The sequence below is a fragment of the Pseudomonas sp. P4_B3 genome (genome assembly GCF_056402295.1).
Genome location: NZ_JBFUHR010000015.1, coordinates 56,098 through 146,070, shown reverse-complemented (window position 1 = coordinate 146,070; position 89,973 = coordinate 56,098). Strand labels below are relative to the sequence as shown.

Annotated in this window: 80 protein-coding genes, 1 tRNA gene and 5 pseudogenes (1 of these 86 only partly in view); 41 read left to right on the top strand and 45 right to left on the bottom strand. The window is 55.5% G+C overall.

Going from position 1 to position 89,973, the window contains the following annotated elements:
* The 11 genes from AC1DWG_RS18975 to AC1DWG_RS18925 all read left to right on the top strand — a co-directional run.
* Nucleotides 1-1,171: DUF2345 domain-containing protein (locus AC1DWG_RS18975; protein ID WP_477788193.1), on the top strand; the 1,171-nt coding region annotated here is incomplete at its 5' end.
* A 32-nt stretch (nt 1,172-1,203) separates the two neighbouring features.
* A complete protein-coding gene (locus tag AC1DWG_RS18970) occupies nt 1,204-3,867 on the top strand; it encodes a hypothetical protein (RefSeq protein ID WP_477765005.1) in 2,664 nt (887 codons plus the stop codon).
* Nucleotides 3,849-4,421 (top strand): lysozyme inhibitor LprI family protein, encoded by a 573-nt coding sequence (locus AC1DWG_RS18965; protein ID WP_477765006.1) that lies wholly within the window; start codon nt 3,849-3,851, stop codon nt 4,419-4,421. Before AC1DWG_RS18970 ends, AC1DWG_RS18965 begins: the two co-directional genes overlap by 19 nt.
* Before the next feature lie 428 nt (nt 4,422-4,849).
* Nucleotides 4,850-5,956, top strand: coding sequence for a hypothetical protein (locus AC1DWG_RS18960; protein ID WP_477765007.1), 1,107 nt, complete (start codon nt 4,850-4,852; stop codon nt 5,954-5,956).
* A gap of 9 nt (nt 5,957-5,965) precedes the next feature.
* A complete protein-coding gene (locus AC1DWG_RS18955) occupies nt 5,966-9,346 on the top strand; it encodes an ImcF-related family protein (RefSeq protein ID WP_477765008.1) in 3,381 nt (1,126 codons plus the stop codon).
* Nucleotides 9,343-10,929 (top strand): type VI secretion system protein TssA, encoded by a 1,587-nt coding sequence (tssA, locus tag AC1DWG_RS18950; RefSeq protein ID WP_477765009.1) that lies wholly within the window; start codon nt 9,343-9,345, stop codon nt 10,927-10,929. The genes AC1DWG_RS18955 and tssA overlap by 4 nt, the downstream gene beginning before the upstream one ends.
* Nucleotides 10,930-10,952: 23 nt before the next feature.
* Nucleotides 10,953-12,722, top strand: coding sequence for a type VI secretion system baseplate subunit TssF (tssF, locus tag AC1DWG_RS18945; protein ID WP_477788192.1), 1,770 nt, complete (start codon nt 10,953-10,955; stop codon nt 12,720-12,722).
* Complete coding sequence (tssG, locus tag AC1DWG_RS18940; RefSeq protein ID WP_477788191.1) at nt 12,686-13,783, top strand: type VI secretion system baseplate subunit TssG; 1,098 nt, start codon at nt 12,686-12,688, stop codon at nt 13,781-13,783. The genes tssF and tssG overlap by 37 nt, the downstream gene beginning before the upstream one ends.
* Entirely contained in the window at nt 13,764-14,300 is a 537-nt protein-coding gene (gene tssJ / locus AC1DWG_RS18935; RefSeq protein WP_477765012.1) for a type VI secretion system lipoprotein TssJ, read from the top strand. The genes tssG and tssJ overlap by 20 nt, the downstream gene beginning before the upstream one ends.
* Before the next feature lie 3 nt (nt 14,301-14,303).
* Entirely contained in the window at nt 14,304-14,744 is a 441-nt protein-coding gene (gene tssE / locus AC1DWG_RS18930) for a type VI secretion system baseplate subunit TssE (protein WP_477754939.1), read from the top strand.
* A gap of 29 nt (nt 14,745-14,773) precedes the next feature.
* A complete protein-coding gene (locus tag AC1DWG_RS18925) occupies nt 14,774-15,934 on the top strand; it encodes an OmpA family protein (RefSeq protein ID WP_477788190.1) in 1,161 nt (386 codons plus the stop codon).
* Between the two features lie 307 nt (nt 15,935-16,241).
* On the opposite strand, the gene AC1DWG_RS18920 is transcribed toward AC1DWG_RS18925, so the two are convergent.
* The 5 genes from AC1DWG_RS18920 to AC1DWG_RS18900 all read right to left on the bottom strand — a co-directional run bounded on the left by AC1DWG_RS18920 (nt 16,242) and on the right by AC1DWG_RS18900 (nt 20,783).
* Nucleotides 16,242-17,309 carry an alpha/beta fold hydrolase gene (locus tag AC1DWG_RS18920; RefSeq protein ID WP_477765014.1) on the bottom strand — a complete coding sequence of 356 codons (1,068 nt, stop codon included), beginning with the start codon at nt 17,307-17,309 and terminating at the stop codon, nt 16,242-16,244.
* Nucleotides 17,310-17,473: 164 nt separating this feature from the next.
* Nucleotides 17,474-18,832 carry an ATP-binding protein gene (locus AC1DWG_RS18915; protein WP_477788189.1) on the bottom strand — a complete coding sequence of 453 codons (1,359 nt, stop codon included), beginning with the start codon at nt 18,830-18,832 and terminating at the stop codon, nt 17,474-17,476.
* The gene (locus tag AC1DWG_RS18910) at nt 18,808-19,473 is read right to left on the bottom strand and encodes a response regulator (protein ID WP_477754943.1); all 666 of its coding nucleotides are present in this window, start codon (nt 19,471-19,473) and stop codon (nt 18,808-18,810) included. Before AC1DWG_RS18910 ends, AC1DWG_RS18915 begins: the two co-directional genes overlap by 25 nt.
* Before the next feature lie 83 nt (nt 19,474-19,556).
* The gene (locus tag AC1DWG_RS18905) at nt 19,557-19,991 is read right to left on the bottom strand and encodes a hypothetical protein (RefSeq protein WP_477765016.1); all 435 of its coding nucleotides are present in this window, start codon (nt 19,989-19,991) and stop codon (nt 19,557-19,559) included.
* A gap of 27 nt (nt 19,992-20,018) precedes the next feature.
* Nucleotides 20,019-20,783: a COG4705 family protein gene (locus AC1DWG_RS18900; RefSeq protein ID WP_477765017.1), complete on the bottom strand. Its 765-nt coding sequence runs from the start codon at nt 20,781-20,783 to the stop codon at nt 20,019-20,021.
* Between the two features lie 217 nt (nt 20,784-21,000).
* Here AC1DWG_RS18900 and AC1DWG_RS18895 point away from each other — a divergent pair, with 217 nt between their 5' ends.
* Nucleotides 21,001-21,510 carry a cupin domain-containing protein gene (locus AC1DWG_RS18895; protein ID WP_477788188.1) on the top strand — a complete coding sequence of 170 codons (510 nt, stop codon included), beginning with the start codon at nt 21,001-21,003 and terminating at the stop codon, nt 21,508-21,510.
* Nucleotides 21,511-21,719: 209 nt separating this feature from the next.
* Here the strand turns inward: AC1DWG_RS18895 and AC1DWG_RS18890 are convergent.
* Nucleotides 21,720-22,786 (bottom strand): IS3 family transposase gene (locus tag AC1DWG_RS18890; RefSeq protein WP_477788187.1). Its coding sequence is split into 2 segments (ribosomal slippage): nt 21,720-22,549 and nt 22,549-22,786, totalling 1,068 coding nucleotides; the frame shifts between segments, so codons are not numbered across the junction.
* 545 nt (nt 22,787-23,331) lie between these two features.
* Here AC1DWG_RS18890 and AC1DWG_RS18885 point away from each other — a divergent pair.
* Nucleotides 23,332-23,407, top strand: a tRNA-Phe gene (locus tag AC1DWG_RS18885).
* Between the two features lie 496 nt (nt 23,408-23,903).
* Entirely contained in the window at nt 23,904-24,230 is a 327-nt protein-coding gene (locus AC1DWG_RS18880; RefSeq protein WP_477765019.1) for a hypothetical protein, read from the top strand.
* On the opposite strand, the gene AC1DWG_RS18875 is transcribed toward AC1DWG_RS18880, so the two are convergent.
* The 3 genes from AC1DWG_RS18875 to AC1DWG_RS18865 all read right to left on the bottom strand — a co-directional run bounded on the left by AC1DWG_RS18875 (nt 24,133) and on the right by AC1DWG_RS18865 (nt 26,026).
* On the bottom strand, nt 24,133-24,483 hold the full coding sequence (locus AC1DWG_RS18875) for a MerR family transcriptional regulator (RefSeq protein ID WP_477765020.1): 351 nt from the start codon (nt 24,481-24,483) through the stop codon (nt 24,133-24,135). The two genes, AC1DWG_RS18880 and AC1DWG_RS18875, sit on opposite strands and share 98 nt — an antisense overlap.
* A 266-nt stretch (nt 24,484-24,749) precedes the next feature.
* On the bottom strand, nt 24,750-25,256 hold the full coding sequence (msrA, locus tag AC1DWG_RS18870; protein WP_477765021.1) for a peptide-methionine (S)-S-oxide reductase MsrA: 507 nt from the start codon (nt 25,254-25,256) through the stop codon (nt 24,750-24,752).
* A 173-nt stretch (nt 25,257-25,429) separates the two neighbouring features.
* Nucleotides 25,430-26,026: a DJ-1/PfpI family protein gene (locus AC1DWG_RS18865; RefSeq protein WP_477765022.1), complete on the bottom strand. Its 597-nt coding sequence runs from the start codon at nt 26,024-26,026 to the stop codon at nt 25,430-25,432.
* Nucleotides 26,027-26,191: 165 nt separating this feature from the next.
* Here AC1DWG_RS18865 and AC1DWG_RS18860 point away from each other — a divergent pair, with 165 nt between their 5' ends.
* Nucleotides 26,192-26,848, top strand: coding sequence for a CHAD domain-containing protein (locus AC1DWG_RS18860; protein ID WP_477765023.1), 657 nt, complete (start codon nt 26,192-26,194; stop codon nt 26,846-26,848).
* Between the two features lie 134 nt (nt 26,849-26,982).
* Here AC1DWG_RS18860 and AC1DWG_RS18855 read toward each other — a convergent pair whose 3' ends face one another.
* On the bottom strand, nt 26,983-27,756 hold the full coding sequence (locus AC1DWG_RS18855) for a ParA family protein (protein ID WP_477765069.1): 774 nt from the start codon (nt 27,754-27,756) through the stop codon (nt 26,983-26,985).
* A gap of 178 nt (nt 27,757-27,934) precedes the next feature.
* Here AC1DWG_RS18855 and AC1DWG_RS18850 point away from each other — a divergent pair, with 178 nt between their 5' ends.
* Nucleotides 27,935-28,222 (top strand): hypothetical protein, encoded by a 288-nt coding sequence (locus AC1DWG_RS18850; protein ID WP_477765024.1) that lies wholly within the window; start codon nt 27,935-27,937, stop codon nt 28,220-28,222.
* A 114-nt stretch (nt 28,223-28,336) separates the two neighbouring features.
* Entirely contained in the window at nt 28,337-28,516 is a 180-nt protein-coding gene (locus AC1DWG_RS18845; RefSeq protein ID WP_477765025.1) for a hypothetical protein, read from the top strand.
* A gap of 21 nt (nt 28,517-28,537) precedes the next feature.
* On the opposite strand, the gene AC1DWG_RS18840 is transcribed toward AC1DWG_RS18845, so the two are convergent.
* From AC1DWG_RS18840 to AC1DWG_RS18830, 3 genes are all read right to left on the bottom strand, one after another.
* Nucleotides 28,538-28,741 carry a hypothetical protein gene (locus AC1DWG_RS18840; RefSeq protein ID WP_477765026.1) on the bottom strand — a complete coding sequence of 68 codons (204 nt, stop codon included), beginning with the start codon at nt 28,739-28,741 and terminating at the stop codon, nt 28,538-28,540.
* 41 nt (nt 28,742-28,782) lie between these two features.
* Nucleotides 28,783-29,214 (bottom strand): NUDIX hydrolase, encoded by a 432-nt coding sequence (locus AC1DWG_RS18835; RefSeq protein WP_477788186.1) that lies wholly within the window; start codon nt 29,212-29,214, stop codon nt 28,783-28,785.
* Between the two features lie 296 nt (nt 29,215-29,510).
* Nucleotides 29,511-29,726 (bottom strand): hypothetical protein, encoded by a 216-nt coding sequence (locus tag AC1DWG_RS18830; protein ID WP_477765028.1) that lies wholly within the window; start codon nt 29,724-29,726, stop codon nt 29,511-29,513.
* A 411-nt stretch (nt 29,727-30,137) separates the two neighbouring features.
* Here AC1DWG_RS18830 and AC1DWG_RS18825 point away from each other — a divergent pair, with 411 nt between their 5' ends.
* Complete coding sequence (locus AC1DWG_RS18825; protein ID WP_477765029.1) at nt 30,138-31,004, top strand: patatin-like phospholipase family protein; 867 nt, start codon at nt 30,138-30,140, stop codon at nt 31,002-31,004.
* A gap of 365 nt (nt 31,005-31,369) precedes the next feature.
* Here the strand turns inward: AC1DWG_RS18825 and AC1DWG_RS18820 are convergent, their stop codons facing one another.
* On the bottom strand, nt 31,370-33,265 hold the full coding sequence (locus AC1DWG_RS18820; protein WP_477788185.1) for a sigma-54-dependent Fis family transcriptional regulator: 1,896 nt from the start codon (nt 33,263-33,265) through the stop codon (nt 31,370-31,372).
* 245 nt (nt 33,266-33,510) lie between these two features.
* Between AC1DWG_RS18820 and AC1DWG_RS18815 the strand changes: the two genes are divergently transcribed.
* A complete protein-coding gene (locus AC1DWG_RS18815) occupies nt 33,511-35,334 on the top strand; it encodes an NAD(P)-binding domain-containing protein (protein WP_477765031.1) in 1,824 nt (607 codons plus the stop codon).
* A 96-nt stretch (nt 35,335-35,430) separates the two neighbouring features.
* On the opposite strand, the pseudogene AC1DWG_RS18810 reads toward AC1DWG_RS18815, so the two are convergent.
* Nucleotides 35,431-35,624 (bottom strand): annotated as a pseudogene (locus tag AC1DWG_RS18810) (hypothetical protein).
* Nucleotides 35,625-35,734: 110 nt separating this feature from the next.
* Here AC1DWG_RS18810 and AC1DWG_RS18805 point away from each other — a divergent pair.
* On the top strand, nt 35,735-36,529 hold the full coding sequence (locus tag AC1DWG_RS18805; RefSeq protein ID WP_477788184.1) for an NYN domain-containing protein: 795 nt from the start codon (nt 35,735-35,737) through the stop codon (nt 36,527-36,529).
* A 426-nt stretch (nt 36,530-36,955) separates the two neighbouring features.
* Here AC1DWG_RS18805 and AC1DWG_RS18800 read toward each other — a convergent pair.
* The 10 genes and pseudogenes from AC1DWG_RS18800 to AC1DWG_RS18755 form a co-directional block, all read right to left on the bottom strand.
* Nucleotides 36,956-37,291, bottom strand: a pseudogene (locus tag AC1DWG_RS18800) (transposase); the annotation flags it as partial.
* Nucleotides 37,292-37,433: 142 nt separating this feature from the next.
* Nucleotides 37,434-38,663, bottom strand: coding sequence for a carbohydrate porin (locus AC1DWG_RS18795; protein ID WP_477788183.1), 1,230 nt, complete (start codon nt 38,661-38,663; stop codon nt 37,434-37,436).
* A gap of 218 nt (nt 38,664-38,881) precedes the next feature.
* Nucleotides 38,882-39,883: an ABC transporter permease gene (locus AC1DWG_RS18790; RefSeq protein WP_477788182.1), complete on the bottom strand. Its 1,002-nt coding sequence runs from the start codon at nt 39,881-39,883 to the stop codon at nt 38,882-38,884.
* A gap of 38 nt (nt 39,884-39,921) precedes the next feature.
* A complete protein-coding gene (locus tag AC1DWG_RS18785; RefSeq protein ID WP_477788181.1) occupies nt 39,922-41,484 on the bottom strand; it encodes a sugar ABC transporter ATP-binding protein in 1,563 nt (520 codons plus the stop codon).
* A gap of 83 nt (nt 41,485-41,567) precedes the next feature.
* Nucleotides 41,568-42,521 (bottom strand): substrate-binding domain-containing protein, encoded by a 954-nt coding sequence (locus AC1DWG_RS18780; RefSeq protein WP_477788180.1) that lies wholly within the window; start codon nt 42,519-42,521, stop codon nt 41,568-41,570.
* A gap of 65 nt (nt 42,522-42,586) precedes the next feature.
* Entirely contained in the window at nt 42,587-43,540 is a 954-nt protein-coding gene (locus AC1DWG_RS18775) for a substrate-binding domain-containing protein (protein ID WP_477788179.1), read from the bottom strand.
* 81 nt (nt 43,541-43,621) lie between these two features.
* Nucleotides 43,622-44,347: an SDR family NAD(P)-dependent oxidoreductase gene (locus tag AC1DWG_RS18770; protein WP_477788178.1), complete on the bottom strand. Its 726-nt coding sequence runs from the start codon at nt 44,345-44,347 to the stop codon at nt 43,622-43,624.
* Nucleotides 44,348-44,468: 121 nt separating this feature from the next.
* Nucleotides 44,469-45,731, bottom strand: coding sequence for an L-fucose:H+ symporter permease (gene fucP / locus AC1DWG_RS18765; protein ID WP_477788177.1), 1,263 nt, complete (start codon nt 45,729-45,731; stop codon nt 44,469-44,471).
* Nucleotides 45,732-45,923: 192 nt separating this feature from the next.
* Nucleotides 45,924-46,925 (bottom strand): inositol 2-dehydrogenase, encoded by a 1,002-nt coding sequence (gene iolG / locus AC1DWG_RS18760; protein ID WP_477788176.1) that lies wholly within the window; start codon nt 46,923-46,925, stop codon nt 45,924-45,926.
* 96 nt (nt 46,926-47,021) lie between these two features.
* A complete protein-coding gene (locus AC1DWG_RS18755) occupies nt 47,022-47,876 on the bottom strand; it encodes a sugar phosphate isomerase/epimerase family protein (RefSeq protein ID WP_218432266.1) in 855 nt (284 codons plus the stop codon).
* 776 nt (nt 47,877-48,652) lie between these two features.
* Between AC1DWG_RS18755 and AC1DWG_RS18750 the strand changes: the two genes are divergently transcribed.
* Both AC1DWG_RS18750 and AC1DWG_RS18745 read left to right on the top strand, forming a co-directional pair.
* The gene (locus AC1DWG_RS18750; RefSeq protein ID WP_218432265.1) at nt 48,653-49,036 is read left to right on the top strand and encodes a nuclear transport factor 2 family protein; all 384 of its coding nucleotides are present in this window, start codon (nt 48,653-48,655) and stop codon (nt 49,034-49,036) included.
* 92 nt (nt 49,037-49,128) lie between these two features.
* Nucleotides 49,129-50,193, top strand: a complete 1,065-nt coding sequence (locus AC1DWG_RS18745; protein WP_477788175.1) for a maleylacetate reductase — start codon at nt 49,129-49,131, stop codon at nt 50,191-50,193.
* Nucleotides 50,194-50,242: 49 nt separating this feature from the next.
* Here the strand turns inward: AC1DWG_RS18745 and AC1DWG_RS18740 are convergent, their stop codons facing one another.
* Nucleotides 50,243-51,157 carry a LysR family transcriptional regulator gene (locus AC1DWG_RS18740; protein WP_477788174.1) on the bottom strand — a complete coding sequence of 305 codons (915 nt, stop codon included), beginning with the start codon at nt 51,155-51,157 and terminating at the stop codon, nt 50,243-50,245.
* A gap of 207 nt (nt 51,158-51,364) precedes the next feature.
* On the opposite strand from AC1DWG_RS18740, the gene AC1DWG_RS18735 reads away from it, so the two are divergent.
* The 5 genes from AC1DWG_RS18735 to AC1DWG_RS18715 all read left to right on the top strand — a co-directional run bounded on the left by AC1DWG_RS18735 (nt 51,365) and on the right by AC1DWG_RS18715 (nt 56,180).
* On the top strand, nt 51,365-52,225 hold the full coding sequence (locus AC1DWG_RS18735) for an intradiol ring-cleavage dioxygenase (protein WP_477788173.1): 861 nt from the start codon (nt 51,365-51,367) through the stop codon (nt 52,223-52,225).
* An 89-nt stretch (nt 52,226-52,314) separates the two neighbouring features.
* Nucleotides 52,315-52,620: a Dabb family protein gene (locus AC1DWG_RS18730; RefSeq protein ID WP_347912548.1), complete on the top strand. Its 306-nt coding sequence runs from the start codon at nt 52,315-52,317 to the stop codon at nt 52,618-52,620.
* A 351-nt stretch (nt 52,621-52,971) separates the two neighbouring features.
* Complete coding sequence (locus AC1DWG_RS18725) at nt 52,972-53,775, top strand: SDR family NAD(P)-dependent oxidoreductase (protein ID WP_347912547.1); 804 nt, start codon at nt 52,972-52,974, stop codon at nt 53,773-53,775.
* 88 nt (nt 53,776-53,863) lie between these two features.
* The gene (locus AC1DWG_RS18720) at nt 53,864-54,952 is read left to right on the top strand and encodes a Gfo/Idh/MocA family protein (RefSeq protein ID WP_477788172.1); all 1,089 of its coding nucleotides are present in this window, start codon (nt 53,864-53,866) and stop codon (nt 54,950-54,952) included.
* A gap of 196 nt (nt 54,953-55,148) precedes the next feature.
* Nucleotides 55,149-56,180: a zinc-dependent alcohol dehydrogenase gene (locus AC1DWG_RS18715; RefSeq protein WP_477788171.1), complete on the top strand. Its 1,032-nt coding sequence runs from the start codon at nt 55,149-55,151 to the stop codon at nt 56,178-56,180.
* A gap of 156 nt (nt 56,181-56,336) precedes the next feature.
* Here the strand turns inward: AC1DWG_RS18715 and AC1DWG_RS18710 are convergent, their stop codons facing one another.
* Complete coding sequence (locus AC1DWG_RS18710) at nt 56,337-57,251, bottom strand: LysR family transcriptional regulator (protein ID WP_477788170.1); 915 nt, start codon at nt 57,249-57,251, stop codon at nt 56,337-56,339.
* Between the two features lie 108 nt (nt 57,252-57,359).
* Here AC1DWG_RS18710 and AC1DWG_RS18705 point away from each other — a divergent pair, with 108 nt between their 5' ends.
* The 4 genes from AC1DWG_RS18705 to AC1DWG_RS18690 all read left to right on the top strand — a co-directional run bounded on the left by AC1DWG_RS18705 (nt 57,360) and on the right by AC1DWG_RS18690 (nt 60,568).
* Entirely contained in the window at nt 57,360-58,217 is an 858-nt protein-coding gene (locus AC1DWG_RS18705; protein WP_477788169.1) for a sugar phosphate isomerase/epimerase family protein, read from the top strand.
* Between the two features lie 78 nt (nt 58,218-58,295).
* Nucleotides 58,296-58,700, top strand: coding sequence for a nuclear transport factor 2 family protein (locus AC1DWG_RS18700; RefSeq protein ID WP_477788168.1), 405 nt, complete (start codon nt 58,296-58,298; stop codon nt 58,698-58,700).
* A gap of 214 nt (nt 58,701-58,914) precedes the next feature.
* On the top strand, nt 58,915-59,475 hold the full coding sequence (locus AC1DWG_RS18695; protein WP_218432231.1) for an NADPH-dependent FMN reductase: 561 nt from the start codon (nt 58,915-58,917) through the stop codon (nt 59,473-59,475).
* Between the two features lie 100 nt (nt 59,476-59,575).
* Nucleotides 59,576-60,568 carry an LLM class flavin-dependent oxidoreductase gene (locus AC1DWG_RS18690; RefSeq protein WP_218432229.1) on the top strand — a complete coding sequence of 331 codons (993 nt, stop codon included), beginning with the start codon at nt 59,576-59,578 and terminating at the stop codon, nt 60,566-60,568.
* 171 nt (nt 60,569-60,739) lie between these two features.
* On the opposite strand, the pseudogene AC1DWG_RS18685 reads toward AC1DWG_RS18690, so the two are convergent.
* Nucleotides 60,740-60,850, bottom strand: a pseudogene (locus AC1DWG_RS18685) (transcriptional regulator); the annotation flags it as partial.
* A 195-nt stretch (nt 60,851-61,045) separates the two neighbouring features.
* Between AC1DWG_RS18685 and AC1DWG_RS18680 the strand changes: the two are divergent.
* On the top strand, nt 61,046-61,255 hold the full coding sequence (locus tag AC1DWG_RS18680) for a hypothetical protein (protein ID WP_477788167.1): 210 nt from the start codon (nt 61,046-61,048) through the stop codon (nt 61,253-61,255).
* A gap of 178 nt (nt 61,256-61,433) precedes the next feature.
* Here AC1DWG_RS18680 and AC1DWG_RS18675 read toward each other — a convergent pair whose 3' ends face one another.
* The 7 genes from AC1DWG_RS18675 to AC1DWG_RS18645 form a co-directional block, all read right to left on the bottom strand.
* The gene (locus tag AC1DWG_RS18675; RefSeq protein ID WP_477788166.1) at nt 61,434-63,005 is read right to left on the bottom strand and encodes a rhodanese-like domain-containing protein; all 1,572 of its coding nucleotides are present in this window, start codon (nt 63,003-63,005) and stop codon (nt 61,434-61,436) included.
* Nucleotides 63,006-63,018: 13 nt separating this feature from the next.
* Nucleotides 63,019-63,612 (bottom strand): cysteine dioxygenase family protein, encoded by a 594-nt coding sequence (locus AC1DWG_RS18670; RefSeq protein WP_477788165.1) that lies wholly within the window; start codon nt 63,610-63,612, stop codon nt 63,019-63,021.
* A gap of 32 nt (nt 63,613-63,644) precedes the next feature.
* Nucleotides 63,645-64,406, bottom strand: coding sequence for an amino acid ABC transporter ATP-binding protein (locus AC1DWG_RS18665; protein ID WP_477788164.1), 762 nt, complete (start codon nt 64,404-64,406; stop codon nt 63,645-63,647).
* The gene (locus AC1DWG_RS18660) at nt 64,407-65,021 is read right to left on the bottom strand and encodes an amino acid ABC transporter permease (protein ID WP_477788163.1); all 615 of its coding nucleotides are present in this window, start codon (nt 65,019-65,021) and stop codon (nt 64,407-64,409) included.
* 80 nt (nt 65,022-65,101) lie between these two features.
* Nucleotides 65,102-65,797: an amino acid ABC transporter permease gene (locus AC1DWG_RS18655; RefSeq protein ID WP_477788162.1), complete on the bottom strand. Its 696-nt coding sequence runs from the start codon at nt 65,795-65,797 to the stop codon at nt 65,102-65,104.
* 105 nt (nt 65,798-65,902) lie between these two features.
* Nucleotides 65,903-66,736 (bottom strand): transporter substrate-binding domain-containing protein, encoded by an 834-nt coding sequence (locus AC1DWG_RS18650; RefSeq protein ID WP_477788161.1) that lies wholly within the window; start codon nt 66,734-66,736, stop codon nt 65,903-65,905.
* 92 nt (nt 66,737-66,828) lie between these two features.
* On the bottom strand, nt 66,829-68,010 hold the full coding sequence (locus AC1DWG_RS18645) for a MalY/PatB family protein (RefSeq protein WP_477788160.1): 1,182 nt from the start codon (nt 68,008-68,010) through the stop codon (nt 66,829-66,831).
* A gap of 367 nt (nt 68,011-68,377) precedes the next feature.
* Here AC1DWG_RS18645 and pdxR point away from each other — a divergent pair, with 367 nt between their 5' ends.
* Nucleotides 68,378-69,856: a MocR-like pyridoxine biosynthesis transcription factor PdxR gene (pdxR, locus tag AC1DWG_RS18640; RefSeq protein ID WP_477788159.1), complete on the top strand. Its 1,479-nt coding sequence runs from the start codon at nt 68,378-68,380 to the stop codon at nt 69,854-69,856.
* A 100-nt stretch (nt 69,857-69,956) separates the two neighbouring features.
* Here pdxR and AC1DWG_RS18635 read toward each other — a convergent pair whose 3' ends face one another.
* Nucleotides 69,957-70,982 (bottom strand): YeiH family protein, encoded by a 1,026-nt coding sequence (locus tag AC1DWG_RS18635; RefSeq protein ID WP_477788158.1) that lies wholly within the window; start codon nt 70,980-70,982, stop codon nt 69,957-69,959.
* Between the two features lie 92 nt (nt 70,983-71,074).
* Between AC1DWG_RS18635 and AC1DWG_RS18630 the strand changes: the two genes are divergently transcribed.
* Nucleotides 71,075-71,953 (top strand): LysR family transcriptional regulator, encoded by an 879-nt coding sequence (locus tag AC1DWG_RS18630; RefSeq protein WP_477788157.1) that lies wholly within the window; start codon nt 71,075-71,077, stop codon nt 71,951-71,953.
* 298 nt (nt 71,954-72,251) lie between these two features.
* On the opposite strand, the gene AC1DWG_RS18625 is transcribed toward AC1DWG_RS18630, so the two are convergent.
* The 3 genes from AC1DWG_RS18625 to AC1DWG_RS18615 all read right to left on the bottom strand — a co-directional run bounded on the left by AC1DWG_RS18625 (nt 72,252) and on the right by AC1DWG_RS18615 (nt 80,564).
* Nucleotides 72,252-72,617 carry a histone-like nucleoid-structuring protein, MvaT/MvaU family gene (locus AC1DWG_RS18625; RefSeq protein WP_477788156.1) on the bottom strand — a complete coding sequence of 122 codons (366 nt, stop codon included), beginning with the start codon at nt 72,615-72,617 and terminating at the stop codon, nt 72,252-72,254.
* Nucleotides 72,618-72,756: 139 nt separating this feature from the next.
* On the bottom strand, nt 72,757-79,392 hold the full coding sequence (locus AC1DWG_RS18620) for a DUF3320 domain-containing protein (protein WP_477788155.1): 6,636 nt from the start codon (nt 79,390-79,392) through the stop codon (nt 72,757-72,759).
* A gap of 167 nt (nt 79,393-79,559) precedes the next feature.
* Nucleotides 79,560-80,564, bottom strand: a complete 1,005-nt coding sequence (locus AC1DWG_RS18615) for a hypothetical protein (RefSeq protein ID WP_477788154.1) — start codon at nt 80,562-80,564, stop codon at nt 79,560-79,562.
* 330 nt (nt 80,565-80,894) lie between these two features.
* On the opposite strand from AC1DWG_RS18615, the gene AC1DWG_RS18610 reads away from it, so the two are divergent.
* Nucleotides 80,895-81,542 carry a hypothetical protein gene (locus tag AC1DWG_RS18610; protein WP_477788153.1) on the top strand — a complete coding sequence of 216 codons (648 nt, stop codon included), beginning with the start codon at nt 80,895-80,897 and terminating at the stop codon, nt 81,540-81,542.
* A 102-nt stretch (nt 81,543-81,644) separates the two neighbouring features.
* Here AC1DWG_RS18610 and AC1DWG_RS18605 read toward each other — a convergent pair.
* A pseudogene (locus AC1DWG_RS18605) lies at nt 81,645-81,956 on the bottom strand (DUF4113 domain-containing protein); the annotation flags it as partial.
* A gap of 95 nt (nt 81,957-82,051) precedes the next feature.
* On the opposite strand from AC1DWG_RS18605, the gene tnpA reads away from it, so the two are divergent.
* From tnpA to AC1DWG_RS18580, 5 genes and pseudogenes are all read left to right on the top strand, one after another.
* Nucleotides 82,052-82,369, top strand: coding sequence for an IS66-like element accessory protein TnpA (gene tnpA, locus AC1DWG_RS18600; protein ID WP_477788152.1), 318 nt, complete (start codon nt 82,052-82,054; stop codon nt 82,367-82,369).
* Nucleotides 82,366-82,629 (top strand): IS66 family insertion sequence element accessory protein TnpB, encoded by a 264-nt coding sequence (gene tnpB / locus AC1DWG_RS18595; RefSeq protein WP_477788151.1) that lies wholly within the window; start codon nt 82,366-82,368, stop codon nt 82,627-82,629. The genes tnpA and tnpB overlap by 4 nt, the downstream gene beginning before the upstream one ends.
* A pseudogene (locus tag AC1DWG_RS18590) lies at nt 82,529-82,882 on the top strand (IS66 family transposase); the annotation flags it as partial. The gene tnpB and the pseudogene AC1DWG_RS18590, both read left to right, overlap by 101 nt.
* A 115-nt stretch (nt 82,883-82,997) precedes the next feature.
* On the top strand, nt 82,998-83,378 hold the full coding sequence (locus tag AC1DWG_RS18585) for a hypothetical protein (RefSeq protein WP_477788150.1): 381 nt from the start codon (nt 82,998-83,000) through the stop codon (nt 83,376-83,378).
* Between the two features lie 607 nt (nt 83,379-83,985).
* Entirely contained in the window at nt 83,986-85,335 is a 1,350-nt protein-coding gene (locus AC1DWG_RS18580) for a hypothetical protein (protein ID WP_477788149.1), read from the top strand.
* Between the two features lie 403 nt (nt 85,336-85,738).
* Here AC1DWG_RS18580 and AC1DWG_RS18575 read toward each other — a convergent pair whose 3' ends face one another.
* Genes AC1DWG_RS18575 through AC1DWG_RS18565 form a run of 3 tightly spaced genes read right to left on the bottom strand, consistent with a single transcriptional unit; the run spans nt 85,739 to nt 86,981 of the window.
* Complete coding sequence (locus AC1DWG_RS18575) at nt 85,739-85,921, bottom strand: hypothetical protein (RefSeq protein WP_477788148.1); 183 nt, start codon at nt 85,919-85,921, stop codon at nt 85,739-85,741.
* 26 nt (nt 85,922-85,947) lie between these two features.
* Entirely contained in the window at nt 85,948-86,577 is a 630-nt protein-coding gene (locus AC1DWG_RS18570; protein ID WP_477788147.1) for a LysE family translocator, read from the bottom strand.
* On the bottom strand, nt 86,571-86,981 hold the full coding sequence (locus tag AC1DWG_RS18565) for a VOC family protein (RefSeq protein ID WP_150658083.1): 411 nt from the start codon (nt 86,979-86,981) through the stop codon (nt 86,571-86,573). Before AC1DWG_RS18565 ends, AC1DWG_RS18570 begins: the two co-directional genes overlap by 7 nt.
* Before the next feature lie 128 nt (nt 86,982-87,109).
* Between AC1DWG_RS18565 and AC1DWG_RS18560 the strand changes: the two genes are divergently transcribed.
* Nucleotides 87,110-88,432: an aminotransferase-like domain-containing protein gene (locus AC1DWG_RS18560; RefSeq protein ID WP_477788146.1), complete on the top strand. Its 1,323-nt coding sequence runs from the start codon at nt 87,110-87,112 to the stop codon at nt 88,430-88,432.
* Between the two features lie 514 nt (nt 88,433-88,946).
* Here the strand turns inward: AC1DWG_RS18560 and AC1DWG_RS18555 are convergent.
* On the bottom strand, nt 88,947-89,618 hold the full coding sequence (locus AC1DWG_RS18555) for a methionine ABC transporter permease (RefSeq protein ID WP_477788145.1): 672 nt from the start codon (nt 89,616-89,618) through the stop codon (nt 88,947-88,949).
* Nucleotides 89,615-89,973: the end of a methionine ABC transporter ATP-binding protein gene (locus AC1DWG_RS18550; RefSeq protein ID WP_477788144.1), read on the bottom strand. It continues 622 nt past the right edge of the window; 359 of the gene's 981 nt are visible here — the last part of the coding sequence; the start codon falls outside the window, past its right edge — the gene reads right to left on this strand; the stop codon is at nt 89,615-89,617. Before AC1DWG_RS18550 ends, AC1DWG_RS18555 begins: the two co-directional genes overlap by 4 nt.

Below are 89,973 nucleotides of genomic sequence, written 5' to 3'. Positions count from 1 at the left end.
GGCCCACAACCCCTACGCCGATACCGACGCCGAGGGCCGCTACCGAGTGCAGTTCCTGTTCGACCGCGACACCTGGGACGCCGGTCGCGAAAGCACCTGGCTGCGCCTGGCCCGGGTGTACGCCGGCGACACCCACGGCCTGCACCTGCCGCTGATCGCCGGCACCGAAGTGGCGGTGGCCTTCGAACAGGGCGACCCCGACCGGCCCTACATCGCCCACGCCCTGCACGACAGCCAGCACCCCGACCCCGTCACGATGTACAACGAAAAGCGCAACGTGCTGCGCACCCCGGCCAATAACAAGCTGCGGCTGGACGATACCCGTGGGCAGGAGCACATCAAGCTCAGCACCGAGTACGGCGGCAAGAGCCAGCTCAACCTCGGGCATGTGGTGGATGCGAAGAAGGCCAATCGTGGGGAAGGCTTTGAGTTGCGCACCGATGCCTGGGGCGCGATTCGCGGGGGCAAGGGGCTGTTGATCAGTGCCGATGAACAGAGCAAAGCCCAGGGCCAGGTGCTGGACATGGCCGCCGCCGTCGGCCGCCTGCAACAGGCCGGCGAACAACTGCAACAGCTGTCCACGGACGCCCAAACCGCCCACGCCGACCCCGCGGATGTGCCCGCGCAACTGGCGCTGATGCGCCAACAACTCGACGAACTGAAAGCCGCAGTGCTGCTGCTCAGCGCGCCCCAGGGCATCGCCCTGACCAGCGGCCAGCACCTGCAACTGGCCGCACACGACAACCTGATGCTCAACGCCGGCGGCCAAGCCGACCTCAGTGTGGTCAAGCGCCTGTTCATCGGCGTGGGCCAGGGCCTGAGCCTGTTCGTGCGCAAGCTCGGCTTCAAGCTGATCGCCAACCAGGGCCCGGTCAGCGTGCAGGCGCAAAACGACCGCCTGGAACTGATCGCCCGGCATGGGCTGGACATCACCAGCACCGAAGATGAAATCCACATCACCGCGAAAAAGAAAATCGTCCTCAACGGCGGCGGCAGCTACCTGCGCCTGGAGACGTGTGGCATCGAGTCGGGGACCGCCGGCGATCACAAGGTCAAGGCGGCGCACTTCGAGTACAGCGGAGCGGCCAGTCAAACACTGGAAATGCCGGTGCAATCTCGATTGACCGAGCACCCAACCACGTCCTCGGACCTTTCGGATTTTTCTGCCTGATCCCTTTTGCATAACAAGGAGCGACATACAACATGGCCAGCTTGCTTGCCCGACTGTTCGGCCTGCACAGGTATTCGCAGCCTACGCTGCCTGCGGTACCCCGCGCACCCATTCTGCCGACGCCCGATACCCGGTTCGTTGCAACGCCCGCGAGCCCGGTGCCGCTGAAAAACTGGTGCCATCCGTTCAAGGACAAGCAGCGGTCCAAGGACACCCGTAACCCACTGGAGCAGCTGACTCACCTGGCCAAGGCCGCCGGCGGTTACTACCCGGTCGGCCGCAGCGGCCTGTTCCACGGCGGCATCCATTTCGACGGGGGCACCGCCGGCACCCTGGATCAGTCCAGCGTGCGGTGCCTGGCCGACGGTGAAGTGGTGGCGTACCGCATCGACACGCACGCGCCGACTACGCGTTATTACGTTGGTCAAATGACCGTCGACAAACCCTTCTCGCGCAATTTCGTCCTGGTGCGCCATCGCCTGCAGCCACCCAGGATTGAAGGCAGCGCGGACATACCGCCCAGCCTGACTTTCTACAGCCTGTACATGCACCTGCAGGATTGGGCGAAATACGAGAAAGATGACGCCCTCGAGCGCCCGGCGTACTGGCCCGCGAGTCCGATCCTGCGGGTCCCGCAGACCGCCAAAGACATTCGCCCCGGCACGCTGGAATACGGCTTGAACGTGCGTCACCAACCTTCACAAGGCAAGGTCATTGACTTCCTGCCGCGCGGTGCAGAAGTGTCCGTCAGCGGCACGGGGGCTTACCGCCGCCTGGAAAACCGCCAGGGTCCCGCCAAGTTGATCACTGCCGAGGGCTCACTGGCGGGTTACCTCGCCGCCAGCCTGCTGCAACCCGTCGGCGGCAGCGAGTACCGCGTCACCTCGTCGCAACCGTCGGTGAATGTTCGCGCGCAGCCAAGCCTAACCAGTGAGGTCCTTTTACAGCTGCCGACCGGCTCGGTCGTCACGGTCAGCGGCGAAGGGGATTTCCGCAAGCTGGAGCGCGTCAACCAATACGTGCATTTCGCCTCCCTGGAAAGCGAGCTCGCTCCGCAGGCCACGGACCGCATCGTGGTGCTCGACCAGCCGGTGCCGATCCAGGCCGGCGCCTTGATCGGGCACCTCGGCGAGTATCAGGACATGCGCGCGGAGCGACCCGAGGAAAAACTGCACCTGGAAGTGTTCACCGGCGATGACGTCGATCTGTTCCTCGACGCCAGTCGGGCCTGGGCCGAGCGCCTGCCGGCGAAAGAGCGCACCTGGCTGAAGCTGGTCGAGGGCACGCCGGTGGTGCCGCATGAAGAGCCGGCCACGGCCGCCCGCCTGCAGGCATCGAGTGACGCCAGCCCACGCAGCGCCGCCGACCTGCTAGTCCCCAAGAGCGTGCTCGACAGCCTGCCGTCCGAGGGCAAAATCCACGTGCCGGCGACCGGGTACCGTAAGGCCCGCAACTGGTATCGCCTGAACCGGCTGCTGCACGATGCGGACCATAACCTGCTCGACGGCTGGGTGTGCGAAGAAGTTGGCGTCACCCCGTGGCTCAGCCCGTGGTCGTGGGAAGGTTATGGCGTGATTTTCGACTACAGCACGCCGCGCCACGAAATGGCCTCGTTTTTCAGTGCCGTCGGCCGCTTCAACGACGCACAACGCGAGCGCTTTCGGCCCCTGGCCGAGAAAAACAACCAAGGGCCGATGAAAAGCCGTCTGTACGCCATCATCGACCGCAACCGCGACGGCAAGATCACCGCCGAAGAACTGCAGGCAGCCCTGCGCCTCCCGGCGCTGGCCCAAGCCATCTCGCAGATGATCCTGCGCAAGGAAAGCGAGTGGTTTCACCAGACGCCGAAATGGGACGCACTGGATGAACTGCTCGGCCACAGCGGCTCGACGCCGCACTGGAACTGGGAGGCGGAGAAGCAGCGGATCGAGCAGATCAGTTGGTGGGGTGAGGTGGCGCAGACCGTGGGGTTGCCGGCGTGGGGGAGGCCGTATCACTTTCATCCGGTTGGGTTGGCAGTTAGGTTTAAAGGTGAATGTCCTAAAGAATGTACTGTTGAAACCTACAAGCTGGAGAGCGCGGATGGTTTACTTGTAGTCTCTAAAGAGTCATTTGAGTTGATTTTGGAACAGGAGGGATATAGTGAATATCCCTATGTGCCAGCAGGTGCAAGTGGAGTTACTGTTGGCTATGGATATGACTTGGGGCAGCAAACGATAGCGCAAGTTCGTCATGATCTTGCTGACGTCTATAGTCAGTTGGATATTGAGGCTTTGATAGCTGTTGTCGGAAAGCAAGGTGAGCAAGCTAGGAGCGCGTTGGGCTTTGTTGGTCATATATCAATAAGTAAAGAAAATGCCCTTGTTCTTGCAGTAAGAATGAAAAGGCGTTATGCGCAGTTGGTGATAAGTGTTTACCCCGGCGTATTGGCCTTGCATCCGCATTGTCAAGGCGTACTTCTATCTATTGTGGTTAATAGGGGGAATTCTTTCACTCAGCCAAATGCCGATTCCCGTTTGGAGATGAAACAGATAAGTGATGACTTATTGGGCCTTGTTCCAGAGAAAATTCCATTTAGGATTCGTTCCATGAAAAGACTATGGGAAGGAAAGGTGGGGCTGAGAGGTTTGATAGTTCGTAGAGAAGAAGAAGCTAAACTTTTTGAGAGGGGCTTGAAATGCGACTGCTGGGATTGATGGTGTGTTGTGCTGCTATGTATTGGGCTTCGCTGGCTAATGCTGATAGCGACTGCAATCCAAATAGTTCACTAACCAGAGAGATTTTGAAGTGCGCAACTGCCTCATATAAGCGAATTGATGAGAAGCTTAATGAGCAATACAGGATTTTGGTGTCGAGTCCTCAGTTTGTAAATAAAAAATTGCTTTTGGAAGGGGAGCGAGCGTGGATTAAATATAGAGACTTCAATTGCAGTAGCGCTTATGGCTCTTTCTCTCTGGGTGAAGAGTCTGAAATTGAGAAAGTAGGGTGTCTTGTTTCCTTGACGTCATCAAGGTTGGTGGAGCTGATTTACTTGGAGATAGGTACGGTAGGTGATGGTTTCTATAGTTCGCTCTCTATAATTGGCGGGATTTCCTCAAGGACGAGGGAGGAGGTTTTGTCATATATTGAAGCTTATGATTGTTCTCCTGAAGAGGTCGGATATTATGAAAAGAACTGTGAATTGACGGAGGTTGTTTATGCGGAAGAAAAAAGGAGCTGCTTGGCTCGTATGAAGTTTCAAGCAATGTAAAAAATAAAGTTGGTTGATTAAGTGGGCGGGGTGTTGTGAGGGGTGTTGTTTGTTTTGAGGTCGGTGTGAGTGGGTCGCTGATAGGGGGTTCGCTAAGTGTTTGGATTTTAAGTGTGTGGTTGTGTGGTTAAGCACAGTGTTGAGTTTTTTTGAAAGGAGTAATGTATGAAAGGAAAATCTGCATTGGTGACAATCATCACCAAGGGTCACGCCGTGTCTAAAGACAACTCTTCGACTATGTGTGATGGTCATTCTTGCTCCAGTTGCTCTGCATTAATGTCCTTGCTACCTGACGCAGGGGTAAGTTAATCATGTCCGTCAGACTGGATAATCTACCGCCTCCCGCGCTACGCCCTGCACGACCTCGCCTCTGGCTTTGGCTCGGTTTGCTTTTACTGTGTCTTTTGCTCGGAGTGGGAGGGAGCTTGTTGTTCGGCGACGAACCATGGCGTCAGCGGCCTTATGATTTCTGGAGCCAGGCCTTAGGCCTGTCGTTCCTGGGCTGGAGTGTACTGGGCTTCGGGCGAGTGCTATTACATATCGGCGAACAGGCTGCTGCCGATGGTTGGGATGACGCCCGCGAAAAAGACCTGAGCCGCAGGCTTCGTAAAGGTCGACGCTCGCAGCAGGTTTTAGGGGTGAGCTATTACACCGCACTGCGGGATCCAGCGGCCGAGCCCGCGTCGCAACTCGACGCATTGCGGAGCGGGACAGAGGCGCTGAAAGCGCAACCGTTCAGGATGGGCGGTGCACCGTTGAGGCACAGCCGTTTGCTTGAAGACCCGGATGAAGACCTCGAAGCGGTGTTCTTGAGTGTATTGACCCAGGCGCTCGCTGACTTGGCACAAATCCTTTCACAAGCGCCTGACGATAAGCCTCTGGCCCTGTTATTGGAGGTCGACTGCAGATTGCCCGAGGACCAATGGCGTCCAGCATGGCAAAAGGCATGGCGAGAGTCCGGCATCCGTCAATCGACGGTCCCCGTCGAGGGCAGTGGATTGGCCGCGGTGGATCGCTGGCTGGATCAGCGCATTGACGATCAGGCGTTGCTGATGGTGTTGGCAGTGCAGCTCGCACCGGACCAGCCCGAAGGCACGGCAGAAGTGGCCGTTGGGCTGTTGTTCGGCAACCGGCTTACGCAGTCGGTCTTACCGCCTGTTGCCTATCTCCACCGCCCTGAACAGCAGCGCGAGCCCACCGATGCCGGTTTGCTTGGTTCCGCGCGTCAGGCCCTCGACTGGGTGCCGCTGCAAGCACACTCGATCGAACAGGCCTGGCGGGCTGGGGTAGGCGCGCCACGCCATGTCGAGAGCGTGATGCTTGACGTCCCCATGCCGGTCAAGCCGCCGCAGAATTTTTGCAACCTCGACACGTTGCTTGGACAAGCGGGGAAAGCATCACCTTGGCTGGCTGTTGCCGCCGCGGCGCAGACCATTGAGCGCGGCGCCGGACCGCAGTTCATTTTCAGTGGCGGTGCTGCCGCCGATGGCCTTTGGAGCACGGTGTTGATGCCCGTGTCACCCCTTTTGAAATAGGAATATCGAATGCAGTTTCGACGCTCTGTAGGGTTGGGTGTGCTGGTGAGTGTGTTGTTGCTCGCTGGAGTGGTCTTGAGTGTGCTGCTCTGGCGTCACCCCGAGTCGTTGGGCATGGCATCGGGTAGTACCCGGCAAACACTTTGGCTTTCGGTAAGCTCGGCGACCACCCTTGTCGTGATGGTGTTCCAGGGTGGGTATCATTTGTTTGGCCAGTGGATAGGGAGTGCTTCTTATCAACCGTTTGAGTCGGATGATGTGCCCCAGCCTGGGCAAATGCCTTCTGCAAATTCGACTGGCGCTCAGGACAAACAATGGTCTGCCAGGATTAGAGCCTCGCTGCGGGCGCGCCACGGCCGCTTCTGGCGCCAAAAAATCCGCCTCCTGCTGATCGTCGGCGAACCCGAGCAGATCGACGCCATCGCCCCCGGCTTGACCCGCGACCATTGGCTGGTTGACCAGAACACCGTGCTGCTCTGGGGCGGGAGTGTGCAAAATAAACTGGACGATGCGGTGCTTGAGCGCTGTCGCGTCTTGACCCGCTGGCGTGCTCTCGACGGCGTGATCTGGGCGCTCAACACCGCGCAGAGCGCCGACGACGGGTCGATGCGTCGCGGCGTGAATCACCTGCAGGGCCTGGCGCGCACCCTGGGCTGGTCGTTGCCGCTGCACCTGTGGCAGGTCTGCGCCAGTGGGTGGAAGCAGGACCAGCGCCCGAGCCAGGCGGTCGGCTGCGCGCTGCCGTCACGCCTGAGCGCGCAGGCCCTGGAAACGTCGCTGCACAGTCTGCTTGCGCCGCTGCGCAGCGAAGGCTGGGCGCAGATGAACACGCGACCCGATCATGATTTCCTGCTGCGCTTGGCGCGAGACCTGCAGGTCGAAGGCGTGGCCCGTTGGCGCCAGGCACTGGCGCCATGGTTCGGCAGCTTCCGGCAGGATGTGGCGTTGCGTGGGCTGTGGTTCAGTCTGCCGTTGCCCGGTAAAACCCAGGGCACGGAAGAGCACTTCTGGCCCATGGACCCGGCCTGGCACGGCGTGCTCGGCGAGCAAAAACTGCCGAGCCGTCGTCTGGGCTGGAGCACGCCGCGCGTGGCTTATGGATTGGCACTGGCCGTGGCCCTGGTCTGGGGTGCCGGCCTGTTGTTGTCGTTCATCGGCAACCGCCTGCACATTGCCCAGGTGCAGACCGCGTTGGTCTCTCTCGAACAGTCGCAGAGCCCCGACGAACAACTGCTGGCGTTCAACGAGTTAACCCGTGAACTGGGGCGCCTGGACTACCGCGCCGCGCACGGCGCGCCCTGGTATCAGCGCTTTGGCTTGAATCAAAACGATGTGCTGCTGGCCGTGCTGTGGCCGCGCTACGTCGAGGCCAACCAGCGGCTGCTGCGCGACCCGGCCGTGACCAAGCTGCAGCAGCAACTCAAGGCTCTGATCCAGCTGCCACCCGCCAGCCCCGAACGCGCCAAGCGTGCCCCGGCCGCCTACGCGCAGCTCAAGGCCTACTTGATGCTGGCGCGCCCGGAGAAAGCCGACGCGGCTTTCCTCGCCAAGGTGCTGGTCGAGACTCAGGCGCAGCGCGCCGACATGACGCCGGGGCTCTGGCAGGGCCTGTCACCCGGCCTCTGGCAGTTTTATGCCGAGCACCTGGCGGCCCATCCGGCCTGGCGCATCGAGGCCGACCCGACACTGGTGGCCCAGGCCCGCCAGGTACTGCTCGGCCAGTTGGGCCAGCGCAATGGCGAAGCCAGCCTGTACCGCCGGGTGCTCGATGCGGCGGCCAATCACTACCCGGCCCTGGGCTTGCAGCAGATGGTCGGCGACTCCGACGCCCGCGCTCTGTTCGCCACCACGGCCAGCGTGCCCGGGGTGTTCACCCGCCAAGCCTGGGAGGGCCAGGTCCGCCAAGCCATCGACGAGGTCGCTGAGGCTCGCCGCGAGGAGATTGACTGGGTGCTCAGCGACAATCCCGCCAGCCTCGCCGCCGACTTGAGCCCGGAGCAACTCAAGGAACGCCTGACCGAGCGCTACTTTCAGGACTACGCCAGCGCCTGGCTGGACTTGCTCAATCGCCTGAACTGGCAACCGACAGGCAGCCTGGATCAGGTGATCGACCAGTTGACCCTGATGAGCGACGTGCGCCAGTCGCCGCTGATCGCGCTGATGAACACCTTGGCGTACCAGGGCCAGGCCGGCACTCGCGGCCCGGCCCTGGGCGCGTCGTTGATCCACTCCGCGCAGAAACTGATAGCCCAGGACAAGGTGCCGCTGATCGACCAACAGGCCCCCGGTGCGAGCGGCCCGCTGGACGCCACCTTCGGTCCGCTGCTGGCCCTGTTGGGCAAGGAGGCCGAAGGCAAGAACGACAACGACCGGCTGAGCCTGCAGGCCTTCCTCACCCGCGTCACCCGGGTACGCCTGAAACTGCAGCAGGTGAGCAACGCCGCCGACCCGCAGGAAATGACCCAGGCCCTGGCACAAACCGTGTTCCAGGGCAAAAGCGTCGACCTCACCGACACCCGCGCCTACGGCAGCCTGATCGCCGCCAGCCTGGGGGCGGAGTGGGGCGGGGTCGGCCAGACCCTGTTCGTGCAGCCGTTGGAACAGGCCTGGCAACGGGTGTTGCAACCGTCGGCGGCGAGCCTCAACCGCCAGTGGCAACGGGCGATCGTCAGCGACTGGCACGGCGCGTTTGCCGGGCGTTATCCGTTCGTGGCGACCACCAGCGATGCGTCATTGCCGATGCTGGGGCAAATGATCCGTGCCGACTCCGGACGCATCGAGCAGTTCCTGCAACAGCAACTGGGCGGTGTGTTGCGCAAGGAAGGCCAGCGCTGGGTGGCCGATTCGCGGCACAGCCAGGGCCTGCGCATCAACCCGCAGTTTCTCGCGGCGCTCAACCAACTCAGCCACCTGGCCGATGTGCTGTTCACCGACGGCGGCCTCGGCCTGGGGTTCGAACTGCGGGCCAAGCCGGTGCGCGACGTGGTGCAGACCACCTTCATCCTCAACGGCGAAAAACACCACTACTTCAACCAGAAGGAAAGCTGGCAGCGCTTCAGCTGGCCAGGCTACAGCGACCGTCCGGGGGTGAGCCTGACCTGGACCAGCGTGCAGGCCGGCGAGCGTCTGTTCGGTGACTATCAGGGCACCTGGGGCTTGATCCGCCTGCTGGAACAGGCTCGGGTTACCACGCTGGACGACGGCGACAGCCACTACCGCATGGTGCTCAAGGCCCCGGACGGCCTGGGCCTGACCTGGCACCTGCGCACCGAACTGGGCGCGGGACCGCTGGCGCTGCTCAAGTTGCGTGGCTTCAAGCTGCCGACGCAGATTTTTCTCGGCGAGGGCAACAACGCCGAGCCTTATGCACAGAACGGGGAGGTGCCATGAGTTTGCAAGGATTGATCAGCAGTTGCCTGGGCGAGCGCGATGCCCTGGCACTGGCCCGGGAAACTTCAGGGCGCTGGCAAGCCTGGTTGCAACCCATCAGCGCAGATGCCCCTGTGGGTGAAGATCCCGGTTACGACGATGATTTCCAGCGCATGCGCGAAGAGGTCAACAAGTTGTCCGGCGCGGACGCCGAGCGGGTGGCGCAACTGGCTGAAAAACTTCTGCGGCAAAGCTGCAAGGACCTGCGCGTCGCCACTTACTACCTGTGGGCCCGCTTGCACAAAGACGGCGAGGCCGGACTCGCCGATGGCCTTGGCCTGCTGGCCGCGCTGGTCGGGCATTACCCGCAGCAGGTGCTGCCTGTGCGGGCCAACAGCCGCAAGATGGCCCTGGAGTGGCTGGCCGGCAGCAAGGTGCTGGACAGCCTGTCGCTGTATCCGGAGGTTGTGCGCAGTGAAGCTGAGCGCACGGTCGCGGCGCTGGCCTGGCTGGAGCAGGGGCTTGACGCTTGGCCGCAGGATCAGCGCCCGGCCTTGGGCGCGCTGTATGCCGCGTTGTCTGCACGGTTGGCGCAGTCCGGCGGGGTGGATGCTCTGGTGCCGCAGAACAGTGCCAGTCATGAAGCAAACACCCCATCGGATGTGCCGGGTGTCACGTCCATCAAGTCCGGGCGCGATCTGTTGGACAGTGGCCGGGCCCTGGCGGGCTATCTGCGTGAACAACCCCAGGGCTGGCTGGCGGCCCATCGGCTGATGAAAAGCCTGCGCTGGGACACGCTGCATCAGCCGCCGCCTCAGGACATCAACGGCAATACCCGTCTGGCCCCCCCACGTGGTGACTACAAGGCACAGCTCAAGCGACTGCACCTGCAGCAGAACTGGCAGGAACTGCTGGATCAGGTCGAAGGGATGTTCGCCGAGGGCGTGAATCATTTCTGGCTGGATCTGCAGTGGTATGTGTACCAGGCGTTGAGAAAGCAATCCGCGCCGCTGGACAGCTGGGCCGATGTGGCCAAGCGCGACCTGGGGATGTTCCTTGAGCGGCTCCCGGGCCTGGAAGCCCTGTGCTGGAGCGACGGCACACCGTTCGCCGACGAGACCACTCGCGAGTGGATCGCTCAGCATGTCAGCGGTAATCAGACCCAACAGTGGTTGCCTGCTCCGGCGACGACAGCCATCGAGGCAGATACCGGGATCCTGTCCCTGGAAGCCCAGGCTCTGGCGCACGCCGACAGCGATGGGGTGGAGGCGGCGCTGGCCTGGCTGGCCGCACGGCCCGACGTGCACACAGGCCGTCAGCGCTGGCTGCTGCGCCTGTTGATGGCGCGGGTGGCCGAGCAGTACGGCAAGAGCGACCTGGCCATTCACCTGCTGGGTGAACTGGATGCCATCGCCCAGCGCCAGGCTCTGGCGGAGTGGGAGCCGGACCTGAACTTTGAGGTCAAGGCCCGTCTGCTCAAATTGCTGCGCCTCAAAGCGCAACGCAATGACGCGGATAAACCCGCGCTGGCCCGGCGCATGGACGCGTTGCTGGCGGCGCTGGTAGCCATCGATCCGGTACGCGCCGCAGTGCTCTGCGGCTGAACCTCATTTATCAGGATTTATTTGTGAACACGGAAAATCTGACGCTGCGTTATTTCGACGCGGAGATGCGTTACCTGCGCGAGGCCGGCAAGGAGTTCGCAGAGGCGTTCCCCGACCGGGCCGCGCAACTGAACCTGGATAAACCAGGGGCGCAAGACCCTTATGTGGAGCGTCTGTTCGAAGGCTTTGCCTTCCTCATGGGACGGCTGCGTGAAAAACTCGACGATGACTTGCCGGAGTTGACCGAAGGGCTGGTCAGCCTGCTGTGGCCCCATTACCTGCGCACCATCGCTTCGTTGTCGATCGTCGAACTGGCGCCGGAGTTCGCACAGATGAAGCTCAGCGAACGAATCGGCAAGGGCTTTGAAGTGCTGTCGCAGCCCATCGGACCGCAACGCACCCGATGCAGTTACACCACCACCCAGGACCTGACATTGCACCCGCTGGCCATGGCGTCTGTACGACATGCCCAGGAGCCGGACGGGCGCTCGGTGCTGCGCCTGCGCTTTGCCTGCGGAACAATGACCGACTGGAGCCAGGTCGACCTGAGCTGCCTGCCGCTGTATCTCAATGCCGATGCGGCGTTGGCCAGCGCGTTGCATCAAGCGCTGACCCTCAAGGCTCAGGCGCTGTACGTGCGATGCGCGGGTGATTCGGATCGCCAGGCGCTGGAGGGCCATTTTGCGCCCAAGGGATTTGCCGACGAAGATCGACTGTGGCCCAAGGGCGACAGCGCGTTCAGCGGCTATCAGTTGTTGCTGGAGTACTTCACGTTCCGCGAAAAATTCATGTTCGTGACCCTTTGCGGACTGCAGCACCTGAACCTCAAGCCAGGTACACCCTGGTTCGAGTTGGACGTGGTCCTCGGCGAGGCATGGCCGCATGGCTTCGATCTGAGTGTCGAGCACATTCGCCTGCATGCCGTACCGGTGATCAATCTGTTTGCGCTGGAAGCCGATCCACTGGAACTCGCCCCCTTGCAAACGGACTACCTGCTGCGCCCCATGCGTCTGCAGGACGGTCACACCGAGATCTATTCGGTGGATCAGGTCACGTCTTCGAAGAACGCCGAGCGGCATGACTATGTGCCATTCAGCAGTTTTCGCCACAAGGGCGGCATGCTGCGTGACGAGGCGCCAGAGCGTTATTTCCATACGCGTTTGCGCCAGGGCGCCAATGGTTTGCATGACACCTGGCTGATTCTGGGCGGCGAAGGCTTCGATCAGGACCGGCTGTTTCAGCGTGAAGGCCTGTCGTTGCGACTGACGGGTACCAACGGGCAACTGCCGCGCAAGGCCCTGCAAAGCACGCTGCTCGATACCGTCGCGCAGTCCGCTCAGTCCCGCTTGCGGGTACGCAACCTGTGTGCACCCACCTTGCCGTGCTATCCGCCGAACCGTGACCGTTTCCATTGGCGGGTGCTCAGTCACCTGGGTTCGAACTTCCTGCCGATGCTCGACAGTGCCGAGGTGTTGCGAGGCACTCTGGCGCTGTATGACTGGACGGGCAGTGAACTGAACCGGCGGCGCCTGGAAGCGATCGTCGAGGTCAGGCATCACCTGATCCAGCGTTTCGAGAAGGGTTTTCTGCTGCGTGGGGTGGATATCGAAGTGACCCTCGACGCCAACGGCTTCTGTGGCGAAGGCGATATCAGCCTGTTCGGCGAAATGCTCAATCGCTTCTTCGGCCTGTATGCCGACATTCACCTGTTCAACCAGCTCACGCTGATCCTTCAACCGACCGGGAAGTGCTTGCGATGGAACGAGAACCACAGTCAGCGTATTCCCGGTTGAAAGCCGGCGGTTTGCTGCAAACGCTGCAGGGGCGGGTGGCCGAGGCCAGTCTGTATCGTTTCTGTCAGTTGCTGGAACAGTCATTGCCCGGGCATCCGCCTTTGGGGAGTACCGCGCGTGTGGCGGATGATCCGGTGCGGTTTCGACCGGATCCCGGCATGGGGTTTCCGGCCGGCGAATTGAAGTCCATCGAGGTCGATGAGGAACATCCGCAACGCCCGGCCACGGTGCGTACCCGCTTGCTGGGTTTGTACGGTGTCGATTCACCGATGCCCACGGCGTTCGTCGACGACATTGCCCAACGCCGGGAAGGGCACGAGGCACTGGAAGCGTTCCTCGACATTTTCAACCACCGGATCTTCACCCAGTTCTACCGGATCTGGCGCAAGTACTCGTACCCGGCCACATTCGAATCCGGCGCGACCGACAAGACCTCGCAGTGTTTGCTCGGCCTGATCGGCCTCGGCATACCCGGCACCGCCGGGCGGATCGCCACGCCGATTTCGCGTTTTCTCGCGTTGCTCAGTGTCATGCGTCTGCCAACCCGAAACGCCGAAGGCATCAGCGCATTGGTCAGGCTGCTGGCACCGAACACTCAAGCGCGGGTGACTCCACACTGGCCTCGCAAAGTCCCTTTGCTGCAACCGGCCGGTCTGTCCGCAAGCCACCCCGTCAGCCTGTCCCAAGGCATGCCACTGGGCCATACCGGACACGACGCCAACAGCCAGTTGCTCCTTGGACTTTTCACCGAGGACACCCGCGAGGCCAACGGCTGGTTGCCGGGGGGACAGTTGCACAGTGACCTGCTGGTGTTGCTGCGCGTGTACCTGGGCTGGCGCTGCACTGCGCAACTGCAGTTGCAGCTACCGATGCGCAGCCTGCCAGCGCCGGTATTGGGCCATGCGCAGGTATTGCTTGGCATGACCGGCGTATTGGCGCAGGGCAGTGACGCCTGTCAAACCGCGCAGCACGACACCATCACCATCAACCTTGGTCGCTACCAGGGCCTTTCGCAGAATCCACGGAACAGGGAGGTACAGCATGTTGCGTACGCTGGGTAATTCATTGGCATGGGTGACGCTGGGCACCTTGCTCGGCGGTTGCGGGTTGACCCAGACCGTCTCGGACAGCACCGCCTCGGCGGCACGGGCCGTGTTCTACAAGCAGGTCACGACGCTGCACCTGGACTTTTCCGGTCGAGCGGCGAACAACACCGATGAAACGGACATGAGTGCATTGTCAGTTCCGACCCTGGTGCGGGTGTACCAATTGCGTGACCGCAAAGCCGTGGAGCAGGCCAGCTATGACAGCCTGCTCAGCCATGGCGACAGCAAACTCAGTGCCGATCTGCTGGACGCGCATGCCGTGGTGATCAAACCCGGCGAGGGTGCGTTACTGAGCGTGCCCATGAACAGGGACGCAAAATTCGTCACGGTGGTCGGTCTGTTCCGTCAACCGGACACCCGAATGAACACCTGGCGCCTGACCCTGGCCCGCAATGACCTTGAACCGGACCAGCCTCGGGTGATCGAGCTGGGAGACAACCGATTGACATTGCGGCCATTGGCGAAGGAGTAGGCAATGACCGATCTCAACCCTTCGCTGTATGAAATGCTCCTGCAGAACTTCGATGGCGAACTGGAACTGTATCGAGTCGGCGAAGAAGACCAGCAAATCCTGTCGGTGCTGGACAATCTGCAACGCATCCTCAATAGCCGCGCCGGCACGCTCAGCCACCTGCCGGACTACGGCTTGCCGGACATGGGCGTGATCCTGCAGGGATTGCCCGCCACGGCCCATGACCTGATGAAGACGATGAGCAAGACCCTGCTCAAGTACGAACCGCGTTTGGCCGCAGTCAGCATCGATTTGTTGGCACAGGTGCTGCCGGGCCATCTGGAGTATGCCCTCGACATGCAACTCAAAGGCGGCAAACGGGTGACCTTCGGCACCACTCTGGCGCCTGAAGGCAAGGTACTCATGCGTCACCTCAAACGGCAGAGCTACCTGTCGACGCCGTGACATCGGACAGGCAAAAGGAAGGAAAGGAAATGACCGGGTTGTTTGCGATTCATGTGCGGGCAGGTGGTGATCCACGGGACTTTGACGAGTTTGTCGCACTTCGCGATGAACTGGCCCATCTGAGCCATCCGGCGTGTCCGGACTTGGATTGGGGCCGGATAGAGCAGTTGTGCCTGGCGTTGTTCCAGAAAAATGGCGCGGATCTGCAAAGCGCTGCGGCTTTCGCGTTGGCAAACGGTCAACGCTATGGCCTGGATGGCATGGTGCAAGGGGTGTCACTGATCGAGACATTGCTCGGCGATTGGGCGGGTGTGTGGCCACCTCTGGAGTCTGCGCGCCTGGACATTCTGGCCTGGCTATTCGGTCAACTGCAGGCTTTGCTGCGGGGTGTGGCCATCAGTTCGCGGCACTTGCCGACGCTTGTCCAGTTGGGCACCGAGCTTGAGCGATTGAACGCGCGCCTGGAATGCAGGGGGCTGATTGCTCCGCAAACGCTGCTGGCATTGGCTCAACAAGTCGGCAATTTCCTGCAGCGGACGCAGGCAAGGCGCTTGTCGAACGCACCGGGGCTGCCTTCGATCAGGGAGTACGTGCCGGAATATCTCATGCCGGTGATAATCATTCCCAGCCCACCGCTGCCCGATTTATCGGGTTCAAAACAGCGAAAAAAAACGCGGCGTATCCGTCTGTGGGTGTCTGCTGTGGCCACCACCTTGATTCTGGTTTGTGGATTGTGGTGGCAGGGCTGGGTGACAATTTCGGTTACTGAGGGCGGGCCCCGCCATCTGGCCTTTTTCCAGCACAAGCAGGACATCGGCGAACCCGTGCATCTGCGCAGTCTGTCACTGTTCGAGGCAGGCAGTGCCACGCTCAAGCCCGGCTCGACCAAGGTACTGATCAATGCCTTGGTCGACATCAAGGCTCAGCCAGACCTGTTGATTGTCATCACCGGGCACAGTGATGCCACGGGCAATCCTGAAGAGAACATCAGACTGTCCCAGGCCCGCGCCGCCAGCGTGCACGACTGGATGCAACGCATGGGTGACATCCCGGCCAGTTGCTTTGCCGTTCGGGGGGCGGCCGCCAGTCAACCGATAGCCAGCAATGACACCGAGGCGGGGCGGGAAGCCAATCGTCGTGTCGATATTCGTCTGGTACCGGAAAAGGGCGCCTGTCAGTCGTCGACCTGAGGTTTGCTTCGGAAGCGGATGCCGGGGGGAGCCGATGTCCGGTTTACAGTATCAAGAGAACCTTCTTTTATTGTGGCGCTGGGCTGGACCTACCCGAACAAGGCTGAAAGGGGCATTGAACGCTGGATGACTGATCAGGTGCATACCCTGTAGGAACCGGCTTGCCGGCGATGGACTCAAGTGCACCGCGTTTATCCAGTTCACACGCGTTATCGTTTACGACCATCGCCAGCAAGCTGGCTCCTACAAGGGACCGTGCCCACGAAGGTGGTTATTCGGCAACAGCAGGCGAATGCCGGATCGGCCCTCAAAGATGATCCGCATCGATCACCGCCTTGGCGAACGCCTGCGGATCTTCCTGCGGCAGGTTGTGGCCGATGCCGCCGCTGATCAGCCGGAATTGGTACTTGCCGGTGAAACGCTTGGCGTAATCCTCGGGGGCAGGGTGGGGCGCGCCGTTGGCATCGCCTTCCAGGGTAATGGTCGGCACGCTGATGGACGGCGCCGTGGCCAGTTTCTGCTCCAGCGCTTCGTATCGGCTTTCGCCCTGGACCAGGCCCAGGCGCCAGCGGTAGTTGAACACGGTGATGTCGACATGGTCCGGGTTGTCCAGTGCCCTGGCGCTGCGGTCGAAGGTGGCGTCATCGAACGCCCATTTCGGCGAAGCCAGTTGCCAGATCAGCTTGGCGAAGTCGTGGGTATTTCTCTCGTAACCGGCGCGTCCGCGGTCAGTGGCGAAGTAGAACTGATACCACCACTGCAATTCCGCCTTGGGTGGCAGCGGGTTCTTGCCGGCTGCCTGGTTGCCGATCAGATAACCGCTGACCGAGACCAGTGCCTTGACCCGCTCCGGCCACAGCGCCGAGACAATATCGGCCGAACGCGCACCCCAGTCATAGCCACCGAGCACTGCTTGTTTGATCTTCAGGGCATCCATGAAGTCGATGACATCACTGGCCAGCGCAGCCGGCTGGCCGTTGCGCTCGGTTTCTACGGACAGGAAACGCGTATCGCCATAGCCGCGTGCATAGGGCATCAGCACCCGATAGCCCTTGGCGGCCAACAACGGTGCGACCTCGTCATAGCTGTGAATGTCGTACGGCCAGCCGTGCAGCAGGATCACCACCGGCCCGTTGGCCGGGCCGGTTTCGGCGTACGCCACGTTCAGCAGTCCGGCGTTGACATGCTTGAGCGGGCCGAAGGGCAGGGGCGCCGCCTGCGTGGTAGCGGCAGGGGTCGCCGCTGGCTGCGTGGTGGCGGCCGTTTGCGCGTGGGCCGCGCCGAGCACGCCGAACAGCGTAAGCGCGAGGATCGAAGGGCCGACCAGGTGGCGGCGAGTGTTGCGGGGGTTGCTGTTGCGCAGTGCCATCTTCATGGGATGTCTCCATTACCAGCCATGGGTCAGGGGTCCGGTCCGAGCCCCTTCAAACCTGGCTTGCATTGAAACGCGGCAATGTATCCGGCCTGTGTCGAATCGCAGGCCCGGATGAAAGTCAGTGTATCGAGAAGTCGCACTGACACACTGTAATACATAGACATTTAGCCTGAGTCTCCTTTCAACTCGATCGAGACACATAACCCGCGCTTGTTCGTCTCGTCCGAGAAACTCAGGCGCACGCGAGCGTCGGTGCGCTCGGCGATGGCCCTGACGATGGACAAGCCCAGCCCGGAGCCTGCCTCTTCGGTGCCCACACTGCGATAGAAGGGGTCGAACACGCGCAGTTGCTCATCGGCGGTGATGCCAGGGCCGGAATCCTTGACCTGAAGGATCACGGTTTCCTGTGCGAGCTCCACCGACAGGTCGACGCGTCCGCTGCAAGGGGTGTAGCGGATTGCGTTGTCTGCCAGGTTCTTGACCAGGATCAGCAGGTCCATTTCGTTGATGACGACCTGCACGTCTTCGCTACTATCAACACCGATGTCGATGTTCTTGCGTTCCGCCAGTGGTAACAGGTCCTCCAGCACCCGTCGATAGACCTCATGCACCGACACCCTGGTCTGCGGCCGCTCGGCGTTCGATTGTGCGGCGGCCAGGGCCAGCAATTGATCGATCAGCTTTCTGCTGCGCTCTATGCCGCGAGACAGCGGCAGCAGGCGCTCGACGGCTTGCGTCGGCATGGGTGTGGCTTTCAGTCGCTCGGCTTGCAGGGACAGGGCTGTCATGGGCGAGCGCAGTTCGTGGGCGGCGTCGGCGATGAAGCGGCGCTGGGTTTCCATGGACTGTGCAACCCGTGCCAGCAGGCGATTGATGGCCACGACGAAAGGGCGGATCTCGCTTGGCAGATGGTTCTCGTCGATAGGGTGCAGGGGGTGTTTGTCGCGTCGGTCTATGTCATCGGAGAGGGTGGCAATGGGGCGAAAAAGCTTGTGCACCAGATCGCTCACCACCAGCAACAGCACCGGAAACAGAATGAGAAACGGCAGCAGGCTGCGCCAGGCGCTCTCGCGTGCCTCTTTGTCGCGGACATCGGCTTCCTGGGCGACGACGATGCGCTCGCCCCGGGCGGTGGTCCTGACCAGAATACGAAAGTCTTCGCCGACGATATTCAAGGTCGACAGACCATCGGCCAGCGTCGTAGGGAAGGGCAGCGGTATGACGCTGTCGTCAGTGTGGCCGGCGGCTTTGCTGCTGTCGGCCAGGTATTGCACGATGACCCTGGATTCTTCGTCGTCGCCGGCGATTTTTTCGGCAGCGAGGTAGTGCAGGGTCATCTGCTGCCGATCGAACAGCACGGCCACGTGACGCAAGGTTTCATCCTGCATTTCATGGGCTTCGTCGAGGGCCGAGACGAATGCAAACACCCCGGCCAGCACCGCCACGATCAGGATGGCCAGCGACAGCGCGACCGACAGCCGTACCTGCACCGAGTCGATCAAGCGCTTTTTGAAACCATCCATCCCATACCCCTGACGTTCTTGATGACCTGGTTGCCCAGCTTGCGCCGCAGCGAATGAATCAGAAACTCCACGGCGTTGCTTTCCACTTCGTTGCCCCAGCCGTAGAGGCGGTCTTCGAGTTCGCTGCGCGAGAGGATCGCGCCCGGGCGGATCAACAGGGCCTGTAACAGGGCGAACTCGCGGCTGGACAGTTGCACGTCGGGGTTTTCGGCAGTGCTCGCCTGTTTCGACACCAGGTCCAGCGCCACCACGCCGTTGTCCAGCAATGACTGGGCGCTCCCGCCGTTACGGCGCAGCACGGCGCGCATGCGGGCCAGCAACTCGGCCAAGTCGAAGGGCTTGAGCAGGTAGTCGTCGGCGCCACCGTCGAGGCCGCGCAGGCGATCGTCGAGGCTGTCCCGTGCAGTGATAATCAGCAGAGGCACCGGGTTGTTGCGGGCGCGAATGCTGTCGAGGACATCGAGCCCGTCCTTGCCGGGCAACCCGAGGTCCAGCAGCACCAGGTCGTAGGGCTGGGTCTCCAGCGCCGAGAGTGCGGTAAGGCCGTTTTTCACCCAATCGGTCGCGTAGCTCGCATCACTCAGTGCGCCCTGGATGGCGTCCCCGATCATCGGGTCATCTTCGACCAGCAATATGCGCATGTCCCGCTCCGAAAAAAGGCGCGGCGGTGATGACCGTCGCGCCTGTATTGAAGCACCTGTACCGGCGTTTGTCCGCTCGGTTATTACGCGCTTTTCATCGAATCGAAGGCCTTCATCAGCTCGTCCATGCGGGCCTTGCAGTCGCTCTGTTGCGGGCTGCCGGCGCGCAAGGCGTCGAGCGCGCGGTCAATGGCCTTGTCCACGACATGCCAGTCGCTGGCGGCACGAGGCTTGATCCCGGCTTCGGCCGAGTCCCAGGCGCTCTCGAGGTCCTTGATGCGGGCTTTCGCGCCCGGCAGGTCGTTTTTATCAACGATCGTGGCAACGTCGGCGGCGATGTTGCGAAACTCGGACAGGTCACCCAGTTTTGAACCGGATTGGGTTTGTGCACTCATCGCACCGGATTGGGCGCCCGCAGTGGGCTTGTCGGCGGGCTTCGAGCAGCCGGTGGCGATGCCAAGCAGAAAAATCGACGAGACAATGGCGACGTGGCGAATGATGTGTTGAAAAGGGCGCATGACGATTCCTTGATGGACTAATAAGCGTTACTGAGTGACGGGTTTGCGGTTGCCGACGCTGATCTGCGCGACCGCCACCAGCAGGACGATGACGCACAGGAAGATCGCGCTGGTCCAGGTGGCGCCCATGCCGAGGCCACCGTAGGTCTTGGATTGGGTCAGCAAGTCGCCAAGAGAAGCACCGAACGGACGGGTCAGGATGTAGGCGATCCAGAAGGCCAGTACCACATTGGCGCCCAGGCGCCAGGCCACCAGGGTTGCAGCGAGCAGCGCGGCGAAAATCACGGCGCCGAGGGTGAAGCCCAGGCCCAGTGCTTCGGTGGCCAGGTCACCAGCCGCCGTACCGAGGGCAAAGGTGCAGAGCACGGTCGTCCAGTAAAACCATTCCCGTCGAGGAGTGACGATCTCGCGGATCGACAGGTTGTGTTCCACCCGGTACCAGACCAGAAAATTGACTGCCAGCAGGACAGAAAACACCGCCGTGCTGGTGTACAGGCTGACGTCGAGAACGTCGGTCAGGATGTCGGTAAGCTGCGTTCCGACGATACTCACCAGCACCACGGTCAGCCAGTAGATCCAGGGCGAACAGGCGGTTTTGCGCATCTGTATGAACAGGGCGATGGCCAGCAATGTCGCCATGCCGAGGCTGGTCCAGCCCAGGCCGAGGCCAGCATCGACAGCGAGAAAGTCCGCGCCGGTTTCACCCACCGTCGTGGACAGGATCTTGATCACCCAGAATGACAGCGTCACCTCGGGTACTTTGTTGAGCCATCCGGCTGTATGGGGTTTCATGGGCGGGTTGCCTCTCCTGTGCAGCGCCGAACTTGCGCAAGGGAGACGATACGCAGCGAAACTTAGCTGAGACTGAGGGGCGGGGAAGTCGAGCGGTTTTCTGGTACGGCTTCGAGCCAGAGTAAAAGCCAACTCGACTAAAGCACTATTTAGTCGAGTTATGTTTATAAATGCTGCGAATGTGTCACTAAAATCACCAATGAGAGGCGCGCGGCAAATGAATCAAAGCACCCTGCAAATTGGAGAAATGATCAAGACCCTGGGTCTTGAGCCCCATATCGAAGGTGGATTCTTTCGCAGAACCTACCAATCGGACGACCAGAACATGGTTGTAACTGCGGGTGGCCAACGGCATTGCATGACATCGATTTTTTATCTGTTGACCGAGGATTCTCCGATAGGTCATTTCCATCTCAACCAGTCAGACATCGTTCATTACTATCATCTGGGCGATCCGATTCAGTACACGCTGATTTTTCCGGACGGCACGTTGAAAACCATCGTGATGGGTCACGACGTTCTCGCCGGACAATACTTGCAGCTGCACGTGCCCGGTGGAATCTGGAAAGCTTCGCAGGTGATGCAAGGCGCTGCAGGATTCGGCTTGATCAGTGAAGCGGTTTCGCCAGGATTTGATTTCGCGGATATGGAAATGGGCGACCGGCAAGAGCTCGGTCAGCAATTTCCCGAGCATTGGACGCTGATCGAAAAGCTGACGCTTGGATGAGGTGGTTGCGTGCTTCAAGATCTGTGTGTCAGGGTCAATTCGGCAATATGGCATTACGTGTAATGTATATTATGTTAAATTATATGTCTGGGTGGAACTTCTACCAAAGGTTCTTTCAAGCTACCAATCTGTCAGTGTTGAAAATTAAATGGACAGCCTTCCGATGAACTCAACCCCTCTAGCCTGCCTTTTCCATTTGCTCCGCAGATCTATCGCAATCGATTTCGAAATTTAAACACATCACTACGAGCATCTTCCCGCGTCGTATAGATTTTCCGCTTGATTCGCTCCCGCTTTAGAAGCTGGAAAAAGCTCTCGGCTACGGCGTTGTCATGACAGTTGCCTCGGCGACTCATGCTGGCCACCAAATTGTTCGCCTTCAAAAAACTGCGCCAATCGGAGCTGCTGTACTGGCTGCCTTGGTCGGAGTGAACCATCACCTCCTGCTTCGGCTTTCGCCTCCAAACCGCCATCAATAACGCATCAATGGCCAAATCACTGGTCATCTGCGACTTCATTGACCAGCCAACGACCTGACGAGAAAACAGATCCAGCACCACAGCCAAATACAACCAGCCTTCATACGTACGAATGTAGGTGATGTCGGTGACCCAAACCTTGTTGGGTTCCACGACATCGAACTGGCGTTTCAGCAAATTGGGTGAGGCGACCGCTGGCTTACCGCCGTACTTTCCAGGGCGGCGTCGATACCCTGTCTGAGAGCGCAGACCTTCAAGACGCATCAGCCTCGCCACACGATGCCGACCACAATCTTCACCGACCTCGCGCAGATCGTCATGGATTTTGCGATAGCCATAAACGCCGCCGCTCTCCAGCCATGAATGCTTGATCAAACCCAACAGTCGCTGGTCGTCTTTGGTGCGCGCAGATTGTGGCTCAGACAACCAGGCGTAATAACCACTGGGATGGACTTTCAGCGTCAGGCAAAGCCGTCGAATCGTATAGTCGCCCGCGCGCTGCTTGATAAAGGCGTACTTCAGCCGCACTCCTTGGCAAAGTACGCGGCGGCCTTTTTTAATATGTCTCGCTCTTCTGTGACGCGCTTGAGTTCAGCTCGCAGGCGTCGCAGTTCAGCATGCTGATCATCCTCCTGCTGCCGCTCCTCTTGAGGTTTTCTGTAGCGCTTTATCCAGGCATAGAGGCTATGTGTCGACACACCAAGACGTGCCGCTACCTCAGCGACAGGCAGCTTCTTTTCGGTCACTTGATTGACCGCTTGGATTTTGAATTCTTCGGGGTAACGCGGGTTGCTCATGGCACCTCCTAATTGGCCTCAGTTTAAGGCAAAGAGGTGTCTATGAAACCCGGGGCGATTCAGAGCGATAAAACGATCAGCGTCTCTTTTGAATGAAGCGAATGACGAAACTCAAATGACGACTCCTCTCTCCAGTTGACCGATAAAGTCGAAGACAGCATTCGTTTCCGACCTCGGCTTTCCAGCTTGATGATGCGTTACGTCGAGCCGGGCCTCTTCGGCCCGAAGGTGCGATAGTAACAATCAGCCTCAGCTTCCAAGTGCAGCGCGATGGAGCTCAAACACCTCCCCCTCTCTAGTCGACCGATCAGATAGAGGACTGCTTCTGTCTCTACTCTCGTGCCCAGCATTTCCAAGGGACACCTCGAACCCAGTCCTTGCACGGGTGACTTCATACTCGCTCATGACCTGAGCCAGATAACCACCTCCAACTCACGGTTTTTGAGTTTTCCACATTACGGGAAATCGTAAGCATAGGTATTCATTGGTTTTTTTTGATTTCGTGCTTGACGCCTCAGCCGTAAAAAACGTTTAATTCCGCCGCGGCCCAGATAGCTCAGTCGGTAGAGCAGGGGATTGAAAATCCCCGTGTCGGCGGTTCGATTCCGTCTCTGGGCACCATTACTTCTAAACCCCCTGATTCCTTATGGCTTCAGGGGTTTTCTATTTGTGGGCACCGCAAACGACGATTCGAACACAACATTACTCGAACACCACCTCTCCTCTCTTCGCCCCGCAAGCGCCACCAGGTAATGGGAGGCGGGACGCTCGGCATCCGCGAAGTCTATGGTGCCTGCAGTCAGTCATGGAGCGAGAGCTGACTCGATCAAGCGCGCGTTAGGTATGGCTCGACGTACGTTTTCTATAGCAATCTCAATTGCGTCATGTGCAAAGGTTGCTTCTCGGACAAACTCCAACGCCAGGCGGCCTGCCTGTCCAACTCCGACCAACGCATCATCACAGCCCTCTTCCGCCATGCTAAGCAAATGAAGGAGAGAAACACCTTTTCGAGCCGCCTGACTTTCAGGGAAAGGTCACTCATTGAGTCCTTTTGCTGCTTTCTCCCTAAAGACGGTGCAAAGTACCTCCCATTTTTTCCTTTCCAAAGGAGCCCGCTATGCCCTTGGGTAAACGTGAACTTGCGCGGATCGAGCGCCGTTTAGTTACAACGCTTACCGATGCCTGCGAAACCGCAAAAGGTGAAATCAAAGGCTTTACCTGGCTCACCCACACAACTGACTTGAACGCCCTTGCTCAAACGCTGAAGGTGACTTGGGTGTTCGAAACGGTGACCGACAAAAAGCTCGCCCAAGCTAGCGCGAAAGCGCGGATTTTCGAGCTGACGGCTATCGCGCTGTTCGAGGCAAACGTTGTTGCAACAGCGTTAGTTGCTGCTCCCGATTCTGCAACGCCAAGATCTGCGCTTGCAGCTCTAAGCGCTTGACCTCGATGCCCTGATTGGCCAGCGCCAGAGGAAACGGTGCCTGATGTTGCTTGGCTGCCAGCAGCTCGCTCATCTCCCCCAGTTTGAACCCGACCACCTGGGCGGTGCGAATCATTTGCACCAGCGTCAAGTGATGGGCCGAGTACAGCCGATAACTGCCAAGGCGTTGTGGGGTCAGCAGGCCCAACTGCTCATACAAACGAATGGCTTTGGGAGTACACCCCGATAACTTGGCAAGCTCACCTATGTACATACAACACCCTCCCCCTCACCCAGCTCCAGCCCGCAGTTTAGTGGCTGTGGCTGGATGTTGTCTTGGTACAGCCGGCGTTCGTACAGATTCTGTCAGTGACACCGTCTTGTTAATTGAGAGGGAAGATTTGTTTTCCATCCATGGTTCGACCACTCTTGGCCGATATCTGCAGATCTTTATCGGCAATTTTTGGTCGTTTTCCGGCCCATCGCAACTGGCGTCTAACGGCAAGAAGCGGTCATCTCTGCGCCTAACAAGCGCGACTCTCAGGCGCGCTTGGGGAGCTTCCAGTTCGGGCGGATGAAGTGGCATGTGTAGCCATTCGGTATACGTTCGAGGTAATCCTGGTGCTCCGGTTCCGCTTCCCAAAAGGGCCCTGCCGGTTCGATTTCGGTGACTACTCGGCCTGGCCACAGGTGTGAAGCATCGACATCGGCTGTGGTGTCCTCGGCGATGTCACGTTGCTGTTCGCTGAGATAGTAGATCGCCGAGCGATAGCTAGGGCCTAGGTCATTACCCTGACGATTTGGCGTGCTGGGGTCGTGTATCTGGAAGAAGAACTCAAGGATCTGCCGGTAGCTAATCACGGCAGGGTCGAAGACGATCTCGATGGCTTCGGCGTGATTGCCATGGTTGCGGTAGGTGGCATTCGGCACATCGCCGCCGGTGTAACCGACCCGAGTGCGCAGCACACCGGGATAGCGCCGCAGCAGATCCTGCATGCCCCAGAAGCAGCCGCCGGCGAGAATGGCAGTTTCGGTTTGTCTGGTCATGGTCTGTCCTTCCTCTCGGGGACGTTGGGTATAGCCATTGTTATGAGGGCGTGTCGGCCAATTCCAAGGTTTCGCGCAAACAGAGCTGGAATGACCGCATTTGGCCGTCAGCTCGGGTCGGTTTCCGCCGGTCGCTTCAGGTAGAAAACGGCCAGAAGCGGTCACTGCTCGCATTAAAGAAACCGCGAAATATTCTCCATCGCACGCGTTATGTAAATATCCTTCTCACCTACCGGGGCAACGTAATGAAGCGCACTGCGTGCGGCCTCCACACCTGCAAGACGTGAAATGAACCAAGCGGACAGATACTGCGACGACAAGCACCCGCCAGCGGTTGCGACATTGCCCTTGGCCACGAACGGTTGATTGAGTACCGCCACACCGGCCTCTTCAACCCATGGCCTGGTGATCAGATCCGTGCAGGCCGGAACCTCGTCCAGCAGGCCCAGCTTTGCAAGTATGAGCGTGCCCGAGCACTGGGCGCCCAGGAGTTGGCGCGCAGGATCAAGTTTCAGGCGAGACATTAGCGCGGCATTCGCGACGACGTCCCGGGTCATTCTCCCACTACCCACCAGCACAGCGTCCGCGACGCATGCGTCCTCCAACGACATCTGCGCCTCGATCATCAGGCCGTTCATCGACAGCACCTTGTCCGTGGGGCTGGCGATAGACACTCGCCAACCTGGCTGTTGAACCCGGTTGAGGATGCCGAACGAGATGAGCGAATCAAGTTCGTTGAAACCTTCAAAGGTAAGGATGGCGATGTGCATTGTGAGCCTCGTACCAGAGAAATCTTGTGGCCCATCGTAAAACTCAACAACCAATGCACTCAAAAAATTGTAATGGATACACTCTGACTCACTACGGCAATATGGCAGTAACAATCTGCATCACCGACTCCCAGTAAAGATCTACGCTCTGTACTGATTACGAACGTGGGCACAGGCGAATCTGATGGCATTCATCGACAGGGTCGGCTGACAACACCGACGCGGGATCTGGAAGTAATGGCCAGCGAACTTGAGCTTCGGGGCATGCCTGAAGCGGCGGCCACCAGGCGTTCTCGCTTAAAAACAGATTATCGAAAAATACTCAATGATCCCGCGTTGGATGGATTGTTCGCAACCTTGGATCAATGGCCTTTTGCATTCAGGGCATCAGCGCCAGGCAATGATTCAAGGGTAATGAAACAGGTCATCGTCAAGGCGCTGACCAAGCAAATCGATAAGCTCCATCGCGCTTTGGACGATGAGCAGTTTGACCGGCACGAATTAAGAATTTTGGTAAAGCGCACTCGCTACCTTACCGAAGCATTCCCAGAATTGTCCCCGCTGTCGACGACGGCGGCGAAATCCTTGAAGGCGGTGCAATCAGCACTGGGATCCTGGCATGACCATTTCCAGTGGTGCCTCAAGGTAAAACTTGAGCCTGACCTTAAGTCGCTGGAGCACCTGTGGGCGGAGGCTTCCGTCGGAGAACTTCAACAAGCTGAAAATGAAATGCAGAAGCTGAAAATGCTGCATCCAAAAATCTCTGGCAAAAAAATGGCCGTCCCAAAGGCGGCCAAGAAAACAGGAGTTGATTCGAAGTAAGAGCTAGCGATTGCGCGCGAGCTATCGTACTGGCATTTCGATTTCAATTTTATGTTCAGCGCACGGAATCAGATGGGGAACCAAGGCGCGCTATCCCCTCGTCAGACGCTGAACTTTCAACCTTGCTGTTGCGATCAACCGGCTCGTTCCAAAGCGGAAAACAGGCTGACGAATTCCAATGACAGCTTATGGCGTGGCGCCAGATGGATCATGGGCACCGACGTTTCATGGGACTCACGCATTTTGACCGTGCTGCTCAAGTAATCCGGTAACACGGGCAAGCCTTCGGCCACCAACTCGTCGATCAGCATCTGGTGCAAGCTGGCACGTGCCACAAATTGGTTGACCACCACGCCTTCCACGATCAACGACTCATTATGGTCGGCTCGCAACTCGGCCACTTGTGCGATGACACTGTAGAGCGCCTGTCGAGAGAAGCTGTCGCAATCAAACGGAATCAACACGCGGTCGGCGGCGATCAATGCGCTGAACGTATAGAAACTCAGGGAAGGCGGCGTATCGATATAAATACGTTCGTAATCTTCGGAAAGCTCTACCAGCAAACGACGCAGCTTGTTGAACTTGAATTTGGACTCAAGCTTTGACTGCAGGTCAGCAAGCTCGCGACTGGCCGTGACCAGGTGCAGATTGGCATAGCGGGTAGCAGTGATGGCCACGCGACTCCTCTTGCTGGCCGGGCCGCTGGACAGGGTTTGCTTGAAGAAATCAGCGATCCCCATGGGGATGTCGTCACCTGTCAGCCCCGTCAGGTAGTGGGTCGAGTTAGCCTGGGGATCGAGATCCACCAGCAACGTCCTGTAGCCTTCAGCAGCGCTGACAGCCGCGAGATTGCAGGCGATGCTGGATTTGCCAACGCCCCCTTTTTGATTGAACACAGCTCGACGCATGAGGGAGGTAACCTGAAAAAGATCCCCCTCGATCATAGGATTGAAACATTTCAGTAATATTTCTACGCGACAATTTTGTTTCATTTTTAAGACAGCGGCTGCCATGCCCTGACTGCGTCACCCGACTGCAGTTAACGAGAGGCGTGTCTGTACTTACGGCAATACAAGGAAGTCGACGATGCAATGCTCGCCGGCTGAAATACGGCACCAGATCCTGGACGCCGAACTCGTGTTGAAACGACTCGATATCGAGATGGAAGGGATTCAGTTTGATCCGCTGGTGCCTTCAAGCGTCACTGCTGCCTACGCCAAGGTAGATCGGGTGATTGAGCATCTGTTGGCCCGGTTCAAAGCCAACCCCATCCTGGGGCCGTTAACAAAAGAGCTGAAATCCCAGTACCTTGACGGTATCCAAGCGAAGGTAGCGAACGCCAGAAGGTGCAATGATGTCTTGTTGGATGCCTAAACCAACATAAAACTGAAAACAACTGAAAGCATTGATCTAGAGCCTCTGTTTCATTTTGATACGTCTTCAAAATGCATTACTCTCTGCCGCACTAAACGCAAAGGGACTCTGCCAATGAATGTCAAAATCGAAGTGAATGAGCAAGGAAGCGGATGCAAGGTCTGGCTCGACGACAAAGCTGTGTCATTTCAGAACCTGGAAGAAGCGCAGGCCTATGTTGCTCAGCTGCAAGGGCGTATTGAGGCAGCATCCAGTTCGTTCGCTTTGAGGGATAAGGGCTCTGAAAACGCCTAAGTGCCGTACAGATGCAGCGCATCAGCGCAGGTGCTGGTTGTCGAAGCAGTACCTGCTCCATGCCGCGCTCGCTACGGTTACTGCATTGCGGTAGCGATCATGTTCAGCCCAATCATCCTCGTTAGAGGGGTACGGCGTGGATTCGATGTGCTTGCGAAACGCGGCGTAGGCATCTGCAAAGTCCTGTTCAAGTCGCTGAGATTCAATCCGATAGTCGCTGCCCATTGGTAGACACTCCCAGGTTCGATACTCGTTCAACGTGGACGCTAACCAGCGGCGTGAGTTGCCAAGTTATGGCCCGAGTCAGACGCGAAGTGTTTGAGCAACGACCTGATTGCCCCCTGAACAGAACGCTTGTCCAAATCCTTTGCGCTGAACCAGCGGCAATCATCAATCTCGTTGCAGGCACGAGGCTTCTGATTGAACGTCCGCCGGGCCTCGAACAAAAAATGAATGACCTTGTCGTCCTCGTACTCACAGACATAAGAGATTTGATCGATAGCCAATCCTGTCTCCTCTGCCATCTCCCGTAAGGCCGCTTGCAAAGGCGTCTCGCCCTGTTCGACTCGTCCACCCGGTAGATTCCACTTGGCGTTGCGTTTGCGCACAAAAAGGATTTGCTCATCCTGGCGTAGGATGACTGTCGCCCGTCGTTTAAGGTCTTTGAAATTCGCGTCAGTGGAGTGCTGGCTGCCCATGAGTGATGCCTTCAATCTGTCCCTTGGCGAGGTAAGTCAAATCACGCACGGATCAATGACTCTAAAACCATCCTCCCTCATGTAGGTGTCAATATCATGACCGACACCACACTCTAACGGGCAACTGCCATTCCAAGCGGAAGGCGCGCTCGCGAATATGTACCTACAAAACACTGCAGACTTTCTCGATGCCATCTATTGGAGATAATGAGTCAGAAACGTCCACCGATGTTTCGGTAACGTGACCCTGGTTTGACGTGAGCGCGTATCTACTTCTTCGCCCGCCGGTGAAGACGTCACGCAAACTTGATGGATCCGCCTTGGATATCGTCCCGCGCCATTCGCAATTCATTGGCGTCTTGGTTGAGCCGATGAATCAGGTTGAGTAACCGCTGGCGAAGCACTTCGTCTTGCAGTTGCTCGGCCGCACGCATCACATCCAGCGCCGCGCTCTCATTGTTGGTGGCGACAGCATCGAGCAGTTTGCGCATGCTTCTTGATGGCCGATTCATCTCCAACCCTCCTAGGTTTCGGTGGTGCGAATCATATGGCCGGAATGTTTCGTCAATGTTTCAGCTGCACGAACTGGTTTTGAATCACCGGCTCCGGCTGGTTTCCCGTTCCAAAAGTACGTTTTGAAGGCGCTCCAGGTTAAGTCGCTGACTCTCAACCTCGGCTTCCTCTTGAGCCTGATAGGTGTTCTTGAGACGTAGTTTCTCTTCGTTGTCATAGACGTTCATTCCTATGGACGGAGTCTCGCAGTAGAACCGCGCTCCGTTGCGCATTGATCCCGTTTCCATTGGGATTCAGTATCGTCCGGAACTCCAAGCTTGCGACGTCTCGATCATTTGGCGAGCACCCGGAAGTAACGCCGACCCGCCAGCTACACTGATTCGATACATTTCTGCACAGAGACTTCGACCATGGCGACCAAAACCGCAATCGTATTCGCTGGCGGCGGCAGCTTGGGTGCTGTCCAAGTGGGTATGTTGCGGGCCTTGGTCGAGGCCAACATTCGATTCGACATGGTGGTGGGCGCTTCGGTGGGTGCCATCAACGGTGCCTATTTTGCCGCAAGACCCGATTCCGAAGGCGTCGAGGCGCTCGCAAATTTTTGGCGGGGCCTACGTAAAACAGACATCTTTCCCCTGTCCTGGCTCGATACCTGTAGAGGACTGATCAAACGGCGTAGCTTTCTGTTGCAGCCGGCGGCTTTGAACCAACTGTTGGATCAGGCACTGCCTATACACCGCATTGAGGATGCGGCGTTGCCCCTGCACATTGTCACCACTAACCTGCTGAGCGGTGCCGAGACCGTTCTGTCCAGTGGCGAACTCCGACAGGCATTACTGGCCAGCGCTGCCATCCCGCTGGTATTCCCCTGCGTAAAGATTGCCGATCAATTCCTGATTGACGGTGGCGTGGCAAGCAATACACCTATTTCAACTGCCGTAGCCCTGGGCGCCACCAACGTAGTGGTGGTTCCTACAGGAATGAGTTGCGCCCTACCACAACCGCCCCGAGGCTTGATCGCCTTAGCCCTACATACCGTCAACCTGATGAGCATGCGCCAGTTGGTGAGTGACATCGAACACTTCCGCACTCTCACCAGCCTACACATCGTCCCGCCCTTGTGCCCTGTGGATGTCTCGGTGTTCAACTTTGACCAGACCGAGTCTTTGCTGCAGCGCGCCTATGAGCAGACCCTCCGGTGGCTGGAGCGTGGGGGGCTCGAACGCACCAAGGTACCTGGTGCCCTGACCATCCATTCACATGCCCATGAGCATTGAGTGATGGCTCAATGCGTGCTGCGCTTAATCGCCAGGGGCATTTCGGATGGGCAGGCCGTACTACTTATGACCGTCCAGAAGGACGCCATCTGTACCTCCATCAGGAACACCAAAAGCTTAGCCGGGCCCAGTTGGCCCGAAGTAGCGACTTTAGGAAACTGGCGTGGGCGCTTTATCAGCTACCAGCGAGGCAAGAATACCTTGGCTAAATCCCATATGAAGGCCACATATGTGTCATACGGAGCTGGCATCGTGTCGTGCACGAACACATGGTTGCTTCTAGCATTAGCGCCCTCTCCTGCTCGACCTCTATCGCCTCAGTCCAAGTCCACAGAGGCAGGAAACGCGACGATGTCATTCTGCATTCAACCGGGTCGTGAAATACCGTGATGGCGCAGTTTGCGATAGAGCGTATTGCGGCTGATCCCTAGGCGGGCGGCAACATGGGCGATATGCCAGTGTTCCGCCTCAATCAACGTTAGCAGCGTCTGCCGCTCGGATACTCCAAGCGGATTTTCGGCCAGCGCGGCTGTCGCTGGCGCTGCCGGCAGCAACTCCGCCAAATCGTCCAGGATGACACGCCCCTCCAAAGCCAACGCTACCAGTGTGCGCAGACACGTACGTAGCTGCCGAACATTGCCTGGCCAAGGCTGCGCCAGCAAGCGCTCTCTGACACCCGCTTCCAGCCGAACTCTTGCCCCTGCTGTCTCCTCGCGCAGCAATAGGTCGAGCAAACTGCCCTTGTCTGATCGTTCGCGCAGCGGCGGGAGCTGCACGGCGAACCCTGCAACTCGATAGAAAAGATCTTCGCGAAAACGCCCTTCGGCCACACAGGCGTGCAGATCCTGGTGGCTGGCACTGATAAGGCGTACGTCGAGCGGACGTGCCGTCGCGCCGCCTAGCGGCACCACCTGACGCTCCTCCAGCACACGCAGCAGGCGAGTCTGTAACGCCAGTGGCATATCGGCGATCTCATCGAGAAATAGAATGCCGCCATGGGCCTGCTCCAGCTTACCGATCATCCCGTCCTTGCGTGCGCCGGTGAAGCTGCCGCCGCGATAGCCGAACAGCTCGCTCTCGATCAGCGTTTCTGGAATGGCCGCGCAATTGATCGCCACAAACGGCTGGTTCGCTCTGGAGCTGGCACGATGCAGCGCCGCAGCAAAAGCTTCTTTGCCGGTACCGGTTTCGCCCTGTAAAAACACCGGAACGTCACGCTCCAAAACACGCAATGCGCGAGCAAAGCCGCGTTGCAGGCGCGGGTCTTCCAGACACACGTGCACGTCGTTAATTTTGGGGATTGCAGGAGTAACTAAAGGCACCTGGCGTAAGGGTTCTCGCAACTGTCCGTAGAGCAGGCGTCCGTCCACCAGCCGCATTGGCCAACAGACACTCGGCTGAGAGCTGGCCTGACTCATCACCTGATCGATAGGTGTTTCCAGCAGCATCGTCAGAGATTGCCCAACCACCTGGTCACGACTGAGGCCCAGCAGATCCAGCGCAGCATCATTAACTGAACAGATACGGGCACTCTCGTCGAAACTGAGCAGACCTTCACCCAGCAGCCCAACGAAGCCTGCCTCAGGGTGGAAGCGCAGCAAGTATCGCTGCGGATCATGCCCTAAGAAAAAACAGCTCTCGATCAACTTGGCTGACAGGTTGGTCAACGCCATGGCCTTGAAGCGTTGCTGAAGACTGTGTTCCTCCCGCACAGAGGAGAGGTTGAGCACGGCAAGCAACTCTCCGTTCGCATCAAATATCGGGCTAGCCGAACACGTTAAGCCGACGTGCTTACCACGGAAATGTTCATCACGACGGATGGTTACGTGCTGTCGCTCGACCAAGCAGGTGCCGACACCGTTGGTACCCTCGCAATCCTCGCTCCATACCGAACCGAGCCACAGTCCGGAACGCTGGAACTCGGCTCGTTCGGTTTCGTTGAACACACTGTCAATCGCCACACCGCGGGCATCGGTGAGTAGCACCACGTGGCCGTCACGCCCGAGTTGTTGGTGCAAACTGCTCATCTGCCAGTGCGCCACGGAGATGATGTGTTCCAGTGGCGCGCGGTGATCCTGTAAGCGTGGGTGCTCAACTACATTAGGCGCGCGGCGGCTGGCGGGATCGAGCTGATGCTGATCCAGGCACCGGCGCCAAGATCGTGTGATGGCCAGGTCAGCAGTATGGCCGTGGCTGGCGGGAGTGCCCTGCACGGCTTGTAGCACTTGTTGTGCATGGGCGTTGATCAAGGCCGGCTTCATTGTTCTTGTTCTCCGCTACGGTTAGGACACGGGGCTATTCGCAGCTTATATGAAAAGACTGCAACGAGCGCTCTTTGCGCCGCGTGACACTCTGTCATCCGCCGTTCCCAAAATCGTGACATAGATCCGAGTCAAAGCCTGAATACTACTGTGGCAGCCGCTCTGCAACGGGGCTTTCATGAAGATGGCCCGGGCCTTGCTCTAGGGCAAGTTGTTACAAAAACAACAAGATCGGGAGAGGCTCCATGAACATCGCTATCGAAACACCTCTGCAAACGCCAACTGCTCAACTCGCGGCCTGGGTCGAAAACCTCGGCGAGCGTCTCGCCCAACGTGATTTGGACGGTGCGCTGGAATTATTTGCCGAAGAGTGTCACTGGCGTGACCTGCTACTTTTCAGCTGGAACTTAGTGACCTTGGAAGGCAAGCCTGCCATCCGAGACATGCTCGAAACACGCCTCGACCGGACTCGTCCTGAGCGATGGAAACTGGAAGGTGAGGCGACGCTGAATAACGGTGTGCTCGAAGGTTGGATCAGCCTGGAAACCAATGCGGCGCGAGGTAAAGGCTACGTGCGTCTAAAGGAGGGCCTGTGCTGGACGCTGCTGACGACCATGCGCGAGCTCAAAGGCTTTGAAGAACCCAGCGGCCGCCGTCGTCCAATGGGTGCCAATCATGGTCACGCCCATGCCGACAAACGCAACTGGCTAGAGCGCCGTCGTGATGAAGAAGCTTCGCTAGGCATCAACACCCAACCTTACTGCCTGATTGTGGGCGGCGGCCAGGGTGGGCTGGGGCTCGCTGCGCGGCTCAAGCGAATGGGCGTGCCAACTCTGATCGTCGACAAAGCCGAGCGTCCTGGCGATCAGTGGCGCGGTCGCTACAAGTCGCTGTGCCTACACGACCCTGTCTGGTACGACCATATGCCTTACCTGCCCTTCCCCGATCACTGGCCAGTCTTCACCCCAAAAGACCAGATTGGCGACTGGCTGGAAATGTACACCAAAGTCATGGAGCTCAATTATTGGCCGCGTACAGAATGCGTGAGCGCCAGCTTTGACGAGCAAAGTGCCACCTGGAAGGTTGAAGTGCAGCGCGATGGCGAGCGTGTGACTCTACAGCCTACCCAGTTGATCCTCGCTACCGGCATGTCAGGCGTACCCAATGTTCCTAGTTATCCGGGTGCCGAGGTTTTCCATGGCCAGCAGCATCATTCCAGTCGCCATCCCGGCGGAGACGCCTGGAGCGGCAAGCGCGCGGTGGTCATCGGTGCGAACAATTCGGCTCACGATATCTGCGCCGACCTAGTGGAGAACGGTGCCGAGGTGACCATGGTGCAACGCTCGAGCACCCACATCGTGCGTTCCGACAGTTTAATGGATTTCGTCTTCGGCGGGCTCTACTCGGAAGACGCCCTGGAGACGGGTTTGACCACGGACAAGGCCGACATGCTGTTCGCCTCTATCCCCTACAAAGTCATGCCAAGCTTTCATCAACCCATCTTTGACGCGATCAAGGAGCGTGACAAGGACTTCTACGAGCGCTTGGCCAAGGCCGGCTTCATGCTCGATTTCGGTGACGACGAGTCTGGCCTGTTTATGAAGTACGTACGCCGTGGTTCTGGTTACTACATCGACGTCGGCGCATCCGAACTGATCGCTAATGGCACGATCAAGCTCAAGAGCGCGCCTGGCCTGGGTGTCGAACGCATCGAAGCAGATGCCGTCGTACTCAACGATGGCAGCCGACTCCCGGCAGATCTGATCGTCTACGCCACGGGCTATGGCTCAATGAATGGTTGGGCGGCGAAGCTGATTTCCCAGGAAGTAGCTAACAAGGTCGGCCGCTGCTGGGGCTTGGGTTCTGGAACCACGAATGATCCTGGCCCGTACGAGGGCGAACTGCGGAACATGTGGAAGCCAACACAACAGGAAAACCTCTGGTTCCACGGTGGCAACCTGCATCAGTCACGGCATTATTCGCTGTATCTGGCGCTGCAGTTAAAAGCGCGCTTCGAAGGTATCGACACATCCGTCTATGGCCTTGCCGAGAGTCACCACATTGGCTGAGTCAAATGGCGCCCAGCCGTAGTTGGGCGCCGTTCCACAATGCCCCGGACGCAGCTTATGGATACCTGCCAAAAGAGGGGGTCACTGTGTCCAGTTTCAGCGTACAAAAGCCTGATGGCCGGCGTAAGCAGCTGCTTGCCCCAGAGATTTCCCAATCCGTAAAAGTTGATTGTACTTTTCCAGACGCTCCCCTGATAGGGAGCACCTGGTTTGAGGTGCCCGGTTCCGAGCGCGACTGTCAGATCAGCAATAGAGTTGTCCGTGGTTTCTCCACTACGGTGAGAAACCATCGCCCCAGCCTGCTTTATAGGCCAGATCGACTGCTGGGAATACGAGTGACCGAAACCAAGATTAGTCTCTCGTTTGCAGGTATGGTGACGCTTTGACTCAAGGATGAACCATGGCCACGCATACCTCAAATAGTGCTCAGACGCGCCTCGCTGTGCTGATCGACGCCGACAATGCCCCAGCAGCAATCGTCGAAGGCCTGTTTGAAGAAATTGCTAAGTACGGCGTCGCCAGCGTCAAGCGCATCTACGGCGACTGGACTGGCCCCCATCTCGGCGGTTGGAAGAAAGTCCTGCTCGATCACTCGATTCAGCCCATCCAGCAATTCGCCTATACCAAAGGCAAAAATGCCACTGACAGCTCGCTTATCATCGATGCCATGGACTTGCTATACACCCGCCGCTTCGACGGATTTTGCCTAGTATCGAGCGACAGCGATTTCACTCGATTGGCTTCTCGATTACGTGAAGAGGGTTTGACCGTTTACGGGTTCGGCGAAGAGAAAACACCCAAGCCGTTCGTAGCCGCATGCGACAAATTCATTTACATCGAATTACTCCGTGAGGATGCCGTTGCGCCCACCAATGGTGAGCCTAGTACCGCTTCCACTGCGACCCCTGATGTGGCCAAACCAGCAGTTGCTGAGCCTTCCAAAAAGCCTAAAGCTCCGGTGGGCTTCATCGCCAAGATCATGGACGACATTGCTGACGAGGATGGCTGGGCACATTTAGGCGCGCTGGGCGCGAACATTACGAAACTACGTCCGGAGTTTGACCCACGCACTCATGGCTACAAAAAACTGAGCGATCTCATCAAAGGCTACCCGCAGGCGTTTGAGCTGCAGGCCAGAGGCACATCAGGGGGCACGGCAGTGATGTACGCTCGTCACAAGCAGCCAATCAAATGACAGCTTCGGCATGTGAAGCCATGGATGGGATAGACGTGCGCTGACTTAAGAATTGTTGGATAGACGTTAGCGGTCGGGGAAAAGTTAGGAAAGACGTGCTGTCATAAATTGTCGCAGCTCAGTCCTGCGTAATTGTTGAAATCATGGGGCCATAACGGTACTTCTGAAGCACCATTTTTTAGCAGGGAACGCACCATGCATCCAAGATTCAGGGTTATAGAAACCACCGGACTGGAAGATGGTAGTAAGCGATACAGGGTCGTTGATCTCGTAGAAGGAGGCTCAGCTAGCAAGCATGGTGTGTTCAAGGTCAGGGCGGAGGCAGACGCTGTTTGCTCGATATTGAATGCTGAACATCCGAGGCAGTTGGCAGTGCGTGATGTTGCACCGCATTGCACCTACTGAGTAGGTGCAACTGATATTGCTATAGGCGGTGATGCCGGCATCATGACAAGCCAGGATTTGTTCGCTTTTGAAGTAGCCTCGGTCAGCCACTACCGATAACGTTTCTGACGCTATCGCCTCGCGGGCCTGCTTGGCCATCGAGCTGAGTTGATCGCGGTCGGAACCGACGTTTGTAACCTCATTGGCAACGATCAAATGGTGCTGGGTATCGACTGCTGTCTGCACGTTGTAACCGACGACTCCCGTGCCGCGCGTCATCATGGAACGGGCGTCCGGATCGGTCAGTGAGACCTGTTTATCCGGCGATTCATTGAGCTGGATTTCGATCGCCTGAAGCTCCTTCATTTGAGTTTTGAGCTTCCGACCTAGCTCGCTTGCTAGCGTGACGTCATTTCGGTTTTCGGAAGTCGCTCCATCGAGTGGAAGGAGAAGTCCCACCGAGGTATCGACCTAGTGGGACTTCTTCCAGGTCAGCTACGCAACGCTGGCGAACGACACATCATTTCCACCAGTACTCAAGCTGGAGGCCAACGTTCGAACCATGAAGGGCGTTACCGAAGGAGCCACTATCCGAGAGCGCTGAGCCTGCAGCCATTTCGCTCGCGGCACGTTGGGCAGCCTTGTTCCAAGAGGCATAGGTGTAATACAGGCGAAGTTCCGGACGAGACCAGAAGCCTGGGCCGGCCGGCGACCAGGTTGGAGCAATGGTGAACTTCGTCAATTTGCGCGTCCCCCCGGGCGCATCCACTTGATCTCGACCAACCTCGGTGCTCAGCTTGAATTGCTCAGTGAACGCATAGACAGGACGGACGCCGATCGACAACCAATTCTGGTCATCGTCCTCATTAGGATGGGCATCCTTTTGGTAAACGATTTGGAATTGCCCACTAAATCGCTGAGTCATTTGCCAGTCAAAGTACTCCACGAAACGCCAACTATGGTTGCTGCTGTCTAGTGTTGGGTCGCCGGTGTAGCTCAATGCAGTTCCCGGGCCTTGTCCGTACTGCACTGCAAAGGTATTCAACCCTCCCAGGAACCCTTTCTGCTTGTGTTGTGCGATAGCCGACCAGCCAGTGTGAGAGTCGTCCCTGCTGTTTGGCTTGTCGAGAAAGCTCACGCCCAGCTCCACACCACCCCCTGGGTTTGTTTCGAAGCCACCGACTGTGAAGTCGTGGCGGTTGGTGAAGTCCTTTTGGAACAGGTTGTCTTTGCGCGAGAAAACGTAGCTGTACTTGAGATCGCCGATGCCTACCTGGTCGAACCCGAAGCCATTCGCGCTCTGGTTCCAGTAGAAGAAGTCACTCATTTCGATGCTGTTTCGATTGTAGTAACGGCGGCCCGCCCAAAAGGATCCTCCGTTCAGAGCGGGCATTTTGCTCCACTCGGCATACATCTGGTTCATTCGCGCAAAGCCATAGTCCCCCGTAAATTTCGGTGTATGGTCATACTCGTTGTACAACTGAGCCATACCTTCGACGCTAATAGCGGAACCGTCGTCGAGCTTGAGTAGGTCTTGCCGCAGATCGAATTCAAAGTATTGCTCGCATTCATTACCCAACCGGTACTTGGATTGCGCCCCTGGAAGCTGAAAGCAAGACTGATTGCCTCCCTCTAATGAGTTCCCGACACCGGTGCGAAAATAACCACTGAAATCCAGCGCATGTGCAGACAGTGGCAATACCGCTACGGCGAGTACCGGCCAGAAAACTCGTTTGTTGTTGAACGACATGCCGTTTTCTCCATTTATTATTTTTGTGTTGTTTTTTTGGGGACAGCCGAGCCCAGTCCGGAAGATTTCTCTTCCGGGGAAATGAGCTTTTTTTGAATTGGTTTATGCGTTGAGAGCCTGGATCTGACGCAGGCTGCGCAATACCGAACAGCTAATGAGGCTCGCTAACAGCTCCAGTAAGAGCGTTAAAAAATGGCGGCCTCAGCGAACTGCTCCACTCATGACTTGCCTCTTGATTTGGCGTACGTATCGAAGCCAACCGCCAACACGATGATGATTCCAATAACCACCTGCTGGTAGTAAGCGGACACGTTCATGATCACGAGTCCGTTGATGAGCACGCCGATCAGCAGCGCTCCGATAATCGTGCCACCGACACCACCCAGGCCACCGAACAGGCTGGTACCCCCGATCACCACCGAAGCAATGATGCGAAGTTCGTAGCCCGAGCCAGCGACCGCCTCGGCCGACCCAAGTCGGGCAGAAAGAAGGAACCCTGCAAGACCTGCGAGGAAGCCCGTGATGACGTAAACACTCAACACAACCGCCTGCACGCTCAAACCTGAAAGCCGAGCTGCCTCAGGGTTACCCCCAACGGCATAAACCTGGCGGCCATAGCGTGTGTATCGCAGTGCGATGTATCCCACCAAAGCGACGATCATGAAGACCAGGACGGGAACAGGTACGCCCAACACGTCCCCTCTCCCCCACCAACGGAAGGCTTCATTGAAACCGCTAACCGGCGCACCATCATTCACAATGAGCGTCGCACCGCGCCATACGGTGAGGCCCCCCAGTGTCACGATGAATGCAGGAACGCCAAATCGAGTCACGACCTTACCGTGGAGGTAGCCTGCCATCGTACCGACAGCACACGCTGCCAGCATCGCAACAAGCCATCCCATGAAGAAGTCGCCGCCCAATGCCTGCATCAGAAATGCACCGCTAATAGCGGCAAATGCAAGCAGCGATCCCACTGCCAGATCGATACCACCCGTGAGAATCACGTAGGTCATTCCGACACCGATAATCCCGTAGATCGAGACCTCGGTGAGAATATTCTTGATGTTGCGCGCCGACAGGAACATTGGGTTGTAGAGGGTAAAGATGGCGATCAGTGCGATGAGGAACAACAGCACGCCGTACTTCTCGAAAAATCCGACCATCTCGAATTTTTTCCGGCGCTTCAAAGTTGATTCACTAGATACTGGTTTGATCATTTTCTGATTACTCGATAGATAATGCCGGTTCGACCCGTTCAGGCCACGCCTTGGTTCGAAAACGATGAACTCACTCCCTGAGCCATTCGCTGCATGAGTAGTTCTTCAGTTGCCTCATCAGCCGAGACAACTCCGGTGATTGCTCCTTCTCGGAACGTGACAATCTTGTCGCTGACGGCCATGACTTCGGGCAGCTCGGAGGAGATGACGATCACGGCGATGCCGGCGCGAGCCATGTCAAAAAGAACCTGGTGAACTTCAGCCTTGGCTCCAACATCAATCCCCCGCGTTGGCTCGTCGACAATGAGAACCTTCGGCTTGAGTGCCATGCATCGGGCCAGGATGACTTTCTGCTGATTTCCACCAGACAACGTCCCAATGGCCACGCCGTCGTTAGCCATCTTGATCCGCAATCGTTTCTGGTATTCCTGAATGAGTTGGGTTTCCGCCCGATCATCAATGAACATGCCCCAGCGCTGTAGACTGCCCAAGCTAGGCAGACTCATGTTCCAACGAATGGAGTGCCTCAAGAAGCAGGCCTGCTGCTTCCTGTCCTCAGGTACAAGCGCGACTCCGGCAGCGATGCCTTCACGAGGCGATCGAAACGGAGAAACCTGGCGACCGTTGACGTAGATGATCCCTTCATCGCATCCATCGGCGCCGAAGATCACACGAGCCAGTTCTGTACGGCCTGCTCCTACCAGCCCAGCGAAACCAACAATTTCCCCTGCCCGCACATCGATGGACATATCGCGTAGTGGCGTTGCATGAAGACTTTGGCCGCCGCCACCAGATATTCTGGAAACACTCTGCACTTTCAGCATCACTTCGCCTGGCGAGCCAGTGAGCGGTTTGCGCACAAACTCGACGTCCCGGCCAACCATCAGACGAACGATGTCATCGACGCTGACGTCTGCGACGTCCCCAGAGGTGATGTAGGCGCCATCACGAAAGATGGTGTAACGATCACAGCAAGCCTTCACTTCATTGAGCTTATGCGACACGTAGATGATGCTGATGCCTTTGGCCTTCAGACCCGCGACAATTCCGTGCAACTTGTCTACTTCGCGGCCACTGAGCGCAGCGGTAGGTTCATCCATGATGATGAGCTTCGCATTCATGGTGAGCGCCTTGGCAATCTCTACCATCTGCTGTTCAGCCACACTGAGCTTGCGAACCATCGTCCTTGGTGTAATGGTCAAACCGAGGTCGTCCAGGACATGCTGGGCATCACTGAACATCAGCTTCCAGTCAACAAACCCATGTCGTAACGGCTCACGTCCGAGGTACATGTTCTCAGCGACAGACATGTCGGCGATGAGATTGAACTCCTGGTAGATCGTAATGATGCCGAGCTCTTGGCGGCGCATGGGAGTGTCGTGCTCCTGCAGCGCATGGCCATTGAATTCGAGAGAACCTTGACCTGTATCCGCAGGCTGGGCACCGGCCAGTATCTTCAGGATGGTCGACTTGCCCGCCCCGTTTTCACCGAGCAAAGCATGTACTTCACCTTTGCCGACTTCGAGCTTTACGCCATTTAGCGCAACAACCCCTGGAAAGGTCTTCTTGATATTGCGAACTTGTAGCAGCGTATCGTTCATTCCGATGCCTTCCAGTCCTAGATCCGCTAAACCGGGAGAAAGCGCTGCTCCCTCCCGCATCAATTACAAAGATGGGTAGTCAATTACTTGATGGCGCTGAACTGCTCCGCTTGATCCAGGTTTTGCTGGGTGACCATGAACGGCTGAACGGTCACTGATTCGATCTTGGTGCCGTTGCGAATATTGTCCACAGCCAGGCGCAAGGCAGTTCGGATCTGCTTGCTAGGGCTCTGCTCAACGATGCCGGTGATCTCACCGGCCTTGATGCTTTTCAGCACTTCAGGGTAAGCGTCATAGCCAATGATTTTGATCTTGTTGCTAAGCCCCATACCTCGCACGGCTTCGACTGCTCCAAGCGTCATATCGCCGGTGGAGCAGATGATCACATCAGGTGGAGTGCCCGCCGAAGCAGTCAGAATGTTCTCGACCACCGACATTGCCTTGGCACGATCAGCCTCACCGGATTGCTCGGCTACGAGCTTGAAGTTGCTACCGGCGGCAGTCAGTGCTTGATGCACCCCTTTTGCTCGATCCATTGCGGTGGTGGAGCCGATCTGACCGGTGATCAGTACCACATTGGCACCCTTGGGCATGTTCTTCACAACCCACTCACCCATGATTCGACCACCCGCCACGTTGTCTGCTGTTACGAATGGCACAGTTGAGGAAGTGCCCTCCACACGGCGGTCAACTGCGATAACTGGCACCTTCTCATCCAGCACATCATTGATAGCCGGTGCGAGCGCGGAGACATCGTTCGGAGTCAATACAACAGCCTTAACACCTTGAGTGAGCGAGTTCTCGATATCGGAACTTTGCTTGGAAGATGAAGCCTGGGCATCTTGGACAAGGAGGTTGATATCCAATGCTTTAGCTTCCTGCACTGCCTGCTCATGCATGAAGATGAAGAAGGGAATTGATAGGGTTTGGAAGCTCACCGCAATCTTCTCGCCAGCGGCGAAAACGGGTGCGTTCGACATCAAAATAGCTGTGGCCAATGCAGCAGTCAGCACTCGACGTTTATTGTTCGTTTTCATTCTCGATTTCCTTAAATTGCATAGGTACATCAAACAGTCGGATTTACCGGAGGAAGAACCGCCAGTTATTGAATGGCGCTGTATTGTTCTGCCTGACTCAGGTTTTCCTGGGTGACCATGAATGGCTGAACGATGACCGTTTCGAGCTCTGCTTCGCCGCGTACTTTCTTCACCGCCATGCGAAGGGCCGTCCTGATTTGTTTGCTCGGGCTTTGCTCCACGATGCCGGCGATATCTCCATCTCGGATGGCACGCAGCACTTCTGGGTATGCGTCAAACCCGATGACTTTGACCTTGCCTTTCAACCCCATGGCCCGCACGGCTTCCGCAGCGCCGAGTGCCATGTCGCCGCTCGCACAGATGATTGCATCTGGAGGGTTTGCACTCAGCGACGTCAGGATGTTTTCAGCCACCGACATGGCCTTGGCACGCTCCCACTCCCCTGACTGCTCAGCCACGAGTTGAAATTTTTTCCCGCCAGCTTTGAGTCCTTCATGGACGCCCTTAGCGCGATCAATGGCTGTCGATGAGCCAGCGGTACCGCCGATGAACGCCACACGAGCGCCGTCTTTCATGTTGGAGGTGACCAACTCGGCCATGAGACGACCACCTGCGACACTGTCCGCAGTGACGTAGGGCACTGGCGCATCAGTTCCTTCGACACGGCGGTCGACTGTCACGAGGGGTACTTTTTCAGACAGTACTTCGTTCAAGGCAGGTGCCAAGGCGGTCACATCATTGGGTGCGACGACCATTGCATCGACGCCTTGAGTCAGGGCGTTTTCGACATCGGAGGACTGCTTGGTGGAGGAGGACTGAGCATCCTGCACAAGCAGCTCTACATTGAGAGCCTTGGCTTCCTGAGAGGCTTGCTCATGCATGTAGATAAAGTAGGGAATGGATAACGTTTGGAAGTTAACGACGATCTTCTCCCCAGCCGCCATTGCAGGCGAAAGCTGTAACATCAAACCTACTGCCAAAACAGCGCTGCACAACAAACCACCTTTCTGCGTTTTCATTATTTTTGTTCTCCTCAGATGGGTATCAAAGTTGCGGCACGGAGTTGCCCGTGTCGCAGTACGCGCACGTCAATAGAACGCTCAGGGCGTTGTGTATCCTCCATCAACCACGAGCTCTGCCCCCGTGATGAAGCTCGCTTCATCACTGGCGAGGAACAAAGCCGCGTAAGCAATTTCTTTGGGATCCGCCGCACGCCCCATCGGCGTCGCTGCGACGACGGCTGCGGTGGTATCAGCCGCTTGGCGAGCAATCATCGGTGTTTCGACCAACCCCGGATGCAGCGAGTTGACGCGGATACCATTGGCCACGTAAGACAGAGCTGCGTTCTTGCTCATCATGCGCACTGCAGCTTTGCTAGCCTGGTACGCCGACACACCACTGGCGCCGACGATGCCCCAGATTGAAGACACGTTAACGATGGAGCCTGCGTGCTGACGCTTCATGACTGGGATGACGGTTCTCATCCCATAGAACACACCGTTTTGATTGATATCGATGACCCGATTCCAGTCATCGAGGGTGATCTCATCGATGGGAAGGTAGGATCCTACCAAGCCCGCGTTGTTCACGAGCACATCAACCTTACCGTGCTCACGAACTACCTCTTCGACGAGACGTTCCCAGTCCTCCAGCTTTGACACATCCAAGTGCTTGGCAACGACGCTTGCATTTTTGTATGGCTCAGGTTGGTGCACATCGCCAACGATAACGGTGGCTCCTTCATCGGCGAAAAGCTCGGCGATCGCACGTCCGATACCCATTCCACCGCCAGTCACCAACGCAACTTTGCTGTGTAGTCGTTTCATGTTGATTTTCCTAATCTGAAACTTGCCAATCACCAGCTTGCAAGAATTTCGGGCAAGCCGAATCCGTTGCAGCAGGCCTCGCAATGCAGGGCCTACTACACGTCGTTGCTGGGAATATGAGTTAGTGAGCTTTGTCGGTCGCCGTTACGGGTGGCTGGCTCTGCCCATACCACGCGATGACAGCGAAACATGCCAGCGGTACATAGAACGCCGTAGCAATCCCGAAGTGATCAGCAAGCGCCCCCATCAGCAGTGGAACGAAAGCACCACCCACAAGTGTCATCACCAGGCACGAACCGGCTTTCTTGGTTTGTGTACCGAGTCCCCGAATGCCCATCGCGAAGATCGTTGGATACATCACCGACATGAAGAGATAGATGGCGGTGACCGCGAAGATCGAGATCCGCTCAAGTCCGGCGATGGCAACGATGCACAGGATCATGCTCACCAAGCTGTTGAGGATCAGTATTGAACGTGCAGGGACATAACGCATTACCCATGTCCCGGCGAATCGGCCGATCATGTAGGCGAGCATCCCGAGCGAAAGCAGGAAGGATGCTTTCTGAACGGAGATTCCGTGCCAGTGATCAATCGCGTAGTTGATGAAGAACGCACCAATTCCGACGTAAGCACCGACGTTGCAGAACTGGGCGACCAGTGCACCAGTAAAGTTGCTCTTCTTCCAGAGGCTTACTTCACCCCCAGTTGGGATCAGTACATCAGAGGTTTTTTCGCTGCGAATTTCCGGAAGTTTAATTCGAGCAAAGGCGACGAACATCAACATCACGATGATCGCCAACACCGCATACGTCACCGAAACCAGATCAACGCGGCTGCCGTTGAATTCAACGGGTGGGGCGAAGAAGACCGCGCCACCAATGACCGGCCCGATGAACGCCCCCAGACCGTTAAAGGACTGAGAGAATGTCAGACGTTGTTCTGATTTTGCAGGATCGCCAAGTGCGGCGGCATATAGGTTTGCGGCAGTCTCCAGGCAGCCTAAACCGCAGGCCAGCACAAACAGCGCAACCAGAAATGGCGTAAATGTTCCGGCCATCGAAGCCGGAATGAACAGCAGTGCTCCGAAGGCAAATAATGCAAGCCCTGCCAGAATCCCTGCCTTGTAGCCAAAACGCTCCATGAACAGGCCGACCGGCAGGGCAATGATGAAGTACGCCCCGAAGTAGGCTGTTTGAACCAATCCTGACTGCGCACGAGAAATATGGAGGGTGTCTTGGAAGTGCTTGTTCAGCACGTCGAGAAGCCCATGTGAGAGGCCCCACATGAAAAATAAACTTGTCACGAAAATAAACGCTAGTCTGGTCGAGGAAAGCTTTTCGTGGTTATGGGCCAGCCCAGTTAGGGCTTTAGTATCTGTGTTCATGACCGGTACCTTTGTATGTTTTGTTAACCGTCATCAGTGCACGCCAGGCGATGTTGAAATCCTGGTCTAGGGCCAAATGCCACAGCCCTTGCAACTACGTTTTGCTACGTCAACTTCAAGCATCCTTTTGTGTTCCTGGTGCACCGTAAGGCGGAGCCCCGTACAGGGTTTGGGGCTCACGCCTTGGAACGATTAGTGGTTCCCTACCCGCACAACCTTGCCCGTCTCAGCCGACTCAGTGGCGCAGTTCGCCAAGCGAAGCGCCAAGAGACCATCGCGTGGTGTTGCTGGCATCGGACTGTTGCTTTCGAGCGCGTCCAGGAAGCTGTTGAGCTCGATCTTGTAAGAGTCGGCGTGACGCTCCAGGAAGAAATTGAGGAGAGGATCAGCCACGTCAGTGGCCTCGGCGCCGAAACGGCGGACGCTGTTCGAACGATGGTTCTCGTTCAGCAGCATGCCCTTGGAACCAGAAACTTCCAGGCGCTGATCAAAGCCATACACGGCCTCACGGCAACAGTTGATGTGGCATTGGCGACCAGAAGCGGTACGCATCAGCACCATCACACTGTCATAGTCCGGAATAGATTCGAGCGACGGATCGACCAGTCGGCTTCCGACCGCAAAAACCTCAACTGGCTCCTCGCCAAGCAGGCTCCGAGCCATGTCGAAGTCGTGAATGGTCATGTCACGGAATATTCCTCCGGACGATTCCAGGTATGCCCTCGCAGCCAGCGCCGGGTCACGACTGGTGATGATGACTTGTCGAACCACCCCGATTTCACCATCGTCGATTGCACGACGAAGACGCAGGTAGTCGGGGTCGAATCGACGATTGAACGCCAGCATCACACGACCATTGAGGCGTTCGAGCTCTTCGACAGCAGCCTTCGCGCGTTCGTAATCCATGTCGATCGGCTTTTCGCAGATCACTGGCTTGCCGAGCTTTACAGCGCGGAGCATCAACTCGATATGAAATTCTGTAGGCGTGCCGATAAACACTGCATCGACGTCTTCACGATCAACAGCCGAGGCATAGTCGTAGGCTGCTTCGCAACCCAGTTGCTTAGCCAGCGCGTCGACACCTTCTTTCCACGGGTCAGCTACCACAACAAGTTTGGTGCGAGGATTGGTAGCGACGTTGGCGGCGTGGATTTTTCCGATACGTCCAGCACCCAAAACAGCAATACGTAACATGATGGTTCTTCCCTCGACAGCCTGGCTGCCTGTTATTTTTAGGTAGGGACGCGGGAGACATTTTCCCCCGCGCAGCAACACGCAGATCTGCTCGCGTTACTTGAACTGAGAAATGGTGGTTTCGTAGGTACGCTGAGCCATTTCTTGGAGAGGCAACTTGCGCACCACTTCGGAAAGCACTTCCACACCCCACGGGCCGGTGTAACCAGTGGCCTGGACTGCCTTAATGAAACCAGGAATGTCCAACACACCTTCGCCTGGCAGGCGGCGGCGATGGATGGTGTCTTGCCACAGAGGCTCTACGGCATATTTATCGGCGTCGTCCAGCTCGATAGAGCCGATGAACTTGCCGGGGATACGGGCGATGTCGGCAAAGTCAACGCCGCCGCGAGCGAGGTGCCAGATGTCCAGCAGCAGTTTGCCGTTGTCGTGGTTAGCGCCTTGCACCAATGCCAGTGCGGTGTCGATGGTGCGCACGTTACTGAATGGCATGATTTCCAAAACGATGTTAGTGCCATAGGACTTCGCTTCTTCACTGAGCTGAGCGAAGTGTTCGACCATCAGAGGAATATCGGCATGCTCTTCATTCAGGCCAGGCGCGGTTTTAACAGCGCGTGCACCCAACTCCTGAGCGGCATTGAATAGCTCAGCACGCATTTTGTTGGAAGCACGACGCAGCTCGCCATCCTTGTACCAGTCGGTGAGGAATTCGAATTCAACATGCTTGATGCCGTTAGCTTCGAGGATATGACGCATTTCCCGGAAGCCAATCCGATCGACGGTGGACATCAAATCGACATGGATGAGGCCTACACCTTTGTAACCAGCCTCAGCAGCGGCCTCTACACGGTCGCGGAATGCAAACGGGCTGATCTCAGTAGGGCCAAATGGGTACACGTCACCCGAGAGCGTGAAGTACGCCGCCAGCAGTTCTACATTTTGATTGCTCATTTAAATCTCCTGATACGCAGTTACTGTGTTTTAGGTAGTTGCACTACCAAAGGGCGGATTCAGTACCGGCAGAGTGCTTGGCAGCTGCCAAACTCCAGGTCGGCAAAACTCCAGAGGAAAAACCGCAACCGAAGCGCGGTGACATAGCGATCGCTAGCCGCCAGCGCTGCGATTGCGAAAGAAATGAAGGGACTATTGGAGAGGAGCTACGATCAGGCGCTGGCAAGCGGGAACAATCGCCCTCTGTCGAGCAACACTCGGTCAACACGATTGACATGCTTTTGATTGCAAACGGAATCTGCTGATCTCGGTACGAACGGCTCAGGGAGAGCCAAGCAGCAGCGAGACAGTGCGTAAATAGGGCAAGGAGAAAGTGCATAGCTAAGTCTCCGTTCTTGTTCTGTGCAGCCTAGGTGGCTGTCATTTTGGAACGATCTTAGACATGCGTTTTCAGGTATAAAAGACCAGAAAGAGAAATCTCTTTTCCACCTAGTGGAAGAATCTGCTTGGTGAATCTTGCTTGGCAGCTTACCTATCCTTCCACAATCACCTCTGACATAGGCGGTAAGACGGATATAGAGAACACACTGCTTTATTGAACAAGCATTATTTCACCCATGAAATAAAGAATTCCATTCAAGAGGTTTTATATCCAAGATTGTAAATATAGGCTTGATTGTGAGCGTCGACCGGAGGACAACGGTTATCCGACGGCAACGCAACGCGGGGCATTCCAAGTACTCGCTCAATGCCCCGCCATACAAAAGAGGCCGAGCATGAAGAACCATAATGAAGTTGAAAATCTGATTCGTGCACTCGAAGACAAACGCTATGACGCCATCCTGGCTGGTGATTTCGAGGCATTCCGTGCGTTCGCACATCCTGACCTGAGCTATGCCCATTCCAACGGCGTCGTCGATACGCTTGAGAGCTACCTCAACAAGTGCCTGAACGGATTCTACGTCTACCACCGCATCGAACACCCAATTCAAAGCATCAAGGTGGTCGGGGACATCGCACTCGTATTCGGTGAAATGAATGGCGAGATCACATCGGGCGGCATCGCAAAAACCCTACGTAACAAGGCTCTCGCCGTCTGGGAGCAGCGTAAAGGTGAGTGGAAGCTGATTGCCTATCAGCCAACCCCTATCCCGAGCTGAAGCCAGCCCCATCGGCGAAAACAAAGCGATAGGTGCCACGCACACCACCTGCTTCTGCCCCCCCTTCCATCGATAGGAACCCATTCACCATCATGAAGAATTTCACCTATACCGGTTTGCCCGCCCGAGTCATTTTTGGCAAAGGATCCTTACAGCAACTTGAGGCCGAAATCGATCGCTTGGGCTCTCGTCGTGCACTCGTACTCTCCACGCCAGAACAGCGTGATCAGGCTGAACGCATTGCGAAAATCCTCGGCGAACGTGCCGCAGGCATTTTCGATAAAGCAGTCATGCACGTGCCGATCGAGACTGCACGCGAAGCCAGAGAGATTGCCAGGGAGCTGGGAGCCGATTGCGCAGTTGCAATCGGTGGCGGATCGACCACAGGTCTGGGCAAAGCCATTGCGCTTGAGTCTGGGTTACCCATTCTGGCGATTCCAACAACTTACGCTGGATCAGAAATGACACCCGTTTATGGGCTCACTGAAAACGGTATCAAGAAAACCGGCAAGGATCCCCGCGTCCTTCCAAGGACAGTGATTTACGACCCTGAACTGTCCGCAACGTTACCTGTTGGCCTGTCGGTAATGAGCGGCATGAACGCGATTGCCCACGCAGCTGAAGGCCTTTATGCACAGGATGGCAATCCAGTCATGTCACTCATCGCCGAGGAAGGTATTCGGGCGATGGCTGAAGGTTTGGAGCAAGTGACCAAAGCACCAGATGATCTGGATGCCCGCAGCGACTGTCTCTACGGCGCCTGGTTGTGTAGCACCGTGTTGGGGAACGTGGGAATGGCACTGCACCATAAGTTGTGTCACACACTGGGCGGCAGCTTCAACTTGCCTCATGCCCAAACACACACCGTCGTGTTGCCTCATGCGATTTCGTACAACGCCAGCGCAGCACCGGATGCGGCCGCACGTATCGTTCGAGCACTGCGAGTCAAGCACAACTCTGCGGGGGGAGCGCTGTACGACCTGGCTGAGAAGCTCGGCGCCCCAATGACTCTTCGTGAACTGGGGCTGACAGAAGAAGACCTTGACCGGGCAACTGAAATTGCCCTGTCCAATCCTTACTGGAACCCTCGCCCTATCGAGCGTGAGGGTATCCGTCAGTTGCTTCAGAACGCTTACGAGGGCAAACGCCCCGAATAAAAGTTGACCTTAACCTCGGCTCGGTCGCTGGGTGCGAGCCGAGGTTTTTTCAACTAGTCCAGTAACGCTCATAATCATTTTGCTTGAAATTATCCAATAGAAAATCGATGAAGAGCCTCGTCTTGGCCGGCATGTAACGTCGATCCTGAAATGCCAGGTTGATGGTAAGCCGGGGGAGATCCCAATCATCCAGGACAGACACCAGCCTGCCCGCCACCAAGTCGTCATAAACGATGTATTTGGGCTGCACGAGAATCCCGGCTCCCGCCAGGGCCGCCGCACGCACAATCTGCCCATCGTTTGTTTCCAGCGCAGGTTGCACCTTGATGGTCTCTCGCTCAGTCCCCTTGCTGAACTCCATCGTGTTCGGATGGTTAGCAAGGCTGTAGATCAGCACATCATGGTTTGCGAGGTCTTGCACTGAGGTAGGCACGCCCTTGCGCTTGAGGTATTTGGGTGACGCCGCCAGTACCCTTCTTGTATCTGCCAATTTGCGGATGGTGATGCTGGAGTCAGCCTCGAATTCCCGTGCACGAATCGCCAGGTCGATTTCACTGTCGATAATGTCGTAGTAACGGTTGGCCCCGACGATCTTGACCTTTATTCCCGGGTACAGGCGCTGGAATTCGGGAACCAAAGGTGCGAGGTGCAACATGGAAAAGGAAATGGTCGCGGTTATAGTCAGTGTGCCCGTGGGTTCAACCAGTGCCGCACTCACCGTGGCCTCAGCCTCGCCAAGTTCAGCGAGCAGGTTTTTGCACCGCGCATAGAAATCATGACCGGCATTCGTAAGCGATAAGCGCCGTGTGTTTCGCTCGACCAAACGAACCTTCAGCCTGTTTTCCAAGGCCGCCAGATGCCGACTTGCAGCGGCATTTGAAATATCAAGCTTCTCAGCCGCCTTGCTCAGCGTACCCAGTTCCGCAGTGTGGACAAACAGCTCTAGCTCTGTGAATCGATCCATCAGCACATATCCCGAAAGGTGGCTGGGTTTTTCATAGGTGAAATAAAGATTTTCATTTTGAGTATTTTATTCCACCTTTCAGCACTTTAGCGTAGTCCAATGAATTCGGGAACAAGCTTCTGCCCATAGCACGTGGCTGTCTCCCAAAGGCGAAGGCTGGCAGCACCTCCTTCTCCCACCACAAATAAAAATACAGGGAGCACTCCCATGCGAAACCTAGATGAGCAGACAATCACCCGAGCCGTTCTGGAGCGAAACTGCGGCACAGAAGACCGTCGACTTCACGAAATCATGACGTCTCTCGTACAGCACCTTCACGCGTTCGCCCGCGAGACCAAGCTGACAGAGGAAGAGTGGGAAAAGGGTATCGAGTTCCTGACAGCAGTCGGTCAAATATGCACCCCAACTCGCCAGGAATTCATTTTGCTCTCGGACACCTTGGGGTTGTCCACGCTTGTCACCGCACAGAACCACAAGAAGCCTGCTGGGTGTACCGAAGCGACCGTGTTCGGCCCCTTTCACGTGGCCGATGCCCCTCACTACGATTTGGGGGAGGACATCAGTGGTGGCCTGCCTGGTACACCCTGGTTCGTCAAAGGCAAAGTACGAACCACCGATGGCACCCCGATTCCCAACGCCACGATTGAAGTCTGGCAAGCAGACGAAGCTGGTTTCTATGACGTCCAAAAGCCTGATTTGGATAACTACCAAGGCCGAGCAATAATCCAGGCGGACGCACAGGGTCTCTACCACTTCAAGTCGATCGTGCCCGAGTGTTATCCAATTCCCCACGACGGCCCTGTCGGCAAGATGCTGGAGGCGTTGAACCGTCATCCATGGCGTCCAGCCCACCTGCATTTCATGATCACCGCTCCGGGATTCCAGCGCCTGGTCACGCACGTATTCCGTGAAGGCGGCGACTACCTCGACTCGGATGCTGTTTTTGGCGTGCGCTCGTCACTCATTGCCGACTGGGTTCGCCATGAAAGCGGCATCGACCCTTATGGCAAGGAAATCGACTCTCTGTATTACACCCTGGATTTCGATTTCATCCTGCACCACGCATAGCCACGCTAAACGACTTCAAACCGACACAGGCCTGCACGGCTTTGCAGGCCGCCCTTGCTCTAAGTATCTAATTGACCTCGGAGAGGACTATGCAACGGATCAAACACATCGTCATGTGGAATCTGCGTGGCGAAAATGAGCAGGAGCGCTCCACCAATATCGAGAAACTGAAGTCTGCGTTTGAAAGCATCCGGACGGAAATCCCCGGTTTGAGAACCTTAGAAATCGGAGTTGATATCAGCAAGATCGACTATGCGTGCGATGTGGTTCTTTACTCCGAGTTTGACTCGGCGGAAGCACTGGAGGGATACGCAAGTCATCCGGCTCACCTTCGAGTTCGTGAGGAACTCGGAAATTTGCGCATTACAAGGCATCAAGTGGATTACTACATCTAGGCGCTCACGCTGCCTTGTGCAGCTGCAACGCCTTTCCACTCAGTTTCTCCATCAAATAAAAAGAATCTGGAACAGTCGCGTGAACACACCGCTCCCCCTACGAGCACCTCCCTCTGCCCGATTCTTTAGTGCCGCGCTGTGCACTTGGTGGAGCGATGCCCCACCAGCGCCGCAGTCAAGTTGCAGCATGAAGGGTGTCGACAACCAGAGGTAGTACAGCGCTGCCTTTCTCGGCTTCCGAATACACGCTCTGGATTTCTGTCTTAGAGCTACCGGAGCCTGACTTACGCTTGCACTCTTATCTGGTAAAGACGTTGCACTCAATTTCCCGGCTTAAAAAGGTATCCAATTATGAAAACAAACCTTGCTGGCAAAGTCGTTCTGATTACCGGTGCGGCAAAAGGAATCGGCCGCTCAACCGCGCTCGCATTCGCCGCAGAAGGCAGCCATCTGGCCCTGCTGGATTGGGACGCTGACGCTCTCGCAGAGCTGAAAGCGGACACTGAAGCGCTGGGTGTTACGGTATCGGTTGCGAAAGCCGATCTCAGCACCCTGACTGGCGTGAACGAGGGCATCGATCATGTGCTCGCTACCTATGGCGGAAAAGTCGACGTCCTGGTGAACAACGTCGGATCGGGCGCGGTGCGAATGTTCGATGACCTCACCGATGAAGATTGGGAAGCAACCATGCAACTCAACTTCATGAGCTACGTCCGTGCTTGCCGCAAAGTCCTACCAATCATGCGAGCCCAAAAAAGTGGCGTGATCATCAATAACGCATCCGACCTCGCCAGACAGCCAGAGCCCTGCCCACTGGACTATGCCGCCTCTAAAGCAGCTGTCTTGGCGGTCACAAAGGGGCTGGCTCGCAGTGAAGGCCCACACATCCGTGTAAACGCGGTAGCTCCAGGCCCAATCTGGACACCGTTCTGGACAAAGTCAGGCGGCTTTGCCGAAACCATGGGCAAAGTTCATGGCATGGAACCCCAACTGGCCGTCGAGCACGAACTCTCCCTTCGCCAACTCCCGCTCGACCGTCTCGGTACGCCTGAAGAAGTTGCAAACGTCATTGTCTTCATGGCATCCGACCTCGCCTCTTTCGTGACTTCGAGCGTCTGGGGCGTGGATGGCGGCAGCATCCGCTCGGTGATTTGAGATTTGACCTCACCCTCCAAGCTCAACGGAGTGAATCGCCCCACCGGTAGAGGGTGGGGCAGTAATTGCATACAACGAGGAGTCAAAAATGTCACAGAAAGTCACCAGCGAAACCAAGCTAGGCGTAGCGTGTCTAGGCATTACCCACCCCCATACGTCCGGGCGCGTGAAGGCTTTTCAGCGCATGCCCAATGTGCAATTTCTTGGCGCGTATGATGACAGCCCTCTGCTAGAACCGTTCGTGGACGCACTCGGTTTACAAGCGCGCAGCAAAGAGGAAATCCTGAACGATCCGAATGTACACGTCATCTTGGTGCATCCGAAAAGCTATCTGATGGCTGACTGGACGATCGAAGCACTCGAAGCGGGAAAAGCCGTACTCTGCGAGAAACCAGCAGGGCGCCGCTCAGAAGACACCGCTCGGATCATAGAAGCGGTGCAGCGCACCGGCAACTTGTTCCAGGTTGGGTATTGCTGGAGGTTCACACCTTCAGTGGAGAAAATGCAGGAGGTTTTGCAGAGCGGAGAAATAGGCAAGGTTCTCCAGGTGCGTGCTCATGCCGGGTGCTCACATGAGGAAGCCGATACGAATCACATGAAGCAGCCAGGTGACCTTGGCGGCGCTTTTTACGTAATCGGATGCCACACGATTGACCGCATTCTTCTCCACTTTGGCATGCCCAAGTCGGTCAACGCGCGTATCACCAAATTCGAAGGACAGATGAGCGACTCTGCGCGTGAGGACGCCGCCGCAGCAGTACTCAACTATGACGACAAGATCGTAACGATCGACTTCACATCCTGGGATCCCATGCCTTGGACTGAGAGCTGGGATATCACCGCTTACGGCACACATGGCGTGATGCACTCAACGCCCATGCCAGCGTCCTACAAGCTCTACCATGACGGTAAATTTGGCTATCCACAGGGTTGGACACACTGGAACGAAACAAGCTTTCCGGAGATATGGGCAGTGCGCAAAACAGTGTACTCACCCGAGATCGCTGAGATTGGTAACCCCGTGTATTTCGATCGAGAGGCCGCAGCCTTCGTCAACTCCCTAAGAAACGGATTGCCATCCCAAGTCCCCGCCACGCAGGCCCACAACATCAACGTGATCCTCGAAGCGCTTTTCGAGTCGGCAGCCCAACGCGGACAAGAAGTGATGCTCAGTTAGATCAGCCCCTCACTCCCAGTCGTGCTCGTCACGACTAGGGAGATGCTGGTTATTTTCATTGAGAGCACAACAGTATTTTTCTCTGCTGAGCTCAGCAGACTCAAGCAAAAAAGTCGCGTTCGCACCCGAATCTGGTTCGCGCATCCGTAATCTCTCGCTTTGAGTAGTAGAGGCATGCGCGACACATGGAGTAGCTATGTGTAACAAACACAAGATGAAAGCGCTCTTGATGAGTGGCCCTTCTCAACTCAACTTGGGTGAGGTCGACGCGCCGGTAACCAAGCCCGGAGAGATCATCGTCAAAACTGCGTATGTTGGCATTTGCGGCACTGACTCCCATCTGTATTCGGGAAACAGTTTCTATATTGAAAAGGGCTACATTCAATATCCGTTTATCTTCGGACACGAATACACCGGCATAGTGGTTGCAGTTGGCGAAGGCGTCAAACACCCGCAAATTGGTGCCCGCGTGGTCGGCCACAGCATGGTTCCATGCCTAAAATGTGACCGATGTCAGCGAGGAAAACGACAACAATGCCGAAACCTCAAGGAAGTTGGCCAGCGTTTTATGCCCGGAGCTGCTGCTGACTACATCGCAGTTCCGGACTATGCGGTAACAGTCGTTCCCGGTGGCGTCTCGTTGAAATCAGCCACCCTTACCGAACCGATGGTCAGCGCATACAGCGCGTGTGCTCGCACTCAGATCAACATGACTGACAGAGTCGCCGTGATCGGCTCAGGCACCTTGGGCCTTATGAGCCTGCTCGTGGCAAAACAGACCGCCCGTACAGTCGATGTGATTGGTCTTGCTGAGTCAGAACTCCAGTTTGCACTTGAACTGGGGGCAACACATGTTCTGTCCCCGAAAAAAGCTCAGCGTAATAACTACGACGTTGTCATCGAAACCTCCGGCACAGGGTCGGCTATGAGCCTGGCGTGCGACATCGCTGATATGGGCGCTCGGCTCGCGCTTATAGGGCTTGCAAGCGCCCCTTCGAAGAATGTGAACCAGGCAGACATTGCGTTAAAAGATCTGACAATTCATGGCATTTTGCACGGCATTGATTGTTATGGCGAAACGCTCAGCCTTTTTGCCAGAGGGAAAATCGATCCGGAACGGCTAATCGCGCAAATAGCTCCCCCTGAGTCAGCGGTGACGCTGCTCGAACGCATGAATGAGTCAGGCCAAACAGCTCCGAAGTTCCTGATCCAGTTTGCTGGTGAGTAAAGTAGAACTGGATTGTTATCGACGTCGTACGAAAAATCCGTTTGCGTACGTCACTCGATCACCTGGCCGTTAGCTCACTATCCCATTCCGTCGGCTTTCATTGAACGCACGACAAATCCCAACTTCATTGCCCTTCAATTCAATCGACGCGAAACATCAATCCAACGCGCCTCGTTCAGCTCGAACCACCAGTTCGTCCACCACCCGCCGAACCTTGGGCAGCAGGTGACGCGTCTGTGGCCAGACTGCATGAATTTCTACATCTCCAGGGCTGTATTGCTCCAAAACAGGTACCAGACGCCCTGCCTGTAGATGATCGCGCACCAGAGAGCTGGGCATCTGACAGATGCCGTGACCAGCGACTGTCATGGCAACGATTGCATCACCGTCACCCACCTCATGGGTACCCGGAGGAATGATCCTCGTGAGCTGTCCGGCATTATCAAGAACGCTCCAGCTTAACCGCTGCCCTTTCCGGAAATTCACTATGCAGCTGTGGTTCTGCAAGTCCTCCAATGACTCAGGACAGCCGCGCTTTTCAAGATACCGTGGCGCAGCACAAATGATCTGTTTTTGAACTGTTAAACGGCGCGCTATGAGGCCGCTGGAGTCCTTCAGCGTTCCGAATCGGATGCTCAGATCAATGCCCTCTTCAATCAGATCAATTACATGATCTGTGAACGTCACTGTCAGCTTGAGCTCGGGATTGGTATCGATGATGTCTAGCAACACCGGAAGGACAATACTTCGCCCATAGGCTGCTGGAAGATCGATTCTGAGTCGTCCGCTGGGCGTTTGCTGATGGCTGGTCAAGAACGCTTCCGCTGCCAGAATCTCGTCCAAAGCCACTGAGCAGCTTGCAAAGTAAGCCTCGCCATCCACCGTGAGCCCGAGGCTACGAGTGGTGCGGTGGAACAGTTTGCAACCGAGTCGCTCTTCCAGTTTCGCGATGCTCTTCCCCACCGCCGATTTCGTGATGCCAAGGCGATCAGCCGCAACGGTAAAACTCCCCGCGCGGGCTGCCGCGACAAAAATCAGGACACCACTGAGAGCTTGTTCGACCTGAGCCATTGTCAACCTTTAGTCAACTCTATAAGGAGTTTTATGTAGTTTATCACACCGAATCTCTACCTTAATCTGATCCACGTTGATTCACAACCTGGATACAGAGGATTCGAAATGACTACTCAAAACATTGAACTGTTGGCAGCCTACTGGACAATTGCTGGCGATATTTACCCGATGGGCCCAAGCGAAGTCAGCCCATTTTCCTTCAAGGATCGTATGGAGGCTGCCGCAAACGCAGGCTTCAAAGGTATCGGCCTGGTTCACAATGGGATGATGGATACAGTCGACAAGATCGGCTTCCCGGCCATGAAGCAGATCCTTCAAGACAACGGTATCAAACACGTTGAGCTGGAGTTCCTTGTTGACTGGTACCACAGCGGTGAGCGCCGTCGTCAGTCGGACAAGGTGCGCCAAGAGCTGATTCACGCCGCCAAAGAACTGGGCGCTCGCTCCATCAAGATTGGCCCTGGTATTGGCGAAGACGTCGCAGATATCAAGTTGATGATCAAAGAGTTCACCCTGCTCTGCCAACAAGCAGCAGAGGTCGGTGTGAACATCGTACTGGAGATCATGCCTTTCAGTAACGTCCGCACGGTAGAGACCGCACTGGCCATCGTGGAAGGCGCGAATCAGCCTAACGGTGGCATTCTCCTGGACATCTGGCACCTAAACCGTGGCGGCGTCGATTTCAGCGAAATCGCCAAAATCCCTGCACGCTTCATCAAGTCGATCGAGCTCAACGACGCCCACAAATATGCCGTAGAACCATTGTGGATGGACACCATTCACAAGCGCTGCTTGCCAGGTGAAGGTGTGTTCGACGTGCAGGCTTTCATCAAAGCAGTCCAGGCGGCTGGCTACGAAGGCCCATGGGGTCTGGAAATCCTTTCTGACGTTGAGCGCAAGCTTCCACTGGAAATCATGGCCAACCGCGCTTTCCAGGCGACCATCAAACAGTTCGATAAGTAAGTTTGAGCCGTGATGCCGAGCTTTTAGTCATCAATGGCTGAAAGCCGGTTTTTCATCTCTTCACTGGAGCTTGAAACCATGAGCACTGAAAAAACCCTCGAAGTCATTCGCAATTTGTTCACAAAGATTTCCAGTGGCCAAAGCCCAGAATCTATTTCAGAGAGCTTTTGCCCAAACGTTGATTGGAGCATCCCCGGCGCGCCAGATATCGCCCCTTGGGTTGGAGAGCGTAAAGGTCGTCAGGCGGTAGCCGCGTTTTACCGAGACTTCGGCCAATACCTCCAGCCAATCAGCTTCGATATCACCACGGTGATGGCCGAGCATGAGCGCGGCGTCGCTCTCGGCTCGCTGGAGTGCAAGGTGCTGCGCACCGGTAAGACGATTACGAGTGAGTTTGCGATCGAATTTGAGGTCACCGACGATCTGATCACTCGCTATCGCTTCTTCGAAAACTCCTACGGCGTTGCAATAGCGGCCCAATGACTGTCGCCATGGACTTGGTTCGGGCTTTTGGCTTTTGGATTTTGCACTCGCCGTCCAACCACTCCAGGTACAGCTCTACTCCGAGCACCCACACGCAGTGTGGGGCAGGAACAAGCTTGATGGCCTGACCTTCCTGAGGTCACTGATCACTTATCCCCGCCCCGCTAATCCACAAGTCATCTGCACCCACCAGAACTACAGATAGGACTTCAACATGGAAGCACAGCATTTCGTCGCACTCCTCGGCAGCCTGAGAAAAGCCTCGTACCACGGTACTCTGGCTCGCTCGCTGCAGTCGCTTGCTCCAGAGGGGGTATCAATCGAACTCCTCGGCCCAATCCAAGAAATTCCACATTACGATGCGGACGTTCAGGCCGAAGGCTTCCCAGACTCCGTAGTCCGGATGGGCCAGTCCATCAAACAAGCTGACGCAGTCATCATCGTAACCCCGGAGTACAACTACTCCGTACCAGGGGCGCTGAAGAACGCCTTGGATTGGATATCTCGCCTTCCTGAGACACCTTTTGCAGGCAAGCCGGTGGCGATTCAGAGCGGATCGCCTGGCATGATCGGTGGTGCAAGAGCGCAATATCATCTGCGCCAGATTTTGGTATTCCTCGACGCGATGGTGCTAAACAAGCCTGAGATCATGATCAGCCAAATCCCCGCAAAGGTTGACCAGGAGCTAGGACAAATTACTGACGAAGCGACTAAGAAACTTATCGCCTCCCAGCTGACGGCGCTCAGCCGAACTGTTGGCATGCATAGGGCTTGATGGGCCTGTAGCCAATGCGAAACATTAATCCGAGTACCGGTAGTTGCTTAGTTAGTGCAGTTGCAACACCGAAGTAAGCATTGCATAAATCAGGAGCACCATGACAGCTCTCTCCATTCTTGACCTCGTACCTATTAATGCCGGCAGCACTCTTGCGCAGACCTACGCGAACTCGGTAAAGCTGGCTCAGCATGTCGAGCAATGTGGCTTCCGCAGATATTGGCTGGCTGAACACCACAACATGCCAGGGATCGGCTCCTCCTCCACCACCTTGCTCATGAGCCATTTGGCTGCCCACACGAAGTCGATCCGACTTGGCTCGGGGGGGATCATGCTACCAAACCACGCCCCACTCTTGATTGCCGAACAATTCGGCACCTTGGAAACGCTCTACCCTGGCAGGATTGATCTTGGGGTAGGTCGGGCACCGGGGGCAGACCAAGCTACTACACGAGCGCTGAGAAGGTCGTTAGATGCGCACCCGAACCAGTTTCCAAACGACGTTCTAGAGATTCTCAACTACTTCGAAGGAAAAGGTCATCAAGGTGTACAAGCTGTCCCAGGCGCCGGCCAAAACATCCCAGTCTGGATTTTGGGATCGAGTACATACGGCGCAAGCCTTGCAGCGGAGCTCGGCTTACCCTATGCGTTCGCTTCTCACTTCGCACCGAGGATGATTGAAGAGGCACTATCGGTCTACCGCAGGAAATTCAAACCCTCTCGCCATCTTTCCAAACCTTACGTCATGGCAGGGATCAATGTGTTCGCCGCAGACACTCGGGCAGAGGCTGAAATGATCGCGAGCTCCCACCGTAAATGGGTGGCAGGGGTTCACACAGGTCAGCCAACGCTATTGCCGGCACCTGAAGAAGGCTTCATGGAACGGATATCGCCGAATTTACGCCAGAGCTTGGAGCAAGAGCTCGCATTCACGGCAATAGGCACTTCGGATGACGTCCGTAGCGGCCTTGTGCAGTTCTTAGAATTCACTAAGGCTGACGAGCTCATGATCGACGCCCGGATCTATGATCCACAAGCCCGCTGTCGATCCTACCAACTTGCAGCAGAGTCCATAGCCGATCTTTTAAGCTAAATCGATGAAGACCTCACGCACGGACAGCTAGTAATATGCCCCCCGGTCGCAGCTGTCGTATGCCAGCTAGCAAGGCTCGACCAAGCGATTAATCGTCCATCCCTCATTCAAAGAGTCCTGCTCAATTACAACAAAAGCCCTCGACGGGCCTTTGTTGTACTCAAACCAAAATCACTTGGTCAGCCAGGACTCAACGGTCGCGGAGCCGTATTCTGCTTTCCATTCCTTCAGCGTTCTGTGATTGCCGCCTTTGGTTTCGACGACTTCGCCAGTGTGAGGATTTTAATAGATACTCACCTGGCATGGCTCACGAGTGCGGACGTTTTCAGAAATAGGGCCGAGTCACACAGTACTTGCTCCACCTTCAATGCTGGCCATCCAAGGTAGATCACAACACGTTGTCCGCATCTTGATTTGATCCTCCCATCTCTCAGCTATAGCTCCTGGTACGCTGACCTCTTCCACTGAGGAATCACGATGGCGAACGCAGACCTACTCCCTTCCCTACTATTCAAGATCAATCAGAACCAGCTAGCCCTCGAAGCCGCGATCATGGAGATTACCCTTTGGGTCGAGCAGCGTGGCTCAGGTGAGGTTGGGGGCAATGTGCGCGGCGCGCTGGCAAGGCTCAGCAAAAACGAAGAGTTCATCAACATGGCATTAGCGGTGCTCATGACGCTTGAGTGAGTAGGTCTCAAGTTTGGTTGACTGCGTGTGGCCAAGTGGTAAATCCAGCTCCGATAAAGCCCACATCATTACATATGTGGGCTTTATCGGCCTACCACACTGAATAAATTAAAAATATGTAAAACTTCGAAACGCACATTAAATCAAACACACTAAACTTTCTACTTTTCGGGAGAGTTCATGCTTTGAGTTTAAATATTGAGCGTTCTTCCTGATCCAGCTGTGCTGTGAGATCAATTTCCCAAGTCAGATATCGGCGGGCAGCCTCTTTGCTTTCCTGCAATTGATGCTCAAAAAACAAGTAATCAATGCAGTCGGCGTACGTCGGATTTTCCGGTGTCGACTCTGTCGGCAACCCCAGTCTCAACCAAGCATTGAAGCCACCTCGCAAGATACGCACATCAGTGACTCCCGCCCTGAGCAGGTCACCTCCAGCCAGCCTGGCGACCCTCGGATCATCTGCAATCAGGACAACTGGCAAAGGCAAACCAGATGCGGCTTTTAGCAATGAAGGTCGAATTGACCAGATAGAGTTTTCAGCATGGAGTTTGCGGTATTGCGTACTAGACCTTAGATCGTAGGCGATCAACTGCCCACTCGCCAAGCCCTCGGCCACCTCTCCACAACCGATCCACTGGAGCGATGGCAAGGCATCTTGCAGGGCATCAACTCCAGGCAGTACCGCATTAACCCCTTCTTTAAGCACATAGACCTGCCATCCCATCTGCTTAAGCCAACTTGCGGTTACCAGCGCACGTACTTGCTCGGAATCAAACAGAACTACACGCGCATTGCGTACGCCGACAAACTCGTCGGTGGCCTGTACAAGTTGGCCACCCGGTGTGTGTTGAGCGCCTGGAAGTGAACCCGCTTGGAATTCCTCCTCCGTACGGACATCACATAAAAACACACAGCGATCATCGTCCTGTAGCCACTGGCTGAATGTTGCAGCATCCACGACTGGGACATCATAGCGTAAGGCCAATCGCTCAGCGGCCTGTCGAGTCGCTGGTTGAGCTTCACGTGATTCAAGCGCGGGATAGCAGTCCTGACTCCCATACTGAAGAGGAAAATCAGCGAGAAACCACCCTTGCGTTCCATTCTCTAGTGCATACACGGGGTTTTTGACGCCAAAATTGATCAGCGTTTGAGCACCGATCAGGCTGCGAGTACGGCCAGCACAATTGATGACTATCTTTGTACTTTCCTCAGGCGCCAGATGCTGAATACGATAGGCAAGCTCACCATTCGGACAGCACGATGCGCCTGGAATGTTCATTTGCTGGAATTCGTCATAAGGGCGACCGTCAAGGACAATAAAATCCTCGCCGCGCTCCCTCATCCTTACCAACTCAGACGCACTGATTTGTGGGGTATGGTGAATTTGCTCAACTAGTTCACCGAATGTTTTTGATGGAACATTGACACCACCAAACAGCTTAAAGCCCGAGGATGCCCACGCCGCGTTCCCACCTTCAAGTAGCCAAACGTTGGTATAGCCTAAGGCAGTCAATCGCTGAGCCGCTAGCGTAGACACATTACTGTCGCCGTCATCACACAGCACAACCCTTACATTTAAATGCGGCACCAGTCTTAAGATATCAATTTCTAGTCGRCTGTAGGGCAAATTACTCGCCAAAAAAATATGCGCATTACTGAACTGCCCAAATTCACGCACATCAAACAGCGCAATTTCCGCACCATCGTGAAGCCACTTTTTCAGTGTTTGCGAATTAACCTTCGAAGTCATTTTCTCACCTTTATTATTTCTGCCAATTGTCTACGGTGATTAAAGGCATGCGACTGCATGAATTATTTTTTGGATCGAACATCAAACGTTCCTGCAGTTCCTCCACCGGACGCCCATACAAGTGAAGATGGCGTACAACTGTCGACCCGGTATTCATAACTGCATGAATATCATCCGGAAAAATCCCAATACTCTTATGAGGGCCAACTTCTATCACGCCACACTCGATGATCTTAGCGAACCCCGATTGCGTCCCATCATCGATCCTTTGATAGAGATAGTTAGTCTCAATGCCTTCCACCGAAGCGATACACGCCCACGTGGTATGATTATGAATCGGCGTTCGTTCTCCAGGACTCATCACATTCAAGTACAAAGCGATCCCGGTTTCTACATCCTGATGAATTAGATAAAATGTAGTCCGTTCCGGAGGGGTCGCTATCGGAAACTCAGATGTCAACCAAAAAGCACTCTCGGCAGCCAAGCTGACAAGCTCGCATTGTATACGCTCCAACGAACGGCGATTTAAAACTGAATCAGTGATAATGCTCTTAACTTTATTAATACAGTCGCCCACGGACAACGTTCTACTGTCAGCATTATTCATATTTAGAGCCTCACAGAACATTCCTACAGATTTTATTCGTTGCACAATTGACGAGCCATTGCAGACATTGGCGAAAGAATATCGGATAAAAAACTTTTTGCTCGCGGGTGCTCCGGCATTTTGAAAAATTGCTCAGGCTTGGCCTGTTCGATGATTTCCCCTTTATCCATGAATATCACCCGATCTGATACTTCTCTAGCAAAACCCATTTCATGCGTCACGCACGCCATGGTCATACCATCCTTGGCAAGATCTTTCATGACCTGTAAAACCTCCCCAACCATTTCTGGATCCAGAGCGCTGGTAGGTTCATCAAAGAGCATCACCGGCGGGCTCATTGCAAGAGCTCGTGCAATGGCCACACGTTGCTGCTGACCACCAGAGAGCTCTGAGGGATAGGCTTCAGACTTGTTGGCTAGTCCTACCCGACATAGCAGGGACATTGCCAACTCACGAGCCTCCTCTTTAGGCATCTTTTTAATTCTGATTGGAGCCAGCATACAGTTCTGCAGCACGGTCAAATGTGGAAATAAATTGAATTGCTGAAAAACAAAACCGATATTACTTCGAAGCTTATTTACATCAACACCTTCTTCATGAATATTTGTTCCATTGATAATTATTTTTCCATCCTTAATATCCTCAAGTCGGTTCAGTGTCCGAATCAAAGTTGACTTTCCTGATCCTGACGGCCCGCAAATCACGACGACCTCTCCCTTGGCGATCTCGGCGGTTACTTCAACCAGTGCGTGATAGGTGCCGTACCACTTATTTACTTTATCGATACTAATCATCTACTTCCCCACGTATCCGCGGACAGAGAGGCGTCTCTCCAACCAATAAGAAAACCTAGAAATACCAAAGCACAAGATAAAATATGTCATAGCAAGCAAGGTATATACTTCGGCAGGTTTGGTAATGACCCTTGAGTTGATTTGCTCGGCCACAAATGTCACCTCAGACAGGCTCACCACATAACCGAGGGAGGTGAGTTTAATAATTGCAACAAACTCTCCCACCAAGGAAGGCAACATATTTCTAAGCACTTGAGGCATAACGACCAATCTCATGGCCGACATGTATGGCAAGCCTAGAGCACGAGCGCTTTCAAACTGCCCTTTGGCCAAGCAGCGAATACCCGAGCAGATAATCACGGAAATATACACAGCCTCAAACACAACCAGCGACACCAGCACCGTCTGAAATTGACCTGGGGCTTCACCAATAATGATTGGCAGTAAAAAATAAATCCAAAATATGATCATCAGCAACGGCGTTGCACGAACCAGGCACACGAAGCCAACTACAGGCAGCCGAAGAGCGCGATAGGGGCTTGCCTGACAAAAACCTAATACCACGCCCAATGGAAAAGACAAGACAAGCGCTAAAATGGAAATAATAACGGTCATCGATAGCCCACCCAGTGGGCCATGGGGATACTGACCGATCAAATAATATAAGCCGTACTCTCTAATGATATCCAACACGTTCAGGCCCTACCCATTTGGAATTTCCGCTCACAGATAACAGCACCGGCATTTATCACCAGAGAAACCACAATGTAGCCGAGGGTTGCAAAGGCGTAAGGCTCAAAACCCTTGAATGTCACGCTTTCCACCTGCGCCGCTTGAAACATCATTTCCGCGACACCTATAACCATAGCGATACTTGTGTTCTTCCAAAGATTCAGCGTTTGACTGATGAGCGGGGGTGCGATAGATCTCAATGACTGTGGAATGATCACCAAGTGCATCGTCTGCAAAAAAGAGAATCCCAGCGAACGAGCGGCTTCCGTTTGCTCTTTGGCTATACCGCGAATCCCACTTCGAATATCTTCTGCCATGTAAGCCGCCGTATAGAGAACCAAGGCTATAAGGGCACTTACCATTTCGACATTTTGTTCATACAGCCAACCCTTAATAGATTCGGGAAGGACTTCCGGGGCACCAAAGTACCAAAACAACATGTGCGCTAATAATGGAACGTTCCGAATCCCTTCCACATAAGCCGTGCCAATAGCTCGTACAACTGACCACGGAGACATGCGAAGCACTGCGATGACCATTGCCAAAGGCAGCGACAGCACCAGCGTAAGCAAAAGTAGTTTGATTGACAGAAAGAACCCACTTACTAGCCAGTCGTGGTATTCCCCATTTAATAACATGTACCAAGCAAATGACTGCATAATCTATATGCCTGTAAGTTACATAGCCAATTTATACCAGCCCGTTTAGAACTACCGGGCTGGTCATGAGTGGAGCGTCAAGCCCAATGGTTATTTGATACGTGATCAGCTATCTGTGCCAGCGATCTTGAAATCACGTCGATCAAAATTTATTTCCGTATTTGGGCCAAACCACTTCATGAATAGCTTTTCGGCCTCTCCTGCCCCCTCAAGTTCGGCGAAAACCTTATTGACTTGAGACAACAGTGCTGGCTCATTCTTTCGAACACCCACCCCCAGATTTTCTATTGAAATACTTCCTGGCAATAGAACGAATCCTGCTCCTTTTTCGCCGAGCGCAGCCCGACTTGTCAGCAAGCCGATTTCATCGGTGCAGTACCCAACACCTTTACCCTGAACAAAGGCTAAGAACGCTTGGGTAGTAGTATCAAAAGAAATAACCCCAACTCCGGGGAGTTCCTTCTTCAAGTTCTGCTCCATCGTACTACCTTTGGTAGTCAGCACCTTCCTTCCTGAGAACTGAGAAAAATCATTGATACCACTGTCCTTTTTCACCATCACCTTTGCGCCGGTAACAAAATAGGCGTGTGAGAAATCGATGACTTCGGCGCGTTCTTTGGTTTCGGTCAACTCCGCAAGCAATACATCAACTCTACCTTGTTGCAACTCGGGTATGCGGGCTGCAACCGCCAAGGTTTTCATAACGGGTTTTACATTCAAACTCTGAGCCAGCCGACTACAAAGATCTACTTCATAGCCAACCAGTTGACGGTCATCCTGATTAACAAAACTGAAGCCTCGGGAAACGCCCAATGTCCCACAGACCAACTCACCCTTGCTCTTTATATCAGCAATTTGATCGGCATATGCCGAGACTGGAATCCAGGCACTGAGTAACAACGCCGACATACCGAATCGAACACCAATTTTCCAATTCATACAGACCTCTTGCAACATGGTTGAATTTATTTTAATTGTTAACCACAGACATTAAGCGTACAACAATACATCTTCAGTAACGCTACCAGCTTTTAAATGACACACCTCATTCTGGAGACAGCATTAATCAGAGTCGCTCTAGTACAACCAAGATTGACTCGCATAAAACCCTCTCCGCCCGCTCCAAACTTCACGCCGCTGTCAAACCAGACCCCGGCCTCGTGCAGCATAAACTCATACAGTTCTTTATCTGCCATCTTCAAGCCACGACAATCGAGCCATGCCAGGTACAGCGCATCTGAATTAAACAACTTCAAGACTGGCATATGCTTTTGTATTTCAGCGTTAAAGTACTGGTGATTGCCTTCAATATAGTCCAGCAAGCTTTCCAACCAAGGAGCACCGTGCCGATAAGCAGCTTCGCATGCGATCATCCCCAGCGTGTTGACGCCGTGATTACCATTAGCGTCCAACTCATGGGACAGCCTTTCACGCAATAGCGGATTAGGTACAAATATATTAGAGACCTGCAAACCTGCTAGATTGAACGTTTTACTTGGCGCCGTGCAGGTAATGCTGTTCTGAGCAAATTTTTCGCCTAAGCTGGCAAAGGGAATATGTTTTTTTTGGCGATTGAAAACCAGATCCTGATGAATTTCATCAGACACCACCAACACCTTGTGGCGTATGCAAATTTCCCCCATTGTCCGTAATTCATCCTCAGTCCAGACTTTACCGACCGGATTGTGTGGGTGGCATAAAATGAAAAGTTTCGGTGCATGTTCTTTGATTACAGCCTCAAAGACTTCTGGATCAAACAGGTACTCACTGCCGTTTTCCATCAGGGGTGCATTTACAACGACCCGCCCTGTTGTACGTGGCGTTTTGTGAAAACGGCCATATACGGGCATCTGCATCAATACGCCATCACCTTCGGCCGTGAAGGCGCGGATAATTTGTGATAGGGCTGCCACAACGCCAGCCGTTTGCAAAACCCAAGCCGGGTCTACCGTCCAGTTAAATCGATTTTGCTGCCAATTAATGACGGACTCTGTGTACGCTTTGCTGACGCAAGAGTAGCCAAATACACCATGGCTTACCGCGTCTGCGAGGGCTTCCAGAACAACAGGGGGGGCTCGAAAATCCATATCGGCCACCCACATCGGAATGGGCGCCGTTCGAGCCGACGAGCTCGCAAGATCCAATCCTGGATAGCACCACTTTTCCGAACTGGTTTCGCTTCTGTCTACGGTGACATCAAAATCAAATTTCATATTTTCATCCGAAGAAAAAAATTAGCGATACTCTCTTTACCCATCGAACTGTCATACCGGAGCGTGCCCTGCCCCCTGAGCGCAACTCATGTCACCGTTGCTTCAGCTCATTGAACAGCAATAAATGCCCCCAACGTAGCACCACTTCCGAGAAATCAAGGGGAACCAATTTCAGGCAGGAGGCCACCAATTGGTTCCCCCATAAACTCCTCCTCTACGATTGGCTCATGATGCTTGGCACTACCAGCGCGCAGGCTCTGCTGTGCTACTCGGAGAGCGGCAGTCTGGTGAAATACATCGATATTGGAAGGTCAGCAGGGGCTATACTGAAGCGTCTCTCGCCCCAATCCAGATCCGGGTGTAACTATTGAAATCAATCGTCAGTGAGTTGTTGTTGCTTCGGATGAGTGCGCCTTCAGATGAAGCAACGTACAAAAGGCTGTACCGCCATTTTCGAGCAGCCATTCTTGATGGGAGTATTGCGCTTGGCCAACGGCTTCCAGCCTCACGAGACCTTGCCAGCGAACTAGGCATTGCTCGCAATACTGTAGTGAGTGTTTATAATCAACTTCACGCTGAAGGCTATACACAGAGCAAACAAGGCAGTGGAACCTTTGTCTGTGACCACGTACCGGATGCCTATCCACAAAGTATTTCAAGAAAGCCACAGATTAATCATGAATTACTCCGTACCCTGTTATCAGATCGTGGCAATCGGATAATTCAAGCCGCCCCCACCTCTCCATCAGCCTGGGGCGCATTCATGCCCGGGGTGCCCGATGTCACACTATTTCCTTATCAAAAATTTGCTCGGGGGCTCACCAGAAAGCCCTCCCCTGAGATGCTCGCCTACTCCCACGGCGGTGGCTTGCCAATGTTGCAGGAAGCACTAGCAAACCACCTGAAGATAGTACGCTCGGTACAGTGCGAAGCCGACCAAATCGTTATTACGGAGGGTATACATCAAGCAATAGATCTGACTGTTCGCTTACTTGGAGCCCACCAGGACAATGCGTGGATCGAGGATCCAGGCTACTGGGGAGCGCGCTCCGTATTCATCGCCAATGGCATCAACACAATACCCATCCCGGTCGACCACGAAGGTATGTGCCTGCCTCCAGCCATTGAGGCACCCATCCCGCGCTTTATTTTTGTCACGCCGTCTCATCAATACCCATTAGGTTCTGTAATGTCCCTGGAGCGCAGACTCAAGCTGATTGCGCTGGCACGGGAATGGGGTAGTTGGATTATTGAAGACGATTATGACAGTGAGTTTAGATTTTCAGAGCGCCCCATTCCTGCGCTACAAGGTTTGGAGCAAGATGCGCCTGTCATTTACATGGGAACCTTTAGCAAGACTATGTTCCCCAGCCTGCGCCTTAGTTATATGGTTTTGCCAAAAACACTGGCTCAGGCCTTTAAAACAGCTCACACCTCGCTTTACCGCGAAGGACATATAGTCACTCAATCCGCCGTCGCTCAATTTATTATGGATGGCGACTATGCTTCACATGTCCTTCGGATGCGAAAAACCTATTCTCAGCGCCGCGAAATGCTGGCCTCACTTGTTCAGAGGCGACTGGGCCAGGAATGGCTAACACCCGAAGCAGATAATGCGGGGCTGCATTTGACTCTCAGCCTACCGGAAAACGCGAGCGATACAAAAATTGTAGAGCTTGCACGAGCCAGAGGAATTCTAACTCGCCCACTGTCTCAGTATTACAGCCAAAACAGCCTTACTATGAAACAAGGGCTCCTGCTGGGTTACGCCTGCGTTCCCGAGGAAAAAATCGTCGACAAATTTGAGACTCTATTAAAGAGCATCGTGGCTGGCCTTAAGGAATAAGTGTGGTATTCAGCACAAACTCAAACTGTTTGTAGTTACCACAAAGCCAGCGTGATTCGCTGGCTCGCCTTATGGGAGAGAGATTGCGGCATAACCTCACTCAAACAAAGCTCAGCACACCTCCCAGTACAACCAATTGAACAGTCAGCACGAATGCCAGAATCAGTGGCTTGAGCCCCGCCTTACGCAGGTCGATAAGCCGTGTACTGAAACCAAGGGCACCCATGGCAGCGGCCAGCAGCAAATCATCCAGGCCAATCATCAGCTGATGTACCGACTCAGGTATTGGTAGCCAGGAGTTAATCAGCATGCAGACGATGAAGCCGATTACGAAAGTCGGCACTTTCACTGGTGCTGCCTTCTGACCAGGTGTGGAGCAGCGATTGATCCAAAGCCCTAGGCCGACTAAGAACGGCGCCAGCAACAGCACTCGAATCAGCTTGGCGACGATGGCCGCTTCAGCGGCCTGCGGATCCATGGCCTGACCAGCGGCGACGACCTGGGCCACTTCGTGCAAAGTCGCGCCGGTGAAAATGCCAAAACTGTGGCTAGACCCGAACAAGCTCGGCAATACGCTGAATACCCAGGGATAAATCAACATGCCCAAGGTGCCGAATAGCACCACGCAGGCTACCCCGATGGCCACCTGATCGTTGCGAGCCTTGACCACACCTGCACTAGCGAGAATCGCAGCTGCACCGCAAATAGCATGTCCGGCGCCGATCAGTACAGCGGTTTCCCGCTCCATTCGCAGAACTTTTATGCCAAACCAGATCGCCAGGCTGATCGTCGATAGGATCAAAAGCGCATCGGTGACGAATGCCTGCACGCCTAAGGCTTGCACTTGGTGAATGGTCAGGCGTAAGCCATAGAGTGCAACACCCAGACGCAAGACCGGTTGTTTGCAGAATTGCACGCCGCCAGCAGCAGCCCGGTGCACTCGTTCCGGAGCGAGATTACCTACCACCAGGCCCAGAAGCATCGCCAGGGTCAGTGTGCCGAGCCCGGTGCCGTGTAAAACCGGAGAAGCCGATAACCATTGCGCTAGACCAGCCAGCAGGAAACTACCGGTGACGCCGATAAGCAGGTTGAAGGGCATTCGATTTGAACGGCTCAGAGCTAGCATGACGAAACCTCGTTTGTGGTCAGCCAAGCTTGCAACCTGATATAACTTAAACGAAGCTGTATATTCTTATTGGTAATATCAGGAATTCTGATATGCAATGCCACATCACCCTGCGCCAACTGGCAACCTTCATTGCCATCGTCGAACTCGGCAGCGTAACCCGGGCGAGCAACCACATCAGCCTCAGCCAGGCAGCGACCAGCATGTCCTTGAAAGACCTGGAGCATCAACTCGGTACCCGGCTGTTCGATCGGCACGGCAAGCGCCTGATGCTCAATGAACATGGCCGGCGGTTCTACCCGCACGCCAAAGCAACACTTGAAGGAGCCCAAGAAGCGGAAACGCTCTTCCAGCAGCGACTCACTTGTCACCTGCGCATCGGTGCTAGCACCACTATCGGCGGGTATCTATTGCCAGAACGGTTAGCAGCATTTCTCGCGGCCGAGCCCGAGAGCCGTCTGGAACTGAAGGTAGAAAATACCGAAAGAATTGTTCAGTCGCTTTGTGACTTCAGCGTGGACGTCGGTTTTGTCGAGGGGCCGGTACAGCACCCGGATATCGATGTACGTCCCTGGCGAGAGGATGAGTTGGTCTTGATCGCCGCCCCCGGACATCCGCTTGCACACAAGCCACACCCCAGTGCTGAAGAGCTGGCCAGTGCGCGCTGGATCCTGCGCGAACAGGGCTCTGGTACTCGACGCATGCTTGAGCACTTGATAGGCCCATGGCTCGGCAGTCCGCGACAACTGCTGGAAATATCCGATGCAAATGCCATCAAAAGCTGCGTGATCGCGGGCGCTGGCATCACCTGTGTATCGCGCATCATGGTGCGTAACGAACTCGCCCAAGGCCTGTTGTGCATCCTCCCCTCTCCCAACGGCTCGCTTAAACGCAAACTGTACCGGGTCATCCACAAAGACAAACAGCCAACCCGTGGTCTCGGGCGATTTCTGGATTACTGCGAAACCTAGGACTGAACCCGGTAAGCCGCACAAGATTGAGCACAAGGCCAACGCAACATCTGAGGGCATCGTCGCCTGAACCATCCGTAGCGAAAATGCGAGAATTTATGGCTCTGCAATAATTATTACGGGGCCATAATTTTGAATAATTCACTATGTACTAAATGGCGCTGGTCAGCTGACATGTGATTCGGGCTACCGGCGATTGAGCATCCAAAGTTGATTAAAACGCATCGTAAAGCCATTGCAGGCGTAGTTAAAAAACAAAAAAGGGCCATCACGGGCCCCTTTGGTACTCAAACCAAAATCACTTGGTCAGCCAGGACTCGACGGTGTCTGAGCCGTACTGCGCTTTCCACTCTTTCAGCGTCTTGTGGTTGCCGCCTTTGGTTTCTACCACTTCGCCGGTATGAGGATTTTTGTAGACCTTCACCTGGCGTGGTTTACGTGAGCTGGCTTTAGATTCGGTGGCTGGAGCACGACGACGGGATTGCGGATCAAGCAGGTTGATCACGTCTTTCAGGCTATAGCTGTACTCACTCAGCAATGCACGCAGCTTGGTTTCAAATTCTATTTCTTTCTTGAGGCCAGCATCATCTTTCAGAGCTTCGAGAGCTTGGAGCTGTTCGGCAAGGTTTTTTTCGAGTTGACGAAATTCTGCGAGCTTGGACATGTAAAACCTCCATGTGATCTGGGTTAGCAAGAGAAAAGAGATGTAAAAAAATCTACTCTTTCATCGCTAATACGTTTTAACAGTATCTTATAAAATCCCGGTATCAGCTACTTTGCGACACCGGGGTCGCTGCGATTTATTAGTTATCTCGAACCAAAAGGGTTGTTTTTTCGAGCCTCAGCCGGCTGGATGCAGTCAACTTCTGAAGTCCCAGCTCTCTTGCCATGGCATGGAGTAATGCCTCCCCTGCTTTGCCCTTGGCACGAAGCTCCCGGGCGAGTGCGGCCAATTCATCACCACAAACTTCATCAACCGGACGGATACTCGCCTCATCTCCTGGACGCCGACAGACAATGGCAGAAGAGTCACCAATATGGCTTGGCCAGTAGAACTCCCCCACGTCATCTATCGTCGTACGGTGAGTACTCTTCGCCATCGATGACACCCTTTCTCGGATCTTGGATCCGGTGCGCACCCAGCCATGGGCTCTCGCGACTCGCCGAGCAAGAATCACATCGAGAATAGGCCCTTCCTCATTGATCACATGAGCAATGAGTGCGCTTAATACACCTGAATAGCTGGGTTCAAAAAACGCATCTGGATCCACTCCCTGAATGCTGGAGGCGGGATCACATTCTCGGTAGTAAACGACTTCAGTTGGGGAGTACTGCGATGGGGTAGCACTCACAGTTTGAGGTAGCGAAGCAGCTGCCGCGTAGTGCTGTTTCATTGGAGCTGCACTTTCGTCACTGGCGCTCTCGACAATCATCGATTCAGTAACTGAACTTGTGACCTCCTCGATCACCTCTATTACTTCCACCACAGCGGCATCCGCTAACAAACGGGCAGCCTCTTCTCGCGCTTCTTGCTCAACCCGTTGAGCACGGCTTAAAGCAAGCAAAGCGGTCAGGCGTTCATGGATGAGATCAGCGGTGCCAACGGCGTTGATCCACCAATCCGTAGACCAGATGCGAAGAATCTCCCATCCAAGACCACGTAATACGTGCTCACGCAGTTTGTCTCTATCTCGCGCGGTGGCGCTGCGATGGTAGGTCGCCCCATCACACTCTACACCGGCAAGATAACGACCTGGCGCATCAGGGTCGACCACGCCCAAATCAATTCTGAATGCTGAAACGCCGACTTGAGTATGCACCTGCCATCCACGGCTAGTGAGTGCACGGGAAACGGCTTCCTCGAAAGGGCTATCGAAGCCGCCAACGCTACCGGTGACAGCTTCAGCCAACGCGCGAGGCCCTCGCTGGGCAAACTCGAGGAAGTGCTTCAGGTCACGTACGCCGATCGCTTGGGTTCGCGTTAGATCTATTTGCTCAGGTTGCAAGCTAGCGAAAACACATAGCTCGTGCCGGGCACGCGTAATTGCGACGTTTAATCGACGCTCGCCACCAGGGCGGTTAATAGGGCCGAAATTCATTGCCAAGGCGCCTGTTGCATCACGGCCATAGGTGGTCGAGAAGTAGATGATGTCTCGCTCATCCCCCTGAACGCTCTCAAGGTTCTTCACGAACAGAGGCTCAAGCTCGGTGTCCGCAAAATAAGCTTCAAGCGAAGGCTCGTTACGACGCGCTTCGTCCAACAAATCCTCAATGAGCTTTTGTTGCTCGCCGTTGAAGGTCACCACCCCAATGGTCAACTTACTTTCCCGGAAACCTGGCGAGCGCAGGCGAGCAACCACATCAGTGACGACTGCACGCGCTTCGATCAGGTTAGTCCTCGACCCGCCCTTGGAATAAACGCCTGCGATCTCGTGCAGTTTGACGGCACGATCATTCGTCACAGGTGATGGGAACGTCACGAGTTTAGACTCGTAATAGCGTTGGTTTGAGAAGGCAATCAAGCTTTCATGGCGACTGCGGTAGTGCCAATTAAGATGACGAGTCGGAAGGTTCGCACTGATACATTCATCAAGAATGCTCTCAAGATCAGCCTCAACGTCTTCATCATCCGCCGTTGATTCCGCCCGATCAAAGAAGGATGTCGGAGGCAGCTGTTTGGGGTCGCCCACCATTACGACTTGCTTACCGCGTGCCATGGCTCCGACAGCATCCCAGACGGGAATTTGCGAAGCTTCATCGAAGATCACGAGGTCAAAGGCACTTGCACCAGGCGTGAGGTATTGAGCAATGGATAGCGGGCTCATCAGCATGCATGGCGTCAGTTTCGTCAGTGCATCAGGGATCTTGGACATCAACTCCCGAAGCGGCAAATGACGAGTCTTCTTACCCATTTCGTACCGCAGTACGCCCCACTCTGAAGAACGAGTAACGGTCTCCGGATTGGGTAGGTCTGCACAAAGGCGAGCTCGCAGCCAGTCCCGGGTCAACGCAGTGAAGCGATCATCCAGGGCTCTGAAATCTCGAATTCGCTGCTCATGTTCAACACTGACAAAACCACGAATGACTGGTTCGTTGTCGACGACTGCGTTCAGCCACCACCGCGCATAATTGGTTTCAAAAGATAGACGGACTTCGCCAGGGTTTACGAGATTCTCCTCCATCGCCTGAACCAGACTTGAAAGACCGGCGCCGATCGCCTCCTCGCGCACCTTGCGCCATGCGCACCAAGCACGAACACCAGGTTCAGATCGAACGATGGCCTCACAGTGATGCAGTAGCGCATCAAGCGTCAGTTGCTGAATGTCCGCTTGCCCTGATTCTGAGAAGCGCCCTGCTGTCGCCAGAACATCCGCACGTTGACGGAGCGACTCAAAGCACTGACGCAATTCAGAACCTGATTGGCAAACCACACCCTCTGGTTCAAGCAGTGCATTGGCGTCGCCGAGCAGTACCTGTATTGCACTGCGATAAGCAGATACGAGCTCAGGCGTTGTGCCGAGCTGCGCTAGTGCGGACGCTAGATTGCCTTGGAACGCGACCGCGTCCGAGACCTTGTCTACTTTGGTTTTAAGACCCGCCCATAGCCCCGAGGTAACAGCACTCAGATCATCAAATTCTGAAAGCGCTTTTTCAACGAGATGTCGTTGCTGGAGCACTGCCAAATCTGCCTGCATGGCCTTTCCGCAGTGGCCGGCTGCCACTGCGGCATGATCACTCTCAAGTCCACCGTGCTCGATCACTGGGCGACGCTCGGTTTGAAAAGCGATAGCAGCGAACAACGATTCAGAGTCGGTGTTAAGCCCAGCCCACAATCCCTCTGTGAGGTCGCCCAGGTGAAGGGGGGCAAGCTCCTGGTCAAGCAAGACAGTGGAGCGCATATGGGAGAGGTCTGATTTCAACTGCTCACCGCAATGCCCTTCAGCGACCACATCAAACCCGGTATCTGTCCAAGGCTCGTCCGACGCTAGACACAACATTGCCTGGCGCAGTTGAATGGCCGCCTTAAGATGCTGCGCAACCGATAGTGCACCTCTCCAGATTTGAGCGCAGTGATCACCCACCTCCAACGCGTCGAGTTTATCGCGCAGGTCACGGATCTGAATCCAGGCGCGCAGGTCTTTGGCCACATCAGGCTCTGCATCACCAGAGACGGCTGTTGAGAGAATCTTTGTGACTTTGCGTGTCCCCAACAGGGACTTGGGCCAGAACGACTGCTCTGCGCTTTGCCAATCCCCGAGTAACTCACGCACATCAAGTGTTTCGATGAAATCGGTGTAGGTCACAGAGAGCTCCTGCGTGACCTCAGCGATGCACTCAAGCATTTCTATTGCTTGGCTCAATGTCTCAAACGTCTGCACTGGCCATGCGGGACTGAGCTGCGACATCAAAGCCCTACGCCTAGCCAAAAGACTGAGGCCTTTTTCAGCAGCATTAACCGTCGAGATGGCCCACACCGGTGAGAGTTGTTGGCAGAGTGCACGATGCTTCTCTACAAGTGTGCTGCTTTCAGTCAGTCGCTGCGCAATCATGCGACCGTCTGGGCGCAGTACGAACCGCCAATCATGTCCCGCCGCTAACGGCAATGTCGACGAGAGGAGCGAAAGTCCGTTGCAAACTGAAGGAACTAGACTCGCGAGGGGTAAACTCGTAGCAGCACTGAACTTCTCCGCGGCCCGAATTGCAGCTTGCGCGGCAGGCAGTACTTCTCGCGCAGCTTGAATCAGTTGTTGCTGCCATGAAGGCGACCACTCTCCCTGACCAACCAGGCTCAGTGGATGACTCGATAGCGCACCATATCCAATGGCCTGTGCATTCACTTCCAGACGATCAGACAACTCCCGCAAGGCAGCCATATCCTCCCGCGTGTGAGCATGTGGCGATGACCATGACATGCTCATTGGCGTGATGGCTGCGCCGCCGCAAACAACGCCAATCGCATGGTAGATGCTGTACCCATTTGTATATCGCTGGTGCAGCCGCTCTACGTAAGTGTTCAAGCCCTCACGTAACGCTTGAAGACGATCAGCTTCGGCATGCCATGTCGCCGAATCCACAACTCCCTTCGCATCCCAGGCCGACTGCAGCTGAGCCAGGACATCGGTTTTGCGCGCTTTGCTGGAATGGACTTCCAGACAGAACTCACCCAGGCCAACTTCACGTAGACGCCGGTAAACGACATCCAACGCTGCGATTTTTTCAGAGACAAAAAGCACGCGTCGGCCTTGTGCCACCGATTGTGCGATGAGGTTGGCAATGGTCTGGCTTTTCCCGGTTCCGGGTGGGCCAATCAAAACGAAGTCTTTTCCTTTCGACGCCGCCATCACAGCGGATAGCTGCGAGGAGTCAGACGGCAACGGACAGAACACTTCTCGGGGGTTGAAGTCGACGTCCAGACGTCGATCCTCAGGAAAGGTAATGTCGGATGGGAAGGCATCTCGCGGAGTATCCAACAGGTGCCGAACGACCGGGCTTTCGCGGAGTGCCTCGGCATTCTCAGCGAGGTCTTTCCACATCAAGTATTTTGCAAAGGAGAACATGGACAGGACGACGTCTTCCACGACTTCCCAGCCTGCGATGTCCTTGACCGCACGACCTACTGCTTTCCAGATAGCATCAATATCCAGGCCCGAGTCATCCCGAGGAAGCTCTGTTTCAAGTGACCCAAGATTCAATTCGAAATCTTGGCGAAGCATCTCGATGAGCGTCGGGTTGAACCTGGGTTCGTCGTCATGCAGCACCATCGAAAAGCCGGAACGCGCGCTTTTGCGCTCAAGCGTCACAGGGATCAGGACAAGCGGTGCCCGGTACTTCTGCCCGCCTTTGTCCGCTCGCTCCCAGCTGAGAAAACCCAGGGCAAGGTAAAGGGTGTTGGAGCCCCCTTCCTGCAAGGCGGTACGTGCCCCACGATAGAGTTCGATCAGCCGTGCTTCCATTTCAGTGCTGGAAAGGCCGACAAACACCTCATACCGTTTCAAGGCATCCAGGGCGTGGAGACGACGAACATCTTCTCGCTCACGTAATTCGTACAGCGCCTGGTCACGTGGATCGGCCCCATCCATCAGATCGGGACGTGTCAGCAATTTCAGCTTCTTACCGCCGGCCAGGATATCTTCCAACGCCGCAGGATCAGGTGACTCCAACTTCAGCGACTTTTTCCCAGCCTTAAAGTTGAGCAAATTATTGCGAAGCGATAAGTCCAGTAGCTTACGTTGCCACCGTCCCAGACGATCTTTCGGATCGAGCAGACGTTCATCAATCTCGACCGTAACGGCCTCATCAGGCAGCGCCGGCGCAATACCAACCAACAGCTCTGAACCACCACTATGAGCATCGTCCGTCGGCAGCTTAGAAAGCTGCGCGTCGGCACTGGCCAGAGGTTTAATACGTTGCAAACGTGCTCTGCGCACATCCAGCAGCAGGTGAAAGTCTTCATCCTGCCCTTCAGCAATCAGTTGCTCGCCACGGTCAGTGGCATAAGTGAAGGACGGTACCGGGTGCTGGGTCGCAAAGGTCGTCTCGAACAACATCAATTCTTTGAGTTTTATACGTTTGCGCACGGCTGTGATGTCGTCGATGACAGTCGTGGAAAACTCTTCAGCTTTAAGCCAGAAGCCGGCAAAAGCGTGTCCCTTGGTGAACACCAGAACGGGGTTAAGACCTGCCTGCTCAATTGCGGCACAAAAGAACAATGCAAGATCGAAACACGTCGCCAGGCCATGTTCCGTAACGTGGCTTGGGCTACGCACCTTCTGGCCGGTTTGCTCAAAGCTCGCCGGTGGTAGTGCGTAATCCAGCTTCATACGTGCCACTGCAGCCCAGATGGCTGAAGTCAGCTCCCAGGCTCTTTTCGCTCCACCGGTGTATCCATCTAGGGCAGAGCTCTTTTCGCTTTGACGTAATACCTCAGCCGCCTGCTTGAGCAACCGCTCCACCGCAAGATCATTCGGTTGAACAAACGCCGCAGTCATATCCGGCAGATGAGAAAGGCCACCCCAGTGATTGCGAGGCAGCAACTCCAGTGCCAAATCCAGGCGAGCAATTTCGCCTCGACCATCTTCAGCAGAAGCATCCGATGCGGTTAACGTGTAAGTGAGAGTGGCGTTTTCCGCTTCAGTGAGGCGCCCGAGCAACACCCCATCCAGTACAAGGTCATGACCGGGGATGGGCATAAATGCATCCGGCATCAGCGCATCAATGCGCCAGGTCTTGGGTTTAAAAACCTCGGGATAGGCGGTCAGGGTCAATACCAAGTCGTTGTACTTGGTGGATGTTTCATTGACGACTCTCAGCTCCCTAATGACTGGAACTGCGTTTTGATAGTCTGCGAGATTTAGCTTTGCGACGACGGTACTGTGAATGCTTACAACTTTGACTGGCTCTACTTCAGGCTCAACCGTAATTTTTGCGGCCTCGTCCATGTGCTTCCCCTATCCTGCTAATGGTGGCGCACATGAACGCGGAGCGAGGTAAGTGGGCTCAACGCGGCAAGTAGACGCCAGAAATGACCACTATCTTATAACGGGATCCAGAGGCGAGTCCGCGGTATTTGCCCATGCAAAAGCGGATCACCAATACCGTCTATCTGTTAGGCGTTAGTAACGAACTGTCGAGCATCAAGCGCTTTAACAGGTTGGAAACCGGACGTCTTTTTAAAGGATGTGTTGTGCACGAAGTTTTTCATGGAATCGGAAGGATCGATCGAATCCATATTCAATGCTTCCAGGGTGTGCCTAGAGAGCGCTACGCTCAATATAGGTAACTCTTCTATATGCCCCGTAGCTGAGTTCAGCACATCGTCGACGGCCGTCACGATCACAAGGTCATCAGGGAGCATCGACAAAAGCTCGCGCCCTACCCTCAAAACACAGCTGCACACATAGTCCTGCAAAAGCTCATTGTACTTTCCAGCCGGCATCTTCTTCGTTGAAAGCTTTCCGCTCTGCAGCAAGGACTTGATCTCAGCTGGAATTACGCGAACACCATGAACGCCAAGGCTAGCCTCCACGAGGCCCGTTTCCCCTATTGAGAACTTGATCGATGTGCCGAGATGAGAAATGTCCGTGAATGGATCGACGAGCTTGATAGCTTCTAGCTTCGCCTTCCCTGTACCGCTCAGGACACCCTGCGCGATCGTGAGTTCCTGCTGCCAAGAATCATGCTCGACTCGCCATTTCGCGACAGCGGCCTCATGCTGTTTAACATCGTGTAGCCGCCCCGTCTCAATGGCGGCAGCCAAGTTTTTACGTTGGCGCGCTTCGAGCTTGAGCAACCTTGCGAAGAAACCAGGCTTATAGGTTTGCGCTTGAGCTTTAGCTTGCGCTTCACTCGTATCTGCGAATGCGGGCTTTACGGGTTCAGCCCTATCAACGAATGATTGCCAATCTATTTCCTCCCCACATTCTTTATGCACGGAGAGCAGGACATCAATTTTGTTTTCGTAGACTTCGACTTCGTAGGCTGCTTGCTCCAGCGCCTCCATCTTGGCGTACTCTTTCTGGCGTACCTGAAGTTCACGTTGCCTACGCTGGGCATTACGATCAGCTTTGCGCGAAGCTGCCTGCATCGAACGCAACGTTCCTTTCCAGCCCATATCTCATTCCTTCGAAGTATTGGCTGATCGGTTTCAGACCACGAACAGCCGAGGATGATGATGGCAGCTTAGCACCAAGACTCCATTTGGAAAGGCGATGAACTACCGCCGGCATGACATCAATAGGACTCCAGCGACGGATTTTTCAACGCAGATTTGAAGATCCAGCCACTAAATGCAAGCTTCCTTTAGGTAAGTGATGATTCCTGGCCCCATAAAACGGGATGGCTTTTTAAGGGCTCCATTCGCGAAAATCGCTTTCTCGGGATTGACCTATTCTTCTGCAAAGTTCGCTGGGTTTGCCAGACATAGACAATAAGGAAGTTCGCTATGAGCCTCCTCTTTCAAGGCCCTTATATTGATTATCTTCTGAGCCGCTCTCCGCTCCATTCAGCGGAGAATTTCGGGTACGGCTCTTCCACGATGCTATTTAGCAGCGAAGATCGGCTTTACCGTCTGACGCGACAAGGGTGCGGACATAATTTCGTGGCAATTGAGTCCGCTTTGGGGAACCCACATGTGCCTCGAGTGATAAAGGATTTCGGCCCCGTCGCTCCTTCGGACGAGGACAAAGAAGACTTCTACTGGCTAGCACAAGTGGAGTGGCTGCAAGATCTCGATCCGTCTGATGCGATGACCCGGAAGCTGGACGCCCTGCTCATCGAACTGACGGATGACGAACCCCAGTTATCTGGAGATGAGTTAGAGCAATTTGCTTACCGTTGCGTTGAGCTTGCCAATGAGGGATCTGAATTTAGTGGCCTGCTCAAGACACTCGCCACCATGGCAGCGTTCGCCTCAACGCATGAGGCTATGGCAGACATCAAGCTTGATAACATCATGCTGCGCCCAGGGACGAACGAACTGGTCTTGGCTGACCCCATTTGTGATACCTACTTTGAGATTGATGATGCACAACGGAAAAAAATGGAACAGATACGGGCATGCGTTCTCGATGAGATAGCTCCTCGGACATAACCCTAAACCTGATAGACGTGCATCTGGAATTTCGTTGAGCGTCTCCGAGGTTCGCTGTGACGCCTATTACCTCTTGGTATGCGCCACCTAAGCTGCCTGTGATTACTTGCAGTGCACCATCCAAAGCTGATCAACGCGCGTCGTAAAGCTCTGACTCATCATCTCCCGGCGCATCCCCCAATCGGGATCGGTTGGCACACTCGCAATACGCATCGTCCCCCTGCCCCACCTGCCATTGATGGCATCCAATACGCCCATTACCTTTTCGGTTGCAGACGATTGGGAGATCGCGAAGAGGTCTTCCGTGTACTCGCCTTTTTGGCAAAGGCTAACCAGAAGCACCTCGGCTTTGATGTACTTGAACCCTGGTCGAAACACTCGATCAACAGCTTCCGCCGCCGCCTTCGTCGTAAGCGTCCAGCCAACACACCTTCCGAACTCCAGCATTAAGGACGATGGTGTCCGCGTATTTTTAAGCGGACGCGATCGCCCTTAACGTCAGGATTTTCATGCGCCAACGAAACTCTTACCCGAAACCCTTCAAGGCCCAGGTTGTTCAGAAATGTCTGCGACCGGGCGCAACCCTATCCAGCGTTGCCATCAGCCACGGCATCAATGCCAACGTTATCCGCAAGTGGCTACCGCTTTATCGAGATCAGCTACCAGCGGCGTTGCCGGCTTTCGTTCCGTTGAAAGCTACGCCTAAACGGCAGGTGGAAGCGTTGGCGACCATTGAGTTGCCGCTTGGCGAGCAATTGATCACGGTGAAATGGCCAACGTCCGATCCTGAAGGCTGCGCCCGCTTTGTCCGTGGACTCACTCAATGATTCGCATCGACGCCATCTGGCTCGCCACCGAGCCCATGGACATGCGTGCCGGCGCTGAAACTGCGCTGGCCAGGGTGATTGCAGTGTTCGGTGCGGCGAAGCCGCACTGTGCTTATCTGTTCGCCAACCGCCGTGCCACTCGTATGAAAGTGCTGGTGCATGACCGCCCAGCGCGACATCGTGCACAACGGGTCGGCCATCAGCAAAGCCTTGGATTACAGCCTCAAACGCTGGATGGCACTGTCACGTTACCTCGATGACGGCGCTGTACCCATCGATAACAATTGGTGTGAGAACCAGATCCGGCCGTGGGCGCTGGGGCGCAAGAACTGGCTCTTTGCAGGATCGCTGCGCAGTGGCAAACGCGCTGCTGCGCTGATGAGCTTGATCCAGTCGGCCCGCAATAATGGGCATGACCCATATGCCTATCTCAAGGACGTGCTGACGCGGTTGCCGACGCAGCGGGCGAGTGAGATTGCAGAGCTGCTGCCGCATAGGTGGCAACCGGCTTAGGCGTGCAAGATGGGCTGCCTAGACGGCGCGCTCCTAGGCGAGCCATTGACTCCGAGAGTAGCTTTTGGCCATATATTCGGGGATGCCCTCGATTCCCTGCCCTTAAAGGAAACTCATGAAATCACTCTTGCTAATTCCGGCGCTGTTTTCGTTTGCAGTCTCGGCTGCTGAGACGCCACCGACGCAATCTGGCCCAAATCCCATGCAGTTTACAGGGCGAGTATTCACACTTGCAGCTGATGACCCGCTAAAACAAATCAAGCCTCCTGCCAAGATTGGATATAGCGCATTGGTTCTTGATGAGTCGATGACTGTTCGAACCGACATCGGCGTTATGGTCACTACGGATCGTGTGCAGTTCGCATTAGATGATGGAGATAGCTTGCCGAATGGGGCCAGAGTGAAGCTCGATTGTGGCTTCGTCATGGGGGCTGAGACTCAACACCACTTCGAGCCGCTGTTTTGTGGCCAAAGCAAATTGATCGTTTTACAGTAGTGGGTAGCTCTCCCCATCCCTCGGCCGACAGAGATGCCCCGGCCCCGGCCCTGACGTTGCCGGGTACGACTTGGCTCCCTGGGGATACTAGATTACCTTCGTGCAGGCTGCCCGTTACGCAGGCACTTGAGAAATCCGCCTGATGGGCCAGAAATGGTGTGCACCTAAATTAGGTGGACACCATGGCCTTCGGCGGTTGAGTCGGGAAGGTGTATTGGCCGGACGGATACGTCTAATCACGGCCGAAGGCTTTCATACAGCATCTTAGATTATGAAGACTAGACAGCTCGCTCTGTCACAATTTCTTCGCAGTTAAAAAATACGCATGAATGCTGCCAATGGCGGCATGGGAGCCGCTGCATTTTGGTTGTTTTAGAAATCTGGCTGGAAGCAAAATCTTAAGGCCGGCCAGGAGGTATCGAAGGCTGGGGTATAAGGGTTTTTTCGTTTTGTCGCCGGCAATAATGCAGTCGCTTCTTCGCGTGAGCGGCTACTTAACCGTATAGGGGTAAGCACTTCGAAACGGACTCAAAAGCAGCTTCAATTGACCGGCATATAGCCATCATCTAACCTGAAGTGTTGGGTTTAGTACCACTCAAGGATGACCATGATCAATTTCAAATGCGATGAGTGCAGCAAGCCGATTCAAGTCTCGAAGGAGATGGCCGGCATGCAAGGCAAATGTCCACATTGCGCATCGCCATTGATAGTGCCGGCCCCAATGGTTTTCGATATCGACGAGACGGATGCTCCGGATGGTAAGCCGATTTCCTGGACTGAAGGCTTGGCGACGGTCGTTGTTCCGGTGCAGCCGGCTTGCCCTAAACCTGTGCCATTGGCTGATAAGGCCAAGTCGTTCATTGGCACATTGCTCTACTGGGTCTTCGGTCTGATTTTCGCCTCATGGACGCTGACGGTCATCTTCCAGGCCCCGGTGGCTGCCATTCCACTCCTGATCGCGACCATTTTGTTGCTGCCACCGTTATGCAACATGCTCATGGCGAAGTTTCAGTTTGATCTCCAGCCCTCTGTTCGTGTGATCGGCGCCGTTGTGCTTGGGGTCGCAGGGATGCTCCTGTTCTCCAATCACGTGAGGAATGAAATCACCGCAGAAAGTAAGGCGGCGGAGACGGCAGCGGCTCAAAAGAAGGTCGAGCAGAAGAAGGTGGATACGGACTATTTGGTTGCAAACAAGCCAGCCATCACTACCCAGTTTCAGCAGTTGCTGGATGCGAAGAAGATCATTGAAGCCAGGAGTCTGCTGCAAAAGTACAAGGGCCTGGGTGATGCCGACGTGGATGCCATGTTCGCTAAAGTCGATGCAAAGGTTAAGGACATCGCCAGAGACGAGCAGACCGCCTCTCTAATGGCCAAGCTCGCGCAACTGGGAAAGAATGACTACGCCGGCCAGGAGACGACCTACAAGGCCCTGCTGGCGCTCTACCCAGGCAACAAGGAGTACACGGACAAGCTCACGGCGGCTTCCCAGGAGATCAAGAAGACAAATGAGTTTCAGCAGCGCAGGGTTTCCGGAGAGGCTTGGGATTATGAGACCACGCAAGATTCAATGAGCCAGAAGCCGGTCACGACAGCCTTCATTAGGTCGACCAACAGATTGTCGTTCGACTTCCCTTACGGCGGAGCGCAACAAGCCATGCTCCAACTGCGCAAGCACCCGCGTTGGGGTCAGGACGTGATTCTGCACATCCAAAAGGGCCAGTTCATCTGCAACTCCTACAACGGATGCAGTGTGTCGGTGCGCTTCGGGAACGGAAAACCTAAGCAATTCTCCGCAGGAGAGCCGAGCGACAACGACAGCACCTACGTTTTCATTCAGGGCTATAACAGCTTCGTCAGCGAACTGCGTAAGGTCGACAAGATTTATATCGAGGCTCAGTTTTACAAGGAAGGCAATCGCACGATGGAGTTTGCGGTAGATGGCTTGGACTGGAAGTAAGTATAAGAGCGGTATCCCTCCTCCAATTTGGAGTATGAGCTGCGGTCGGCCATCCAGCCGATCGGTAGCTGTAGAGCGGTTCCGCCAATACCAAACACCGAGATCAACAGAGTGGCGGCAGTCAGCGCGTATCCCGCCGATAGGCTATAGCCTGCAAGGAATGAAACCGACGAGGTTTCCGCATAACCGGCACTGAAACGATCCATGTGTCGCAGGCAATCCATCGCAGTATCAAGCCTATGCCCAGCATAAAGTTCAGGGCGAAGAGCATTGCCAGTTGACTCGTCAGTGTCATCCCGACCAATGCAACAACGGTTAACGCCGCACTGAGTACATTGGACTTCACAAGACCCAGGTTGGCCAGTAGACGCGGGACTATCTTGTAAAGCATTAGGATCGCGATTTATGAAGCACTGACGACAATCCCGATCCTTGCCGGCTCAACGCCTTGGCTCGCCAGCGACAGCGAAAGCAGCGGCGTGATCGTACCGATTTGCACGATCTGCGATAACGCCGAGAGCGTGTTGATCCTGGACAGCGCTAACCAGCGCTGCCTGTCAGTGTGCTTAATGTTAAGGCTTTGCATGGGCTCATCCCTGTCCGACTCAGAATTCATGCCGGCCGCGACGTGAACGCCAGGCGAACCGCAAGCAACACCAATACGAATGCCAGGCCCCGCGACGGCCACTTCGCGGACTCGCCTTTGTGGGACGCGTAACCCCGGATCATTCCCCCCACCAGGCCCAGCGAGACGTGGAAAAAGGTCGCGATCAGTGTCAACACCAGCCCCAGCGTCACGATTTGCTGTGCGACCGGAGAACTGCCCCGAACAACGAACTGCGGCAAAAACACCATGAAGAACAGCAGCGCTTTCGGGTTGAGCAAAGAGTTCAGCATCGCACGGATGAACACCGACATCAGCGAGGCCTGGATGGTGGAGTGTAGTGGAAGTCCGGCACGAACCCGTATGGCCTTCCAGGCCATCCAAAGCAAATAGAACGCACCGGCCCAGCGGATCAGGTCGAACGACGGTGGCCACTGCGCTATTGCGGCCGTGAGACCGGCTGCGGTGAGCGCGGTCAACACGAGGTCAGCTGCGCCAATTCCCAATGCAGCAACGACGCCGCCACGCCAGCCGTAGCTCGCGCCGTGCGCAATCACGAAGGCCATGTTGGGGCCGGGAGACATCAGCAACAGCCACACCGCCCCCGCAAACAGCAGTAGCGTCGATGGCTCTACCATGTGTGCTCCAGATCGCCGCGATAGACGATGTGAAGCTTGTTGCCATCAGGGTCTCGAAGGTAGGCGCCGTAGTAGCCCTCGCCATACCAGGGCCGCTCACCCGGAGTGCCTTCATCAGTACCTCCCTGCAGAATCCCCCCGGTGTAGGCCGCGCGTACGCTGTCGGGCGTTTCGGCATGAAACGCGAGCATGCTGCCATTGCCCGGCGTGGCCGCAAGGCCATCACGCGGCAAGTAGACATAGAACCTGGGCAGTGTGCGCGTCGGATGCACCCAGCAAGCCGAGGCGGGGCCTCCATCCGGGGTCACCACACGGCGGATCAGCCCGAGTGGCGCAAGCACGGCGTCATAAAAAGCCGATGCTCTTTCGAGGTCGGTGCATCCCACAGTAACGTGACTGAACATGTCTCAATCGATTCGACGCCACTGGAACGGTTGCGTCCTGCGCGCCAAGCTCGCCTCCTTGTTTTGTGAGGTAGTGGAGCCTACGCTCGCCACTTGATACACACAAAGAATTGTTCTAGGTACATTCAATGACGATGCCACGGTACAAAACCATTGCTGACCAGGTAGCGGATAACATTCGTAGCGGACGTTTACGCCCTGGAACCCAACTCCCGACGGTACGCACATTGATGAGCGAACATGGCATTGCGCTTGCGACAGCAGCTCGCGTTTACCGCACGTTGGAATCGATGGGCCTGGTGGTGGGTGAAATGGGGCGTGGCACCTTCGTGCGCGACACATCTCTTCCACGCGACCTCGGTCTGCAACCGGCATTCGAAGCGGGAATAATTGACCTGACCTTCAATAATCCAGCGGCTCCCGGGCAAGCAGAGTTGCTGAGGCAGGCACTGCGCAGCCTCGCATCGTCGGGCGATCTGGACGCCTTGTTGCGCAACGCCCCCCATGGCGGGCGTGCGCATGAACGAGAAGTCGCTGCGATACATCTTCGCAATCGAGGGATTCGAGTCCCCGGATCGCAGGTATTGATCGTCAATGGCGCGCAGCAAGGGCTGGCGCTCGCGATGATGGCGATACTCAAGCCGGGCGATGTACTCGCTGTCGACGCGCTCACCTACCCGGGCATTAAAGCGCTGGCCGTCGCCCATCRCATTGAGCTTCTGCCTATACCGTTGGCTGACGGCAAGACCAATCTCGATGCGCTCGCGGCAAGTTGCAAGCGGCGTCCCGTACGTGCGTTTTATGCGATGCCAACCCTACACAATCCGCTGGGATCGATCATGCCAGCCGCCGACCGTAAGCGTTTGGTAGCGCTGGCCGAGGAACACGATTTTGCGCTGATCGAGGACGGCGCCTATGCGTTTCTAGCTGAGCCGGCGCCGAAGCCGTTGTTCATGCTCGCACCGAATCGCACGATCTACGTTTCCGGCCTTTCCAAAAGCGTCGCCTCGGGCTTGCGAATCGGATTCATCGCAGCGCCTGTATCGCTCATCCCTGCGCTCGAGCAAGCCGTGCGAGCCTCCACATGGAGTTCGCCATCGATCACCGTCGAACTGGGGTGTCGCTGGATCGAAGAAGGCGTGGTGGATGACCTGGAAGAATTGAAGCGCAAAGACGCCGCGAATAGACAACGACTTGCCCGACGCATTTTCGGAGGCATCAACCTGATCGCGCATCCAAACGCCTACTTCCTGTGGCTACCATTGCCCGAAGACATGCGGGCCGAGAGCATTGCTGCTGCATTGCGGCGCGACAACATTTTGGTCACGACAGCAGAGCCGTTTTCTGCTGCATCCCATGCGCCTAATGCGCTGCGCGTGGCGCTGGGATCGGTGCCTGTTGAAACGCTTGAACTCGCCCTAAAAAAAGTGAGAGTTGCTTGCGGCTATTAGTTTGAGTTTTCATACCATCATGTTCTTTCGCCACGTAGGATTATTGCTACCGGCGTGCGCTAAGCTCTCGTTTACATCGCTGTGACAGATACTACCAATTTGGCTACCCCTTACTGATATGCCTCTACAGCTGTCCTCCTCCGTATCTGCGATAACGCCCACGGCCGGATCAAGTTCTCGATCTGGTTGTTGTCGGATGTTTGACATGGCGATTCCTCTCGTTTCTTGAAAGGATATCCACGCGTTAGGGGTACGAATAGACGGTATTTTCTTCCGGTCGATCGAAGGCTAGTAGAAACGCCTACGACACTCTCGCGCTCCATTTTCCGAGTGCGTTTGGCTCAACTTCGCAGATCAGCCATTAAAGAAAACCGCGATCTTGTTTCCGACTGGATCTCGAAGATATGCAACGTAGAAGTCGTCGATGTAAGCCTCTCGGATATTCCTGTCGTACTCTGCTCGCGAGTGAGGATTGGTCATGTCGCCCAGCTCCGCAACAGGATTCCGAAAAAAGTCATCGTCGATGAGCCAATGAACGCACCAGTCGATCACCAAGGCTTTGCACGCTCTGAACCAGAATCACCAGCACCACCACAGTCGCAACCATCACCTGGTTATTGAAACGCTGGTAACCGTAGCGAATCGCCAGGTCTCCGAGCCCACCGCCCCCAATGACCCCGGCCATGGATGAGAATCCGATCAACATCACCAGGGTCAAAGTAATGCCCGCAAGCAACGCTGGCAGTGCTTCGGGGAGCAGCACTTTTAAAATCACATGTCGAATATCACCGCCCATGGCGAGGATGGCTTCGATGCGGCCCTTATCGACTTCGTCCAGTGCGTTTTCGACAATTCGGGCAAAAAAAGGAAAGGCGCCTATCGTAATGGGCACCACGGCAGCAGTACTTCCCAACGTTGTGCCGACTACCAGCCGGGTCAGCGGAATCAACGCGATCAGCATCACCACGAACGGCAACGAGCGACCAAGATTGACCAGGCCGCCCAGGCCTTTGTTGAGTCTGTGCATCGGGTACAACCCACCGCGGCGGCTGATGAACAGCAACACACCAAGGGGCAAGCCGATCAGCAGGGTAAAAATACCCGCCAGCAGCACCATGTACAGGGTTTCACCGGTTGCGTTCAACACCAGTTGAACGACTTCGCTCCAATCGATATTCCGGTTCATGAACGCTCCACCCTGACGCCACGCCGCTTGAGAAAGTCCACCACCCGCGTCAGGTTCAGCTCATCACCGGGCTGCCGAAAAGCCATGCGTAAACGCCCTACTCTGCGCCCTCCAATAGACTCGACGCCACTGGCCAGCAGGTTCAATTCCACGCCCTGTTGTTGCACCAACTCCTTGAGCACCGGCGTGGCCAGCAGATTGTCGAAAAAGCTCAATTCCAGGGTTTGTGCATCCTTGCCCAAAGGCGCGCAGTAACCCGGCAGCAGTGAACGGCCCAGGCTGGAATCCGGGTTGCTCAACAGCTGCGCGATCGGCCCCGCCTCGACCAACCGGCCATGGGCCAGTGAAGCGGCGT

Excerpts from the sequence above, each read along its gene's own strand:
- iolG (WP_477788176.1), bottom strand. The coding sequence starts at position 46,925 with ATGTTACGTATTGCTGTTTTGGGTGCTGGACGTATCGGAAAAATCCAC.
- AC1DWG_RS18795 (WP_477788183.1), bottom strand. The coding sequence starts at position 38,663 with ATGTCGTTCAACAACAAACGAGTTTTCTGGCCGGTACTCGCCGTAGCG.
- AC1DWG_RS18655 (WP_477788162.1), bottom strand. The coding sequence starts at position 65,797 with ATGCAGTCATTTGCTTGGTACATGTTATTAAATGGGGAATACCACGAC.
- msrA (WP_477765021.1), bottom strand. The coding sequence starts at position 25,256 with ATGACCAGACAAACCGAAACTGCCATTCTCGCCGGCGGCTGCTTCTGG.
- AC1DWG_RS18750 (WP_218432265.1), top strand. The coding sequence starts at position 48,653 with ATGAAGAACCATAATGAAGTTGAAAATCTGATTCGTGCACTCGAAGAC.
- AC1DWG_RS18715 (WP_477788171.1), top strand. The coding sequence starts at position 55,149 with ATGTGTAACAAACACAAGATGAAAGCGCTCTTGATGAGTGGCCCTTCT.
- AC1DWG_RS18650 (WP_477788161.1), bottom strand. The coding sequence starts at position 66,736 with ATGAATTGGAAAATTGGTGTTCGATTCGGTATGTCGGCGTTGTTACTC.
- AC1DWG_RS18565 (WP_150658083.1), bottom strand. The coding sequence starts at position 86,981 with ATGTTCAGTCACGTTACTGTGGGATGCACCGACCTCGAAAGAGCATCG.
- AC1DWG_RS18775 (WP_477788179.1), bottom strand. The coding sequence starts at position 43,540 with ATGAAAACGCAGAAAGGTGGTTTGTTGTGCAGCGCTGTTTTGGCAGTA.
- AC1DWG_RS18745 (WP_477788175.1), top strand. The coding sequence starts at position 49,129 with ATGAAGAATTTCACCTATACCGGTTTGCCCGCCCGAGTCATTTTTGGC.
- AC1DWG_RS18840 (WP_477765026.1), bottom strand. The coding sequence starts at position 28,741 with ATGGGCAGCGACTATCGGATTGAATCTCAGCGACTTGAACAGGACTTT.
- AC1DWG_RS18920 (WP_477765014.1), bottom strand. The coding sequence starts at position 17,309 with ATGAAGATGGCACTGCGCAACAGCAACCCCCGCAACACTCGCCGCCAC.
- AC1DWG_RS18755 (WP_218432266.1), bottom strand. The coding sequence starts at position 47,876 with ATGAGCAATCAAAATGTAGAACTGCTGGCGGCGTACTTCACGCTCTCG.
- AC1DWG_RS18700 (WP_477788168.1), top strand. The coding sequence starts at position 58,296 with ATGAGCACTGAAAAAACCCTCGAAGTCATTCGCAATTTGTTCACAAAG.
- AC1DWG_RS18615 (WP_477788154.1), bottom strand. The coding sequence starts at position 80,564 with ATGGGCTGGAAAGGAACGTTGCGTTCGATGCAGGCAGCTTCGCGCAAA.
- AC1DWG_RS18695 (WP_218432231.1), top strand. The coding sequence starts at position 58,915 with ATGGAAGCACAGCATTTCGTCGCACTCCTCGGCAGCCTGAGAAAAGCC.
- AC1DWG_RS18690 (WP_218432229.1), top strand. The coding sequence starts at position 59,576 with ATGACAGCTCTCTCCATTCTTGACCTCGTACCTATTAATGCCGGCAGC.
- tssE (WP_477754939.1), top strand. The coding sequence starts at position 14,304 with ATGACCGATCTCAACCCTTCGCTGTATGAAATGCTCCTGCAGAACTTC.
- AC1DWG_RS18835 (WP_477788186.1), bottom strand. The coding sequence starts at position 29,214 with ATGGGCAGCCAGCACTCCACTGACGCGAATTTCAAAGACCTTAAACGA.
- AC1DWG_RS18955 (WP_477765008.1), top strand. The coding sequence starts at position 5,966 with ATGCAGTTTCGACGCTCTGTAGGGTTGGGTGTGCTGGTGAGTGTGTTG.
- AC1DWG_RS18665 (WP_477788164.1), bottom strand. The coding sequence starts at position 64,406 with ATGATTAGTATCGATAAAGTAAATAAGTGGTACGGCACCTATCACGCA.
- AC1DWG_RS18610 (WP_477788153.1), top strand. The coding sequence starts at position 80,895 with ATGAGCCTCCTCTTTCAAGGCCCTTATATTGATTATCTTCTGAGCCGC.
- tnpB (WP_477788151.1), top strand. The coding sequence starts at position 82,366 with ATGATTCGCATCGACGCCATCTGGCTCGCCACCGAGCCCATGGACATG.
- AC1DWG_RS18915 (WP_477788189.1), bottom strand. The coding sequence starts at position 18,832 with ATGGATGGTTTCAAAAAGCGCTTGATCGACTCGGTGCAGGTACGGCTG.
- AC1DWG_RS18705 (WP_477788169.1), top strand. The coding sequence starts at position 57,360 with ATGACTACTCAAAACATTGAACTGTTGGCAGCCTACTGGACAATTGCT.
- fucP (WP_477788177.1), bottom strand. The coding sequence starts at position 45,731 with ATGAACACAGATACTAAAGCCCTAACTGGGCTGGCCCATAACCACGAA.
- AC1DWG_RS18585 (WP_477788150.1), top strand. The coding sequence starts at position 82,998 with ATGAAATCACTCTTGCTAATTCCGGCGCTGTTTTCGTTTGCAGTCTCG.
- AC1DWG_RS18710 (WP_477788170.1), bottom strand. The coding sequence starts at position 57,251 with ATGGCTCAGGTCGAACAAGCTCTCAGTGGTGTCCTGATTTTTGTCGCG.
- AC1DWG_RS18740 (WP_477788174.1), bottom strand. The coding sequence starts at position 51,157 with ATGGATCGATTCACAGAGCTAGAGCTGTTTGTCCACACTGCGGAACTG.
- AC1DWG_RS18865 (WP_477765022.1), bottom strand. The coding sequence starts at position 26,026 with ATGCACATCGCCATCCTTACCTTTGAAGGTTTCAACGAACTTGATTCG.
- AC1DWG_RS18970 (WP_477765005.1), top strand. The coding sequence starts at position 1,204 with ATGGCCAGCTTGCTTGCCCGACTGTTCGGCCTGCACAGGTATTCGCAG.
- AC1DWG_RS18820 (WP_477788185.1), bottom strand. The coding sequence starts at position 33,265 with ATGAAGCCGGCCTTGATCAACGCCCATGCACAACAAGTGCTACAAGCC.
- AC1DWG_RS18845 (WP_477765025.1), top strand. The coding sequence starts at position 28,337 with ATGAATGTCAAAATCGAAGTGAATGAGCAAGGAAGCGGATGCAAGGTC.
- AC1DWG_RS18635 (WP_477788158.1), bottom strand. The coding sequence starts at position 70,982 with ATGCTAGCTCTGAGCCGTTCAAATCGAATGCCCTTCAACCTGCTTATC.
- AC1DWG_RS18580 (WP_477788149.1), top strand. The coding sequence starts at position 83,986 with ATGATCAATTTCAAATGCGATGAGTGCAGCAAGCCGATTCAAGTCTCG.
- AC1DWG_RS18725 (WP_347912547.1), top strand. The coding sequence starts at position 52,972 with ATGAAAACAAACCTTGCTGGCAAAGTCGTTCTGATTACCGGTGCGGCA.
- AC1DWG_RS18925 (WP_477788190.1), top strand. The coding sequence starts at position 14,774 with ATGACCGGGTTGTTTGCGATTCATGTGCGGGCAGGTGGTGATCCACGG.
- AC1DWG_RS18735 (WP_477788173.1), top strand. The coding sequence starts at position 51,365 with ATGCGAAACCTAGATGAGCAGACAATCACCCGAGCCGTTCTGGAGCGA.
- AC1DWG_RS18790 (WP_477788182.1), bottom strand. The coding sequence starts at position 39,883 with ATGATCAAACCAGTATCTAGTGAATCAACTTTGAAGCGCCGGAAAAAA.
- AC1DWG_RS18855 (WP_477765069.1), bottom strand. The coding sequence starts at position 27,756 with ATGCGTCGAGCTGTGTTCAATCAAAAAGGGGGCGTTGGCAAATCCAGC.
- AC1DWG_RS18905 (WP_477765016.1), bottom strand. The coding sequence starts at position 19,991 with ATGCGCCCTTTTCAACACATCATTCGCCACGTCGCCATTGTCTCGTCG.
- AC1DWG_RS18785 (WP_477788181.1), bottom strand. The coding sequence starts at position 41,484 with ATGAACGATACGCTGCTACAAGTTCGCAATATCAAGAAGACCTTTCCA.
- AC1DWG_RS18895 (WP_477788188.1), top strand. The coding sequence starts at position 21,001 with ATGAATCAAAGCACCCTGCAAATTGGAGAAATGATCAAGACCCTGGGT.
- AC1DWG_RS18805 (WP_477788184.1), top strand. The coding sequence starts at position 35,735 with ATGGCCACGCATACCTCAAATAGTGCTCAGACGCGCCTCGCTGTGCTG.
- AC1DWG_RS18880 (WP_477765019.1), top strand. The coding sequence starts at position 23,904 with ATGCCCTTGGGTAAACGTGAACTTGCGCGGATCGAGCGCCGTTTAGTT.
- AC1DWG_RS18670 (WP_477788165.1), bottom strand. The coding sequence starts at position 63,612 with ATGAATAATGCTGACAGTAGAACGTTGTCCGTGGGCGACTGTATTAAT.
- AC1DWG_RS18830 (WP_477765028.1), bottom strand. The coding sequence starts at position 29,726 with ATGAATCGGCCATCAAGAAGCATGCGCAAACTGCTCGATGCTGTCGCC.
- AC1DWG_RS18660 (WP_477788163.1), bottom strand. The coding sequence starts at position 65,021 with ATGACCGTTATTATTTCCATTTTAGCGCTTGTCTTGTCTTTTCCATTG.
- AC1DWG_RS18645 (WP_477788160.1), bottom strand. The coding sequence starts at position 68,010 with ATGAAATTTGATTTTGATGTCACCGTAGACAGAAGCGAAACCAGTTCG.
- tnpA (WP_477788152.1), top strand. The coding sequence starts at position 82,052 with ATGCGCCAACGAAACTCTTACCCGAAACCCTTCAAGGCCCAGGTTGTT.
- AC1DWG_RS18875 (WP_477765020.1), bottom strand. The coding sequence starts at position 24,483 with ATGTACATAGGTGAGCTTGCCAAGTTATCGGGGTGTACTCCCAAAGCC.
- AC1DWG_RS18680 (WP_477788167.1), top strand. The coding sequence starts at position 61,046 with ATGGCGAACGCAGACCTACTCCCTTCCCTACTATTCAAGATCAATCAG.
- tssA (WP_477765009.1), top strand. The coding sequence starts at position 9,343 with ATGAGTTTGCAAGGATTGATCAGCAGTTGCCTGGGCGAGCGCGATGCC.
- AC1DWG_RS18965 (WP_477765006.1), top strand. The coding sequence starts at position 3,849 with ATGCGACTGCTGGGATTGATGGTGTGTTGTGCTGCTATGTATTGGGCT.
- tssG (WP_477788191.1), top strand. The coding sequence starts at position 12,686 with ATGGAACGAGAACCACAGTCAGCGTATTCCCGGTTGAAAGCCGGCGGT.
- AC1DWG_RS18910 (WP_477754943.1), bottom strand. The coding sequence starts at position 19,473 with ATGCGCATATTGCTGGTCGAAGATGACCCGATGATCGGGGACGCCATC.
- AC1DWG_RS18570 (WP_477788147.1), bottom strand. The coding sequence starts at position 86,577 with ATGGTAGAGCCATCGACGCTACTGCTGTTTGCGGGGGCGGTGTGGCTG.
- AC1DWG_RS18720 (WP_477788172.1), top strand. The coding sequence starts at position 53,864 with ATGTCACAGAAAGTCACCAGCGAAACCAAGCTAGGCGTAGCGTGTCTA.
- AC1DWG_RS18620 (WP_477788155.1), bottom strand. The coding sequence starts at position 79,392 with ATGGACGAGGCCGCAAAAATTACGGTTGAGCCTGAAGTAGAGCCAGTC.
- AC1DWG_RS18555 (WP_477788145.1), bottom strand. The coding sequence starts at position 89,618 with ATGAACCGGAATATCGATTGGAGCGAAGTCGTTCAACTGGTGTTGAAC.
- AC1DWG_RS18575 (WP_477788148.1), bottom strand. The coding sequence starts at position 85,921 with ATGCAAAGCCTTAACATTAAGCACACTGACAGGCAGCGCTGGTTAGCG.
- AC1DWG_RS18730 (WP_347912548.1), top strand. The coding sequence starts at position 52,315 with ATGCAACGGATCAAACACATCGTCATGTGGAATCTGCGTGGCGAAAAT.
- AC1DWG_RS18815 (WP_477765031.1), top strand. The coding sequence starts at position 33,511 with ATGAACATCGCTATCGAAACACCTCTGCAAACGCCAACTGCTCAACTC.
- AC1DWG_RS18630 (WP_477788157.1), top strand. The coding sequence starts at position 71,075 with ATGCAATGCCACATCACCCTGCGCCAACTGGCAACCTTCATTGCCATC.
- AC1DWG_RS18625 (WP_477788156.1), bottom strand. The coding sequence starts at position 72,617 with ATGTCCAAGCTCGCAGAATTTCGTCAACTCGAAAAAAACCTTGCCGAA.
- AC1DWG_RS18900 (WP_477765017.1), bottom strand. The coding sequence starts at position 20,783 with ATGAAACCCCATACAGCCGGATGGCTCAACAAAGTACCCGAGGTGACG.
- AC1DWG_RS18770 (WP_477788178.1), bottom strand. The coding sequence starts at position 44,347 with ATGAAACGACTACACAGCAAAGTTGCGTTGGTGACTGGCGGTGGAATG.
- AC1DWG_RS18850 (WP_477765024.1), top strand. The coding sequence starts at position 27,935 with ATGCAATGCTCGCCGGCTGAAATACGGCACCAGATCCTGGACGCCGAA.
- tssJ (WP_477765012.1), top strand. The coding sequence starts at position 13,764 with ATGTTGCGTACGCTGGGTAATTCATTGGCATGGGTGACGCTGGGCACC.
- AC1DWG_RS18780 (WP_477788180.1), bottom strand. The coding sequence starts at position 42,521 with ATGAAAACGAACAATAAACGTCGAGTGCTGACTGCTGCATTGGCCACA.
- AC1DWG_RS18825 (WP_477765029.1), top strand. The coding sequence starts at position 30,138 with ATGGCGACCAAAACCGCAATCGTATTCGCTGGCGGCGGCAGCTTGGGT.